109 protein-coding genes and 3 pseudogenes (2 of these 112 running past the window's edge) are annotated in these 111750 nt (G+C 71.6%); 60 read left to right on the top strand and 52 right to left on the bottom strand.

From position 1 onward, the window contains the following. On the bottom strand, window positions 1-595 hold the 5' portion of the coding sequence (locus AB0H71_RS19940) for a class I adenylate-forming enzyme family protein (protein ID WP_357022702.1). 917 nt of this gene lie to the left of the window's left edge; only the first 595 of its 1512 coding nucleotides appear in the window; the start codon lies at window positions 593-595; its stop codon lies beyond the left edge, outside the window. Between the two features lie 59 nt (window positions 596-654). On the opposite strand from AB0H71_RS19940, the gene AB0H71_RS19935 reads away from it, so the two are divergent. From AB0H71_RS19935 to AB0H71_RS19920, 4 genes are all read left to right on the top strand, one after another. Further along, a complete protein-coding gene (locus AB0H71_RS19935) occupies window positions 655-1818 on the top strand; it encodes a CoA transferase (protein WP_357022699.1) in 1164 nt (387 codons plus the stop codon). Next, window positions 1815-3086 (top strand): acetyl-CoA hydrolase/transferase C-terminal domain-containing protein, encoded by a 1272-nt coding sequence (locus AB0H71_RS19930; protein WP_357022696.1) that lies wholly within the window; start codon window positions 1815-1817, stop codon window positions 3084-3086. Before AB0H71_RS19935 ends, AB0H71_RS19930 begins: the two co-directional genes overlap by 4 nt. Further along, window positions 3086-3853, top strand: a complete 768-nt coding sequence (locus tag AB0H71_RS19925; RefSeq protein ID WP_357022693.1) for an enoyl-CoA hydratase-related protein — start codon at window positions 3086-3088, stop codon at window positions 3851-3853. Before AB0H71_RS19930 ends, AB0H71_RS19925 begins: the two co-directional genes overlap by 1 nt. Window positions 3854-3950: 97 nt before the next feature. Beyond that, window positions 3951-4259 carry a 2Fe-2S iron-sulfur cluster-binding protein gene (locus AB0H71_RS19920; RefSeq protein ID WP_357022690.1) on the top strand — a complete coding sequence of 103 codons (309 nt, stop codon included), beginning with the start codon at window positions 3951-3953 and terminating at the stop codon, window positions 4257-4259. A 1-nt stretch (window position 4260) separates the two neighbouring features. Here AB0H71_RS19920 and AB0H71_RS19915 read toward each other — a convergent pair whose 3' ends face one another. From AB0H71_RS19915 to AB0H71_RS19905, 3 genes and pseudogenes are all read right to left on the bottom strand, one after another. Beyond that, a complete protein-coding gene (locus tag AB0H71_RS19915; RefSeq protein WP_357022687.1) occupies window positions 4261-4473 on the bottom strand; it encodes a zinc-binding dehydrogenase in 213 nt (70 codons plus the stop codon). Between the two features lie 40 nt (window positions 4474-4513). Further along, entirely contained in the window at window positions 4514-4654 is a 141-nt protein-coding gene (locus AB0H71_RS19910; RefSeq protein WP_357022684.1) for a hypothetical protein, read from the bottom strand. After that, window positions 4651-5527, bottom strand: a pseudogene (locus AB0H71_RS19905) (phosphotransferase family protein). Before AB0H71_RS19905 ends, AB0H71_RS19910 begins: the two are co-directional and overlap by 4 nt. Window positions 5528-5599: 72 nt before the next feature. On the opposite strand from AB0H71_RS19905, the gene AB0H71_RS19900 reads away from it, so the two are divergent. Then, window positions 5600-6226, top strand: coding sequence for a helix-turn-helix domain-containing protein (locus tag AB0H71_RS19900; protein ID WP_357022681.1), 627 nt, complete (start codon window positions 5600-5602; stop codon window positions 6224-6226). A 317-nt stretch (window positions 6227-6543) separates the two neighbouring features. Here AB0H71_RS19900 and AB0H71_RS19895 read toward each other — a convergent pair whose 3' ends face one another. From AB0H71_RS19895 to AB0H71_RS19880, 4 genes are read right to left on the bottom strand one after another with little or no spacing between them, the layout of a single operon-like run. Next, window positions 6544-7389 carry an SDR family oxidoreductase gene (locus tag AB0H71_RS19895; RefSeq protein WP_357022678.1) on the bottom strand — a complete coding sequence of 282 codons (846 nt, stop codon included), beginning with the start codon at window positions 7387-7389 and terminating at the stop codon, window positions 6544-6546. Further along, a complete protein-coding gene (locus AB0H71_RS19890; protein WP_357022675.1) occupies window positions 7386-8282 on the bottom strand; it encodes an LLM class F420-dependent oxidoreductase in 897 nt (298 codons plus the stop codon). Before AB0H71_RS19890 ends, AB0H71_RS19895 begins: the two co-directional genes overlap by 4 nt. Window positions 8283-8285: 3 nt before the next feature. Beyond that, window positions 8286-9518, bottom strand: coding sequence for an acyl-CoA dehydrogenase family protein (locus AB0H71_RS19885; RefSeq protein ID WP_357022672.1), 1233 nt, complete (start codon window positions 9516-9518; stop codon window positions 8286-8288). A 17-nt stretch (window positions 9519-9535) separates the two neighbouring features. Beyond that, window positions 9536-10765 (bottom strand): acyl-CoA dehydrogenase family protein, encoded by a 1230-nt coding sequence (locus AB0H71_RS19880; protein WP_357022669.1) that lies wholly within the window; start codon window positions 10763-10765, stop codon window positions 9536-9538. A gap of 143 nt (window positions 10766-10908) precedes the next feature. On the opposite strand from AB0H71_RS19880, the gene AB0H71_RS19875 reads away from it, so the two are divergent. The 3 genes from AB0H71_RS19875 to AB0H71_RS19865 all read left to right on the top strand — a co-directional run bounded on the left by AB0H71_RS19875 (window position 10909) and on the right by AB0H71_RS19865 (window position 14363). Continuing rightward, the gene (locus tag AB0H71_RS19875) at window positions 10909-12204 is read left to right on the top strand and encodes a cytochrome P450 (protein WP_357022666.1); all 1296 of its coding nucleotides are present in this window, start codon (window positions 10909-10911) and stop codon (window positions 12202-12204) included. Then, window positions 12201-12389, top strand: a complete 189-nt coding sequence (locus tag AB0H71_RS19870) for a ferredoxin (protein WP_357022663.1) — start codon at window positions 12201-12203, stop codon at window positions 12387-12389. Before AB0H71_RS19875 ends, AB0H71_RS19870 begins: the two co-directional genes overlap by 4 nt. Window positions 12390-13148: 759 nt before the next feature. Beyond that, window positions 13149-14363, top strand: coding sequence for a helix-turn-helix transcriptional regulator (locus tag AB0H71_RS19865; RefSeq protein ID WP_357022661.1), 1215 nt, complete (start codon window positions 13149-13151; stop codon window positions 14361-14363). Here AB0H71_RS19865 and cutA read toward each other — a convergent pair. The 10 genes from cutA to AB0H71_RS19815 all read right to left on the bottom strand — a co-directional run bounded on the left by cutA (window position 14347) and on the right by AB0H71_RS19815 (window position 22715). After that, window positions 14347-14679, bottom strand: a complete 333-nt coding sequence (cutA, locus tag AB0H71_RS19860) for a divalent cation tolerance protein CutA (protein WP_357022658.1) — start codon at window positions 14677-14679, stop codon at window positions 14347-14349. The genes AB0H71_RS19865 and cutA overlap by 17 nt on opposite strands. 73 nt (window positions 14680-14752) lie before the next feature. Then, window positions 14753-15526 (bottom strand): NAD(P)-dependent oxidoreductase, encoded by a 774-nt coding sequence (locus AB0H71_RS19855; protein WP_357022655.1) that lies wholly within the window; start codon window positions 15524-15526, stop codon window positions 14753-14755. 3 nt (window positions 15527-15529) lie between these two features. Then, entirely contained in the window at window positions 15530-16348 is an 819-nt protein-coding gene (locus AB0H71_RS19850) for an NAD(P)-dependent oxidoreductase (protein WP_357022652.1), read from the bottom strand. Further along, window positions 16348-16857, bottom strand: a complete 510-nt coding sequence (locus AB0H71_RS19845) for a DoxX family protein (protein ID WP_357022649.1) — start codon at window positions 16855-16857, stop codon at window positions 16348-16350. The genes AB0H71_RS19850 and AB0H71_RS19845 overlap by 1 nt, the downstream gene beginning before the upstream one ends. A gap of 5 nt (window positions 16858-16862) precedes the next feature. After that, window positions 16863-17798, bottom strand: a complete 936-nt coding sequence (locus tag AB0H71_RS19840) for an alpha/beta fold hydrolase (protein ID WP_357022646.1) — start codon at window positions 17796-17798, stop codon at window positions 16863-16865. Further along, window positions 17795-19474 (bottom strand): OB-fold domain-containing protein, encoded by a 1680-nt coding sequence (locus AB0H71_RS19835; protein ID WP_357022642.1) that lies wholly within the window; start codon window positions 19472-19474, stop codon window positions 17795-17797. The genes AB0H71_RS19840 and AB0H71_RS19835 overlap by 4 nt, the downstream gene beginning before the upstream one ends. 78 nt (window positions 19475-19552) lie before the next feature. Further along, entirely contained in the window at window positions 19553-20905 is a 1353-nt protein-coding gene (locus AB0H71_RS19830) for a cytochrome P450 (RefSeq protein ID WP_357022639.1), read from the bottom strand. Window positions 20906-20915: 10 nt separating this feature from the next. Next, the gene (locus tag AB0H71_RS19825) at window positions 20916-21110 is read right to left on the bottom strand and encodes a ferredoxin (RefSeq protein ID WP_233017318.1); all 195 of its coding nucleotides are present in this window, start codon (window positions 21108-21110) and stop codon (window positions 20916-20918) included. Between the two features lie 11 nt (window positions 21111-21121). Next, complete coding sequence (locus AB0H71_RS19820; RefSeq protein ID WP_357022635.1) at window positions 21122-21982, bottom strand: mycofactocin-coupled SDR family oxidoreductase; 861 nt, start codon at window positions 21980-21982, stop codon at window positions 21122-21124. Window positions 21983-22007: 25 nt separating this feature from the next. Next, the gene (locus tag AB0H71_RS19815) at window positions 22008-22715 is read right to left on the bottom strand and encodes an SDR family NAD(P)-dependent oxidoreductase (RefSeq protein ID WP_357022632.1); all 708 of its coding nucleotides are present in this window, start codon (window positions 22713-22715) and stop codon (window positions 22008-22010) included. Between the two features lie 186 nt (window positions 22716-22901). Between AB0H71_RS19815 and AB0H71_RS19810 the strand changes: the two genes are divergently transcribed. Genes AB0H71_RS19810 through AB0H71_RS19795 form a run of 4 tightly spaced genes read left to right on the top strand, consistent with a single transcriptional unit; the run spans window position 22902 to window position 27925 of the window. Further along, the gene (locus AB0H71_RS19810; RefSeq protein WP_357022629.1) at window positions 22902-24368 is read left to right on the top strand and encodes an aldehyde dehydrogenase family protein; all 1467 of its coding nucleotides are present in this window, start codon (window positions 22902-22904) and stop codon (window positions 24366-24368) included. Next, window positions 24365-25573 (top strand): CoA transferase, encoded by a 1209-nt coding sequence (locus AB0H71_RS19805; RefSeq protein ID WP_357022626.1) that lies wholly within the window; start codon window positions 24365-24367, stop codon window positions 25571-25573. The genes AB0H71_RS19810 and AB0H71_RS19805 overlap by 4 nt, the downstream gene beginning before the upstream one ends. 19 nt (window positions 25574-25592) lie before the next feature. Next, window positions 25593-26768 carry an OB-fold domain-containing protein gene (locus AB0H71_RS19800; protein WP_357022623.1) on the top strand — a complete coding sequence of 392 codons (1176 nt, stop codon included), beginning with the start codon at window positions 25593-25595 and terminating at the stop codon, window positions 26766-26768. Beyond that, window positions 26765-27925 (top strand): thiolase family protein, encoded by a 1161-nt coding sequence (locus AB0H71_RS19795; RefSeq protein WP_357022620.1) that lies wholly within the window; start codon window positions 26765-26767, stop codon window positions 27923-27925. The genes AB0H71_RS19800 and AB0H71_RS19795 overlap by 4 nt, the downstream gene beginning before the upstream one ends. Window positions 27926-28267: 342 nt before the next feature. Here the strand turns inward: AB0H71_RS19795 and AB0H71_RS19790 are convergent, their stop codons facing one another. Both AB0H71_RS19790 and AB0H71_RS19785 read right to left on the bottom strand, forming a co-directional pair. Next, entirely contained in the window at window positions 28268-28570 is a 303-nt protein-coding gene (locus AB0H71_RS19790) for a hypothetical protein (protein ID WP_357022617.1), read from the bottom strand. 4 nt (window positions 28571-28574) lie between these two features. Further along, window positions 28575-29831 (bottom strand): amidohydrolase family protein, encoded by a 1257-nt coding sequence (locus tag AB0H71_RS19785; RefSeq protein ID WP_357022614.1) that lies wholly within the window; start codon window positions 29829-29831, stop codon window positions 28575-28577. Window positions 29832-30025: 194 nt separating this feature from the next. On the opposite strand from AB0H71_RS19785, the gene AB0H71_RS19780 reads away from it, so the two are divergent. Both AB0H71_RS19780 and AB0H71_RS19775 read left to right on the top strand, forming a co-directional pair. Then, window positions 30026-30850 (top strand): radical SAM protein, encoded by an 825-nt coding sequence (locus AB0H71_RS19780; protein ID WP_357022611.1) that lies wholly within the window; start codon window positions 30026-30028, stop codon window positions 30848-30850. Between the two features lie 18 nt (window positions 30851-30868). After that, window positions 30869-31870, top strand: a complete 1002-nt coding sequence (locus AB0H71_RS19775; RefSeq protein WP_357022609.1) for an adenylate/guanylate cyclase domain-containing protein — start codon at window positions 30869-30871, stop codon at window positions 31868-31870. A 62-nt stretch (window positions 31871-31932) separates the two neighbouring features. Here AB0H71_RS19775 and AB0H71_RS19770 read toward each other — a convergent pair whose 3' ends face one another. From AB0H71_RS19770 to AB0H71_RS19755, 4 genes are all read right to left on the bottom strand, one after another. Further along, window positions 31933-32385: a MaoC family dehydratase gene (locus AB0H71_RS19770; protein ID WP_357022606.1), complete on the bottom strand. Its 453-nt coding sequence runs from the start codon at window positions 32383-32385 to the stop codon at window positions 31933-31935. A gap of 141 nt (window positions 32386-32526) precedes the next feature. Beyond that, a complete protein-coding gene (locus tag AB0H71_RS19765) occupies window positions 32527-33948 on the bottom strand; it encodes a FadD3 family acyl-CoA ligase (protein ID WP_357022603.1) in 1422 nt (473 codons plus the stop codon). 8 nt (window positions 33949-33956) lie between these two features. Beyond that, window positions 33957-35153, bottom strand: coding sequence for an amidohydrolase family protein (locus AB0H71_RS19760; protein ID WP_357022600.1), 1197 nt, complete (start codon window positions 35151-35153; stop codon window positions 33957-33959). A 38-nt stretch (window positions 35154-35191) separates the two neighbouring features. Then, window positions 35192-36745, bottom strand: coding sequence for an AMP-binding protein (locus AB0H71_RS19755; protein ID WP_357022597.1), 1554 nt, complete (start codon window positions 36743-36745; stop codon window positions 35192-35194). A 197-nt stretch (window positions 36746-36942) separates the two neighbouring features. On the opposite strand from AB0H71_RS19755, the gene AB0H71_RS19750 reads away from it, so the two are divergent. Next, the gene (locus AB0H71_RS19750) at window positions 36943-37530 is read left to right on the top strand and encodes a hypothetical protein (RefSeq protein ID WP_357022594.1); all 588 of its coding nucleotides are present in this window, start codon (window positions 36943-36945) and stop codon (window positions 37528-37530) included. A gap of 5 nt (window positions 37531-37535) precedes the next feature. Here AB0H71_RS19750 and AB0H71_RS19745 read toward each other — a convergent pair whose 3' ends face one another. Continuing rightward, the gene (locus AB0H71_RS19745; RefSeq protein ID WP_357022591.1) at window positions 37536-38144 is read right to left on the bottom strand and encodes a helix-turn-helix domain-containing protein; all 609 of its coding nucleotides are present in this window, start codon (window positions 38142-38144) and stop codon (window positions 37536-37538) included. A 359-nt stretch (window positions 38145-38503) separates the two neighbouring features. Between AB0H71_RS19745 and AB0H71_RS19740 the strand changes: the two genes are divergently transcribed. The 14 genes from AB0H71_RS19740 to AB0H71_RS19675 all read left to right on the top strand — a co-directional run bounded on the left by AB0H71_RS19740 (window position 38504) and on the right by AB0H71_RS19675 (window position 52773). Beyond that, window positions 38504-39376: an ABC transporter permease gene (locus AB0H71_RS19740; protein WP_357022588.1), complete on the top strand. Its 873-nt coding sequence runs from the start codon at window positions 38504-38506 to the stop codon at window positions 39374-39376. After that, window positions 39376-40230: an ABC transporter permease gene (locus tag AB0H71_RS19735; RefSeq protein WP_357022585.1), complete on the top strand. Its 855-nt coding sequence runs from the start codon at window positions 39376-39378 to the stop codon at window positions 40228-40230. Before AB0H71_RS19740 ends, AB0H71_RS19735 begins: the two co-directional genes overlap by 1 nt. A gap of 4 nt (window positions 40231-40234) precedes the next feature. Beyond that, window positions 40235-41500: an MCE family protein gene (locus tag AB0H71_RS19730; protein ID WP_357022582.1), complete on the top strand. Its 1266-nt coding sequence runs from the start codon at window positions 40235-40237 to the stop codon at window positions 41498-41500. Then, window positions 41497-42543 carry an MlaD family protein gene (locus tag AB0H71_RS19725; RefSeq protein ID WP_357022579.1) on the top strand — a complete coding sequence of 349 codons (1047 nt, stop codon included), beginning with the start codon at window positions 41497-41499 and terminating at the stop codon, window positions 42541-42543. Before AB0H71_RS19730 ends, AB0H71_RS19725 begins: the two co-directional genes overlap by 4 nt. Then, window positions 42540-43568, top strand: a complete 1029-nt coding sequence (locus tag AB0H71_RS19720) for an MCE family protein (protein ID WP_357022577.1) — start codon at window positions 42540-42542, stop codon at window positions 43566-43568. The genes AB0H71_RS19725 and AB0H71_RS19720 overlap by 4 nt, the downstream gene beginning before the upstream one ends. Beyond that, window positions 43565-44668, top strand: a complete 1104-nt coding sequence (locus AB0H71_RS19715) for an MCE family protein (protein WP_357022575.1) — start codon at window positions 43565-43567, stop codon at window positions 44666-44668. Before AB0H71_RS19720 ends, AB0H71_RS19715 begins: the two co-directional genes overlap by 4 nt. Next, window positions 44665-45771, top strand: coding sequence for an MlaD family protein (locus AB0H71_RS19710; protein ID WP_357022572.1), 1107 nt, complete (start codon window positions 44665-44667; stop codon window positions 45769-45771). The genes AB0H71_RS19715 and AB0H71_RS19710 overlap by 4 nt, the downstream gene beginning before the upstream one ends. Beyond that, window positions 45768-47042, top strand: a complete 1275-nt coding sequence (locus tag AB0H71_RS19705) for an MlaD family protein (protein ID WP_357022569.1) — start codon at window positions 45768-45770, stop codon at window positions 47040-47042. Before AB0H71_RS19710 ends, AB0H71_RS19705 begins: the two co-directional genes overlap by 4 nt. An 11-nt stretch (window positions 47043-47053) precedes the next feature. Next, window positions 47054-47707 carry a hypothetical protein gene (locus tag AB0H71_RS19700; protein WP_357022567.1) on the top strand — a complete coding sequence of 218 codons (654 nt, stop codon included), beginning with the start codon at window positions 47054-47056 and terminating at the stop codon, window positions 47705-47707. Window positions 47708-47798: 91 nt separating this feature from the next. After that, window positions 47799-49079, top strand: coding sequence for a cytochrome P450 (locus AB0H71_RS19695; RefSeq protein ID WP_357022564.1), 1281 nt, complete (start codon window positions 47799-47801; stop codon window positions 49077-49079). A 25-nt stretch (window positions 49080-49104) separates the two neighbouring features. Continuing rightward, window positions 49105-49938 carry a mycofactocin-coupled SDR family oxidoreductase gene (locus AB0H71_RS19690; RefSeq protein WP_357022561.1) on the top strand — a complete coding sequence of 278 codons (834 nt, stop codon included), beginning with the start codon at window positions 49105-49107 and terminating at the stop codon, window positions 49936-49938. A gap of 110 nt (window positions 49939-50048) precedes the next feature. Further along, the gene (locus AB0H71_RS19685; protein WP_357022558.1) at window positions 50049-50516 is read left to right on the top strand and encodes a MarR family transcriptional regulator; all 468 of its coding nucleotides are present in this window, start codon (window positions 50049-50051) and stop codon (window positions 50514-50516) included. A 99-nt stretch (window positions 50517-50615) separates the two neighbouring features. Further along, a complete protein-coding gene (locus AB0H71_RS19680; RefSeq protein WP_357022555.1) occupies window positions 50616-51614 on the top strand; it encodes an acyl-CoA dehydrogenase family protein in 999 nt (332 codons plus the stop codon). Beyond that, window positions 51598-52773 carry an acyl-CoA dehydrogenase family protein gene (locus AB0H71_RS19675; protein WP_357022552.1) on the top strand — a complete coding sequence of 392 codons (1176 nt, stop codon included), beginning with the start codon at window positions 51598-51600 and terminating at the stop codon, window positions 52771-52773. Before AB0H71_RS19680 ends, AB0H71_RS19675 begins: the two co-directional genes overlap by 17 nt. A 49-nt stretch (window positions 52774-52822) precedes the next feature. On the opposite strand, the gene AB0H71_RS19670 is transcribed toward AB0H71_RS19675, so the two are convergent. Then, the gene (locus AB0H71_RS19670) at window positions 52823-53374 is read right to left on the bottom strand and encodes a carboxymuconolactone decarboxylase family protein (RefSeq protein WP_357022550.1); all 552 of its coding nucleotides are present in this window, start codon (window positions 53372-53374) and stop codon (window positions 52823-52825) included. A 177-nt stretch (window positions 53375-53551) separates the two neighbouring features. On the opposite strand from AB0H71_RS19670, the gene AB0H71_RS19665 reads away from it, so the two are divergent. Further along, on the top strand, window positions 53552-54064 hold the full coding sequence (locus tag AB0H71_RS19665) for a hypothetical protein (RefSeq protein WP_357023287.1): 513 nt from the start codon (window positions 53552-53554) through the stop codon (window positions 54062-54064). Between the two features lie 4 nt (window positions 54065-54068). On the opposite strand, the gene AB0H71_RS19660 is transcribed toward AB0H71_RS19665, so the two are convergent. The 5 genes and pseudogenes from AB0H71_RS19660 to AB0H71_RS19640 form a co-directional block, all read right to left on the bottom strand. Next, a complete protein-coding gene (locus tag AB0H71_RS19660) occupies window positions 54069-54404 on the bottom strand; it encodes a hypothetical protein (protein ID WP_357022547.1) in 336 nt (111 codons plus the stop codon). Window positions 54405-54447: 43 nt separating this feature from the next. Further along, entirely contained in the window at window positions 54448-55518 is a 1071-nt protein-coding gene (locus tag AB0H71_RS19655; protein WP_357022544.1) for a dihydrodipicolinate reductase, read from the bottom strand. Window positions 55519-55547: 29 nt separating this feature from the next. Continuing rightward, entirely contained in the window at window positions 55548-56384 is an 837-nt protein-coding gene (locus AB0H71_RS19650; protein ID WP_357022541.1) for an acyl-CoA thioesterase domain-containing protein, read from the bottom strand. Between the two features lie 48 nt (window positions 56385-56432). Continuing rightward, window positions 56433-56831, bottom strand: a pseudogene (locus AB0H71_RS19645) (twin-arginine translocation pathway signal); the annotation flags it as partial. Between the two features lie 92 nt (window positions 56832-56923). Next, complete coding sequence (locus AB0H71_RS19640; RefSeq protein WP_357022538.1) at window positions 56924-57838, bottom strand: hypothetical protein; 915 nt, start codon at window positions 57836-57838, stop codon at window positions 56924-56926. A 147-nt stretch (window positions 57839-57985) separates the two neighbouring features. Between AB0H71_RS19640 and AB0H71_RS19635 the strand changes: the two genes are divergently transcribed. The 3 genes from AB0H71_RS19635 to AB0H71_RS19625 are packed head-to-tail and all read left to right on the top strand — an operon-like array spanning window position 57986 to window position 60183. Next, complete coding sequence (locus AB0H71_RS19635; RefSeq protein ID WP_357022536.1) at window positions 57986-59506, top strand: fatty acid--CoA ligase family protein; 1521 nt, start codon at window positions 57986-57988, stop codon at window positions 59504-59506. A gap of 11 nt (window positions 59507-59517) precedes the next feature. Further along, on the top strand, window positions 59518-59820 hold the full coding sequence (locus AB0H71_RS19630) for a hypothetical protein (protein WP_233017356.1): 303 nt from the start codon (window positions 59518-59520) through the stop codon (window positions 59818-59820). Window positions 59821-59838: 18 nt separating this feature from the next. Then, complete coding sequence (locus tag AB0H71_RS19625; protein WP_357022532.1) at window positions 59839-60183, top strand: hypothetical protein; 345 nt, start codon at window positions 59839-59841, stop codon at window positions 60181-60183. Window positions 60184-60251: 68 nt separating this feature from the next. Here AB0H71_RS19625 and AB0H71_RS19620 read toward each other — a convergent pair whose 3' ends face one another. Together AB0H71_RS19620 and AB0H71_RS19615 are read right to left on the bottom strand one after the other, a co-directional pair. Beyond that, entirely contained in the window at window positions 60252-61049 is a 798-nt protein-coding gene (locus AB0H71_RS19620; RefSeq protein WP_357022529.1) for an acyl-CoA thioesterase domain-containing protein, read from the bottom strand. Between the two features lie 48 nt (window positions 61050-61097). Then, on the bottom strand, window positions 61098-61742 hold the full coding sequence (locus AB0H71_RS19615; protein WP_357022526.1) for a TetR/AcrR family transcriptional regulator: 645 nt from the start codon (window positions 61740-61742) through the stop codon (window positions 61098-61100). A gap of 139 nt (window positions 61743-61881) precedes the next feature. Here AB0H71_RS19615 and AB0H71_RS19610 point away from each other — a divergent pair, with 139 nt between their 5' ends. Continuing rightward, complete coding sequence (locus tag AB0H71_RS19610; RefSeq protein WP_357022523.1) at window positions 61882-62874, top strand: acyl-CoA dehydrogenase family protein; 993 nt, start codon at window positions 61882-61884, stop codon at window positions 62872-62874. Then, complete coding sequence (locus AB0H71_RS19605; RefSeq protein WP_357022520.1) at window positions 62858-64033, top strand: acyl-CoA dehydrogenase family protein; 1176 nt, start codon at window positions 62858-62860, stop codon at window positions 64031-64033. Before AB0H71_RS19610 ends, AB0H71_RS19605 begins: the two co-directional genes overlap by 17 nt. Before the next feature lies 1 nt (window position 64034). On the opposite strand, the gene AB0H71_RS19600 is transcribed toward AB0H71_RS19605, so the two are convergent. The 6 genes from AB0H71_RS19600 to AB0H71_RS19575 form a co-directional block, all read right to left on the bottom strand. Continuing rightward, window positions 64035-65696, bottom strand: coding sequence for a tetratricopeptide repeat protein (locus AB0H71_RS19600; protein ID WP_357022517.1), 1662 nt, complete (start codon window positions 65694-65696; stop codon window positions 64035-64037). Further along, window positions 65693-67504 (bottom strand): hypothetical protein, encoded by a 1812-nt coding sequence (locus AB0H71_RS19595; RefSeq protein ID WP_357022515.1) that lies wholly within the window; start codon window positions 67502-67504, stop codon window positions 65693-65695. The genes AB0H71_RS19600 and AB0H71_RS19595 overlap by 4 nt, the downstream gene beginning before the upstream one ends. Continuing rightward, window positions 67501-68769, bottom strand: coding sequence for an ABC transporter substrate-binding protein (locus AB0H71_RS19590; protein WP_357022513.1), 1269 nt, complete (start codon window positions 68767-68769; stop codon window positions 67501-67503). The genes AB0H71_RS19595 and AB0H71_RS19590 overlap by 4 nt, the downstream gene beginning before the upstream one ends. A 74-nt stretch (window positions 68770-68843) precedes the next feature. Next, window positions 68844-69035, bottom strand: coding sequence for a ferredoxin (locus tag AB0H71_RS19585; RefSeq protein ID WP_357022510.1), 192 nt, complete (start codon window positions 69033-69035; stop codon window positions 68844-68846). Then, window positions 69032-69244: a ferredoxin gene (locus AB0H71_RS19580; RefSeq protein WP_357022507.1), complete on the bottom strand. Its 213-nt coding sequence runs from the start codon at window positions 69242-69244 to the stop codon at window positions 69032-69034. Before AB0H71_RS19580 ends, AB0H71_RS19585 begins: the two co-directional genes overlap by 4 nt. Then, entirely contained in the window at window positions 69241-70542 is a 1302-nt protein-coding gene (locus AB0H71_RS19575) for an NADH-ubiquinone oxidoreductase-F iron-sulfur binding region domain-containing protein (protein WP_357022504.1), read from the bottom strand. The genes AB0H71_RS19580 and AB0H71_RS19575 overlap by 4 nt, the downstream gene beginning before the upstream one ends. Before the next feature lie 43 nt (window positions 70543-70585). Here AB0H71_RS19575 and AB0H71_RS19570 point away from each other — a divergent pair, with 43 nt between their 5' ends. Further along, a complete protein-coding gene (locus AB0H71_RS19570) occupies window positions 70586-71041 on the top strand; it encodes a hypothetical protein (protein WP_357022502.1) in 456 nt (151 codons plus the stop codon). 2 nt (window positions 71042-71043) lie between these two features. Here AB0H71_RS19570 and AB0H71_RS19565 read toward each other — a convergent pair whose 3' ends face one another. The 6 genes from AB0H71_RS19565 to AB0H71_RS19540 are packed head-to-tail and all read right to left on the bottom strand — an operon-like array spanning window position 71044 to window position 76806. Further along, window positions 71044-71910, bottom strand: coding sequence for an alpha/beta hydrolase (locus tag AB0H71_RS19565; protein WP_357022500.1), 867 nt, complete (start codon window positions 71908-71910; stop codon window positions 71044-71046). 2 nt (window positions 71911-71912) lie between these two features. After that, on the bottom strand, window positions 71913-72305 hold the full coding sequence (locus tag AB0H71_RS19560) for a Rieske (2Fe-2S) protein (RefSeq protein WP_357022497.1): 393 nt from the start codon (window positions 72303-72305) through the stop codon (window positions 71913-71915). After that, window positions 72302-73453 carry an amidohydrolase family protein gene (locus AB0H71_RS19555; protein ID WP_357022494.1) on the bottom strand — a complete coding sequence of 384 codons (1152 nt, stop codon included), beginning with the start codon at window positions 73451-73453 and terminating at the stop codon, window positions 72302-72304. Before AB0H71_RS19555 ends, AB0H71_RS19560 begins: the two co-directional genes overlap by 4 nt. Before the next feature lie 13 nt (window positions 73454-73466). Next, window positions 73467-74546, bottom strand: coding sequence for an amidohydrolase family protein (locus AB0H71_RS19550; RefSeq protein WP_357022492.1), 1080 nt, complete (start codon window positions 74544-74546; stop codon window positions 73467-73469). 16 nt (window positions 74547-74562) lie between these two features. Next, window positions 74563-75927, bottom strand: a complete 1365-nt coding sequence (locus AB0H71_RS19545) for a cytochrome P450 (protein WP_357022489.1) — start codon at window positions 75925-75927, stop codon at window positions 74563-74565. A gap of 18 nt (window positions 75928-75945) precedes the next feature. Continuing rightward, entirely contained in the window at window positions 75946-76806 is an 861-nt protein-coding gene (locus AB0H71_RS19540; protein WP_357022487.1) for a mycofactocin-coupled SDR family oxidoreductase, read from the bottom strand. A 206-nt stretch (window positions 76807-77012) separates the two neighbouring features. Between AB0H71_RS19540 and AB0H71_RS19535 the strand changes: the two genes are divergently transcribed. The 15 genes from AB0H71_RS19535 to AB0H71_RS19465 all read left to right on the top strand — a co-directional run bounded on the left by AB0H71_RS19535 (window position 77013) and on the right by AB0H71_RS19465 (window position 93022). Next, window positions 77013-78575: an AMP-binding protein gene (locus AB0H71_RS19535; RefSeq protein WP_357022485.1), complete on the top strand. Its 1563-nt coding sequence runs from the start codon at window positions 77013-77015 to the stop codon at window positions 78573-78575. A gap of 38 nt (window positions 78576-78613) precedes the next feature. Continuing rightward, window positions 78614-80254 carry an FAD-dependent oxidoreductase gene (locus AB0H71_RS19530; RefSeq protein WP_357022482.1) on the top strand — a complete coding sequence of 547 codons (1641 nt, stop codon included), beginning with the start codon at window positions 78614-78616 and terminating at the stop codon, window positions 80252-80254. 20 nt (window positions 80255-80274) lie between these two features. After that, window positions 80275-81138, top strand: coding sequence for an alpha/beta hydrolase (locus AB0H71_RS19525; RefSeq protein ID WP_357022479.1), 864 nt, complete (start codon window positions 80275-80277; stop codon window positions 81136-81138). Between the two features lies 1 nt (window position 81139). After that, window positions 81140-82771, top strand: coding sequence for a bifunctional 3-(3-hydroxy-phenyl)propionate/3-hydroxycinnamic acid hydroxylase (locus AB0H71_RS19520; protein WP_357022476.1), 1632 nt, complete (start codon window positions 81140-81142; stop codon window positions 82769-82771). Continuing rightward, window positions 82740-83690 (top strand): 3-carboxyethylcatechol 2,3-dioxygenase, encoded by a 951-nt coding sequence (locus AB0H71_RS19515; RefSeq protein ID WP_357022474.1) that lies wholly within the window; start codon window positions 82740-82742, stop codon window positions 83688-83690. Before AB0H71_RS19520 ends, AB0H71_RS19515 begins: the two co-directional genes overlap by 32 nt. Then, window positions 83687-85408, top strand: coding sequence for an FAD-binding protein (locus AB0H71_RS19510; RefSeq protein ID WP_357022472.1), 1722 nt, complete (start codon window positions 83687-83689; stop codon window positions 85406-85408). The genes AB0H71_RS19515 and AB0H71_RS19510 overlap by 4 nt, the downstream gene beginning before the upstream one ends. After that, window positions 85405-86196 carry a coniferyl-alcohol dehydrogenase gene (locus AB0H71_RS19505; RefSeq protein WP_357022470.1) on the top strand — a complete coding sequence of 264 codons (792 nt, stop codon included), beginning with the start codon at window positions 85405-85407 and terminating at the stop codon, window positions 86194-86196. The genes AB0H71_RS19510 and AB0H71_RS19505 overlap by 4 nt, the downstream gene beginning before the upstream one ends. A gap of 22 nt (window positions 86197-86218) precedes the next feature. Further along, the gene (locus AB0H71_RS19500; protein WP_357022467.1) at window positions 86219-87208 is read left to right on the top strand and encodes a cyclase family protein; all 990 of its coding nucleotides are present in this window, start codon (window positions 86219-86221) and stop codon (window positions 87206-87208) included. Between the two features lie 18 nt (window positions 87209-87226). Then, entirely contained in the window at window positions 87227-87820 is a 594-nt protein-coding gene (locus AB0H71_RS19495) for an NAD(P)H-dependent oxidoreductase (RefSeq protein ID WP_357022465.1), read from the top strand. Next, window positions 87817-88671 carry an alpha/beta fold hydrolase gene (locus AB0H71_RS19490; RefSeq protein ID WP_357022462.1) on the top strand — a complete coding sequence of 285 codons (855 nt, stop codon included), beginning with the start codon at window positions 87817-87819 and terminating at the stop codon, window positions 88669-88671. Before AB0H71_RS19495 ends, AB0H71_RS19490 begins: the two co-directional genes overlap by 4 nt. Then, the gene (locus AB0H71_RS19485; RefSeq protein ID WP_357022460.1) at window positions 88668-89486 is read left to right on the top strand and encodes an SDR family oxidoreductase; all 819 of its coding nucleotides are present in this window, start codon (window positions 88668-88670) and stop codon (window positions 89484-89486) included. The genes AB0H71_RS19490 and AB0H71_RS19485 overlap by 4 nt, the downstream gene beginning before the upstream one ends. A gap of 20 nt (window positions 89487-89506) precedes the next feature. Continuing rightward, complete coding sequence (locus AB0H71_RS19480; RefSeq protein WP_357022457.1) at window positions 89507-89701, top strand: ferredoxin; 195 nt, start codon at window positions 89507-89509, stop codon at window positions 89699-89701. A gap of 76 nt (window positions 89702-89777) precedes the next feature. Further along, window positions 89778-90959 carry a cytochrome P450 gene (locus AB0H71_RS19475; protein WP_357023284.1) on the top strand — a complete coding sequence of 394 codons (1182 nt, stop codon included), beginning with the start codon at window positions 89778-89780 and terminating at the stop codon, window positions 90957-90959. Between the two features lie 72 nt (window positions 90960-91031). After that, the gene (locus AB0H71_RS19470) at window positions 91032-91682 is read left to right on the top strand and encodes a TetR/AcrR family transcriptional regulator (RefSeq protein WP_357022455.1); all 651 of its coding nucleotides are present in this window, start codon (window positions 91032-91034) and stop codon (window positions 91680-91682) included. A 137-nt stretch (window positions 91683-91819) separates the two neighbouring features. Next, window positions 91820-93022, top strand: coding sequence for a cytochrome P450 (locus AB0H71_RS19465; protein WP_357022453.1), 1203 nt, complete (start codon window positions 91820-91822; stop codon window positions 93020-93022). Here the strand turns inward: AB0H71_RS19465 and AB0H71_RS19460 are convergent. Further along, window positions 93012-94541, bottom strand: coding sequence for an alpha/beta hydrolase (locus tag AB0H71_RS19460; RefSeq protein ID WP_357022450.1), 1530 nt, complete (start codon window positions 94539-94541; stop codon window positions 93012-93014). The genes AB0H71_RS19465 and AB0H71_RS19460 overlap by 11 nt on opposite strands. Next, window positions 94534-95265, bottom strand: a complete 732-nt coding sequence (locus AB0H71_RS19455; protein ID WP_357022447.1) for a MerR family transcriptional regulator — start codon at window positions 95263-95265, stop codon at window positions 94534-94536. The genes AB0H71_RS19460 and AB0H71_RS19455 overlap by 8 nt, the downstream gene beginning before the upstream one ends. Window positions 95266-95417: 152 nt before the next feature. Here AB0H71_RS19455 and AB0H71_RS19450 point away from each other — a divergent pair, with 152 nt between their 5' ends. From AB0H71_RS19450 to AB0H71_RS19440, 3 genes are all read left to right on the top strand, one after another. After that, on the top strand, window positions 95418-97292 hold the full coding sequence (locus AB0H71_RS19450; RefSeq protein WP_357022444.1) for a S9 family peptidase: 1875 nt from the start codon (window positions 95418-95420) through the stop codon (window positions 97290-97292). A 623-nt stretch (window positions 97293-97915) separates the two neighbouring features. Further along, window positions 97916-99247: a hypothetical protein gene (locus tag AB0H71_RS19445; protein WP_357022441.1), complete on the top strand. Its 1332-nt coding sequence runs from the start codon at window positions 97916-97918 to the stop codon at window positions 99245-99247. Then, window positions 99244-99831: a flavin reductase gene (locus tag AB0H71_RS19440; protein WP_357022440.1), complete on the top strand. Its 588-nt coding sequence runs from the start codon at window positions 99244-99246 to the stop codon at window positions 99829-99831. The genes AB0H71_RS19445 and AB0H71_RS19440 overlap by 4 nt, the downstream gene beginning before the upstream one ends. Before the next feature lie 3 nt (window positions 99832-99834). On the opposite strand, the gene AB0H71_RS19435 is transcribed toward AB0H71_RS19440, so the two are convergent. The 5 genes from AB0H71_RS19435 to AB0H71_RS19415 all read right to left on the bottom strand — a co-directional run bounded on the left by AB0H71_RS19435 (window position 99835) and on the right by AB0H71_RS19415 (window position 106765). Continuing rightward, entirely contained in the window at window positions 99835-102186 is a 2352-nt protein-coding gene (locus tag AB0H71_RS19435; RefSeq protein ID WP_357022437.1) for a CoA transferase, read from the bottom strand. An 8-nt stretch (window positions 102187-102194) separates the two neighbouring features. Continuing rightward, a complete protein-coding gene (locus AB0H71_RS19430) occupies window positions 102195-103151 on the bottom strand; it encodes an enoyl-CoA hydratase/isomerase family protein (RefSeq protein ID WP_357022435.1) in 957 nt (318 codons plus the stop codon). Window positions 103152-103252: 101 nt separating this feature from the next. Then, window positions 103253-104365: a M24 family metallopeptidase gene (locus AB0H71_RS19425; protein ID WP_357022432.1), complete on the bottom strand. Its 1113-nt coding sequence runs from the start codon at window positions 104363-104365 to the stop codon at window positions 103253-103255. Next, the gene (locus AB0H71_RS19420) at window positions 104355-105593 is read right to left on the bottom strand and encodes a Xaa-Pro peptidase family protein (RefSeq protein ID WP_357022429.1); all 1239 of its coding nucleotides are present in this window, start codon (window positions 105591-105593) and stop codon (window positions 104355-104357) included. The genes AB0H71_RS19425 and AB0H71_RS19420 overlap by 11 nt, the downstream gene beginning before the upstream one ends. Beyond that, window positions 105590-106765: an amidohydrolase family protein gene (locus AB0H71_RS19415; protein ID WP_357022426.1), complete on the bottom strand. Its 1176-nt coding sequence runs from the start codon at window positions 106763-106765 to the stop codon at window positions 105590-105592. Before AB0H71_RS19415 ends, AB0H71_RS19420 begins: the two co-directional genes overlap by 4 nt. 234 nt (window positions 106766-106999) lie before the next feature. On the opposite strand from AB0H71_RS19415, the pseudogene AB0H71_RS19410 reads away from it, so the two are divergent. The 6 genes and pseudogenes from AB0H71_RS19410 to AB0H71_RS19385 all read left to right on the top strand — a co-directional run. Further along, window positions 107000-107587 (top strand): annotated as a pseudogene (locus AB0H71_RS19410) (helix-turn-helix domain-containing protein); the annotation flags it as partial. 14 nt (window positions 107588-107601) lie between these two features. After that, the gene (locus tag AB0H71_RS19405; protein WP_357023281.1) at window positions 107602-108105 is read left to right on the top strand and encodes a hypothetical protein; all 504 of its coding nucleotides are present in this window, start codon (window positions 107602-107604) and stop codon (window positions 108103-108105) included. Between the two features lie 171 nt (window positions 108106-108276). Beyond that, window positions 108277-109755 carry an aldehyde dehydrogenase family protein gene (locus AB0H71_RS19400; RefSeq protein WP_357022423.1) on the top strand — a complete coding sequence of 493 codons (1479 nt, stop codon included), beginning with the start codon at window positions 108277-108279 and terminating at the stop codon, window positions 109753-109755. 50 nt (window positions 109756-109805) lie between these two features. Continuing rightward, window positions 109806-110546: an ABC transporter permease gene (locus AB0H71_RS19395; protein WP_357023278.1), complete on the top strand. Its 741-nt coding sequence runs from the start codon at window positions 109806-109808 to the stop codon at window positions 110544-110546. A 13-nt stretch (window positions 110547-110559) separates the two neighbouring features. Beyond that, complete coding sequence (locus tag AB0H71_RS19390) at window positions 110560-111405, top strand: ABC transporter permease (protein WP_357022420.1); 846 nt, start codon at window positions 110560-110562, stop codon at window positions 111403-111405. Window positions 111406-111413: 8 nt separating this feature from the next. Then, window positions 111414-111750, top strand: partial view of an MCE family protein gene (locus AB0H71_RS19385; protein ID WP_357022417.1) — the 5' end (the start) only. The gene runs 848 nt beyond the window's last position; 337 of the gene's 1185 nt are visible here — the first part of the coding sequence; its start codon is at window positions 111414-111416; the stop codon falls past the right edge of the window.

Raw genomic sequence — 111750 nt, 5'->3', positions numbered from 1 at the left:
GGAAGCTGTCGCCGCGGCGCAGCTCCGGCCCCCAGCCGCGGGTGGCGACGGTGACCGCGCCGGGCAGCAGCAGGTTGCGCTGGCTGTGCACCACGGCCTTCGGGCGGCCGGAGGTGCCGCTGGTGAAGCCGATCCCGGCCGGTGCGTCGACGTCCTGCGCCACCTCCGGCGCCGGTCCGGCCGCGGCCACGAGCTCCGCCCACCGCTCCGGATCGACGGCGGCACGCGATTCTCCGGACCACTGCGGCCCGGCCAGCACCGCGCTCGGCTCCAGCAGGTCGTTCAGGTACTGCTGCTCGGCCGGGGCCAGCGCCTCGCCGATCCCGGCCCAGATCGCGCCGATCCGCTGCGCGCCGTGGAAGGCCGCGACGATCTCCAGATCATTGGGCAGGCAGGCGGCGACCCGGTCGCCCGGCCGGACCCCGAGCGCCCAGAGCGCGCCCGCCGCCCGCGCCGCGCGCTCGTCCAGCTCGGCATAGCTCCAGGTCCCGGCGGCGCCGATGACGGCGGGGGCCGCCGGGCGGGCGGCGAGCGCGGCGTCGAGCACCGCGGCGATCGGGCCGGGGGTGCGGAGTTCGGCGGAGAAACTGTCCACCGCTCTTTGATACCACTATCCTTGCAAGGATTCATCAGATAGCGGCGGAAGAGGACGCGATGGAGCACACAGGTCCGCTCTCCGGGGTGCGGGTCATCGATCTCACGGCGATGGTGATGGGCCCCTACTGCACCCAGATCATGGCCGACATGGGCGCCGACGTGATCAAGGTCGAGCCGCCGCGCGGCGACGACACCCGCTACATCTCGGCCGGGCCGGAGCCCGGCATGGGCGGGGTCTTCGTCAACGTCAACCGGGGTAAACGGAGCGTGGTGCTCGACCTGCGCACCGAGGCGGACGCCGCCGTGCTGCGCGAGCTGGTGGCCGGGGCCGACGTCTTCGTGCACTCCATGCGGGCCGCCGCCATCGAGCGGCTCGGCTTCGGCTACGCCGACGTGGCGGCGCTGAAGCCGGGCATCGTCTACACCAACTGCTACGGCTACGGCCGCGGCGGCCCGGACGCCGATCGCCCCGCCTACGACGACACCGTGCAGGCCGAGTGCGGCATCCCCGCGGTGCAGGAGATGCTCACCGGCACACCGGGGTACATGGGCAGCATCGTCGCGGACAAGGTCGCCGGGCTGACCGCGGTCTACGCCACCACCATGGCGCTGTTCCACCGCGAGCGCACCGGGGAGGGGCAGGAGGTGGAGATCGCCATGTTCGAGACCATGGCGGCGTTCATGCTGGTCGAGCATGCCAATGGGCGCCTCTTCGACCCGCCGCTCGGCGCGGCCGGGTATCCGCGGGCGGTGACGCCGAACCGCCGCCCGTACCGCACGGCCGACGGGTACCTGGCGGCGCTGGTCTACAACGACAAACACTGGGCCGCGTTCGTCGGCGCGGTCCGCCCGGCCTGGGCCGGACCGGAGTTCGCCACGCTCTCCCAGCGCGCGGCGCGCATCGACGAGGTGTACGGGCTGCTCAGCGCGACCTTCGCCGAGCGAACCACCGCGGCGTGGCTGGAGCTGCTGCGCGAACTCCAGATCCCGGCCGCCGCAGTCAACTCGCTGGACGACCTCTTCGACAACGAGCACCTGAACGCCGCCGGCTTCTTCCAGACGGTCGACTCGCCGCACGGACCGCTCCGCTTCCCCGGCCCGCCCGCCTGGTTCTCCCGCACCCCCGGCCGCATCGCGGGCCCCGCCCCCCGGCTCGGCGCCGACACCGAGGCGGTCCTCGCCGACCTCGGCGCTGCGCAGAACGGCCGGGCGGCCCGGTGACCGCGACCGTGGCGCTCGCGGACCTGGATCTGCGCAGCATCCTCCGCCCCGGCGATCACATAGTCGCCGGTCAAGCCTGTGGCGAACCCACCTCCCTGATCGAAACCCTGATCGAGCAGGGCCCGCAGATCCCCGACCTCTCCCTCTTCATCGCCACCAGCTTCTCCGGCCTCCTCACCCCGGCCGCCGCCAAGGCGTTCCGGCCGGCGAGCATGGGCGCCATCGGCGCCCTGCGCGCCCTCGCGAAGGCCAACGTCCTGGACGTGATCCCCTGCCACGTCAGCCGCGTCGGCCCGATGATCGAAGCGGGCGCCATCCCCTGCGACGTCGCCTTCATCCAGGTGGCCCCCGCCGACCCCGACGGCACCCACAGCCTCGGGCTGATCAGCGACCACGTCCGCGCCGCCGTCCGCGCGGCGCGAACCGTGGTGGCCGAGGTCAACGACCGCGTCCCGCGCACTGTGGGCGAGCGCATCGCGAGCACCGAGATCGATTACGCGATCCCGGTCTCCCGGGACCCGGTGCAGGTGCCACCGGCCGCCATCACCGAGCTGGACCAGTCCATCGCGGCACATGTCGCCGGGTTCATCGGCGACGGCTCGGTCCTGCAGGTCGGCGTCGGCGCCGTTCCCGACGCCGTACTCCGCCTCCTCGGCGACCGCCGCGACCTCGGCGTGCACTCCGGCATGCTCGGCGACGGCCTGGTCGACCTGGTCGAAAATGGCGTGATCACCAACGCGCGCAAGCGGATCGACACCGGCGTCTCGATCACCGGCGCCCTGATCGGCACCGACCGCCTCTACCGCTTCGCCGACCGCAACGACCGAATCCGCCTGTGCGACACCGCCTACACCCACGACCCGGCGGTCCTGGCCCGGCTGGACCGCCTGGTCACCATCAACTCCGCGGTCGAGGTCGACCTGACCGGCCAGGTCAATGCCGAGCAGAGCGGTACCGCGTACCTGGGCGGCACCGGCGGCCAGGTCGACTTCGTGCGGGCAGGCGCCCGCTCGCCCGGCGGCCACGCGGTGATCGCGCTGCCCGCCACCGCCAAGGGCGGCACCGTCAGCCGGATCACCGCCGCGCTCTCCGGCCCGGTCACCACCGCGCGCAGCGATGTGGACGTGATCGTCACCGAGTTCGGCGCCGCCGAGCTGGCCGGCCGCACCCTGGCCGAGCGCGCCCGGCGGCTCATCGCCATCGCGCACCCCGACTTTCACGAGGAGCTGGATCGCGCCGCCCGCGAGATCCAGCGGAGAGGTTTCTGATGAGCGACGACGCCGTCCTGTTCGACACCCGCCCGGACGGCATCGCCGTCCTCACCCTGAACCGCCCCGGCACCCGCAACTGCCTCGCAAAGGATGTCCGCGACGGCCTCTTCACCGCCTGGGAGCGCTTCGAGCGCGACCCCGCGCTCCGGGTCGCGATCCTCACCGGCGCGGGCCGGACCTTCTGCGCGGGCGGCGATCTCAAGGAGATGGTGGCGACCGGCATGGGCGTGCCGCCGCGCGACATGTTCCCCGTCCCGTACGACACCATCGAGCTGAGCAAGCCCACCATCGCCGCCGTGAACGGCCCGGCCTTCGCCGGTGGCTGGATGATCGCGCAGGCCTGCGACCTCTGCGTCGCCGCGAGCACCGCCACCTTCGCCGTCACCGAGGTGAAGGTGGGCCGCAGCTCGCCGTGGGCGTCGCCGCTCATCCACATGATCCCGCAGCGCGTCATGATGGAGATCCTGCTCACCGGGAAGCCCATCGACGCCCGCCGCGCCTACGAGATCGGGCTGGTCAACCGGATCGCCGAACCGGAGCACCTGCTGGACACCGCGCTCGACCTGGCCCGCGACATCCTCGCGGGCGCACCGCTCTCGGTGCGCGCCGCCAGGGAGACGGTCATGCTCGCCACCGAGATGGGCCGCTCGGCCGCGCTGCAGGCCGCCAGGCACGCCTCCACCCACTGCTACGAGAGCGCCGACGCCCAGGAGGGCCCGCGCGCCTTCGCCGAGAAGCGCAGGCCGGAGTGGACCGGGCGCTGACTGCCAGGGTGGTTGACCGGGTCCGCGCGCCCGTGCTAAGCATGTGCTCAGCTTTCACGCTGAGCGATCGCTCAATCTCGACCAGGGGAGTACCGCCATGGCCGGAAACGGCAACGAGCCCGCCACCGCGACGGCCGTGGAGGCGACGATCCTGCTCGACGGCCGCACCGAGACGGTGCGGCTCGCCACCGACGACACGGTGCTGGAGGCCGCCCGCAGGGCCGGGCTGAACCCGCCCTTCGCCTGCGAGGCCGGGAACTGCGGCACCTGCATGGCCGTGCTGCGGGCGGGCCGGGTGGAGATGCGGATCAATGACGCGCTGACCGATGAGGACCTCGCCGAGGGGTACGTCCTCACCTGCCAGTCCGAGCCGCGCACCCCCGCCATCACGATCGAGTACGAGTAGGTCACGGCTCGATCAGCACCTTGCCGACGGCACGGCCGTCCGCGACCAGCCGGAGCGCGGCGGCGGTCTCCGCCAGCGGATAGCGCGTCCCGATGTGCGGGCGGACCGTGCCGTCGGCGAGCAGCGCGGCCAGCTCGGCCCGGTGCTGCCGGTAGAGCTCCGGGTCGAGGTCGCCGAACTGGAAGCCGAGCAGGTCGATCCCCTTTAGCAGCACCAGGTGCAGCGGGATGCGGGGGATGACGCCGGAGGCGCGGTCACCCGCTCCCCGGCCGCGAAGCCGCCGCCCCCGACCTCGACCACCCGGCGAACTCGCTGCCGACCACGAACGGCGGCGGCACCCGCACCTGGTAGCGCCCGGCGACCAGCAGCACCCGGATGGCCGGGTCGGTGCTCATCCGCGGTACCCCGTGCTCTCGGCGAGCTCGGCGGCCGACCGCATGAGCTCGGGCACGATCGGCCCGAAGGCCAGCAGCTTCTCGTCGCCGCCGGCGCGCTGGAAGCCCTGCTCCAGCACGATGGCGAGCTTCCACTGCGCCAGCACCAGGTAGTAGTCGAGATCGTCGACCTGCCTGCCGGAGACCGCCGCGTAGTGGGCGGCCACCTCCTCCCGGGAGGGCAGGTGCCGCATGTCGACGTAGGCGAAGGCGCCCGGCTCCGGGTCGGCGGTGTTCACCGGCCAGCCCTGCAGCATCCACGCCAGGTCCAATTTCGGGTCGCCGACGGTGCCCATCTCCCAGTCCACGATGGCGGCCAGCCGGGCCGGGCGCCGTGCCGGTACATGACATTCGCGAACTGGTAGTCACCGTGCATGATGCCGGGCACGAAATCCAGCGGCCGGTGTGCCTTCAGCCAGGTGGTGGCGGTGTCCATGCCGTCCAGCTCGCGTCGCCTGATCCGCTCGAAGAAGCCGGTCCAGCGCTCGACCTGGCGGTCGTGGAAGCCGTCCGGGCGGCCCAGATCGCCGAGGCCGCGGCCCCGCCAGTCCACCCGGGAGAGCAGCGCGATGCCCTTGGCGAGTTCCAGCGCCAGCCCGCGGCGGGCCGCTGCGCCGCGATGATGCGCCACTCGCGCAGGATGCCTTTGTCCCTGTCGGGGGGTGCCGCCGCGGGCGGAATGCGAAGCGCGGCACGGAAATCACCGCGCGCCACCTCGTAGATCTCGTTCTGGGTGCCGCCGGAGAGCAGCCGGGTGCGGAGCGGGGCACCGGCGCCCGGGAGGCCCGCCCCATCCATCCAGGCGGCCAGCCGCGGGGTGTGCAGGTCGGTCATCGCACCTCCGAGTCCACTTGAGAATAAGCCTCTCATGATTCAGAATGCAATTCTCAGAGAGGTGGTGACGCGGTGGACGACCCGGGTGCGGTGGCGCGCCGGATCGCGCAGCGGGCGCTGGCCCGGCGCGGTGCCGACTACGCCGACGAGGTGCGCCGCCTGCTCGACGCCGCCCTCGTGGTGATGGCCGCCGCCGGCACCACCGGCAAACCGCGGGTGGCCGATATCGTGGCCGCCGCCGGGCTCTCCAACGAGGCCTTCTACCGGCACTTCCCCTCCAAGGACGCGCTGGTGGCGGCGCTGCTCGAGGACGGGGCCGAGCGCCTCGCGGGCTACGCCGCGCACCGCATGGCGGGGGAGCGCGACCCGCGCGCCCGGGTCCGGCGCTGGGTGGCGGCGGTGCTCGCCCAGGCCGAGGCGGAGTCGGCCGCCGCCACCCTCGCCGTGCTCTGGAACGCCGCGGGGCCCGGTATCGCGCTCGAGCCCGGCCCCGGCGTCGTCGGCGAGGCGCTGGCCGCCCTGCTCCACGCCGACCTGGCCGAATTGGGCAGCGCCACCCCCGGGCTCGACGCCGCCCTCATCGCGCACGCCACCATCGGCACCCTCACCGACCTGCTCCGCCGCCGCGAACTCCCCGACGCCACCCTCGCCGACCGCATCACCGACTTCGCCCTGCGCGCGCTGACGCCGCCCGCCTGAGCGTTCAGGCGATGCGGCCCGTGTGAGCGCTCCGCCCGCCCGGGTGCGTAACGCCGTCGGGGGCCGGACGCCCGATCCGGTGCGACGGATCAGCGCCCCGGCCTCCCCGGTTCTTCGCGCTGAGCGCTCATCCCGCCGGGTGCGTCACCAGCGTGAGCGCGGCGGCGCGCAGCTCGGGACAGGGCTCGCGCGCGTAGAGCTCGGTGAGCGCGATCTCCGCCACCATCGCCACGAGCAGATGCGCCACGGCCCCCGGGTTCGGCCAGCCGATCGCGCTCAGATCGGGTTCGATGGCCGCGGTGCACCGTCGTGCTCCCCTATACCGGCCCGGTCGGCTGATCCCGGAGGTACCGCGGCGGAACGTGGTTCGCCCACCCCTCGCCGGGCCAGTTGAACCAGCCCGCCGAGGCGTGCGTGCCGCCGTCCGGGTGCAGGGTGGTGCCGGTGATGTACGCCGAGAGCCGGGAGGCGAGGAACACCACGCAGTGCGAGACGTCGGTGACGACGCCCGCCCGGCCCATGGGGATCGCCACCCGGACGCCGTCGGGGTCGTCCAGCGCGCCGTCCTCGCCCCCGATCCGGCGCAGGTTCGGGGTCGGGATGTAGTCGGGGGCCACGTTGTTCACCCGGATCCCGTCCGGCGCCACCTCCACCGCCAGCGTCCGGGCGAAGTGCTCGACCGCCGCCTTGGCCGCCGCGTACACCGCGAAACCCGGTGCCGCGCGGTGCGCCTCGACGGTGGAGATGGTGACGATGCTGCCCCCGCGCCCGCCGGCCCGCATGCGCGGCACGGCGAGCGCGCAGGCGTGCAGGACGTGCGTGAGGTTGGTGCGCAGCAGCGCGTCCCAGCCGCCGGGGGTGGTGTCGGTGAAGGCGGCGCGGAAGGTGCCGCCGACCACGTTCACCAGGGTGTCCAGCCGGCCCCAGCGCTCGTCGACCGCGGCGAAGAGCGCGGCGAGCTCGGCCGGGTCGCGGGCGTCGCCGACCCGGACCAGCACGTCGCCGGGGAGCGCGGCGGCCGCCTCGGGGTCGCGGTCCAGCACCGCGACCCCGGCTCCGTTCGCCAGCAGATCCGCCACGATGGCCTGGCCCAGCCCGCCCGCACCGCCGGTGACGATCGCGACCGTGCCCGCCAGCCCGGCCCGCTCCTCGAACCAGCTCATGTCAGGTAGGTCCCGCCGAAGGCAGCCAGGAAGTCGAAGGTGGCCGCGGCGGTGGGGGTCCGGTTGGAGATGACCAGCCAGTCCACTCCCGCCGCGGCCAGCTCGGCGAAGGCGGTGCGGTGCCGCTCCGGCTCGATCGCCGGGTCGGCGGCATCGTGGTAGGAGTACACCAGGTCGATGTGCTCGGTGCGCCCGGCCGCCGCGGCCCGCTCCCGGATCTCGCCGATCTTGCGGGCCAGCTCCGGGATGGTGCCCAGCTCCGCGGTCCGCGCCGTGGTGCTGAGCTCCGCGCCGCCGGTCATGGGGATCCACCCCTGCGCCTTGGCCGCCACCCGCCTGCGGCTGAGCGCAGAGTTGCCGCCCACCCAGATCGGGATCGGCCGCTGCACCGGGCGCGGCCGCGCGATCACCTCCCTGGCGTCGAAGTGCGTGCCGGTGTAGCTGAACGGCTCGCCGCTCCAGTGCAGGGGCAGCACGTCGAGCGCCTCGTCGAAGAGCGTGTTCCGCTCCGCGAAATCGACGCCCAGTGCATGGAATTCGCCCTTGAGGTACCCGGTGCCGAGCCCGAGGGTGAGCCGCCCGCCCGAGAGCAGATCCAGGGTGGCGGCCGCCTTGGCGAGCAGCATGGGGTTGCGGTACGGCGCCACCGACAGGTAGGTGAGCAGCCGCAGCCGGGTGGTCGCGGCCGCCGCGAAGGAGAGCGCGACGAACGGGTCGAGCGTCTGGTGCCCGCCCGCGGCCAGCCAGCGCGCGCCGGGCGCCGGGTGCTCGCTGATCGAGAAGCCGTCGAAGCCGTGGTGCTCGGCCGCCGCGGCCACCTCGGCGAGCGGCCCGGCGTCCAGCAGATCACCCTGGTCGCCGGCGAGTTCGGGGTAGTGGAAGAGGAAGCGCACGGGTCAGCTCCGTCCGCGCTTGACCTGGTTGAACGGCACGTCCCGGTCCGCCGCGTACTCGCGCGGCATGCCGAGCACCCGCTCGCTGATCACCGTGCGCGCCATCTCGGTGCTGCCGCCCGCCAGGCTCCAGGCCGCGCGGAAGAGGTAGTCCAGCCCGACGGTCTCGGTGTCGGCCTGCGCGCCGGGGGCGTGCGTCGCGCCGTCCGGCCCGGCGATCCGCAGCGCGGTATCCGTTTGCAGCCAGGCGTTCTCGGCGGAGAAGAGGCGGGTGATCGAGCCCGCGGCGGGGGGCAGCGCGCCGCTGGTGATGGCCTGGGTGATGTGGTCGATGAGCTGGTCGCGCACCACGGTCATGGCGCGCGCGGCGCCGATGTCCTCGCGCACCCTGGTGTCGCCGAGCTGCCCGGTCGCCCGCGCGAGCCGCAGCAGGGTGTCGGCCTCGCCGCCGAGGTGCGGCTTGGCCCCGCTGGTGAAGGGCGAGGTGCCGCCGAGCGCGCCGCGCTCGTGGAAGAGCAGCCGGGAGGCCGCCGCCCAGCCCGCGTCGACCTCGCCGAGCACCGCGTCGGCGGGCAGCACCACATCGTCGAAGAACTCCTGGCAGAACTCCGTCGACCCGGTGACCTGCTTGATCCGCTGCACCGTGACGCCATCGGCGTGCACCGGGACAAGGAACATGGTGAGGCCGCGGTGCTTCGGCACCTCCCAGTTGGTGCGGGCCAGGCAGAGCCCGTAGTCCGCGGCGTAGGCGCCGGAGCTCCAGATCTTGGAGCCGTTCAGGATCCAGTTCTCGCCGTCGCGCTCGGCGCGGGTGGTGAGCCCGGCCAGGTCGGAGCCGCCCTGCGGCTCGGAGAGGAATTGGACGAGCAGCTCGTCGCCGCGCAGCACCGCGGGCAGGTGCGCGCGCTTCTGCTCCTCGGTGCCGAGGTCGAGCAGGCTGGCCGCGCAGATGGCCAGCGTCGGCACGTTGAGCAGCAGCGGCATCTCGTAGGGCAGCGACTCCGCGTCGAAGGCGCGCTGGTGCGCCGGGGTCAGACCGCGGCCGCCGTACTCCACGGGGAAGCAGATTCCGGCGAAGCCGCCGTCGTACAGGATGCGCTGCACCTGCCTGGCGCGGTCCCACGCCTCCTCGGAGTCGGACTTCATCTCGGTGCCGGAGGAGGGCGGCAGGTTCTCGCGCAGCCACTCGCGGGCGCGGGCGCGGAAGTCCTCGACGGACTCGGTTTCGGTGCTCATGCGGGCGGGCCTTTCGGTCAGGCGGCGGATTCGAGCAGGTCGGTGAGGTGCCTGCGGTGCTCCTCCGGCGTGCCGTAGAGCGCGCGCCCCAGGGTGATCCGGCGCAGGTAGAGGTGCAGGTCGTGCTCCCAGGTGACGCCGATGCCGCCGTGCAGCTGCACGCAGTCCTGCGCGATCACCGGGGTCCGGTCTGCCACATACGACTTCGCGATGCTGACGTTCTCGGTGGTGGCGGGGGAGCCCGCGTCCCAGGCCGCGGCGGCGGCGAAGGCGGTGGCGCGGCACGCCTCCAGCCAGGTCTTGTTGTCCGCCATGCGGTGCTTGAGCGCCTGGTAGGAGGCGAGGGGGCGGCCGAAGGTGTAGCGGTCGAAGAGCCAGCCCAGGGTGGCGGTGAGCGCCTGGTCGGCGGCGCCGACCGACTCCGCCGCGGTGAGCAGAGCGGCGGTATTCGCCTGTGCTCGTACAGCTTTCGTGGCGGCATCGCCGGTGTGCACGAGTGTTCCGCCGGCGTTCTCGAAGGTGACGACGGCGGTGCGGCGGGTGAGGTCGAGGGTCCAGGCCGGGGTGACCGTGACGCCGGGGTCGTCGGCGCGCACCAGCAGTTGCACCGGGCCGTCGCCGTCGGTCGCGGTGACCAGGAAGACGTCGGCCTGGTCGGCCGCCTCCACCCGGTCCTTGACCCCGGTGACCCGGTAGCCGTCGCCCGCCCCGACCGCGGTGGTAGCCGGGATCCACCCGTCGCTCGATCGGGTCGTGGCACTGCCTGGCGCCCGGACCCCGGGTGCCGCGGTGTCGCCGGGCGCCCGCTCGCCGGGTGCCCCCGCGGTGCCGCGCACCCGGCCACCGAGCGCGTCGAAGCCGCGGCCCGGCTCGTACACCGCCCAGGTGGCGACGGTCTCGCCGGAGAGAATCGCGGCCACCGTCTCGGCCGCGCCGTCGGCGGTCGCCAGCCCGGCGAGCACCGCGCTGGTGGTGACGAACGGCCCCGGTGCCGCCGCGCGGCCCAGCTCCGCGGCGACCAGGGCCAGTTCGGTCATCGGCTGCCCCGAGACCGAGCCGCCGCCCAGCTCCTCCGGCACCAGCATGGCGGTCCAGCCGAGCTCGGCGCCGCGACGCCACCAGCCCCGGTCGAAACCGGTGCCGGACTCCGCCAGCGCGCGGACGGTGCCGATCGGCACCGTCCCGGCCAGGAAGTCGCGGGTGGTCGCCTGGAAAAACCGCCGGTCCGCGGTGGAATCATCGGTCATGGATCCGGTCCTTCGGTTGACGCGCAGCTGCCGCTGTGGAAATCTCATACTCACATGTGAGAGGCTTATTCTCAATCACGGAAGTAGACCGGCAAAGTCCGCCGCGCAGCGGTGTCCGCCGGAGTGTCGAAGGGACCCGTCGCGTGGCGAACAATTTCCAGGATCTGGATTTCTTCCTCGGCCAGGAGCTGGTCGCCGATCCGTACCCGTACTTCGACGAGCTGCGCGCCCAGTGCCCGGTGACGCGCGAGAAGCACCACGACGTCATGATGGTGACCGGGTACGACGAGGCGCTCGAGGTCTACAACGACGGCGCCCGCTTCTCCTCCTGCATCGCCGTGACCGGCCCCTTCCCCGGCTTCCCTGTAAAGATCGAGGAGGGCGACGACGTCGACGCGCTGATCGCCGAGCACCGCGACAGCCTCCCCATGAGCGACCAGCTGCCCACCCTCGACCCGCCCACGCACACCGACCACCGCGCGCTCCTCATGCGGCTGATCACGCCGAAGCGGCTCAAGGAGAACGAGGAGGCGATGTGGTCCATCGCCGACCGGATGCTGGACAACTATCTGGCCACCGGCGGCGACTGCATGCGCGAGTTCGCCGGCCCCTTCACCCTGTACGTGATCGCGGACCTGCTCGGGGTGCCGAAGGACGACCAAGAGGAGTTCCTGCACGCGCTGCAGCGCGACCCGCACCGGCAGAGCGGCACCGTCGGCAGCAACTCCGGCGACGACCTCTCGCACAGCCCGCTCGAGTTCCTGTACAGCAAGTTCTCCGGCTACATCGAGGACCGCAGGGAGAACCCGCGCAACGACGTGCTCACCAGCATGGCCACCGCCACCTTCCCGGACGGTTCGCAGCCCGAGGTGCTCGACGTGTGCCGGGTGGCGGCCAACCTCTTCTCGGCCGGCCAGGAGACCACCGTCCGGCTGCTGAGCTCGGCCCTGAAGCTCATCGCCGAGCGCCCGGACATCCAGCAATACCTGCGCGAGGACCCCAGCCGCATCCAGAACTTCATCGAGGAATCGCTGCGGATGGAGAGCCCGGTCAAGGGCGACTTCCGGCTGGCCAAGCAGACCGGGACCGTCGGCGAGACCGAGGTCCCCGTCGGCACCGTCCTCATGGTCGTGAACGGCGCCGCCAACCGCGACCCGCGCCGCTTCGAGGACCCCACCACCTTCGACCCGGCCCGCTCCAACGCCCGCCAGCACCTCGCCTTCGGCCGCGGCGCCCACACCTGCCCCGGCGCCCCCCTCGCCCGCGCCGAGGCCCGCGTCGCCATCGAGCGGCTGCTGGCCCGCACCACCGACGTGCGGATCGACGAGTCGGTGCACGGCCCCGCCGATGCCCGCAAGTACCACTACCTGCCCACCTTCATCCTGCGCGGGCTCACCTCGCTGCACCTGGAACTCGACGTGGCGGAGGGTGATCGGTGAAGGTCACCGTCGACGACGATCGGTGCCGGGGGCACGGGGCCTGTCTCGGGCTGTGCCCCGAGGTCTTCACGTTGACCGATGACGGGTATGCGGAGGCTGTTGCCGGGGAGGTGCCGGTGGAGTTCGAGTCGGTTGTTCTCGAGGCGGTGTCGGCCTGTCCGGAGCGGGCTATCACGGTGGAGTAGGTCAGTCGTTGGTGGTCGGATGCTCACGGTGGTGGCCGATCTGCGACAGGGCGCACCGGCGCCGACCGAGTACGAGCTGCGATGGTGACCAGTTTCCACCTGTAGGGCGGGGGCTTTCGCCGTCGTACCTTCCAGTCCGTTCCTGCGGCCCTACGCCGGGCTTCGGCCAGCCGCTTGTCGAATGAGGCGCTCACCTGACTCCTCGATGCTCTCGCGTCCGCTTCGTGGCGGGTGAGGTGTGCTGAGGTCGGCGGGGGATCAGCCCGGTGGGAACCAGCAGGGCGCACGCCAGGGGTAGGGCGGTGTAGCCGGTGCCGAAATGTGCCAGGTCCGGGGCAATGACCGTGTCGGCCCTGGCCCGGGCCGCGGCGGCAATGATGTAAGTGATGGGCATGTAGGTGTCGTGATCGATCGTCACTACTCCGTCAGCTGGATCGCTTCCGCTCGGGCGAGAGCATGGATCACCCTGTGATGGGCGGATATGTCGCCGGGCAGGCCGAGATGAACGAGCCCTATCGCTCTTCCGTGCACCTGTTTCACCTCGCATTGCGTCCGGTGTATCCCGCTCATTGCGCGCCTCCCTGCTCGTCCGGTACCCCTGGTGGAACCCGCTGCCGAGGACTCCGGTCGTCGACCCGGCAGCCGGTTCTGCCACTGAGCGTCGCGCTTGCCGTACCCGGAAAACAGCGCAAAACTGTAGGCAAACGACGGTCTGTCGGTTCTGCAGGGGGAGCAGTCACGAACACGCATTTCCGGACGATGAGACTGGCGCGAGGTCTGACGCAAGCAGAACTCGCGGCGCGGGTGCGCGCCGAGATCGAGCGGTCGACCGGCAAGCCGTCGCCGGTCGACGCGCAAGCCATCAGCCGGATCGAATGCGGTGAGATAAGTTGGCCGAGGCGCAGCACCCGGGAAGCCCTTGTGGCAGTGTTGGGCGTGGAATCGGAGTCGGCACTCGGACTGTTCGCCAAACGAACTCGACGTGAATCCGAAAGAGGTGACACCACGAAACGCAGGAGTTTCCTCGCCCTCACCAGCCTCGCGGTATCCGAGCTCGGTGACAGCGCTCCTGGACGTGTGGGAGTCGCCGATGTGATGGCATTGCGCAGCAGGTTTGCGCGGTTGGTGGAGCTGGACAGCTATTTGGGTGGAGCCGACACATTTCACCTGTATTTCTCCGAATTGGCCCGGAACGAGCAGATTCTGGCCCACTCGAACCTGACTTCGAACGTCCGCCGAGAATTGACGACGATATTGGCCGCTGAGCAAGCCCAGCAATCCGGTTGGGCGGCGTTCGATGCCGGGCACTCCGATCTGGCTGTCCGATTCTTCGACTACGGCCTCAAAGCCGCCGAAGAAGCGAACAGTATGGATCTCGTCGCGAACTCTCTCCTGCATATGTCTTACGTGTCCGGAACGGCTGAATCCATGCGATCCGCCGAATCGGCATGCACAGCAATAGGTCCGGAAGCAACTGGCAGGAGGATGGCGCTTCTCGACTCGCGCCGGGCGTGGTCCTATGCGGTGGGCGGCAACCGAGAACAAGCGGTGCGCGCGCTCGATGCCGCCCGCCACGCGGTCGACAGCGAGGACGATGCAGCCCCGGCCTGGTGTAGCTGGGTCGACCACGCCGAATTAGACATCATGACCGGTCGGGTGTGGTCGGTGCTGGGAAGGCCGGACGCCGCCATCGAACCACTCACGAAAGCGCTGGAGAACTACCCGGATTCCTGGTCGCGGGACAAGTCGCTGTATCTGACGTGGCTGGCCGATGCTCACCTCGACGCTGGTGACATCGACAGGGCGATCGTTGCCGGTGAGCAGGCACTGGCGCTCGCCACCCGCGCCGCATCGGTGCGACCCCTGGCAAGAGTGCGGGAGGTGGCGAATCGTTGCGCGGCGACGAGCAGCACGTTCGGCGTCGACCTCGCGCGACGTGCACAGGAGACCCGGCTCGTTACGGCGAGTCCGTAGTAACGCGATCCACCCATGCGGCGTAGCTGTCGACACACCACTCGACCCGGGCGGCGGTGACCTCCGGGCTTTCCCACTGATGCAATACGCTCACCCGAGCTGCCAAACGGTCACGTACACGATCTGAAGTACGGAAGGTGACGCGCCACTCCAGCCCTTCGCCGAGCTCATTCAGATGCCAGAACACCGATGTGGATGGACCTGCGATCTCGGCGCTCGCCGCCAGCTTCTCGGCAACCAGCGCGCGGGCGAGGGATTTCGCCTCCGCTTCCGTCGGCGTCGTAGTGGTGACCGACCATACTCGCACCGTTGTCATGTGATGACAGTATCTCTCGCCAACCCACACCCCCGGAGCGGTTGCCGATGGCGCTCGGCTCCGAACGTCGTGGTCAGGGTCGGGCGACACCGGAATCGATGGGGTCGGCGAGGAGGCCGAGGTCGGCGCCGAGGGTTCCGGCCAGTGCACGGGCTACCGAGACGTCCTTGCGGAGGAATTCGCCCACGGAGGAGCGGAATTCGGCTACCGAGCCCTTCGCGGCGATCCCCGCCAGGGCGCGGGAGTTGCCGCTGGCGTGGGGGAGGGCGGAGAGCAGTGCCTCCTCGGGCACGCCGAGTTCGCCGCCGAACCGCACGGCGTCGGCGACCAGGCCGATCTGTGCGGCGAACAGGGCGTTGTTCACCAGCTTCACTCGCTGCCCGGAGCCGAGCGGGCCGACGTGCAGGATCGGTGACGCATAGGCGCTCAACACTTCTCGCGCGACGGCGATATCGGCGTCGGCGCCGCCGAGGAAGACCGTGAGGGAACCGCGGGCGATATCATGCGGGCCGCCGCTCACGGGAGCGTCTACGACCCGGATGCCGCGGGCGGCAAGGGCGGCGACGGTCTCCGGGCTGCCGGTGGTGTGCACGATCACCGTTGCGCTGCTGAAGGATTCGGCTGCGCCGATTTCGCGCACCTGATCGTCGGTGAAGACGCAGAGCACGACGGCATCGGCACCGGCGATCGCCTCAGCTGCGGTACCGACCGGCACCGCGCCGGTCTCCGCCACCGCGGCCCGCGCGTCAGCCGAACGCCCGAGGGCACGCACCTCGTGCCCACCGGCTACGAGCCGGGCGACCATGGGCAACCCCATCCGCCCGGCCCCGATGAACCCGACCCGCATAGCTCAGCGCTGCCGATCCATGAGCGCCAATGTCGCATCGGCGGCCCCGAGCTCGATCCCGGTGGTGACCCCCGCCTTCGCGGCCAGGTCGGCAACCAGCCCGACATCCTTGCGCAGCAGATCACCCGCGTGCGCCGCCAGCCGATCGAGCGAACCACCGGACGCGACCACCCGCCCGAGCGCGAAACTGTTGGCGGTGCCGTGCGTGATCACCTCCCCGAGCCGGGAAGGGTCGATGCCGAGGTCGGCGCCGAGCCGGAGCGCGCCCTGCGCGGTGGCCAGGTTGGCGGTGAAGAGCAGGTTGTTGAGGAGCTTGGCGGACTGCCCGGAGCCGAGATCGCCCAGGTGCACGATCGGATCGGCGTAGGTCTCGAAGACCGGCCGTGCCCGTTCGACCGCCTCCTCCGGCCCGCCGACCATGACCAGCAGCCGGCCCGCCTCCACCGCGGGCGCGCCGCCGGAGACGGGGGCGTCGATCACCGTGATGTCCTTCGGCGCGGCCAGTTCGGCGATTTCCCGGCAGGTCTCGGGGTGCACGGTGGCGTGGATGGCGAGGATCGAGCCGGGGGCCATCCCGGCCAGGACGCCGTTCTGCCCGGCGGCCACCTCGCGCACGTCGGCGTCGCCGACCACGCAGAGGCAGACGAGGTCGCTGGCCTCGGCGAGGGCGGCGGGGGAGTCGGCGGTGCGGGCGGCGGTGTCCGCGTACGGCTCCAGCGACGCGGCGCGGCGCGCCCACAGCGTGGTGGGGAAGCCACCGAGGACGATCCGGCGCGCCATGGGCCCGCCCTGGCTGCCGAGTCCGATGAATCCGACGCGCATCAGTGCGCCTCCTCCGTGGAAGTGGTGGGACGGTAGAAGACCGCGAGCAGCCCGAGCGTGGCGACGACGCCGAGCCCGAGCGCGATCCCGCCCCCGGCCCAGCCGGTGATCTCGATATCCAGCGCGTGATCGAGCGAGATCCGCCCCGGCCCGAGCAGCCCGAGCGCGACCACGGTGGCGGCGAGCACGAGCACGTACTCGTACCCCTCCTTGAAGACGAAGAAGCCGTTCGGGCGGTGCGCGAGCAGCCCGGCCACCAGGGTCACGCCGACCACGGCGGCGGCGGCGAACGGGGTGAGCAGCCCGAGGATCAGCAGCGCGCCCGCGCCGATCTCGGTGACCACGCTGAACCACGCCTGCAGCACGCCGTTGCGCAGCCCGAGGCTCTCGAACCAGCGGCCGGTCCCGGCGATCTTGCCGCCGCCGATCCAGTGGTTCACGCCGTGCGCGATCATGGTGCCGCCTACGACGACGCGCAGCAGCAGCAGCGCGATATCGGTCTCGACCATTGCCTTCACCTTCCCGACGGCGCGGTGCCGCCGTCGAATTGCGGCGTGGGACCGGTGAATTCACCGGTCACGGCCGCCACCACGCACTCCTCCAGGAAGGCGAGCACGCCCAGGTGGTAGGCGGCGGCCGTGTGGCCCACGCTGATGTTGTGCCCGCTGTTGGGCTGCCGGTTGAGTACCACGCGGGGGGCCGCGCCGAACAGCGCGCCCACCTCGGCCAGCGCGTCGGGGTCGCCGCGCCAGACCCGCTCGTACTCGGCGGCGGTGAATCGCACCGGCACCCGCACGTGCGCCGCCAGCGCCGGGAAATCCCGGCCTGACCAGCTCTTCAGCGCCGTCGCCTCCATGCGCGGGCCGGGTGCGCCGATGGTGGCGCCGCCGAGGATGTCGGGCGGGTAGATCCGGGTCGGCGTCCAGAGCAGCTCGCCGACGCCCGGCGTCTGCTCGTCCCGCAGCCTGGCCTCGAAGACGCGGGCGAAGTCGGGGTGCGGGTGGCGGCCGGTGCCGGAGAGCTCCAGCCCGAGCAGGTCGGCGGCGCGCGGGTCGACCGCCATGCGCACGGCCTGCTCGCATCCGGCGGAGTGCGCGAGCAGGAAGGTGCCCGCGCCGCGCGGCCGGTCGCCGAGGAAGGCGTCGACGGCGCCGAACATGAGGTCCAGCCTGCGCTCGGGCTGCACGAGGTCGTCGGCGAAGGGCGCGGAGGCGCCGTAGCCGGGGCGGTCCGGCGCGACCACGGTGTAGCCGAGGCGGTGCGCGATCCGGAAGAGCGAGAGCTCCGGGTGGCCGGGGCAGTCGAAGTAGCGGCCGCTGGTGGCGCCGCCGTGCAGCGCGACGAGCACCGCACGCGGGGAGTCGGCGATGGCGCGCAGCCCGGAGACGGGGATGCCGTCCACCTCGGCGAGCACCGGTTCGGGGCCGGTGTGCAGGTCGGTGATGGTCACGACGCGGTCCGCAGCAGGATGGCGCCGCCGGGGGTGAGCCCGCCGCTGGAGACCACCGCGACCTTGGCGTCCGGCACCTGCCGCTCGCCGCCGTCGCCACGCAGCTGGGTGATGGCCTCGTGCAGCAGCCCCATGCCGTGCGTGCGGCCGTGCGAGAGCTGGCCGCCGTGCGTGTTCAGCGGGAGGATCCCGTCGCGGGCGATGTTCTTGCCGCCCTGCAGGAAGTCGCCGGCCTCGCCGATGCCGCAGAAGCCGAGCGCCTCGATCCAGGAGAGGCAGTTGAAGGTGAAGCCGTCGTAGAGCTCGGCCACATCCACGTCGGCGGGGCGCAGGTCGGTGCGGGTCCAGAGGTGCGCGGCCGGGCCGAGCACCTGCGGCTCGTGGGTGAGCGTGCTCTGGTCCCACTCGATCCGCTCGACGATCTGGGTGCCGACCGCCTCCACCAGGACGGGAGTGATCGGCAGGTCGTGCGCGGCCTCGACCGCGGAGACGATCACCGCCACGGCGCCGTCGCACGGCACGTCGCAGTCGTAGAGCCCGAACGGGGTGGTGACCGGGCGCGCGTTCAGGTAGTCGTCCATGGTCATGGGGTCGCGGTAGACCGCGCTCGGGTTCAGCTCGGCATTGGCGCGCTGGTTCAGCGCGATCCAGCCCAGCGTCTCCTTCGAGGTGCCGTAGTCGTGGAAGTGCCGCTGCGCCTTCTGCGCGAGGGTGTGCGCGGCAGAAGTTGCGCCGAACGGCATGTGCCAGCTGAGGGTGCGACCGCCGGACGGGGTGATCCGGCCCGCCTTCATGAGCTCGGCGAAGGTGGCCTCCCAGACCGTGCGGAAGCAGAGCACGTGCCTGGCCATGCCGGTCGCCACCGCGGTCATGGCGGCGATCACCGAGCCGCCGGGGCCGAAGGTCTCGATGCCGCCGTTGTGCCAGGTGGGGCGGATGCCGAGCGCGGCCTCCAGCGCGGTCACGCCGCCCTCGCCGAAGCCGCCGAGGTTGCCGCCGCCGGGGTAGGTGGCGAGGCCGTCGATATCGTCCAGGGTGAGCCCGGCGTCGGCCACCGCGCGCTCGCACGCCTCCACGGTGAGCTCCAGCGCGGGCACCATCAGCCTGCGGCCGATCCGGGACATGCCGATGCCGGTCAGCGCGACCCGGTCCTCGAACTTGGCGGTGCCGAGCATGGGCCGCACGTGCTCGGCGAAGCGCTCCGGCGGGATCTCGTCCACCGGCAGCGCGGCGGGCTCGCCCTGCGCGGCGGCGGGGCGGAAGAGCGGGAGCCAGACATCGGCGTCCGGCTGGAAGGTGACCTCGAGCCGCATGCCGAGGAACAGGTCGTCCGGCTCGGCGCCGACGATATTGGTGGTCAGCCGGACCCGCGGGTCGTCGGCGAGCGCGACCGTGGCGATCACGTACGGCGGGGTGAGCCCGGGCACCGCGAAGCGCTGGTTCACCGTCCAGCTCGCGAGCACCGCCCTGCCCGAGGTCTCGCGGACCCCGAGGTCGTGGCCGCGGCAGTAGCGGCAGATGGGCTGCGGCGGGTGCAGCAGCGCGGCGCAGGAGCGGCACTCCTGGATGCGGAGCACGCCGTCCGCGCCGGACTTCCAGAAGAACTCGGTATCCAGCCCCAGCAGCGGCAACGGCCGCCCCGAAGCAGGCGTCTCCGCCGATGGGCTCTCCGCCACGGCGCCTCCTCAACTCGTGAACTGCCGAAGCGCGGGCCGCGCACAGCAGCTGTGCGCGGCCCGCGATCGGTCCGGAATTCAGATCTCCGCGGCGCCGCGATGCACCGTGACCGGCTCGGCGAGCCGCTGCTCGTCGACGACCTTCTGCAACTTCTCCAGCGTCTCCGCCAGCCCGGGGCCGAGCCGGGGGCCGGGGGTGAAGGTGGCGGGCAGGTGCCGCATCCCCTGGATCACCGCGATGGTGTCGTAGTGCACGGTCTCCTCCGGGACGGCCCGGTAGTCCGGCATCCGGTCGAGCACCGCCACCAGCATCCGCTTGAAGACGGTGCGCGCCACGTTGGAGCCGATGCAGCGGTGGATGCCGAGCCCGAAGCTGTAGTGCCGGTTGCCCTTCCGGTCCAGCACCACCTTCTCCGGCTCCTCGAAGACGGCCGGGTCGCGGTTGGCCATGGCCCAGGAGAGCCAGAGCCGCTCACCCTCCTTGAAGGAGGCGCCCGCCGCCTCGAAGTCCTCGGCGACGGTGCGGCCGTCGCCGGGGGCGGGGGTGTAGTAGCGCAGGAACTCCTCGGTGGCGGAGTCCAGCAGGTGCTCGCGCTCCCGGCTCAGCTCCGCCCGCTGCTCCGGGTTCTCCGAGAGCCACTCCAGCGCGTGCGCGGTGAGCGCGGTGGTGGTGTCGAAGCCGCCGCCGATGAGCAGGCTGAGCATGCCGAGGATCTCCATGTCCGGCAGCGGCTCGCCGTTCACCTCGGCGCCGGCGACCGCCTGGATCAGCCCGGGGCGCGGGCTCTGCCGGATCTGGGCCAGGTTGGTGAGCAGGTCGATGCCCATGGTGCGGTGCATCTCCGCGATCCGCGGGTAGTCCGGGGAGTCCGGCGGGGTGTAGACGGCGGCGTGCACCGGCTCGTTGTAGATGGTCCACTTGGCCAGCGGGATGCCGAGCATGCCGAGGGTGAGCACGGCGGGCACCACATTGGCCAGGTCGTCCACGAAATCGATGCGGCCGCTCTCGATGTGCTCGTCGATGGCGGCGCGCACCACCTCGTCCACGAACGGGATCCAGCGCTTCACCGCGGCGGGGGAGAGGTACGGGTTGAGCGCGGAGCGCAGCTCGCGGTGCTCCGGCTCGTCCATCTCCAGGATGCCGCCGCGAATGCCGCGGGCGCGCGGGGCTGGCGGAATGGAGATGCCCCGGTACCCCTTGCGCACGCCGTGCGGATCGTGGTCGTTCGACACGTGCGGGCAGCGCGCGAGCTCGAAGACCTCGCGGTTGCCCGCGGCCACCCAGTGGCCGTCGTAGGTGTCGGTCCAGGCGAGCGGGCACTCGCCCTGCATCTCCTCGGTGATGTCCTGGAACTTCTCCCGGTACTCGGGTGCGAACCGGTCGAAGTGGAAGCGGGGCTGCCGGTGGCTCGTGTTCTCGCCGGTGGTCATGGGCGGCCTCCTATTCCGCGACGGAGATCGCGCGCTCGGGGCAGGAGTGCGCGGCCTCGCGCACCTGCTCCGCCTGATCACCCGGGACCTGCTCGGCCACCGGCGTGGAGTGGCCGTCGATATCACTGAGCTCGAACGACTGCGGGGCGATCATGGCGCACAGTGTGTGCCCCTGGCAGCGATCCTGATCGACCTGGACCTTCATGGTTTTCCCTCTCAGATGTGGTAGTCGTACCACTTCAGGTAGCCGCCCGCGTCCACGCGCAGCTGCGTACCGGTGATGAACCGTGCCTCCTCGGAGGCAAGGAAGAGCACGGCGTCGCTGATGTCCCCCGGCTCGACGTAGGGGATCGGCATGGCCTGCTGGACGCCGAAGGCGGGCTCGGCGTCGGCGCGGGTCGGGTGCTCCAGATCGGGGCGGAACGAGCGGTACATGGGCTCGCTCTGCAGCATCGGGGTGTTGCAGTTGGTCGGGTGGATGACATTGGCGCGGATGTTCTGCACCGAGATGTGCAGCGCCAGCTGGTGCACGTACTGCGCCAGCCCGCGCTTGGCCACCACGTAGGCGATGCCGCCAGGGTCCTTGCCCGGCTGGTCCACCTTGCCGATGTCCATGAGCGCCGCCACCGAGCCGGTGGCGATGATCGAGGCGCCCGCCTTCAGGTGCGGCAGCGCCGCCTGGATGGTGTTGATGACGCCGATCAGATTGGTGTCGATCACATCCGACCAGGCCTGCCACTGCGGCTGGCCCTTCATCCCGGCGATCCCGGCCTGGGCCACCACGATGTCCAGGCTGCCGAACTCCTCGACGGCCCGCGCGGTCAGCTCGCGCAGCCGCGGCGCGTCGCGCACGTCGGCCTGCTCGGCGATGATCCGGCGGCCGGTCTTCTCCACCAGCCGCGCGGTCTCGTCCAGATCCTCGCGCGTGGCCAGCGGGTAGCCGATGGTGTCGATGTCGTGGCAGATGTCGACGGCGACGATGTCGGCGCCCTCCTCCGCCAGCCGGACGGCGTGGCTGCGGCCCTGGCCGCGGGCCGCACCGGTGACGAAGGCGACCTTGCCCTCTACACGTCCCACGGGAATTCCTCTCGCTCGATACTGCTCAGGTGTTCCGGCCGCCGTTGACCCCGAGGATCTGGCCGGTGATGTAGCCGGCCTCCTCGGAGATCAGGAAGGCACAGGCCGCGGCGATGTCCGCCGGGGTACCGATGCGGCGCACCGGGGTTCGCTTGATGTGGTCCTCGACGGTGCCGCCGAGGCGCCCGCCGTCCTCGTTCTTGCGCAGCATGGGAGTGTCGATGAAGCCCGGCGGCACCGCGTTCACGGTGATCCCGGAGGGCCCCAGTTCCAGGGCCAGCGCCTTGGTGAGCCCGTTGACCGCCGACTTGGCCGCCACGTAGTGCGTCATGAAGGGCTGGCCCGAGTGCGTGCTGGAGGAGGAGATATTGACGATCCGGCCCCAGCGCTCGTCCAGCATGTCCGGCAGCACCGCCTGCACGCAGTGGAAGACGCCGTGCAGGTTCACGTCGACGACGCGCTGCCAGGCCTCGAAGGTGAGGTTCTTGAACTTCTCGAACCCCTCCAGCCCGGCCGAGTTCACCAGCACGGTGACCGGCCCCAGCTCGGCGCGGATGCTGGTCAGCGCCTCGGCGATCTCCTCCGGCTTGGTGACATCGGCCCGGAAGCCGAGCTTGTCGTCCTCGGCGGGGGCGAGATCGAGGGTGGCGACCCGATAGCCGTCGCCGCGCAGCCGCTCCGCGATACCGAGCCCGATGCCCGAGGCGCCTCCGGTGACCACAGCGGTTCTCACGCGCGACCCCCGGGTGTAGTGTGCGACACAAGAATCTCCTTTTCGGATGTGAGAACGGTACTCTCGCCCTGTCCGTTTTCGCAAGGTGGGCAAGCATCTCGATTGCCGATAGTTGCCACGGCCCGCTGCGCTGAATGTATCATTCTCGAGAAGTGAGAATGTGATTTCCAGTAGCGAGGAGACGGGATGTCTACGCAGGAACAGGCGGTCGCGGTGGCGCGCCGGCTGCTGATCGATGGGCAGCTGGTCGAGACCGGGCGGACACTCGCCTCGCTCGACCCGGCCACCGGCGAGATCTACGGGTACGCGCCCGAGGCCGGGGTGGCCGAGGTGGACGCGGCGGTCGCCGCGGCCAGGCGCGCCTTCGACGGCACCGACTGGGCCACCAACCCGGAGTTCCGGGCGCGCTGCCTGGACCAGCTGTACACCGCGCTGCGGGAGAACGTCGAGGAGCTGCGCGCGCTGACCATCGCCGAGGTGGGCGCGACCAAGGCGCTCACGCACGCGAACCAGCTGGAGACGCCGATCGAGATCGTGCGCTACTACGCCGACCTGCTGAAGACCTACGACTTCACCGAGGACCTCGGCAATGTCGAGATCCGCGGCCAGCAGCACCACCGCTGGGTGGAGAAGGAGGCGGCGGGCGTGGTCGCCGCCATCGCGGCCTACAACTACCCGCACCAGCTGGCCTTCGCCAAGCTCGCGCCGGCGCTGGCCGCCGGCTGCACCGTCGTGCTCAAGGGCGCCCCGGACACCCCGCTGGCCACCCTGGCGATCGGCGAGATCATCGCGAACCACACCGATATCCCCGCGGGTGTGGTGAATGTCCTGGCCTCCTCCGATGTCGAGGTCGGCAAGCGGATGACCACGCACCCGGACGTGGACGTGGTCACCTTCACCGGCTCCACCCCGGTCGGGCGGCAGATCATGGCCGCGGCCAGCGGCACGCTCAAGAAGGTCTTCCTCGAGCTCGGCGGCAAGTCCGCGGCGATCGTGCTGGACGACGCCGACTACACCAAGGCCGCCGTGTTCGCGGCGTTCAGCATCGTCACGCACGCGGGCCAGGGCTGCGCGCTCACCACCCGGCTGCTGGTGCCGCGCAAGGACCACGACCAGGTGGCGCAGCTGGTGGCGGCGAACTTCGCGCACGTCAAGCACGGCGACCCGAACGATCCGGCGACCTACATGGGCCCGCTGATCAGCGAGCAGCAGCGGGAGAAGGTGGACGGGCTGGTCCGGCGCGCGGTCGAGGCCGGGGCCACCCTGGTGACCGGCGGCAAGAAGCTGGATCCCGGTTTCTTCTACGCGCCGACGCTGCTGGCGAATGTCGACCCGGACAGCGAGATCGCGCAGGAGGAGGTGTTCGGCCCGGTGCTCGCGCTCATCCCGTACGACGACGATGACGACGCGGTGCGGATCGCCAACAACTCCATCTACGGCCTTTCCGGCGGCGTCTTCAGCGCCGACTCCGAGCGGGCCAAGGCGATCGCGCGGCGCGTCCGCACCGGCACCTTCAGCATCAACGGCGGCAACTACTTCTCCCCGGACGCGCCGTTCGGCGGGTACAAGCAGTCCGGCATCGGCCGTGAGATGGGCCGGGTCGGGCTGGAGGAGTTCCTGCAGCTCAAGACGCTCGCCGAGGTGCTCCCGTGAGCGGGCCGCTGGCAGGGATCAAGGTGCTCGAGGTCGCCATGTACGGCTTCGTGCCCTCGGCCGGTGCGGTGCTCTCGGACTGGGGCGCCGACGTGGTGAAGGTGGAGCACGCGGTCTCCGGCGACCCGCAGCGCGGGCTGCGCCGGGTGGGCGCCTTCACCGTCGAGGGCGACCCGAATCCCAATGTGGAGCATGCCAATCGGGGAAAGCGCAGCATCGGGATCGATATGTCGGTGGCCGAGGGGCGCGAGGTGATCCTGGAGCTGGCCAAGGGCGCGGATGTGTTCCTGACCAGCTTCCTGCCCTCGGCGCGCAGCAAGTTCGGCATCGACATCGACGACATCCGGGCGGTGAACCCGTCCATCGTCTACGCCAGGGGCAGCGCGCTCGGCCCGCGCGGCACCGAGTCGGTGCGCGGCGGGTACGACATGACCGCCTTCTGGTGCCGCGGCGGCGTCGCCGCCACCATCACCCCGCCGGACACCGACGGCATGATCCAGCCGCCGGGACCGGCCTTCGGCGACACCATCTCCGGCACCAACCTGGCCGGCGGTATCGCCGCGGCGCTGCTCAAGCGGGAGCGCACCGGGGAGACCTCGGTGGTCGACGTCTCACTGCTCGGCAGCGGGCTCTGGGCGCTCGGCCACACCATCGCGCTCTCCGCGCACGGCAAGCAGCCCATGGTGGCGCCGAAGCCGGGCACGCACGGCGCGCCGACCAATCCGCTCTCCGGGCTCTACGCCACCGCGGACGGCCGGTTCCTCTCCTTCGTCATGCTGCAGCCCGCGAAGTTCTGGGCCGACGTGGTGCGCCACATCGACCGCCCCGAGCTCGCCGACGACCCGCGCTTCGCGGACGCCGCCGCGATCGCGGAGAACACCGCCGCCGGCGTCGCCATCCTGCGCGAGGCCATCGGCGCGCGCTCGCTGGCCGAGTGGACCGAGCGCTTCGCCACCCTGGCCGGGCCCTGGGCGCCGGTGCAGGATTCGCAGCAGCTGCTCTCGGACGGCCAGATCCGGGCCAACGAGTACGTGCTGCCCGCGGGCGAGCTGCAGCTGGTCTCCAGCCCGGTGCAGTTCGACGTGGCCGCGCCGGAGCTGCGGCCGGGGCCGGAGTTCGCGGCCCAGACCGAGGAGGTCCTGCTCGAGCTCGGCTTCGACTGGGACCGCATCATCGCGCTGAAGACCGCGGGCGCGGTCTCCTGACGCCCGAGAGGAGTTGATCATGCCGCACGTCGCGTCGATGGGGACGTACCTGCCGTGCTGGGGGGATCGACACAACCGTGTCACGGGGGACGACGAGGACGCCGTGACGCTCGCCGTCGAGGCCGGGCGCGCCTTGCTCGCCGGCGGCGAGCCGGTCGAGCGGGTGGTGCTGGTCAGCCGCGAGCTGCCGCTGGTCGGCAGCAGCAATGCCGCGGTCCTGCTGGCCGGGCTCGGGCTCGACCCGGAGCTCGAGGTGATCGAGCGGCTCGGCGGCGCCCCCGCCACGCTGGACGCGCTCAGCTCGGCCCGCCCGCGCACCCTGGTGATCGGCGTCGACCTGGAACCCGCGGGCGCGGCGGCGGCCTGGCTCTCCGATCGGGACGGTGCGCAGGTGCGGACGACGGCGCGGGTCTCCCGCAGCCTGCCGGTGCGCACCCGCAACGCCACCGGCGTGCACGACTACGGCGACCCCCGGCTGCTGCGCGAGCGCGGCCTCGCCGCCTCGCTCTCCGCGGCCTGGCTGGACACCCCGGTCGCGGTGGCCGGGGTGGACCACAAGCAGGCCACCGCGCTCTGCCAGACCCCGCCGCCGCAGGTGCCGACGCTCGGCGCCTCCTCGGCGCTCTTCGCGCTCGCCACCATGGTGGAGTGGGACGCCGCCGGGCTGCTGGTCGGGGTGGAGCAGGCCAGCCTCTCCGGCATGACCGTGGTGCCGGGCCCGGTCGCGCTGCGCCGGGTGGAGCCGCCGGCCCGCCCGCCCTCCGACGGCACCTTCGAACCCGGCGCCGACCTGCCCATCTCGCTCGCCGCCTACGACCGCGCCTTCGAGGCCAAGGTGCGCTGGGAGGCGGGCAGCCACCCGGGCAGCGACCGGCTGGACTTCCCGCCGCGCTACCGGCTCGGCCCCGACGGCACGCTCGCCACCGACTACACCCTGGTCCCGCTGCCGCGCACCGGAACCGTGTACGCGGAGACCACCGTCCGCATGCCGGTGCCCGGGCTCAAGAGCCCGTACTCGCTGGTCATCGTGGAGCTCGACGGGGTCGGGGTGCGCGCGCTCGCCAAGGTCACCGGCGCTGACGCGGGCACCGCCGCCATCGGGGTGCGCGGCCGGATGGTGCTGCGCCGGGTCGCGGAGCGCTCCGGCGTGCCGGACTACGGGTACGCCTTCGAACCCGAAACGGAGAACTCATGAGAAGGGTCGCGGTCGTCGGCGCCGGCATGACGCCGTTCGCCGAGCACTACGCGCTCGGTATCCAGGATCTGCTGCCCATGGCCTTCGCCGAGTGCGCCGCCTCGGTGGACAAGGGCGTGCGGCTCGGCGATATCCAGGCCGCCTGGTTCGGAGCGCTGCGCACCACCGACGGCTTCCCGGCCGGGCTGCTCGCCGACGCGCTCGACGCCCCCGACCTGCCGGTCACGCACATCGAGAACTCCTGCGCCACCGGCAACGACGCGGTGCGCAACGCGCTCTACGCCATCGCCTCCGGCGCGGTGGACGTGGCGCTGGTTATCGGCGCGGACAAGCTGCGCGAGACCGCCGAGAAGGACATGCTGCGCGAGTGGGAGTCCATGACGCGGCACCGCTCCTGGGATTACCAGCTCGGGCTCTTCGCCCCCGCCGGGTTCGCGCTGCACGTCAACCGGTACCTGTACGAATCGCCCGCCACCCGCGAGCACCTCGCCATGGTCGCGGTGAAGAACCACCGGCACGGCGCCACGAACCCGAAGGCGCGGCTGCGCTTCGAGATCAGCGTGGAGCAGGCGCTGGCGGCGCCGATCGTCGCCGAGCCGTTCGGCGTCTACGACTGCGTGCCGCAGAGCGACGGTGCCGCCGCGCTCATCCTCGCCGCCGAGGACGTGGTCGACCGCTACACCGACAACCCCGTCTGGGTGCGCGGGGTCGGGCTCGGGCTGGACACCGTCATGCACCAGCACCGCGCCGATCTCACCACCTTCCAGGCCACGGTGCGCGCCGCGCGCCGCGCCTTCGACATGGCTGGGCTCGCGCCGTCGGACGTCGACGTCGCCGAGGTGCACGACTACTTCACCGGGATCGAGCTCATGAGCTACGAGGATCTCGGCTTCGCGGAGCGGTTCGAGGGGTACAAGCTGGTCGAGGCCGGGGTCACCGCGGTCGGCGGTTCTCTGCCGGTGAATCCGAGCGGTGGGTTGAAGTGCAAGGGGCACCCGCCGGGCGCAACCGGTGTCGCGCAGTGCGTCGAGCTCTTCGAGCAGCTGCGCGGGAGCGCCGTGAACCAGGTCGACGGGGCGCGCATCGGGCTGGCGCACAACCTCGGTGGTCCCACCGCGGTAGCCGCGGTGACGATCCTCGAGGGTCCGGGTCAGTAGCCGCGGTCACGATCCTCGAGGGGCCGGGGCGGTAGTCGCAGTGACGATCCCCGAGGGGTTGGGGCGGTGGTGGCGGTGACAATCCCCGAGGGGTCGGCCGTAGTCGTCGGCGCGATCCCCGAAGGCCGGGACGGTAGTCGGATGCGGCGGGCGCGAGCTTCGACCGGCGACGCTTCGTAAGCCACGGCACGCCCGTCGTCCGGCCTGGCCGGTCCTCCACCACGGCGCGTCGCCGAGCACGCCCGGCGGCGTCGGCCGGGCTGCGGCCCCGGCCGTAGGCCGGAAATACCCCCCACACGCGAGGAGCCCGGCACCGTCAGGTGCCGGGCTCCTCGCGGTCGATCAGAGTTCCTCCCAGACGGTGAGCCGCGTCCGCGCGGGATCACCGGCATCCGTCACCGCCATCCGCCCATCCTTGGCCCGCGCCCCGAGCTCCGCCAGCACGACGGCCGGATCACCCTCGAGGGTGAAGACCGAGAGGTACCGCCCCTCGTCCGGGCCACCGCGCACGAGCCGGTGCCGTTCGGCCGCGACCACCCCGGGGATGGCGAGCATCTCCGGGATGTGCACCTCGGTGTACCAGCGGTTGTACTCCTCGTCGCGCCCCTCCTTGGGCGTGGCGAACACCATCAGCCGAGCGGGCACCGCGTCACCCGGCCTGGGCGGCGTAGGCGGCGGCGTACGCGGCGCGCGAGGTGGTCGAGATGTCCACGTCGGTGGCGGTGGCGCGGAGCGCGCCCACGCTCGCCCGCTCACGCGGAATGTGCTGGAACGGATCCCAATCGAAGTGCCTGCAGGCATTCTCCCAGGTGATCTTGTTGATATCGGCGTCCGACGCCCCCGCCGCGTCCAGCTCCTCCAGCACGAACTCCGGAGCGTTCGGCCAGATGGAATCCGAGTGCGGGTAATCGCACTCCCAGGCGATATTGTCGATCCCGATGTCGTGCCGCGACTTCAGCGCGGTCCGATCGGTGACGTAGCAGGCCAGCACATGCTCCCGGAAGACCTCGCTCGGCATTTTGCCGCCGAAGTCCCGGCGCAGCCAGCGCTGGTTGGTGTAGTGCCGGTCGGAGCGGTCCAGGAAGAACGGGATCCAGCCGACGCCGCCCTCGGAGAGCGCCACCTTGAGCTTCGGGAACTTCCGGAAGGCGGGGCCCCAGAGCAGATCCTGCGCGGCGATGAGCGAGATGCTCGGCGCCAGCACCATGAGGTTGTCGATCGGGGCGTCCGGCGCCAGCCGCAGCACGCCGAAGCCCTGCCCGATGTGCAGGTTCATCACGGTCTCGTTGTCCTGCAGCGCGTGGAAGACCGGCGCCCAGTAGTCGATGTCGTGGTAGCTGGGCAGGCCGTCGATGTGCGGCAGCTCGGGCATGGTCACCGAGTGGCAGCCGCGGCTCGCCAGCCGCTCGATCTCGGCCACCGCCAGCTTCGGATCCCACATGGGCAGGATGCCGATCGGGATGAAGCGGCCCGGGTAGGCGCCGGCCCAGTCGTCGATGTGCCAGTTGTTGTAGGCCTCGATCATGGCGACGGTGATCTCGTCCTGGCCGCCGCGGCTCAGGTGGCCCGCGCTGAACCCGGTGAAGGTGGGGAAGCACATGGAGGCGAGCACGCCGTTGACGTCCATGTCGCGGATGCGGGCGTGCACGTCGTAGACGGCGGGGCGCATCTCGGCGTAGCCGGCCGGGTCCCGGCCCCACTCCTCGGCCGGCCAGGTGACCACCGCGTTCAGCCCCGCGACGCCGGTCGGGCGGTCGCGGTAGATCCACTGGTCGATGCCCTTCTCGTTGGGGACGACCTTCGGGGCGTACTCCGCCCACTTGCGCGGAACGTGGTTGTCGAACATGTCGAGCGGCTCGACCACATGGTCGTCGATGCTCACCAGAATCAGGTCGTCGGGTTTCACGGGACTCCTCGCTCTGTCGTGGACTGTGCCGAGATGGTCGATCTTCCCCTAGGAGAACGGCACTCTCACACCTGGCTCGAGGATACCGCAGGGAAAACGCCGGGTCGATGGTCCGGTGCTCGGGGAGGCCCTTGTTCTGCTGCGGAAGCAGGATTATCCTGTGTGGAGAATGTAATTCTCATGAGGAGGTCGGCATGACCGCACCGGCGACCGTCGTCTGGGAGCTCGCGCCGCGCTACCCCCGCTCCGGGCCGTATCGGCTGCCGCCGCCGGGCGCGCCGCGCGCGCTCGACACCGCCGAATGCCGCGGTCTGCTCGACGAATTCGCGCGGCTCGGGGTGGTCACCGTCGAGGTGGCGGGCGGGGAGCCCACCGGGCGCGCCGACTTCCCCGAGCTAGCCGGGTACGCGAGTGCGCGCGGGCTCGACCTCGCCTTCCACACCGACGGCACCGGGCTCACCCCCGCGCTGGCCAGGCAGCTCGCCGGCGACCACCGGCTCACCGCGCGGATCGCGCTGGCCGCGCCCACCGAGGCGGCCGACGATGCCGTGCGCGGGCCCGGCGCCTACCGGGCGAGTGTGCGGGCCATGGAGGTGCTCGCCTCCGCCGGGGGGTACGAGTTCGAGGTCGCGGTGCCGCTCACCCGGCACAGCGCCGAGCGGTTGGACGCGCTGCTCGCCGTCGCCGGGATCTTCGGCGCCCGGCTGCGCCTCACCGGCGATCGGCCGCGCGAAGCGGCGCCGGACGCGGCGCAGCGCCGGGCCGTCGCGGCCTGGGCCGCCGAGCACCGCGATCGGGTGCGCTTCGGCGTGCACCCCACCGGGGATCTCGCCGAGGACTGCGGCGCGGGCCGCGACATCTGCCTGGTCGACGCCGTCGGCGACGTCTACGCCTGCCCGGTCGCACGCGGGGTCCGCCCGCACGGAAACGTCCGCGAAGCAGGTGGTTTCGCCGCGGTGGCGCTCGGGCTGGCGCCCGCCGTCTGCCCGGCCGCCCCCGCCGTCGCCCGCCCGGCCTGACGGCTCGGGGGTGGGGGAGTGAGCGATTTCGACGCCGTGCAGGCGGTCGCGGAGGCCGTGGCGCGCGGCGCGGGACGGGAGGCCGCGGGGCCGGTGGCGTTCGGCGAACCCCGCCGGTACACGGCCGACCAGGTGGCGGAGGTCGCCGGCATTCCGTCCGACCGGGCGCGCCGGTTCCTGCGCGCCCTCGGCTACCCGGCGGTGGACGACGGCAAGCCCGATTTCGCCCCGTCGGATGTCCGCCTGCTGCGGCTGCTCACCGGCTACGTCGACGAGGGGATGGTCGACGAGGCCGAGGCGCTGCACCTGACCGGTGTGCTGGCCAGGGCCATCGCGCAGCTGGCCCGGTTGCAGGTGGAGATCGTGGCCGGGCAGATGCAGCGCGCCCCGGAGACCGTGGACACCGTCTCCGCGCTGGCCGAGCGGATGCCGGAGGTGCAGTGGCTGCTCGGCCAGCTCTGGCGGCGCCGCCTGGAGGACGCGCTGCATGTGCTGGATCCGGCGGCCGACCCGCCCGCGGGGCGGGACAGCGGGGTCGGGTTCGCCGATGTCGTCGGCTTCACCGAGCTCAGCCGGGATCGCCGGGCCGGTGACCTGGTCCGGGTGGTGGCGCGGTTCGAGCACCGCTCGATCGACGTGGTGGCCGCGGCGGGCGGCAGCGTGGTGAAGCTGCTCGGTGACGAGATCCTGTTCACCGCCGACACCCCCGCCGCGCTCGCCGAGATCGGCACCGGGCTGATCCGCGCCTTCGCCGCCGACCCGGATATCCCCGGGCTGCGCGTCGGCGCCGCCTGGGGTCCGGTCATCCGCCAGCTCGGCGATGTCTTCGGCACCACGGTGAACCTGGCCAGCCGCCTCACCGCGCTCGCCGAACCGGACACGGTCCTCGTCGACCCCGCCCTGGCCGAGGCGCTGGGGGAAACCCCCGAATTCCGGCTCACCGCAGGCGATCCCGCCGACATCCGCGGGATCGGCCTGCTCACGCCGGTGCGCTTGGAGCCGGCAACACCCGGCCGCTGACCCGAACGTGCTCCGTGCGGCGGGCCGCGCGCCGCTCATCGCGCGCCCGGCCCCGCACTCCATCAGCTCAGGTAGCGCACCAGATGCTGGGCGACGCAGGCCGGCTTCTCCGCCCCCTCGGCGGAGATCGTGACGGTCCGCGCCGCCTGCACCCCACCCGCCACCTCGGTCACCGCGGTGAGCGCGACCGTCCCGCGCACCCGGCTCCCCACCGTGACCGGACTGATGAACCGCACCCTGTCCAGCCCGTAGTTGATCGCCATCCGCGCCGACCGCACCCCCATGACCTGCTGGGAGATCGGCGCGAGCAGCGCGAGGGTGAGGAACCCGTGCGCGATGGTGCGCCCGTACGGCCCGGCGGCGGCCCGCTCGGCATCCACGTGGATCCACTGGTGGTCACCGGTCGCCTCGGCGAACCGGTCGATCCGCGCCTGGTCGATCTCGATCCAGTCGCTGCTACCGAGCTCGGTGCCGACGGCGGCGCGGAGCGCGTCGAAGTCCGGGAATTCGATCATGGGGGAAACCCTTCCAGGTCGGGGCGCGAGCACGGCGCCCGGCGCGTGGCCGTGCGGGCGGGCACCGTGCGCGCCCGAGCCGCGGCTGACCCGCCCCCGGCGCACAAGGGGGTGTTCGGAGGAACGCGCCGGGGACGGAACTCAGCGCAGCTGGTCCTTCATCACCTTGCCGGTGGCATTGAGCGGGAGCGCGTCGAGGAACCGCACCGAACGCGGCACCTTGAAGCCGGCCATCCGGTCCCGGCTCCAGCCGATCAGCGCCTCCTCGGTGAGCGGCGCCGATGTCACCACGTACGCCCGCCCGACCTGCCCGAGCCGCTCGTCCGGCACCCCGACCACGGCGGCCTGCGCCACCGCGGGGTGCTCCAGCAGGAACCCCTCGATCTCGGCCGGGTAGGCATTGAACCCGCCGACGATGAACATGTCCTTCTTCCGCCCGACGATCCGCAGCCGCCCCTCCGGGTCCAGCTCGCCGAGGTCACCGGTGTGCAGCCAGCCCTCCGGGTCGATCGCCGCGGCGGTGGCCTCGGGGTCGTCCAGGTACCCCTGCATGACGCTGTAGCCGCGCACCAGCACCTCGCCGTCCCCGGCGATCCGGATCTCGACCCCGTCGCACGGCTGCCCGACGGTGGTGGCGATCTGCTCGAAGGTGTCGCCGGGGCGCGATGCCGTCGCCGTGCCGGCCTCGGTGAGGCCGTACCCGGTCATGATCGACCGGAACGGCAGCTCCTCGCGTACCCGGCGGATGAGCTCCACCGGGATGTCGGCCGCGCCGGTAACGGCGGCCCGCAGCGAGGAGAGGTCGCGGGTGCCCTTCGCCGCGAGCAGCGAGTGGTAGAGCGTCGGCGGGCCGGGCAGCATGGTGACCCGCTCGCGCTCGACCAGGTCGAGCACGGTGTCCACGTCGAAGACCGGCACCGGCAGGATGGTGGCGCCGCGGATGAGCGCCGCCACCAGCCCGGCCTTGAGCCCGAAGGTGTGGAAGAACGGGTTGACGATCAGGTACCTGTCGCCCTCCCGCAGATCCGCCAGGTCGCACCACTCCGCGTAGAGCCGCAGCGTCTGCGCGTGGTTCATGAGCGCGCCCTTGGGGCGGCCGGTGGTGCCGGAGGTGAAGATGATGTCGGCGATATCGGTGCCCGCCACCGGGCGCTGGAACGGCTCGCCGCTGCCGAGGAACTCGGACTTCAGGTCGAGCACCGGCACGTCGGCGGTGTACTCGATGCCCTGGAAACCCTGCTGCACCAGCACCGCCTTGGCCCCGCTGCGCCGGATCACGTCCTGCGCCTCCGCGGCCTTGAACCGGGTGTTCACCGGGACGAGCACGCCGCCCGCGGCCTGCAGCCCGAAGGCGGCGACGATCCACTCGGCCGAGTTGGGCGCCCAGACCGCGGCCCGGTCGCCCTTCTCGATGCCGAAGGCGGCGAAGGCGCCCGCGGCGCGGCGCACCCGCTCCGCGAGCTCGGTGAAGCTCCACCGCAGCTCGCCGTCGACGACCGCCTCGGCGGAGCCGAAGCGGTCGGCGGCGGAGAGCACCATCTGCGGGATCGATTCCCACGTCATGAGATTGCTCAGACCTTGAGCAGCCGGGCCAGGTTGCCGCCCATGATGCCGGCCTGGTGCTCCAGCTTCATGTCCTTGATCTCGTGGATGTAGCGGGCCGGCTCGGCCAGCCCCTCCGGGTGCGGCCAGTCCGAACCGAAGAGCACGTGGTCGGCGCCCATCACGTCGGAGAGCCGGACCAGGTCCTCCTCCCAGAAGGGGGAGACGTAGAGGCTCTGCTTGATGGCCTCGATCGGGTTGCGGAAGCCGAACCCCTCCGGCGCCTTCTTGTACACGTCGGAGAGCTGCTGCAGCAGCGGCTCCAGCCACGCCGAGCCGTTCTCGATGACCGCGATCTTGAGGTCGGGGAAGCGGTTCAGCGCGCCGTGGCAGACCCAGGAGGCCACCGCGTCGGTGACCGGCCGCCACTGGTTGGTCATGGCGAAGGTATTGGTCTGGAAGGGCAGCATCTCCAGGCTGTTGCCCTCCCACTCGGCGTCGTAGCGCGAGTAGCCGCTGTCCGAGGAGTGCATGGTGACCAGCACGTCCAGCTCGACCACGCGCTTCCAGAACGGGTCGAACTCCGGCAGCGCGAACGAGCGCATGCCCTTGTAGCCGGGCACCGGCGCCGGGCGCACCAGGATGGCCTTGGCGCCGTGCTCGACCACGGCCCAGTTCAGCTCGGCGATGGCCCGCTCGACGATGGGCAGCGTGATGACCGGGACGGTGAAGATCCGGTCCGAGTGCACGAAGGCGCCGTCCTGGCCCCAGTCCTCCAGCATCCAGCGGTTCAGCGACTCGACCACCGCGTGGATCAGCTCCGGGTGGTGCCGCATCCGCTCCTCGATCAGGCTGGCCAGGGTCGGGAACATGAGCGCGCGCTGCAGCTGCAGGTCGTCCATGACCTTGAGCCGGGCGATCGGGTCGCGGAAGGCGTCGATCGCCTTCATGGACTTGCCGAAGATCTCCCGGCGGCTCTTGCCCTCGGGGTTCCCGTGCTTGAAGTACTCCTCCATGGCGCCGGGGCGGGCGACGACCTCGAAGGTCGGGTTCGGGATGTACTCGCTGATCTGGCCGAGCACCGCGATCTTGGTACGGCCGTTGATCTCGACGTACTGGATCGCGCCCTCGTACTGCTTCGGCAGATGCCGGGTCAGCGCATCCTTCGTCTCGTAGAGGTGATTGTCCGCGTCGAAGAGCTGATACGGCAGGTCGACCTTGCTCATGAAATCCTCCTTGTCGTCTGGTGAGAATGATATTCTCTTCAGGTGCGAGCCGCAACGTCCTCGACGGCGGCGAGGTCCCGGCGGACCACGTATTTCTGGATCTTGCCGCTCGGCGTCCGCGGGAAGTCCGCGACGATGTGCAGCTGCTCGGGCCACTTCTGCTTGGCCAGCCCGGCCGCCGCGAAGTGCGCGCGCAGCGCCCCCAGGTCGGGCGCGGGGTGCCCGGGCAGCAGCCGCAGCACCGCGGCCGCGCGCTCGCCGAGCCTGGGGTCCGGCACCGCCACCGCGATCGCCTCGGCCACCCCGGGCAGCGTCAGCAGCAGCTCCTCGACCTCGAGCGCGCTGATGTTCTCGCCGCCGCGAATGATGATGTCGGACTTGCGATCGGTGATGGTCAGGTAGCCGTCGGCGTCCAGCACGCCGATATCGCCGGTGTGGTACCAGCCCTCGGCGTCGAAGGCGGCCGCGGTGAGCTCCGGGTCGACGTAGCCGAGGCAGAGGTCGGGGCCGCGGCTGATGATCTCGCCGTCCGCGGCCAGCCGCAGCTCGACGCCGGGCAGCGGGTTCCCGTCGGTGTAGAGCCGCTTCTCCTCGGGCGCGCTGTGCAGCGAGCCGGTTATCGAGGGGTGCTCGGTGCTGCCGTAGGAGCGGTAGACGGTGATCCCGGCGCCCGCCAGCCGGGTGGTGATCGCGGCGGGCACGGCGGCGCCGCCGAGCCCGGCGTAGCGCATGGCGGGCAGGTGCGCGGGGGTGTGCTCGGGGTGGTCGAGCAGGCTGGTGACGTAGTACGGCACGCCGCCGCCGACGGTGACCCCGTGCTCGGTCATCAGGCCCAGGATGCGGCCGGGGTCCCAGACGTCGATGAGGTGGATCGGCTTGCGGTCCAGCACGGGGATGAGCAGCGCGTTGACCATGCCGATGAAGTGGCCGACCGGTGCGGCGGTGAGCTGGTCGCCGCGGTCGGCGGGGTACCAGGCGGCGAGCTGCCTGGTCTCGTGCACCAGGGTGTTGTGGCTGTGCACGACGCCCTTGGGGGCCCTGGTGGTGCCGGAGGTGAAGGCGATGAGCGCGGGGCCGTCCGGGTCGGTGCCGAGCACGCCGGGCATGGGTTCGGGGTCGAGCAGCGCGTCGAAGTCGCGGCCGACCACGCCGGTGATCGGGACCCCGGCGTAGGGCTCCGGCGGGAACTCCAGGCTGCCGAAGCGCTCCAGCGTGACGAAGACCTTCGGCCGGACCGTCTCCAGGATGTAGCCGAGCTCCCGGCGGCCGTAGAAGTGCACCACCGGCACCACGGTGGCGCCGAGCAGGGCCGAGGCCCAGAAGGTCGCGGCCGCCTCCATCCAGTTCGGCAGCTGGAAGGCGACCACGTCGCCCGGCCCGACCCCGCGCCTGCGCAACCCGGCAGCGAGCCGCCGCGCGACCTGCTCGACCTCGGCGAAGGTGCCCGCGTACGGCCGCTCCGCGGAGTGGATGCGGAACTCGGCCGCCGGTGCGGCGGCGAGTCCGCCGGCGAGCAGCTCGCCGAGCGTCTCGCCGGTCCACCACCCCTGCTCCCGGTAGTGGCCGGCCAGCTCGGGAGGAATCGTGCGCATGGGAGCCCCTTCTCGACCGCATAGCGTTCTCCCCAACAGAGAATCACATTTTCGAGCGGGAGAACAGGCGTGTGTCCTAGGGTGTGGTCGGTAGTTCGTTCCGGGTAGCGCGGCAGCCCCGCGTCCCCCAGTCCCGATGCCGCCGGTTACTCCGGAGCGATCGCCGTGTCGACTCTCGCGATCTCGGGATGGGAACCATGGCTACTCGATCCGCCGCTCCCGGCGTCCACTCCGTCACCCACTGGCGGGCGCATGCCCGCAGGCACCCGCTCCGGCACCGGCTGGCGGTGGTGGCCCCGGACGCCGCCGACGTCATCCGGCACGCCGGCGGCTGGCTCTTCGACCGCTCGGCGGCGGGCTGGGAGGTGACCGTGCTGGTCGCCGACTCCGCCGACGTGGCGCCGCTGCGGATCCTCGGTGCCACCGTGCTCGACCTGCGGCAGTCGATCAGCAGGCAGCCCACGCACGACATCTGGCCGATGGCGGTGGCCGTCTCCGCCGCGAGCTACCGCGCCGAGCCGCTGCTGCGCGACGGGCTGCACGACAGCCTGGACCGCGGCCTCACCGAGGTCGCGGTCTGGGGCGACGACCTGCCCGCCGAGCTGGCGGACCGGGTCGCGCCCTCGTATCACAGGGTGAGCGTCGCGGCCCTGGCCTTCAAGTCCTGCGCGCTGGCCGCCGCGGGCTGCGCGGGCGAGCCGGTGCTGCCCACCGAGGTCTTCGGCACCGGCGAGCTGCTGCCGCCGCGATACCGGGAGGGAATGCGGGACCTGCTGCCCGCGTAGCGGGGTCAGCCCGCGGCTTCGGTGCTGCCCGCCCTGGCCCGCTCCAGCTCCGCGATCTCCCGCTCGACCAGGTCGAAGGCCTCGCTGTGGCCGCCGGACATGCCGAGCGCGCGCTCCAGCACCACCACCCGGGAGACGCTCGTCATGAGCACCGCCATCGCGGCGGGCGGGAAGCGCTCGGTGTCGAGGCCGTACTCGTCGAGAATGCGGGCCAGCGCGGTGGTCTGGATGGTGCGGAAGCGCTCGGCGTACTCCGCGACCGCCGCCCTGATGGCCGGGCGGTGATTCGACAATCCGACGAACTCCATCGTGAAACGGACCGCCGCGGGATCGGTGCTGAATTCCCAGAGCGCGCGCAGCGGGGCCTGCGATTTCATCATGTCGTTCTGCAGTTCGAGCCCCTCGTCCGCGCGCCGCCGGAAAATCTCCAGGAGGAGGTCGTCCATCGAACGGAAGTAATAATGCACGAGCTGCGGTTTGAGCCCGGCGCGCTCGGCGACGCGGCGTGAGGTCACCGCGGCCCAGCCCTCTTCGAGCAGCAGCTGCTCGGCGGCCTCCAGCAGAACGCCGCGATTCTTGGCGTCGGGGGCGCCGATGCGGCGGGGCGATGGCATGCGCCTGCCTCCTTCCGGAGTCCTGGTCGTGGGATCAATTCGTATCGTAGTAGCGGACCGCTGTCACTATTGACGCCCGTTCGAGAACCATGCTATGCATGTGCACAGCATCTGTTTCGGAGGGACGGCTCTGCGATTCCTTACGGGTTGACGGGGAAATTCCCGTCGCCCCTCTTTCGCATTTTCCGACGTATCGATGTGAAACGCCCGTGGTGCGAGGAGAATGAAATTCTCTGATTCGTGCATTCCACTCTTGACGACGCTGAGAGATAGCGCCCACAATGGGAACAGTTGGTTCTCCTGGAGCGCCACACGAGATTCTCAGCGACACTTCCGCCGCCGACCCGAAGGTTTCATCAATGACGATCAGCCGTGGTTCCGTTGGCGGTGAACTCCCGGCCGCGAAGCCCGCCACCCGGGAGATCACCGACTGGGGCCGCGGCTACCTGAAGCGGCACCCCATCGCCGCGCTGGAGACCGTCGGCGGGCAGTTCGTGCTCGGCGTCCGGGCCATCCAGTACCTGGTCACCGATATCGCGACCGGCCGCTTCGCCTTCGCCGAGTTCGTCCGGCAGTCGGCCTTCATGGCCTCGGCGGCGGCGCTGCCCACCATCTTCGTCTCGCTGCCGATCGGTGTGACGCTCTCCATCCAGTTCGGGCTGCTGGCCGGGCAGGTCGGCGCGACCTCGCTGGCCGGCGCGGCCAGCGGGCTCGCGGTGATCCGGCAGGGCGCGCCCATGGTGGCGGCGCTGCTCATGGCCTCGGCCGTCGGCTCGGCCATCTGCGCCGATCTGGGCAGCCGCAAGATCAGGGACGAGCTGGACGCCATGGAGGTCATGGGGGTCTCGGTGGTGCGGCGGCTGGTGGTGCCGCGGGTTGCGGCGGCGGTGCTGGTCGGGGTCTCGCTCACCGGGGTCGTCTGCTTCGTCGGCTTCCTGGCCGGGTACCTGTTCAACGTCTTCGTGCAGGGCGGCGCCCCCGGCAGCTTCGTGGCCACCTTCGCCTCCTTCGCCACCGTCGGCGACCTCTGGCTCACGCTGGTGAAGGCGGTGGTCTACGGCGCCATCGTCGCGGTGGTGGCCTGCGAGAAGGGGCTCGGCACCAAGGGCGGCCCCGCGGGCGTCGCCAACTCGGTGAACTCGACCGTGGTCTCCTCGATCCTGCTGCTCATGGTGGTGAATGTCGTGTTCACGCAGATGTTCATGATCCTGTTCCCGCGGTCGGGGCTGTGATGGCCGCGCCGTACCGCCCGCTCGGCACCCGCACCCTGGTCCGCACCTCGCGCCAGCTCGGCACCTCGTTCATGCGGCTCGGCCACATGATCACCTTCCTGGTCCGCGCGCTCGGCTCGATCCCGGTGATGCTGCGGCACTACCGCGGCGAGTTCCTGCGCATCCTCTCCGACATCACCTGGGGCAACGGCTCGATCGTCGTCGGCGGCGGCACCGCGGGGGTGATCATCGTGCTCGGCGCGGCCGGTGGCGCCATCGTCGGGCTGGAGGGGTACAACGCGCTGCACCTGCTCGGCATGGAGCCGACCATCGGGCTCATCGCCTCGACCGCCTCCACCAGGGAGCTGGCGCCGATCATGGCCTCGCTGGCCTTCGCCGCGCAGGCGGGCTGCCGCTTCACCGCGCAGCTCGGCGCCATGGGGATCGCCGAGGAGATCGAGGCCATGGAGTCCATGGGCATCCGCGCGATGCCGTACCTGGTGAGCACCAGGCTGCTCGCCTCGATCGTGGCCATGATCCCGCTCTACGTCATCTGCCTCGCGGTCAACTACATCGCGGTGGAGCTGGTGGTCGGGCTCTCCGGCGGGCTCTCGCGCGGCACCTACCAGCACTACTTCCAGCTCGTGCTGAACGGCCCCGACATCGTCTACTCGCTGCTCAAGGCCATTGTGTTCGTGATCATCACGACCACCGTGCAGTGCTACTACGGCTTCTACGCCGCGGGCGGGCCGCAGGGCGTCGGCATCGCGGCGGGCCGCGCCATGCGCGCCGCCATCTCGCTGATGATCATCGTCAACCTGCTACTCACGGTCGCGCTGTGGGGCATCGGCGCCAGCGCCCGGCTCGGAGGCTGAGCCCATGTCGGTGCTGTTCGAGAAGGACGGGCGCGGGCCGTCGGGCACCGCGCTGCTGCTGCGCGGGCTGGTGCTGGTGCTGGCCACCGCGCTGGTGGTGACGCTGCTGCTGCTCAAATCCACCGGCCGCTTCGACGAGAAGCTCGAGGTGACGGCGGTGCTGGCGCAGCTCGGCGACGGGCTGCCCACCCGCTCGGACGTGAAGTTCCGCGGCATGCTGGTCGGCATCGTCGCCGGCGTCACCCCGGCCACCGGCGGCGCGGGGAACAGGGTGCTGCTGCAACTCGACCCCGTTGCCGCGCAGGCTATTCCGCGCACGGTGACGGCGAGGGTGGTGCCGAGCAACGTCTTCGCGGTCTCCTCGGTGCAGCTGGTCGACAACGGGCCGGGCCCGGCGCTGAGCGCGGCGACCGAGATCCGCCAGGACACCAGCCTCTCCACCGTGCAGCTGCAGACCGCGCTGACCAAGCTGCGCGAGATCATCGCCAGCACCGCCAGGATCGGCACCGGCAATACCGTCGGCGTGCTGGCCGCGGTGGCCCGCGCGACCGACCGCCGCGGCGCCGACCTGGTGGCGGCCGGCGCCCAGCTGGAGCGGATCACCACCGAGTTCGACGCGCTGCTCACCCCGGACGGCGGCCCGCCCACGCTCGGCATGGTGGCCGACGCGGTGCGCGGGCTGAACGCCTCCGCCCCCGACCTCCTCGACGCCCTGCACCACGCGGTGCTGCCCATGCGCACGCTGGCCGAGCAGGACGCGCAGCTGGCCGGGTTGCTCGGCGCGGGCAACACCACCTTCGGCACGCTCGCCGGTTCGCTGGACCGGCAGACCGATCAGCTCGTCGACGTCACGGAGAAGATGGGGCCGGTGATCGACGTCTTCGCCGAGGGCTCCCCGGCCTTCGGCCCGATCGTGGTCCGCATCAAGCGCCTCTCGGAGCTCTGGTTCTCCGAGTTCTGGAATGCCGGCAGCCCGCGCGGGCGCGGCAAGTTCCAGTTCCGCTTCACCCCGCACACCCCCTACACCAGGGCCGACTGCCCGCGCTACGGCGAGCTCGCGGCGCCGAGCTGTAGCACCGCCCCCGGCGACATCCCGATCGAGCCGGTGCCCGCCGCGCTCGACCCGGCCAACCAGCCCGCCGCGCCCGAGCTGCCCCCGGAGATCAGGGACCTGATCGAGCGGGCACTCGAAGGCAACCCGACCGGCGCCGAATCACTGCTGGCGCCGCTGGTGGCCGACGGCCCGTTCCCGGCCGGGGGCGAACGATGAGCTACCGCCGCCCGCTGATCGGGGTCAGCCTCTTCGTCGCCGTCGCGGTGGCGCTCATCTGGGTCACCTTCGTCACCCTGGATCGCGGGATCAACGGCGACACCGAGGACTACTCGGCGGTCTTCACCGACGTCAGCGGGTTGCGGGTCGGCGACGACGTGCGGATGGCCGGGGTCAGGGTGGGCCGGGTGGACGGCATCGAGCTGGACGGCGTGCGCGCCAGGGTGCGGTTCCGGGTGGAGAACGACCAGACGCTCTACGGCAATACCAAGGCCGCCATCACGTACCAGAACGTCATCGGGCAGCGCTACCTCGGGCTCGCGCTCGCCGACTTCGGCGACGGCTCGGCGCTGGCGCCCGGCGCGGAGATCCCGGTCGAGCACACCGAGCCCTCCTTCGATATCTCCGGGCTGCTCAACGGCTTCGAGCCGCTCTTCGGCGGGCTGGACCCGGCGCAGGTCGACAATGTGACCGGCGCGCTGATCAAGGCGCTGCAGGGCGACCGCACCTCGCTGGTGCTGCTGGTGGAGCAGGTCTCCGGGCTGGCCGAGTCGCTGGCCGGGCCGGACCAGGTGCTCGGCGCGGTGATCGGCAACCTGAACAAGGTCGTCGGCAACCTGGCGCTGCAAACCGGCCAGGTCGGCACGCTGATCGGGCAGTCGCGGGCCATCGTGGACGGGCTGGCCAGGCACCGCGACGAGCTGCTCGGCGCGCTGGACCAGGCCGCGATCACCACCGGCGGGCTCGCCGACACCATGGACGGCATCCAGCCGGAGCTGGAGTCCATGCTGAATCGGGAGCCCGGCTTCACCCGGCACTTCGCCGAGAACAAGGAGAACTTCGCCTACCTCGGCTTCAACCTGCCCGGGTTGCTCAAGGGGCTGGCCAGGGTGAGCCAGGAGGGGCCGTACCTGAACACCTACCTGTGCAACTTCGGCGTCACCATCCTGCCCGCGCTCTCCTCGCTGGTGCCGACCGTGGTCGACCTGGCGACGCCCGGCGGTCAAGCCAAGTACTCCCCGATCTGCAGGAATGGCGGATGAGCAGGACACAGTGGAAGCCGCTGGAGGAGCACCGGCGCGGCGTGCTCGGGGTGATCGCGGTCGCGGTGCTGCTCGCGGTGCTGGCCGCCGCGGTGGGCTGGAGCCGGATCGGCATCGGGACCACCCGCTACGAGGCGGAGTTCGCGCAGGCGGCCGGGATCAGCACCGGTGATCAGGTGACCCTGGCCGGGGTGCCGGTCGGCACCGTCGACGCCACCGAGCTGGCGGGGGACCGGGTGCTGGTGACGCTCGCGATCGACTCCGGGGTGCCGCTCGGCACCGGCACCGGCGCCGCCATCAAGCTCACCACGCTGCTCGGCGCCCGCTACATCGAGCTGCGGCCCGCGGGCGACGGCGCGCTGCCCGGCCACCGGATTCCGCTGGAGCGCACCGAGGTCCCCTACGACCTGCAGACCGCGCTGGACAATGCCACCGTCACCTTCGACAGCATCGACGCCGGGCAGATCGGCACCTCGCTGAACACCCTCGCCGCCCAGCTCCAGGGCGTGCCGGCGGTGCTGCCCGCGATGCTCTCGAACATCCGCGCGCTCGCCACCATCATCGGCGACCGCCGCACCGAGCTGAGCGCGCTGCTCGCCGCGAGCCAGCAGCTCACCGGCGTCGTCACCGACCAGCAGGCGAACCTCGCCGCCATCATGACCCAGGGCCGCGACCTGCTCACCGAGATCGTGGCCCGCCGGGACGCGGTGCTGCGGCTCATGGACGCCACCCGCAGGCTGGCCGACCAGGTGCGCACCCTGGTGGTGCGCGACCGCCCCGCCGTCGACACCCTGATCGCCGGGCTGGACGAGCTGCTCGGCAGCCTGGCGCGCAACGACGCGCTGCTCCGCAACACCCTGGAGATCCTGCCGATCCCCATCCGCAATTTCGCCAATGCCTCCGGCACCGCCAACGAGGTCGACTTCACCGCACCGGCCGGGCCGCTCATCGACTCCTGGATGTGCGCGCTCGGCGGCCGCGCCGAGGGCGCCGGGCTCGCCCCCTACCACGAGGACTGCCAGTGAGAGCGAAGCGAGTCCTGGTCCGGGCGGGCGTGGTGCTGGCGATCGGCGCGCTGGCCGGCTGCGCGGGCAGCGCCGTCGTCCCGGACGACACCATCGCGGTGACCGCGCAGTTCGACAACGGCGCCGGGCTGTATCCCGGCAATGCCGTGGCGGTGCTCGGCATGCCGGTGGGCACGGTGACCTCGGTCGAGCCGCGCGGCACGCACGTCGAGGTGACGATGGAGCTGGACGGCGATGTCGACATCCCGGCCGATGCCCGCGCCGTCACGCTCTCCACCTCGGTGCTCACCGACCGGCACGTCGAGTTCACCCCCGCCTACCGGGGCGGGCCGAGGCTGGCCGACGGCGCCCGGCTCGGCCCCGAGCGCACCCGCACCCCGGTGGAGTTCGACCGGCTGCTCGGCGCCGCCGAGCGGATGGCGGGCGAGTTGCAGGGCGAGCAGCCGGGGGACGGCCCGGTCGCCCGGTTGCTCAGCGTCTCCGCCGCCATCTCCACCGAGAGCGGCCCCGAGCTGCGGCAGACCCTGGACCAGCTCGCCACCGCGCTGCGGCTCGGCGCGGACGGCGGTGAGCAGACCCGCGACACCCTGACGAAGCTGGTCGACCAGCTCTCCCAGCTGCTCCGCGCCGCGGCCGCCAACGAGGACACCATCCGCCAGTTCGGCACCGCCACCGGGCAACTCGGCGATGTGGTGGCCGATCTGAATATCGGCACCGGCAGCACCGGCGCGCAGATCACCGACATCATGCGGCAGACCGACGCGCTGCTCACCGAGAACGCGGGCGTACTGCAATCCACCCTCGCCAACGGCGCCACGGTGACCAAGGCGCTCGCCGACTACCGGAACGAGCTCGGCGAGTTCATCGACGTCACCCCGCTGCTGCTGAACAACGCCTACAACGCGGTCGACTTCCAGTACCGCGGCGTGCGCGTGCACGCCCTGCTGGACAAGGTGTTCTTCGACGGGCAGCTGGTCAAGGAGGTCTGCAATATCCTCGGGCTGCGCCAATTGGGCTGCGCCACCGGAACATTGCAGGACTTCGGCCCCGACTTCGGGATCACCGACATGCTCGACGCCATGTCCAGGATGCCGCGATGAGCGCCGGGCGGGCCGCCCGCGCCGCCGCGCTCGCGATGGCGGCGCTGGCCACGAGCACCGGCTGCGCGGTCGGGCTCGGTGACCTGCCGCTGCCCGCGCCGGGCTCCGGTGGCGACAACTACACCGTGCGCGCGAGCTTCGCGAACGCGCTGAACCTGCCCGCCAAGGCGAAGGTGCGGCTCTCCGGCGCGGATGTGGGCGAGGTCTCCGCCATGGCGGTGCGCGACTACACCGCCGTGGTCACCCTGACCATCCAGCGGGGGGTGCGGCTGCCGCTCGGCACCAGGGCCGAGCTGCGCACCGCCACCCCGCTCGGCGACGTCTTCGTCTCGCTCACCCCGCCCGCCGAGGCCACCACCGCCACCCCGGCGCTGGCCGACGGCGACAGCATCGCGCTGGACCACACCTCCGCCGCCACCACCATCGAGGAGCTGCTCACCACCGCCTCGCTGCTGGTGAACGGCGGCGCCATCCGCAACCTCACCACCATCGTGAACGGCCTCGGCAACGCGGTCGGCGAGCGCGGCGACCGGATGGCCGAGCTCATCGACCGCTCCACCCGGGTGGTGCAGGCGCTCTCCGCCCGCTCCGACGACATCCGCACCACGCTCGCCGAGGTGGACCAGCTGGCCCGCCGGATCGACGAGCAGCAGGGCACCGTGAACGATGTCATCGCGGCCGCGGGCCCGGCGCTGGACACCCTGCGCGCCAACTCCGACCAGGCACTCACCCTGGTCGACGAGGTGGAGCGGATCACCGCGCAGATCGGCCGCTTCCCCGGGGTGAACGGCGAGCAGACCACCGGCATGGTCGCCGACATCAACACCATCGCCGCGCAGCTGAACTCGGCCGCCACCAACCCGGACGCCAGCGTGGCGGCGATGAACGCGCTGCTCGGCCCGGTCATGGCGGTCACCGTGAGCACCTCGGCCAGCACCGACGCGGACTGGCAGGATCTCGCCATCGGCGCGCTGCCCGACGTCAACCACCCGGGCGACCCGGAGAGCAGGCTGCCGGACCAGCGGGACTGGCAGAACTTCATCGGCACCCTCACCTACACCCTGCTGAAACTGCAGGGCCGGATCACCGGGGGTGCGCGGTGAGCGCGCTGGAGCGGCCGGCCCGGCTGCTGGTCGGTACCGTCGGCGCGGTGCGGGCGCGGCGCTCCGCGGTCTCCGCGGTGGCGCTGGCGCTGACCCTGGTCGTCGGGGTCGGGTACCTGGTGTTCGGCTCGCTCGGGGTGAACCCGGCGGCGGAGACCATGCGGGTCCGGGTGCATCTGGCCGACTCCGGCGGGCTGCTCGCCGGGCAGAACGTCACGCTGCGGGGGGTGCCGATCGGCACGGTCGAGTCGGTGCGGCTCACCGGGGACGGGCTGGTCGCCACCGCGGTGATCGACGCGGCGAGCGCGGTGCCCGCCGACGGCGCGGTGCGGGTGGCGAGCCTCTCGCTGGCGGGGGAGCAGTACCTGGACTTCCGGCCGGAGCACGACGGCGGGCCCTACCTCGCCGACGGCGCGGAGATCGCCGTCGAGCGCACCAGCACCCCGACCCCGCTCTGGAAGACGCTCTCGCAGCTCGACTCCACGCTGGCGCAGGTGGATCCGGCGCGGCTGGCGGCCGTGGTGGACGAGCTCGGGGTCGGGCCGGAGGGGCCGGAGAAACTGGCCGACCTGCTCGACAGCGGGATCTTCCTCGCCTCGACCCTGGATTCGGTGCTGCCGCAGACGGTCTCGCTCATCCGGGACAGCAGGCAGGTGCTCGGCACCGTCAGCGACCTCGCGCCCGGGCTCGGCGATTTCGCCGCCGACGCCAACGCGGTGCTGAGCGGGGCCGAGGCCAAGTCCGGCGGGTACGTCGAGCTGCTCGGCGCCGCCCCTGGCACGCTGCGCGCGCTGGACGCGCTGCTGGCGCAGAACTCGCCGAACGCCGCCGCGCTGGTCGGCAACCTCGGCGTGGTCGCCGACACCACCGGGCCGCGGGTGCCCGCCTTCCGGGAGTTCTTCTTCCCGACCGAGCGGGCCGGCTCGACGCTGGACGCCATCGCCGTCGCCTTCCACGACGGCGGCGTCTGGGGGCTGGTCAACCTCTATCCGCGCTACGCCTGCGACTACGACCTGCCGCGCCGCCCGCCCTCGCTGCCCGACTTCCCCGAGCCCTACCTCTACACCTACTGCCAGGACAACGACCCCTCGGTGCTGATCCGCGGCGCCCGCAACGCCCCGCGCCCGCCCGGCACCGAGATTCCCGGCGCCCCGCCGCCCGGCGAGCCGGCCGACCGCCAGGCCACCCCCACCCCCATCGGCCCGCTCTCGCTCCCGCTCACCTTCGCGGGCCCCCCGCTCCCACCCCCGCCCCCGGCCCCGCAACGCTGAGAGGAACCACCATGAGTGACACCGACACCGCCGTTGACGCCCGGCCGGAGGGCGAGGTCGAAAGTCCTGCCGCCGACGTTTCGCAGCCGTCGGCTGCCGCCGAGAAGCCCGCCGATCCCTCCGGCGGCAAACCGGTCGAGAATGCCACCGAAGGTGGCGGCGAGAGTCGCGGCGAGCAATGGCTGCGCATCGCGCGCAAAGCGGCCCTGCCGGTCACGGCGCTGATCGCGATCGCCGCGATCACGGCGGCCATCGTCTTCGGCGTCCAGCTGCGCGACGAGCGCGATGTCGACGCGGCCGCCGCCGCCGCGCTGGAGGCGGCGAAGACCTACGCCGTCACGCTGACCAGCGTCGACTCCAACAACCTGGACGCCGGCTTCACGGCGGTACTCGACGGCTCCACCGGCGAGTTCCGCGACATGTACACGCGCTCGAGCGGCCAGCTCCGCCAGCTCCTCCTGGAGAACAAGGCGACCGGCAAGGGCACGGTCCTGGACGCCGCGGTCAAGTCGGCGACCGAGACCGAGGTCGACGTCCTGCTCTTCATCGACCAGACCGTCACCAACGCCGCCTCCGCGGACCCGAGGGTCGACCGCAGCAGGGTCGAGATGACCATGCAGCTGGTCGACGGCCGCTGGCTCGCCAGCCGCGTCTACCTGCCCTGACGCACCCCGCCCGGCGAGCCGGGAAATCTCTCGCGCTTAAGCGAGAACGAAATTCTCCACCTGAGATATCATTGTTTCCGAGGAGCTACCCATGACCGACTTCGACACCGTCGACTACTTCACCGATCCGAGCCTGGTGCCGGATCCGCACCCCTACTTCGACCACCTGCGCGCCCAGTGCCCGGTCAAGCAGGAGCCGACGTTCGGCGTCTACGCCGTCACCGGGTACGAGGAGGCCACCGAGGTCCTGCGCGACACCGAGCAGCTCTTCTCCTCGGCCATCGCCGTCGGCGGCCCGTTCCCGCCGCTGCCGTTCCAGATCGAGGGCGAGGACATCACCGAGCTGATCGAGCAGCACCGCTCGCAGCTCCCGATGTTCGAGCACATGGTCACCATGGACCCGCCGCAGCACACCTACGCCCGCTCGGTGCTGAACCGGCTGCTCACCCCGGCCCGCCTCAAGGAGAACGAGGCGTTCATGTGGCGGCTGGCCGACCAGCAGCTGGACGAGTTCCTCTCCGAGGGGAAGTCCGAGTTCCTGGCCGAGTACGCCAAGCCGTTCTCGCTGCTGGTCGTCGCCGACATGCTCGGCGTGCCGGAGGAGGACCACCAGCAGTTCCGGGTGGTGCTCGGCGCCGAGCGCCCCGGCTCCCAGGTGGGCTCGCTGAAGAGCGAGATCGTCGCCTCGAACCCGCTGGAGTGGCTGGACGACAAGTTCGTGCAGTACATCACGGACCGCAGGGAGAACCCGCGCGACGACGTCCTCACCTCGCTGGCCCAGGCCAAGTACCCGGACGGCTCCACCCCCGAGGTGATCGACGTCGTGCGCTCGGCCACCTTCCTCTTCGCCGCCGGCCAGGAGACCACCGCCAAGCTGCTGAGCGCCGCCATGCGGGTGCTCGGCGACCACCCCGAGGTGCAGCAGGCGCTGCGCGACGACCGCAGCCTGATCCCGAACTTCATCGAGGAGACGCTGCGCATGGACTCCCCGGTGAAATCCGGGTTCCGGCTGGCCAAGCGCGCCACCCAGATCGGCGAGGTGGAGATCCCGGTCGGCTCGACCGTCATGTTCTGCCCCGGCGCCGCCAACCGCGACCCGCGCCGCTTCGAGAACCCGCACGAGTTCCGGCTGGACCGCAAGAACTTCCGCGAGCACATGGCCTTCGGCCGCGGCGTGCACTCCTGCCCCGGCGGCCCGCTGGCGCGGGTCGAGGGCCGGGTCTCGATCGAGCGGATCCTGGATCGGATGCTCGACATCAGGATCGACGAGGAGCGCCACGGCCCGGCCGGCGAGCGCCGCTACGACTACGAGCCCACCTTCATCCTGCGTGGCTTGAGCAACCTGCATATCACCTTCACCCCCAACCCCTGAACGACACAACGGAGAGAGGTTCACGATGACCGGACGGGTCGACGGCAAGGTCGCCTTCATCACCGGCGCGGCGCGCGGCCAGGGTCGCAGCCACGCGGTCCGGCTGGCCCAGGAGGGCGCCGACATCATCGCGCTCGATGTCTGCAAGCAGCTGGACAACGTGCCGTTCCCCATGCCCACCCCGGAGGATCTCGCGGAGACCGCCGACCTGGTGAAGGCGCAGGGCAGGCGGGTGGTCACCATCGAGGCGGACGTCCGCGACTTCGAGGCGGTCAAGGCCGGGCTGGACAGCGGCGTCGAGCAGCTGGGCAAACTGGACATCATCATCGCCAACGCGGGGCTCGCCAACGAGGGCGGCGCGCTGGTGGAGATGCGGGAAGACTTCTGGGAAGACATGATCGGGGTCAACCTGACCGGTGTCTGGAAGAGCGTGAAGGCCGGCATCCCGCACCTGCAGGCGAACGGCAGCGGCTCCATCGTGCTGACCAGCTCGGTGGGCGGGCTCAAGGCGTACCCGAACGTGGGGCACTACGTCGCCGCCAAGCACGGCGTGGTCGGGCTCATGCGCACCTTCGCGGTGGAGCTTGGGCACCAGAACATCCGCTGCAACTCGGTGCACCCGACGCACGTCAGCACCGACATGCTGCTCAACGAGGGCACCTTCAAGCTGTTCCGCCCGGACCTGGAGAACCCGGGCCCGGACGACATGAAGCCGATCTGCCAGATGTTCCACACCCTGCCCACCCCGTGGGTGGACGCGGAGGACGTCAGCAACGCGGTGCTCTACCTGGTCTCGGACGAGGCGCGGTTCATCACCGGCGTCCCGCTGCCGGTCGACGCGGGCTCGATGCTGAAGTAGCCCAGTGGAGTACGGGGTGTGCCCGCCGCGGGGCGCACCCCGGTGAACTCCGCGCTACTCTCGGATCGAGAGTCTCTCCATCCCGGAGAGATCGGCGGAAGGACACGACCATGCCCGCGGCGAAGGACACCCGATCGGACACGGCCCGCGCCCTGCGCGACGCGCTGCGCGCCCAGGCCACCAGGACGGTGGTGTTCCACTCCGCCGTCGCGGCCCGGCTCGGCATCACCGTCACCGACCTGAGCGCGCTGAACATGCTGAGCATGGCCGGCCCGCTCACCCCGGGCCAGCTCGCCGACCGCCTCGGCATCACCAGGGGCGGTGCCGTCACCACCGTCATCGACCGGCTGGAGAAAGCCGGGTACGTGCGGCGCAGCCGGGACTCCGAGGACCGCCGCCGGGTGCGGGTGGAGTTGGTCGCGGTCCGCGCCGACGTCGCCGTCGCCCCGCTCTTCGGTGCCATCGGCCAGAGCCTCCCGGACGACGAGGAAACCCTGACCACCCTGCTGGCCTTCGTCGAGACGCTGAACGGGGCCCTGGAGCGCGGCACCGAGCGCGCCGCCGCCGACCGCGGCTGAACCACTCAGCCCCGCCTGGCTTTCGGCGCCGCGAAATGGTAACTCTTGAATATGAGAATCTAGTTCTCATCGAGAGGTACGGCGAGGAGGCAGGCCGAGATGCTGTTCGAGTTCGACTCCGACCAGCGGCTGTTGCGCGAGACGGTGCGTGACGTCGCGGCGAAGGAGTGCCCGCCCGCGCTCATCAGGGACATCGTCGACCGGGGGGCCGATCCCGCCCCGCTCTGGGAGACCTACGTCGGCCTCGGCTGGACCGAGCTGACCGAGCCGGGCGAGACGGTGGAGCTCGGCATCCTCTTCGAGGAGCTGGGCCGGGCCACCGACCCCACCCCGTTCCTCGCCACCATGTCGCAGTTCGCGCCGCTGGTGCCCGGCATCGGCAAGCTGGACCGCCCCGGCGCCGCCGTCTACGACGGTGTGACCGCAGCGCCGGACGGCACCGGCTGGCGGCTCACCGGCACCGCGCACCACGTCCTCGACGGCGACCGGGCCGAGCGGCTCGCGGTGGTCACCGGCGCCGGCGTCTTCGTGGTTCCGGCCGAGGCGGTGAGTGCCCGCCGCACCTCGGTCTTCGACCCGGTGCTGCATCTGGCCGAGGTCACCTTCGACGGGGTCCGGCTCACCGACGCCGACCGCAGCACCGCGGATGTCCCGCGGGCCAGGCAGCACGCGCTCACCGGGCTCGCGCTGCACACCGTCGGCGCCTGCCGCCGCATCCTGGACCTGGTGCTGGAGCACGTGCGCACGCGCAAGCAGTTCGACACCGTCATCGGGTCGTTCCAGGCGGTGCAGCACAAGGCCGCCGACATGCACATCGCCATCGAGCGGGCGAAGGCGCTCGGCTTCTTCGCCGCGCTCTGCCTGGCCGAGGACGACCCGCGGCGCGGGCTCGCGGCGTCGATGGCGAAGGCGGCGGCGGGGGAGTGCCAGTCGGTGGTGTTCCGGCACGGCGTCCAGCTCTTCGGCGCCATGGGCTTCACCTGGGAGAACGATCTGCAATTCGCGCTCAAGCGGGCCAAGACCGGCGAGCTGCTGCTCGGCGGCGCGGCCGAGCACCGGGCGCACGTGGCCGAGGAGTACCGTGCAACTCTCGTTTGATCCCGAGGTCGAGGCGTTCCGCGCCGAGTTCGTGGAGTTCCTGAGCAAGAACCAGCCGAGCGCGGCCGAGGCCACCGAGCGCTCCAAATCCAGTGCGCACGTGCCGGAGTGGGCGCGGCGCTGGCAGCGGCTGCTCTTCGACAGCGGCTGGCTGCTGCCCGCCAACCCGCCCGAGTTCGGCGGGCGCAACGCCTCCGTGTTGCAGCAGTACGTGCACCTGGAGGAGCTCTCCAAGCGGCGGATCTACCACTCGTTCAATCCGCAGGGCGTCGGCATCATCGCGGCCTCGCTGCTCTCCTTCGGCACCGAGGAGCAGAAGCGGGAGTGGGCGGTGCCGATCCTGCGCGCGGAGATCACCGCCGCGCTCGGCATGAGCGAGCCCGGCGCCGGCTCGGACCTGGCGGGGTTGCGCACCAGGGCCGTCCGCGACGGCGACCACTACGTGGTGGACGGGCAGAAGGTCTGGACCTCCGGCGCGCACGACGCCGACGTCCTGCTCACCTTCGTCCGCACCGACCCCGCCGCGCCCAAGCACAAGGGCATCAGCGTGCTGCTGATCCCCACCGACGCCCCCGGCGTCACCCGCCGCCCCTTCCCCTCGGCCTGCGAGCCCGACGACCTGGACTTCAACGAGGTCTACTTCGAGGGCGTCCGGGTGCCGGTCGCCAACCGGGTCGGCCCGGAGAACGGCGGCTGGACGGTGGCCAACGGCTCGCTCGGCCACGAGCGCACCCTGCTCTGGCTCGGCTACGCCGACCGCATGCAGGACCTGCTCGCCGACTTCCGCCCGCAGACCGTCTTCGACCGCGACGCCTACGCCGGGCTGGTCATGGACAGCTACGCGCTGCGGCTGCTCGGCTCGGCCGCGCTGGCCAGGGAGGCCCGCGACGAGCAGGACGTCCCCGCGCTCTCGGTGCTCAAGGTGCTCGGCTCGGAGGCGGTGCAGACCGCCACCGAGCACGCGCTCACCGCGGTCGGCACCGGCGCCCTCGCCTCCCCGGCGATCAGCTCGCCACCGAGCCCGCTGAACCTGGAGAACTTCTGGTGCGGCTGGTTCGAGCGCTACCTGCGCAGCTTCGCCGGCACCATCGCGGGCGGCACCTCGGAGATCCAGCGCAATATCATCGCGCAGCGGGTGCTCGGGTTGCCCCGCGCCTGAATCGCGCACACGCGGCGCGGACCCGGATGCCGGGTCCGCGCCGCTGTCGTCAGCGCTTGCCCTCGTACCCGGCGGTGGGGTCGGGGGAGATGCCGAAGGTGTTGAAGGCCAGCGCCAGCGTGGTGTAGCAGCCGACGGTGAAGACGAAGTCCATGCGCTGGCGGTCGTCGAAGCGCGCGCCGAGCGCGTCCCAGGTCTGCGCGGAGAGCACCGACTTGTCGTCCAGTTCGTCGACGGCCTCGAGCAGCAGCCGGTCGAAGGGGTCGGGGGCCTCGCCGGTGCGCCCGGCCGCCGCCACCTCGGCATCGGTGAGCCCGACCTCCTTGCCCATGGCGACGTGGTGCAGCCACTCGTAGGTGCACTCGCGCCGGTGCGCCACCCGCAGGATGATCAGCTCGCGCTCCCGCGGCTCGATCGTGGAGTTGAAGAGCAGGTGCACATTGAAGCCGAGGAAGGCCCGGGTCAGGTCCGGATGCCGGACCAGCACCGAGAGCGCGTTCCCCGCGCCCTCGGGGTTGCGGCGTTCCCTCGGCAGCATGCGGGAGAGGGCCTTGTCGACCTCCTCGTTCCACTGATCGCCCGGAAGGGGGGTCAGAGCCATGACGGTCTCCTGTCGGATTCGAGGATCGGCAACGGATTGTGCCGATTCCGCATATGGGTTCTCCCAAAGTGAGAATATACTTTCCACAAAAGAGAGCGACGCGCAGAACGGACGATCATGGCTGCTCACACCTCCGATTCCGCTACGGGCCGGCGGGCCCACTCCCGCAAGCACCTGCTGCGCTACCGCCTCGCGGTGGTCGCGCCGACCGCCGCCGACGTGGTGCGGTACGCGGGTGGCTGGCTGTGCGACCGCACCATGGCGGGCTGGGAGGTGACCGTCGTGCTGGCCGACACCGCCGACGCGCGGCCGCTGGAGATCCTCGGCGCCACCGTGCTGGATCTGGAGACCTCGCTGGACAGCACCGTGCACGACACCTGGCCGCACGCGGTCGCGGTGGCGCCGGAGCTCTTCGACGCCGACCCGCGGGTGCGCCGGGGCGTGCTGGACTGCCTGGACAACGGGCTGATCGAGGTCGCGGTCTGGGGCGAGGAGCTCCCGGCCGAGCTGGATGCCCGGCTCGGCACGGTGCATCACCGGCTCAGCGTCGCGGCGCGCGCCTTCAAGGGCTGCGCGCTGGCGGCGGCGGGGCTGCGGGGTGCCGATATCGAGTACTCCGAGGTCTTCCGCAGCGGGGAGCTGCTGCTCACCGGCGCGTGGGGCGGCACCGACCTGGTGCCGGTGGGCTGAGCCGTCAGGACGCGAGCTTGGCGCCGGTTACCGTGGTGCGCGGCTCGCCCTGCCAGCCGCAGGGCAGCCCGCAGCTCGGGCGCACGACCACCTCGGTGCTTCCACTCGCCATGTCGCGCTCGATCGCGGCGGCCTGCGCCGGATAGCCGCACTCCGGGCACTTCTCGAAGAAGTCGAGCACGTCGCGCACGCGCATCCGGATCGGCCGGTCCAGCGGTGCGGGCTGCCGCACCGGCCGCGGGCGCAGGGGCCGGACGTCGCCGCTGCGCGGGGCGCCGCGCCGATCGGCGGCGGGGTCCGGCAGCCGGCCGCTGCCGATCGAGAGGGGCATCCGGATCATGCTATGAGAATAGCATTCTCAATTTCGGTAAGGCGAGTTTTTGTCACGGTCCGCCGAGCTCGGCGACGATCGGCGGCAGGTCACCCGTGGTGCGGATGCCGGGCGGCGCTGCCCGCAGGTAGGCGACGGCGTTCACCGCGCGATTGGCGGCGTAGCGCGGCGAGATCGCCGCCAGCCGCTCCGGCCGCACCGGGTAGCGCAGCGAGAGCTCGACCGGGGTCTCGCCCTCCACGGCGACGTGCCAGCCGGTCTCCCGCACCGGCCAGGCCGGGGCGAGCTCGGCGGTGCAGTACCAGGTGGAGCGGTACTCGAGCAGGTCGCGGCCGCCCGCGACGCCGGTGACGGTGATGCGCTGCGCCGCGACGGTTCCGGCCGGGATCACGGTGCCGGCCAGCGCGGTGTCGCGTGCGGCGCGGGCGTGCTCGCCGCGCACCGCGACGGTGTCCAGCGGCAGCCGCAGCGCCTCGGCGAGCAGCCGCAGCGAGGGGGCGTGCAGCCGGCGCGCGTGCGCCAGCCGCTCCGGCTCGAACTCCCGCGCCGCCCCGCCGAACCCCATGGCCTCCAGCACCAGCCGGTCGGCGCCGTGCGTGGCCAGCCGCACGCTCTCCTCGATGGCGATCCGGCTCACCCGGCGCTGCAGCGAGCTGAGCGCCACCGGCAGCGTCTCGGTGACGAAGCCGGGCGCGACCCCGGTGCTCAGCACCGAGGCGCCGCCGAACCAGCAGGCCGCCTCGATCCGGGCGCAGACCTCGGGATCCATGCTCTCCGGGTGCCGCAGCTCGCCGTGCGTGGTGACCACGTCGATCCCGGCCACCAGCAGCGCGCACACCTCGTCCGGGTCGAAGAGCCGCGGCATGTAGAGCACGCAGTCCGGGGCGAGCGCGAGGAGCTCGGCGATCTCGGTGGTCGCGGTGATGCCGGTGGGCCGCCCCGCGCCGCAGAGCTCGGCCGCGTCCAGCCCCGCCTTGGCCCGGTCGTGCACCAGCACGCCGCAGAGCGCGAGGTGCGGGTGCTCGAGCACGGCGCGCAGCGCGTGCGCGCCGACATTGCCGGTGGCCCACTGCGCCACCCGGTGGGTGACGGCCGGGGTTGGCAGGAGCGGTTCGGTGGCCATGGTGGTTCCGTTCGATCGGGTGGCGCGGGTCAGGGCCGGAAGCGGAGCAGCCCCTCCTGCGCGAAGGAGGCGACCATCGCGCCGTCGCCGGTGAAGACGTCGCCGCGGCCGTAGCAGCGGCCGTGCGCCACCAGCGGGCTGTGGTGCCGCAGCAGCAGCCAGTCGTCGGCGCGCAGCGCGCGGTGGAACCAGAGCGAGTGCGTGATCGGCGCCGAGGTGAAGTCGGTGCCGTTGCCCGCCTGGCTCACCCCGCCGAGCGGGCGCAGCGCGGTGCCGATCGGGAAGAGGTCGGTGGCGTAGGCGGCCAGCGCCGGGTGCAGCTCCGGCGGCGCGGCGGGGGTGCGCATCCAGACGTCGTAGTCGGGCTGGGCGGCGCCGGGGTCGTCGAGGTCCGCGGTGGCCCTGGTCTCCCACGGCAGCAGCGGCATGGCGATCCGGTGGCCGGGGCCGGGGAGTTCCGGGAGTTCGGGGGCGGTCTGGTGGGCCGGGCCGTCCTCGGGCAGGTGCAGCGAGACCATGGCGGTGGCGACCACGTCGCGCTTCTGCCTGGCGGTCACGGTGAGCGCGGCGAAGGAGCGGCCCTCCTGCTGGCGCTGCACGATGTAGTAGACCGGGGCGTCGCCCTTGCCCTCGTGCGCGAAGAGCGTGTGCAGCGACTTCACCGCCTTGGCCGGGCAGGCGAGCTGGGCCGCGCGCACGATCTGCGCGAGCACCTGGCCGCCGTAGAGCCAGCCGTGGTCGAGCGGCAGGCTCGGGCCCTCGTAGACGGTCAGGGTCTCGCGGCGCCTGCCGCGGTCACCGGGTGGCGTGGTCGGCCGCTGACGCAGGTCGAGGCACTCGAGCAGATCTCCCCACAGGTCAGGCATACTAAATTGTAAACGAACTACCAGCCTGGGAGAATGTAATTCTCCGAGTCAGACCGGGTCGAAGGCGGCGATGCGCCAGCTGTCGGCGACCCGGTCCAGGGTCACCCGCACGCTGCTGGCGGCCAGCGCCGGGTCCGGCTTCTCCGCGCTGGTGGTGCTCTGGTTGATGAAGACCAGCACCACGGCCTGGTCCCGGCGCAGCTCGGAGACGGCCGCGCGGACCACGGTCGCGCTGGTGCGCACCGACTTCTCGCGGGCCGCCGGCGCGACCACCTGCGCGGTGAACTGGCTGTAGTAGTCCAGGAAGTCGCCGGTGAGGTGCTCCTCGGCGGCGGCGAAATCGCGGTCGAGGGTGTCCGGGGCGTAGGAGAGCAGCGCGACGGTGCCCTCGGTGGCGGCGGCGACGGCCCGCTCCTTGGCGGCTCGGTCGGTGCCCTCGTCCGGGCGGTTCGCGGCGTAGAGCGTGGCCGCGGTGGCGATCGAGGCGATCACCAGGATCGCGAGCAGGATGGTCCCGGCGTGGGCGCGCAGGCGGGCGCTCACGGGACGAACTCCACCTTGGACATGCGCATCGAGTCTCCTTCGCGCTGCACCGTGACGCTGAGCCGCCAGGCGCGCGGCTCCTGCTGCGCGCCGCCGGAATTGGTGACCTTCGAGGTGGCGGCGACCAGGACCACGGCGGAGTCGTCGGTCATGGACTCCACCGCGACCGCGTTCACCGTGCCCTCGGTGGCGACCTGGGACTGCTCGATCACCGAGGTGAAGTCGGTGGAGCGGTTCTGGAAGTCGTCCCGGAACGGGCCGGTCGAGTTGTCCAGGACGCGCTGCACATCCGCCGCGGCGTGCGTGAAGTCCAGCGTGGTCAACGCGATCACGCCCTGCTTCGCCGCCGCCGCGAACTCGGCCTCGCCGCGCTCCCGCGCCGCGGCCTCGCGGTGCTGGAACCCCAGGAAGCCCGAGGTGGCCAGTGCCGCGGCGATGACCAGCACCGCCGCCGCCCGCAGCGCCGTCCGGCGCGGGTTCGCCGCGAGCGCCGCGCGCCAGCGCCGCACCCGTCCCGCGGACTCCTCGGCCGGGCGCCCCTCGTCCGCGCCCTCCTTCGCGGACGCCGCGCCGCCGGACTCGTCCGCCGCATCCTCGGAAGCCACGTCACCGTCACCCACCGCCGCCGCAGGCTTGGTCGCCACCGTTGTGGTCGCTTGTGTGTCCGCTGCGGTGACGCCCACGCCGTCGGTGCCCGCGGATCCGCTCCGCTCGCGCGTGGCGCCATTCGTCCCGCCCTCGGCGCTCACCGAACGTTCGCCGCCCGCCCGGCGGCGCAACCGCGCGGCCTCGGCGCGCGCCCGCGCGGCCTCCGCCCGCGCCTCCGCGGCATCGGCCTCCGCCTCCGCCACCTCCGCGGCGAGCAGCAGATCGTCCGCGACCGCGATGTCGCGTCCGGTAACCGGACTCATGCGCCCACCTCCGTTCGTCTCGGATTCGGATGAGAATGACGTTATCACGTGAGTACAGACCTATTTCCGCGATTCCGGATCGAGCGCGGTGAATATGTTATTCTCGCTGACGAGAATGGCTGTATCACGATGCGGAGAGGTGCGGGGATGAGCGTTTCGCTGCTGCTGGACATGGCGGCATCGAGCAACCCGGACCGCCAGGCCCTGGTCTGCGACGAGGTGCGCTGGAGCGTCACCGACCTGCACACCGCGGTCCAGGGCGGCTCGGGGGTGATCGCGGGCTCCGGGGCGCGCAGCGTCGGCTACGTCGGCACCGGCGGCCACCTGCTGCCGCTGCTGATCTTCGCCGCGGCGGGCGCGGTGGTGCCCTTCACCCCGCTGAACTACCGCCTGGGCGCCGACGGGCTCGGCGCGCTGATCGCCCGCCTGGACACCCCGCTGCTGATCGCCGACGACGAGTACCACGACGTCGTCACCCGGGTCGCCGGCCCGGGCGTCACCGTGCTCCGCTCCGCCGAGTTCCTCGAGCGGGCGGCGGCCGCCGACCCGGTCACCGACTTCCCCGACCCCGAGCAGGTCGCGGTCGTCCTCTTCACCTCCGGCACCACCTCGACGCCCAAGGCGGTCGAGCTCTCGCACAACAACCTGGTCAGTTACATCACCGGCACCGTCGACTTCGGCTCCGCCGACCCCGACGACGCCGCGCTGGTCTGCGTCCCGCCGTACCACATCGCCGGGGTCGGCGCCGCGCTCTCCAACCTGTACGCGGGCCGCAAGGTCGTGTACCTGCGCAACTTCGACGCCGCCCGCTGGATCGACCTGGCCGCGGGCGAGCAGGTCACCTCCGCCACCGTGGTCCCGACCATGCTGGCCAGGATCGTCGCCGAGCTGGAGCGCACCGGCACCGAGCTGCCCGCGCTGCGCACCCTCGCCTACGGCGGCTCCAAGGTGGCGCTCCCGCTGCTGCGCACCGCGCTGAAGCTGCTGCCCGAGGTCGGCTTCGTCAATGCGTACGGCCTCACCGAGACCAGCTCCACCATCGCCGTGCTCGGCCCGGACGAGCACCGCGCCGCGCTCGCCTCCGACGACCCCGCGGTGGTGCGCAGGCTCGGCTCGGTCGGCACCCCGGTGCCGGGGATCGAACTCCAGATCAGGGATGAGAACGGCACGGTCCTGCCACCCGGCGAGACCGGCGAGCTGTACGTGCGCGGCGCCCAGGTCTCCGGGAAGTACACCGGCATCGGCTCGGTGCTCGACGCCGAGGGCTGGTTCCCGACCAGGGACGTCGCCACCCTCGACGCCGACGGCTACCTCTTCCTCGGCGGCCGCTCGGACGACACCATCATCCGCGGCGGCGAGAACATCGCACCGGCCGAGATCGAGGACGTGCTGGTCGAGCACGCCCAGGTGCGCGAGGTCGCGGTGATCGGCGTGGAGGACGTGCAGTGGGGGCAGATCATCGTCGCCGTCGTCGTCCCCGCCGACGGCGCCGCGCCGGACCCCGAGGAGCTGCGCGCCTTCGTGCGCACCGAGCTGCGCGGCTCGCGCACCCCGGACCGGGTGGTCTTCCGCGATTCCCTGCCCGCCACCCCGACCGGCAAGGTGCTGCGCCGCGACCTGGTCACCGAGTACGGGCCGGAGCAGGCGGCGGACGCCGTCACCACGTAGAGAGGACGACAATGGTCAAGAACGGAACCCGACTGCGCAGCCAGGTCTGCGACACCGAGGTCATCGTGGTGCGCGCCGCGGAGAGCCTGGACGACCTGCGCGCCGGCGGCGTCCCCATGGTCCCGCTCGGCGGCGACGCGGCGCCCGGCGGCACGCTGGAGCCCGCGTTCGCCGACGGCAACCTGATGGGCAAGCGCTACGTCGACGAATCCGGCGCGGAAGTGCTCGTCACCAAGGCGGGAGCGGGCACACTCAGCGTGGGCGCCACACCGCTGGCGCTCAAAGAGGCGAAGCCGCTCCCCGCGAGCGACTGAGGGAAGGAAGGGTCCGCCGTGACCGAAGCGAAGATGCTCGTGTTCTCCAATGCCGTGGAAGGCCAGGACGACGCGTTCAACGAGTGGTACGACACCACCCACCTGGCCGACGTGGTGAAGGTGCCCGGCATCAGCGCGGGCCAGCGCTACGACCTGGTGCCCGGCGCGCTGCCCGGGCGGGCCGCCGCCGCGCCCGCGCACCGCTACCTCGCGGTCTACGACCTCACGGCGGAGCCCGCCGAGGTGGTCGCGGAGTTCACCAAGCGGGCCGGGTCCGGGGAGATCCCGCTCAGCCCCACGCTGGATGTCGCGAGCCTCAGTGTCGCCGTCTGGAAGCCGCGCGGCGAGGCCGTCACCGGCTGATCGCGAACTCCGAAGGGCCGCCCGCACTCTCCGTGCGGGCGGCCCTTCGGGTTCGCGGAGCGGGCGCGTCAGGAGCGCTGCCGGAAGAGCGCTTCCTGGGCGTACGACGCCACCAGGTCACCACCCTCGGTGATCACGTCCCCGCGGCCGAAGATCCGCCCACCGGCCAGGATCGGCGAGTGCTGCCGCAGCACCTGCCAGGTATCGCTGCGCACCGGCCGGTGGAACCACAGCGTGTGCGAGGTGACCGCGGACAGGAACTGCGTTCCGTTGCCCACGTGGCTGATGCCCTCCTCGGGGCGCAGCGCGGTGCCGATCAGGGTGAGGTCGGTGGCGTAGGCGATGAGCGGCGCGCCCAGCTCCGGCTCGACCTCGGGTGTGCGCAGCCACAGCTCGTAGGCGGGCGGCCCGGCCTCGGTGCCGTCCAGGTCGTCGACGGCCCTGGTCTCCCAGGGGATGAGCCCGAACTCCCTGCGATGCTCCGGCCCCGGTAGCCCGCCGACCCCGGGCAGGCTCTGCCGCTCGGTGCCCTCCTCGGGGGCGTGCAGCGAGACCACCGCGCTCGCCACCACCTGCTCACCCTGCCGCGCGGTGACCGCGGCGGTGGCGAAGGAGCGCCCCTCGTGCTGGGGCTGCACCTCGTACCGGATCGGCGTGTCCGACTTCCCCTCCCGCGGGAAGACGGTGTGCAGCGACTTCACCGACTTCTCCGGGAACGCCAGCCCGGCCGCCACCAGCAGCTGGCCCAGGATCTGGCCGCCGAAGACCCGGTGGTACTCCAGCGTCTGGTTCGGTCCCTCGTACGCGGCGGTATCGACCGGTTTCAGGTCGAAGGTGGCCAGCAGGTCGTTCCACATGTCGGGCATACACGGATTGTAAGGCACCCTCTACCAGATCGAGAGTGTCATTCTCGCTCAGCTCACCGTGATCCCATGCGCGCAGAAGTTCCAGACCTCCTCGGCGGTGATCGGCCGCACCTCGCCCTCGGTGCTGCCCGGCTGCGAGATGAACATGACGGTGTGCAGCGTCATCGCCGCCATCCGGCGCGGGGGCAGGTCGGCGCGGAGCCGCGACGTTTCGCTCGCCTCGGTCATGAGCTCGGTGAACATGGCGAAGAGCGCCGCGTGCGCGCTGCGCACCTCGGCCGGGTGCGAGCTGAGCAGCTGCGGCGCGAACTCGGTGAAGAGCGGGCGCCGCGCGTCCGGGTCCGGGCGGCAGAGCTGGAAGAGCAGTTCGACCGCGGTGCGCAGCTTGGCCAGCGGGTCGGCGTGGCTCGCGGTGGCGGCGCGGATCTGCTCGGCGGTCTTGCCGAGCGCGTCCTCGTAGAGCGCGAGCAGCAGCTCGTGTTTGCCGTCGAACTGCAGGTAGAAGCTGCGCAGCGACTGCTGCGAGCGGTCGACCACCTCCTGCACCGTGAAGTCGGTGCTTCCCTTCTCGGTGATGATCGCCTGCGCGGCGTCGAGGAAGCGCTGGACCCGCTGGCCCGCCCGCTGGGTCGCGGTGCGCAGCGAGCGCTCGACCGCGCGCTGCTTCCACGCGGGTTGCTCCTCGCTGCTCACGGGCCCGCCAAGGGGATGGGACGTGACGGAAGCGGCATGGTCCAGCTCCGTTCAGCTCTGGCCGTTTTGGAGAATCCACACTACCGTATTTGAAGAACATAATTCTCATGCGTTATCGACGGAAGTGAGGGCGATCCGCGTGTTGCTCGAGTTCGACTCCGATCAGCGCTTCTGGCAGCAGACCGTGCGCGAAGCCGTCGGCAGGCACTGCCCGCCCGCGCTGGTCCGCGACGTGGTGGATCGGGGCGCCGACCCCGGCGCGCTCTGGAAGCTCTACGTCGAGCAGGGCTGGACCGCGCTGACCGATCCCGCCGACGCCGTCGAACTCACCATCGTGCTCGAGGAGCTCGGCCGCGCCACCGACCCCACCCCCTACCTGGCGACCATGACCCAGTACGCCCCGCTCGCCGGTGCCGCCGAGCCCGCCGTCGCCGGCGCCGCGCTCTTCGACGGGGTCGCCGCGCACCGCGACGGCGCCGGCTGGCGGCTGGACGGCACCGCGCAGGTGCTCGACGGCGACCGCGCCGAGCGGCTCGCGGTGGCCACCGGCGCCGGGGTCTTCGTGCTGCCCGCCGCGGCGGTGAGCGCGCGCCGCATCGCGGTCTTCGACCCCGTGCTGCACGTCGCGCAGGTCACCCTGGACGGCGTGCGCGTGGCCGAATCCGACCGGGTGGCAACCGATGTGGCGCGCGCGAAGGCCGCCGCGCTCACCGGGCTCGCCGCCACCGGCGTCGGCGCCTGCGCCCGGGTGCTTGAGCTGGTGGTCGCGCACGTGCGCGAGCGCAAGCAGTTCGGCGCGCCGATCGGCTCGTTCCAGGCGGTGCAGCACAAGGCCGCCGACATGCACATCGCGGTGCAGCGGGCCCGCGCGCTCACCTACTGGGCCGCGCTCACCGCCTCCGCCGCCGACCCGCGCGCGCCGCTGGCCGCCGTCATGGCCAAGGCGGCCGCGGGCGAATGCCAGGCCCTGGTCTTCCGCAACGGCCTGCAGCTGTTCGGTGCCATGGGCTTCACCTGGGAGAACGACGTCCAGTTCGCGCTCAAGCGGGCCAAGGCCGTCGATCTGCTGCTCGGCGGTGCCGACGAGCACCGCGCCACCATCGCGAGGGAGTACCGTGCAGCTGTCGTTTGACGCGGAGGTCGAGGAGTTCCGTGCCGAGTTCGTCCGGTTCCTGGACGAGCACCTGCCCGCCGACGCCGCCGCGGGCGCGCGCCCCGGCTCCACCGGCGACATCCCCGAGTGGGCGCGCGCCTGGCAGCGGGTGCTCTTCGAGCACGGCTGGCTGGTGCCGGGCAACCCGCCCGGCTACGGCGGGCGCGGCGCCGGAATCCTGCAGCAGTACGTGCACCGGGAGGAGCTGGCGCGGCGCGGCATCTACGAGAACTTCAACCCGCAGGGGTCCGGGATCATCGCCGCCTCGCTGCTCACCTTCGGGACCGAGGAGCAGAAGCAGCGCTGGGCCGTCCCCATCCTGCGCGGCGACCTGACCGCCGCGCTCGGCATGAGCGAGCCCGGCGCCGGCTCCGACCTGGCCGGGCTGCGCACCCGGGCCGTGCGCGACGGTGACGTGTACGTGGTCGACGGGCAGAAGGTGTGGACCTCCGGCGCGCACGACGCCGACGTGCTGCTGACCTTCGTCCGCACCGACCCCGAGGCACCCAAGCACCGGGGGATCTCCGCGCTGATCATTCCGACCGACACGCCCGGGGTGGAGCGCAGGCCCTTCGCCTCCGTCTGCGACCCCGGCGACCTGGACTTCAACGAGGTCTTCTTCGCGGGGGTCCGGGTGCCCGCCGAGAACCTGCTCGGGCCGGAGAACCAGGGGTGGCGGGTCGCCAACGGGTCGCTCGGCCACGAGCGGAACCTGCTGTGGACCAGCTTCGCCGTCCGGCTGGACGGGCTGCTCGCCGACTTCCACCCGGTGGGCCCGGTGCAGGAGGACCGGTACGCCACATTGGCTCTGGACGCTCAAGCGCTGCGCCTGCTCGGCTCGGGGGCACTGGCGAAAGCGGCTGCCGGGGAGGATGATCCGGCCGAGATGTCGGTGCTGAAGTTGCTCGGCTCCGAGGCGGTGCAGCGGGCTTCCGAGCATGCGCTCGCCGCCGCCGGTGGTTCGGCGCTGCGGCATCCGGATGTGACCGCCGGGCACAGTCCGTTCAATGTGGACGAGAGTGCGCCGGGGTGGTTCGAGCGGTTCGTGCGGAGTTTCGCGGGGACTATCGCCGGGGGGACGTCGGAGATTCAGCGGACGATTATCGCCGAGCGGATTCTGGGGTTGCCGCGGGGGTGAGTCAGGGGTTTTCGGTGGCCCTGTGGATGTCGAGGTGGGCGTCGGCGTGTTCGAGCGGCGGGTGGTACGTCGAGACCGGAGTCCCCGGTGCCTGCCCCACCGGACTACCGGGGTCGAGGCGGTCGGCCTCGGTGAGCCAGCCCGATGCGATGCGCTGGACGTCGTCGTGGTGCAGCGACGATCCGGGGGGCGGTGCGATGACGGTACCGGCGAATTTCGGTACCGTGCGCAGCGCAGAGCCGAGATGGCGCAGGCAGCGGCCCTCGCCCCGCTTGTCGGCGAGTGCGCGATATCCGGTCCACGCGGTGCGCCACGCGCGCAGGGCGGCATCGGTGTCGCCGCGCATCCACTGCACGATGCCGAGAATCTCGGTGGCGTGCACGCGGCCGCCGGGGTCGCGGCCGTTCTCGGTGCGGGCGAGGGCGAGCTCGAGGCGGTCCCCCGCGGCGTCCGGCCGGCGGCGGCGGAGCTCCACCACCGCGAGGTTGATCAGGACGCAGACCTCGGCGTGCAGGTCCGCGCGGGGCAGTAGCCGCCAGACTGTCCCGAGTCGGCGAGCGATCTCGTTCGGGTTGCCCCCGTTGCCGAAGTCGTGCAGGGCCAGGCCGTGCCCCTTGCGCGCGGCGACCGAGGTGGACCAGGCCAGCGGACGGTGGTGCTCCCGCACCTCGGCGGCGGGGTCCGTGCGCAGCTCCAGCAGGGCTTTCTGCAGTGGGAACGCCGCCGAGAGCTCGATCAGCGGTCTGCGCAGGTCGTCGCTCCGGGAATCGTAGCCGTAGTACACATCGAGGGCATCGACGATGCGGATCAGCTCCGGGACTACCGCGCTGGGCAGCGCGCCGCTCAGGGGCGTGCGGGTGCACTCGGTGACCAGCGTGCGCAGCTCGGATTCGGCGCCACCGAACCAGTCCCGGGCGGTCGCCACGAAGGCGGGGTGCCCGAGCGCGACGGCCCATGCGTCGGCGCGGTCGGCGTGCTCGTGCACCAGCGCGTACAGCGCAGCCATCCACGCCGGTTTCCCGAGCACCTCATCGTTCGCCGAAGCTGTCCGCTGCACCGTGGGGTAGTAGTGGTCACCGAATACCGCCAGGACCTGGTCGTCCAGCAACTGGTGGCAGAGCTCGGAGGCGGTTTCGAAGCCGGGTGCCGGCGTATCGTCCTCACGGAGCGAGTGCGCGACGTCGGTGAGCGCCGCCGCCACCGTGAGCAGCATCGCGCTGTCGTACCGGTCCACTGGAAGCAGCTGGAGGATCGCGGTCTCGGTGGGGTTCAGTGCCGTAGCGATCGGCGGTGCGAGAGCTCCGGGGGAGGAGGGAAGGCCGGCCACCGCGCCTTCCGGCTTGTCGAGCGAGTCGAGCAGTGCGCGGGTCCGCGCGAGCCGATCGCCGTCCCGCCGCCGCGAGTTCCACCGGTACCAGGCGAACAGCACCCCACCGACGACCAGGAGGATCCAGAACACGCGCAGCGTGCTCGCCAGCGCCTCGACCACCTCGGTCTCGCCGAAGGAGTCGACCACCAGGGTCCGCCCGAACTCCAGCGTGAGCGCGGTGGCGACCACCGGGGTGGTGCCGACCGCGATCCGCCACAGCGTCGAGCGCGGTTCTCCGCTTCGGCGCGCAGCGGGAGACGGATCCGGTTGTGGCGCGACGGGTTCCGCGCTCACCGCACCGCACCCCCGGTCAACCCGGGCACCAGCCAGCGCCGCCAGGTCAGCACCAGGACGAGCACCGGCACCACCGCGGAGAGCAGCGAACCGGCCGCCAACCGGGCCGAGTTCTCCTCGAACTGCCGCGCCTCACCCCAGAGCAGCAGCGACCACGGACTCCCGCCCGCCCCACCGAGCAGGAAGCCGATGGTGAAGTCGTTCCACACCTGCACCGACTGCAGCACCGCGACGGCGCCGAGCGCGGGCCACGCGGTCTCCAGCAGCCGGCGCACGGCGGTCGCCGGGGTGGAGAGGCCGTGCAGGGCGGCGGCGCCGTCCGGGGCGGAGAGCAGCGCGGCGCGCAGGACGAGCACGGCGATGGGGATGCCCGCGGCGGCGTGCACGAGGATGAGCGGGGTTCGGGTGCCCGCGAGCCCCCCGTGCTCGACGGCCCAGACGATCGGGCCGAGGTAGGTCTGCACCGGCAGTACGGCGAGCACGACCAGGCCGGACACCGTTACCCGCGTGCGCGGCGCGGCGGGGTCGGCGGCGGCGAGCCGGAGGGCGGCGGGGACGGCGGCGGTCACCACGAGCAGCGTGCTCGCCAGCGCCACCCAGCCGGTGCTGCCGAGCGAGCCGAGCAGGGCGCGGTCCCGGAGCAGCCCGGTCACCGCGTCGAGCTGGAAACCGTACGGCCCCCAGAACATCGCGACGACGAGCACCAGGATCGGGAGCGCGGCGACCAGGAACACCGCGGTCGCGAGGAGCGTGCGCCGCACCCCGGGGCGCGCGCGGATCCAGGGGATGCGCGGCGGAATAGGAGCGGGGCGTCCACCGCCGGTCTCGTTCTGGAAGATCCAGGCGCCCACCCCGACCAGGGCGGCGAGCGGCACGGCGTACACAGCCTCCGGCCCGAAGCCGGAGTCCGGGTCGCTCGCCAGCCGCCACCAGAACACCGTCGCGCCCTGGTTCCACTCCTGCAGGGGCCACGGCACGCCGATGAGCACGGCGTCGAACATGCGCGCCGCGGCGACACCGATTCCGGTGGCCAGGACGAGGAGCACCGGCCGCAGCTCGCGCAGCCTGCGCCGGTGCCGCTGCCACCGCGCGGCCGCGGCCACGTGCGCGGCCCGCGCGGGGGCGGCGTCGACGGCCCGGATGCCGTCGTGCAGCAGGGCGGTGGCGAAGCCGAACCAGGTCCAGACGAAGGCGACCGGCGGGAGCAGGCAGAACCACCAGAACACGGCGGGCTGGGAGTCGAGCCCGAAGAAGTCGGCGATCCGCTGGAAGATGAGGCGGAAGGCGACTCCGGAGACCAGCGCCGCCACCGCGCAGGGCGCGACGAGCGGCAGCCACATGTCCCACTTGTCCTGCAGCCCCACCGCGATGGCGAGCGCGACCGCGACCATCGCCGTGGCGAGCAGCACCATGCACCCGGTGAACAGGTAGGCCCGCGCCCCGGCCGGGCTCAGTCCGCGCCCGACCTGGTAGCAGGCGGGCGCGACCACCAGGGCCGCCGCCGCTCCGAGGGCGACCCGCTGCCAGCCTTCTGTCCAGTAGCGCCGCCCCGCGACGACCGCGCTCGCCACCGCCACCACGGCCACCGCGCACCACAGCGGGACCGCGGGCGTGGTCGCGACCGCGAACCCGACGGTGACCGCGGCCGGAACGATCAGCACCGCGGTGACCAGTACCGCGGCGGGCGCGGCCCAGAGCAGCGTGAGCAGGCGCAAGCGCGGCACCCCGGGCACCGGCGCGCCCCGCATGGGCCGGGTGGTCAGCGCCAGCCGGATGCCGTGCGCATCGATGAAGGAGTTCGTGCTCACCGCGACCGCCGTTCCCGCTCGTCGAGCGCCGCCACGGCCCGGTCGACGGCGGGCAGCACCGGATTCGCGCCGTCCCCGACCTCGGTGAGGAACGCGGTCAGCACCGGCCACAACCCGTGCCGCCCGCCCATGGCGCCGATCCGCTCCGACAGCTCGACCACCGGCTCCGCGGCCAGCTCCTCGGCCACCGGGGCGAGAATCCGCGAGTACGCACCCTGTGTGTCCCGATGCGGCCCGAGGAACCCGCCGAACCCCTCGATCCACGGCTTCGCCGCCTCCGGCCCGGTGAGCGCGGCGACCACGCCGTTCGCCGCCTCGCTCGCCTTCGCCGTCACCACCGCGACATCACCACCAACGATGTGCGGCCGGACACCGCCGGGGACGCGCGGGAACCACGTGGTCCCCACAACCTCATCGGCACGTTTCGCATTCCGCAGGCAGCGCCGCACGATCGGCTCGGCGAAGTCGGGCAGCACCACCATCAGCGCCGTCCGGTGATCGAACACCTCCCGGACGGCGTCGGGAAACTGCCTGGTCAGCGCGGAGCCGATGCCACGTTCCGCACGCACGCCCCACAGTGCGCCGAGGTTCCAGAGCGCGGCCCGCACCGCGGGGCGATCCCAGCGCCGCGGCGGCGCGCTCTCGGCCAGTTCGGCGTAGTCGTCGGGTGATTCGGCGAGCAGCATGTTCTCGAAGCTGTCCGTCAGGGTCCATCCGTCGGCCCCCGCGGGCGCGAGAAAACGCACCGGCCCGCCGGAGAGCTCCGCCGCCGCGGCCACCCAGTCCCGCACGGTCCACCCGGCCGGATCGCCGAGCCCGTACTTCGCCATCCCCTCCCGGTCGAACCACGCCAGCGACTTGGCCGTCGCCTTGAACGGCGCGCCGAAGGGCTTGCCGTCGTGGAAGAGCAGCCGCTCCCAGTACGCCGCGTAGGGCACTCCCTGCCACACCTGATCGGGCGACACCCGCAGCCGCCCGCGCGCCGCGAGCGAGCGCACCTGCCCGATCTGCGGCATCATCACGATGTCCGGCGCCTCGCGCCCCGCCGAGCCGAACGCGGTATCGATATCGTCGCCCAGCGGCACCACCTCCACGGTGCTCCCGAGCGACAGCCCGTCCAGCACCGCGCGGAAGGCGGCCAGCTCACCCCCGCTCCACGCGACCGCGATCCGCACCGCCCCCGGCCCGCCGAACGGGCCCGCGCCACACCCGGCCGCCAGCGGCAGCAGCGCTCCCGCCCGCAGCAGCCCCCTGCGTGAAACCATGCTCCCCCGATGTCGTTGCCCGACAGCCGGTCCCGATTATGCCGCGCCGCACCCGGGGAGGGTGCCGGATCCGCCTACTCGGTGACGGAGAGCGCGGCGCGCGGGCACTGCGCGACCGCCTCGCGCACCCCGGCGGCGAGGGAATCGGGCACGTTCTCGTGCAGGACGTGCAGGTTGTCCTCGTCGTCGAGGTCGAAGACCTCGGGTGCGATGCCGGCGCAGACGCCGTTGCTCTCGCAGAGGGTCCAGTTGACGGCCACCTTCACGGGGTCACCTCCGGGTTGTCGACGGTCAGGATGGCGTGCACGGGGCAGTCGAGGAGGGCACGCAGGACGCCGTCGTGCTCGGCGGGTGGCACCGAGCCGTCGCCCTCCAGCGCGGCGTAGCCCCAGTCGTCCAGGGAGAAGTGTTTCGGGGCGTGCCGGGCGCAGATGCCGAAGCCGTCGCAGAGGGTGCGGTCGAGGCGGATCTTCACGGGATGGCCTCCGGGTCCACCTCGAAGGGGCGTTCGGTGCGGTACGGGCCGTCCGCGCAGGTGGGGCAGGCGCCGGTGAGGTGCGCGGCGACGTCGGCGCCGAAGCGGGCGAGCAGGGTGGCGGCGGCGTTGGTGGCGCCGTCGAGGGTGCCGCAGGCGCCGCGGCCGCGGAGCACCACCGACCAGCGGCGCAACCGGGCCACGTCCTCGTCGGTGGCGCGGCCGTCGCGCAGCGCGCCGGCGGCGGCGGCCATGGCGGCGGTGCCGTTCCAGCAGGAGCCGCACTGGCCGGCGTTCTCCCGGTCGAAGTACTCGAGCACCGCCGCGGCGACCGCCACCGGGCACTCGGTGGTGATGAGCGCGAAGGCGCCGCAGCCGAGGCCGCCGCCGAGCGCGCGCAGGGCGTGGTGCTCCAGCGTGACGTCCAGGATCCCGCGGTCCACCATGCCCGCGAAGTAGCCGCCGGTGAGCGCGCCGCGCACCGCGTCCGGTGAGACGCCGTGCAGCGCGAGCAGTTCGGTGAAGGGGAGGCCGTGCGGGAGTTCGTAGAGCGCGGCGGGGACGCCGCCGCCGGTGACGGTGGCCAGGAAGGTGCCGGGGGAGCCCTCGGTGCCGACCGCGCGGAATCCCTCGCCGCCGTGTGCGTGCACATACGGCAGGTGCGCCAGGGTCTCCACATTGCTCACCACCGTCGGCAGCTCGCCGACGCCGCGCTCGAACGGCCGCGGCGGCTTGTCGCTGGGCAGCGCGGGGCCGCCCTGCACCGCCCGCACCGCCGCGGTCTCCTCGCCTGCCACGTAGGTGGGGTCGACCAGGACCAGCTCGATCGGCGGCGCCTCGATCCCGGCGGCGTCGAGCTCGGTGAGCGCGGCGTCCACGCTGCGCGCGGCGACGGGGTCGGAGAGGTAGACCACCGCGCGTCCGGCTCCGACGACGCTCGCCGCCAGCCGCAGCCCGTCCAGCACCAGGTGCGGCCGGTGCCGGAGCAGCCACTTGTCCTTCACCGAGGCGGGCTCACCCTCCTCGCCATTGGCCAGCACCACGGTCGCGCTGCCGCGCTGATGCGCCTTGCGCACCCCGGCCAGCTTCACCGCGAGCGGGAAGCCGGCTCCGCCGCGCCCGAGCAGCCCGCTGCGCCGCACCTGCTCCAGCAGCGCCTCCGGATCACCGGCCGGACGGTAGCCACCGGCCGCGCGATACCCGGCCAGCTGCTCCGCGCCCGCGCGCAGCAGCCGCGGCTCCAGCCCCGGCGCCGGGCCGCCGACCCGGAACCCGGACCGCTCGAAAATGTCCTGCATGGCAACCTCTTCCGGGGGAGAAACGGCCGCTAGGCTGGCCGGTATGAGAACCGCGGTGGTGCGTATCGACGTCGATCCGGCCGGCGAGCTGTCGCCGGAGGGGCTCACCGACGGGCTCGCCGCGCTGCGCGCGCACCTCACCGAGATCCCGGCGGTGGTGCTGGGCTCGGCGGGCAGCCGGGAGGTCCAGGTGCACATCGAGACCGGCGACACCGAGGCCGCGGTGCACGCCGCGGTGCGTGCCTGCGCGAAGGCCTTCGGCACCGAGCCGGTGCCCGGCGTCGTCACCTACGTCAGCCGCGGCACCGACGCCGACGCGCACGGCGTGCTCGCCGGGTTCGGGCTGCGCGGCGAGCTCCGGCGCGAGCCGGACGCCGACGGCTTCGACGTGGTGCACGTGGTCCTGGACCGCGCCGATCTGGAGCGGGTGCCGGAGAGCCGGATCCACACCGCCCTGGAGGCGTCGCTCAACTGCGAGGTGTTCATCCATACCCGGTGAGCTCAGCCGTCGAGGAAGGAGAGGATGGCGGGCGCGGCCAGCACCCAGGTGTCGAACAGGTTGTACCGGTCGACGCGCTGGTGCGCGCGGTCCTCGACGGCGCGCTCCCAGGCGTCCTCCGGCCACGGCGGGTCGATCAGCGTCGAGCCGGCGATCAGGCAGCTCACCTCGAGCGAGGTGCGCTTCGGGTGGTCCAGGTCGTTCGCGCCGCCGCGAATGATGAGCGTGGGCACGGTGATCCGGTCGAAGAGGTCGTCGTCCACGCCGGGCACGGTCTGGCCCGGTTTGGAGACGTAGGCGTTCAGCCAGCGCAGCGAGAGCTTGACGAAATCGTCCCGGTCCAGCGCGAGCAGCCGCTCCCGGTTCTTCGGGTTGGCCTCGATCAGCTCGCGCCACTCCCGCATCCGCGGCAGCCCCTCGACGCCGAGGCCGCGCGCCACCTGCAGGCTGGGCAGCACGTAGTGGGCGCCCAGGTTGAAGGTGCCGTAGATGCCGCCGACGATATTCCAGAGCACCAGCTTGGTGACCAGCTCCGGGTACAAGATGGTGCTGAGCATGGAGTCGCGGGCGCCGCCGGAGCCGCCGGCCAGGATCACCGGGCCGGTGCCGAGCGCGGTGAGCAGGCCGTGCAGGGTCTCGGCGCGCATGTGCGATTCGCTCTGCCCGTAGAACTGGACGTCGGAGGCGCCGCAGTTGGGGCGGTCCCAGAGCAGGACGCGGTACCCGCCCGCGACCAGGGCATCGGCCAGCGGGCGCAGCCCGGGGATGTCCATGCCGAACCGCCCGCCGGGCGTCAGCACGATCAGTTCGCCGGATTCACCCAGGATTTCGTAGACGACGTCGCCGCCGTTCACCTCGACCTTCGGCATGGCTATGCCGTCACGATGACGTCGTCACCGTCCACCCGCACCGGATAGGTGCGGATGCTCCACTCCGGCTTCACCGCGGTGGTCCCGGTGGCGAGCTCGAAACCCCACTGGTGCCAGGGGCAGTAGATGTACTCCTTGTCCCGCACCATGACCGCGTCGCCGGGCACCGACTCGTCCACCACGGTCCGGCCGCGGGCCCGCCCCGCGCAGAGCGGGCCGCCCTCGTGCGGGCAGTAGTTGGCGATGGCGTAGAAGGTGCCGCCCACGTTGTAGACGCCGACCCCGTGCCTGCCGATCGGCACCACCTTGGACTCGCCCGGCGGGATCTCGTCCACCGTGGCGACGACGTGTTCGCGCCCCTGGGCCAGCCGGGGGCGCTCGGACTCCGCCGTCACCGCGCGAACACCCGGCGCTGCCCCGGGATGGCGGGGACGAACTCCGGCAGGTGGTAGGTCTCGATGCCGTTCTTGTACATGACCCGCTCGCGCGCGTGCTCCGGCAGGTGCTTGACCAGCCAGCGCGGGTCGTCGAAGGTCCAGTGCGGGTAGTCCGAGGAGTAGAGCAGGATGCGGTCCGCCTCCATCCACTCGAAGGCCCTGGTCAGCTCGGTCTTGTCCTCCGGGTAGTCCAGCGGCTGGGTGGTGAAGCGGATGTGCTCCTTCACGTACTCCGACGGCTTGCGGGTGATCTCCACGAACGACTTGCGTGCCTCGTAGATGGCGTCCATCCGCCACATGAGCGGCAGGATCCAGGTGAAGGCGTGCTCCACGAAGACGATCCGCAGCGCCGGGAAGCGGTCGAAGACGCCGTCGAAGATCAGGCTCATGATCTGGTTCGCCGCCAGCAGCGAGTAGGTGACCATGAAATCGTGGTTGTAGCTGGGGAACCCGACCGGCGGCATGGGCATGGTCTCGTACGCCCCGCGCCCCAGGTGGCAGCTCACCACCAGGTCGTGCTTCACCGCGGCGGCCCAGATCGGGTCGTAGCGCGGGTCGCCCCAGGCCGGGCGCGGCTCGGCCTTGATCAGGATCTGCGACATGAACGGGTGCCCGGCCCAGTGCTCGATCTCGCGCACCGCGCCGTCGACATTGTCGATGGCGGCGCAGATCGAGCCGCGCCAGCGCTGGTGCCGGTTGTTCACCGGGTCCAGCCAGTGGTTGGCGAGCCAGTGGTTGATGCCGGTGGCCAGCGCCTGGGTCGCCTCCGGCAGCCGGGTCGCCTTGACCGTCGGCTCCAGGATGCAGATGTCCGAGCCCGCCTCGATGATGAGCTGCCGCAGCGCGAGTTCCGGGTCGCTGCCCGGGAATTCGCCGTCGGCCGGGAAGGTGTCGACGCGCATGGCGTAGGAGTGCGCGTAGTCCGGGGCGTCGTAGATGATGGTCTCGCCGACCCGGTGGCTCAGGAAGTGCTTGCTGCGGAACGGCTCCGGGATGTACTCCACCAGCTCCCGGCGCCGGGGCACCGGGTGCACGTCGGAGTCGACCACCCGCACCGCGACCTGCTCGGCGGCCGGTGCCTGCTGCTGCTGATGGGCGAGTGTCATCGGCTTCTCCTTCTCACGCGGGGGCCATGATGTCGATGCCGTACAGCTCGGACGCATTGCGCCAGAGCAGCTTCGCGCGCTGCTCTGAGCTCAGCCCGGTCGGCAGCGCGAGCGCGTCGCCGGCGTGCCAGTGCGGGTAGCTGGAGCCGAACATGAGCATGTCGTCCTTGCCGGTGAAACCGAGCCACTCGGAGGCGAATTCGGTGTCGCCGGGGCCGTCCAGACTGCCCTGCACGAAGTAGACGTGGCCGGGCAGGTAATCGCTCGGCATCTTCGGCGCCCACGGGGTCTGCTCCAGGTGCGGCCTGCCGAAGGTGTCCATCCGCCAGGTGAACGGGGTGAGCAGGTCGGCCCCGCCGTCCGCCCAGACGAACTTCAGCTCCGAGAACCGCTCGAAGACGCCCTCCGCGATCATGTTCATCAGGTGGTAGATGTAGTTCAGCGACATGAAGCCCAGATACTGCTCGTAGCCGCGGGTGTGCCCGGAGGGCGTCGGCGGGAAGGCGATGCTCTCGCCGGTCTCGATGTGCGCGGCCACCGGCAGCCCGGCCGCCGCGGCGGCCTCCCAGATCGGCCAGAACTGCGGCTTGCCGTACAGCTCCCGCGATTGCAGCGGAATGCCGAGCTGCACGACCCGCGGGTGCGAGCCCCAGCGCTCGATCTCGCGCAGCGCGCCGGGCACGTCCTCCGGGTTCACCCGGATGGTGCCGCGGAACCGGTCGGCGTGCGCGCCCTCCAGCCAGCGGGTCACCATCATCTCGTTGTGCGCGGCCAGCACCGCGGTGGTGAGGTGCCGGTCCGGCAGCACCCCGCGGGTCATCGGATGGAGCACCGCCACGTCGACCCCGCGCTCGTCGAAGAGCTGCGCGGCCACCAGTTCCGGGTCCGAGCCCGGGTACTGCTTGGCCGGGCCGCGGGTGCCCTTCGCGTACTCACCTCCCGGCGCGCCGTACCAGTCCATCTCGGCATCGGGGATGCCGCGGCTGCGGTACGGCTCGCGCAGGAAGCCGCGCATGTCGGCGTTCGAGGCGAAGAAGATGTGCACGCTCGCGTCCACGACGGGGGTGCGGGTGCCGTCGGGCAGGTCTCTCATCCGATCACTCCGTCGTTCAGTCGATCACGGCGACGTCCGGACGCTCCGTCACCGGGGCGGCCAGTCGCTGCTCGTCGCAGATCCGCTGCAGCTTGTCCAGGGTCTCGTCCAGGCCGGGGCCGAGCCGCTTGCCCGGCGTGAAGGTGGCGGGCAGCTTGCGCATGCCCTGGATCACGCCGATGGTCTCGTAGTGCACCGTGCCCTCGGGATCGCACCGGTAGTCCGGCATCCGGTCCAGCACCGCGGTGAGCATGGCCTTGAAGACCGTGCGCGCCACGTTGGAGCCGATGCAGCGGTGGATACCGAGCCCGAAGCTGAAGTGCCGGTTGCCCTTCCGGTCCAGCACCACCTCGGTCGGGTCCGGGAAGACCGCGGGGTCGCGGTTGGCCATGGCCCAGGAGAGCCAGAGCCGGTCGCCCTCCCGGAACTCGGTGTCCTGCAGCTCGACGTCCTCGGCGATGGTGCGCCCGTCACCGGGGGCCGGGGTGAAGTAGCGCAGGAACTCCTCGGTCGCCGGGTCGAGCAGCTCCTCGCGCTCCCGGCTGAGCAGCTCGCGCTGCTCGGGATTCTCCGAGAGCCACTCCAGCGAGTGCGCGGTGAGCGCGGTGGTGGTGTCGAAGCCGCCGCCGATGATCAGCCCGAGCATGCCGAGCATCTCCAGGTCGGGGGCGGGCTCGCCGTCGATCCGCAGCTCGGTCAGCGCGTGCACCAGCCCGGGGCGCGGGTTCTCCTTGATCTCGGCCAGGCTGGTGAGCAGGTCGATGCCCATGGCCCGGTGCATCTCCGCCACCTTCGGCGCCTCCGGCGAGTTCTCCGGGGTGTAGACGGCGGCGTGCACCGGCTCGCTGTAGAGCGACCAGCGCTTCAGCGGGATGCCGAGCATGGCGAGGGTGAGCACGGCCGGGACGATATTCGCCAGGTCGTCCACGAAATCGATGCGGCCGGACTCGATGTGCTCGTCCAGCGCGGCCCGCACGATCTCGTCGATCACCGGCTCCCAGCGCCGCACCGCGGCGGGGGAGAGGTAGGGGTTCAGCACCGAGCGGTAGATCCGGTGCTCCGGGTCGTCCATCTCCAGGATGCCGCCGCGCACCACCGAGGCGCGCTGCGCGGTGGGGATCGAGATCCCCTTGTACCCCTTGCGCTCCCCGTGCAGGTCGTGGTCGTTGGAGACGTGCGGGCAGCGCGCCAGCTCGAACACCGCGTCCGCGCTGGCCGCGACCCAGTGCCCCTCGTGGGTGTCGGACCAGGCGACCGGGCACTTGCCCTGCATCTCCTCGGTGATCTCCTGGAACCGGTGCCGGTACTCCGGGGTGTGCCGGTCGAACTGGTACCTGACCCGCTTGCGGTCCGCGCCGGCCACGCTCTCGTCGATGGTCACGATTGAATCCTCTTCAGATCAGATGTGGTAGTCGTACCACTTCAGGTAGCCGCCGCCGTCGACCCGCAGCTGCAACCCGGTGACGTACCTGGACTCCTCGGACGCCAGGTAGACGACGGCGTTGCTGATGTCCTCGGGCTCGACGTAGCGGATGGGCATGGCCTGCTGCACGGCGAACACCGGCTCCGCGTCGGCGCGGGTCGGGTGCTCCAGGTCCGGCCGGAACGAGCGGTACATGGGCTCGCTCTGCAGCATCGGGGTATTGCAGTTCGTCGGGTGCACCACGTTGGCGCGGATGCCGCGCGGCGCCAGCTGCCTGCCGAGCTCGTAGACGTAGGCGGTGAGCGCGCGCTTGGAGTGCACGTAGGCCATGCCGCCCGGATCCTTGCCCGGCTGGTCGACCTTGGAGATGTCGATGAGCGAGGCGGTGGAGCCGGTCGCGATGACCGACGCGCCCTCGCGCAGGTGCGGCAGCGAGACCTGGATGGCGTTGATGGTGCCGATCAGGTTGGTGTTGATCACGTCGGTCCAGGCCTGCAGCTGCGGCTCGCCCTTCATGCCGGCGATACCGGCCTGCGCGACAACGATATCCAGCTTGCCCAGCTCGCGCACGCCGTCGTCCACGGCCTTCTGCAGCTCGGCGGCGATGCGCACGTCCGCCTTGGCGGTGACGATCCGGCGGCCGGTCTTGGCCACCAGGTTGGCGGTCTCCTCCAGGTCCTCCGGGGTCGCCAGCGCGTACCCGACCGTCGCGATGTCCGCGCAGAGGTCGACCGCGATGATGTCGGCGCCCTCCTCGGCGAGCCGCACCGCGTGGCTGCGGCCCTGCCCGCGCGCCGCGCCGGTGATGAACGCGACCTTGCCTTCGACACGTCCCACAGCTGTCCCTTTCCCGTGACCTCTCGGACGAGAATTTACCTCGCCATCGAGGAGAACGCTACTCTCCTCTTCGGAAATCTCGCAAGGTTTCCGGACTTTTCGGGCAGGTCGGGGCGGTGATCGGGACGAATGCGCCCGGCGCCACGAATGTGTTATTACCCTCAGAAAAGAATGGCATTTTCACCGATTCCGGAGGCGATCCCGCGATGCGAACCATCCCCGACGAACTCAGGGCCGGCTACGAGGCCGCGGGCTGGTGGCGTCCGGAGACGCTGGGCGAGCAGCTCACCCGCGATCTGGCCGGGCTGCGCGACCTCCCGTTCCGGGTGCACTCCGAGGTGCGGCCCTGGTCCGGAACCTACGGCGAGGTGGAGCTGGCGGCGCGGCGGCTGGCGGGCGGGCTGCGGGCGCGCGGAGTCGGGCCGGGTGACACCGTGGTCTTCCAGCTGCCCAACTGGATGGAGGCGGCGGCCACCTTCTGGGCCTCGGCCTTCCTCGGCGCGGTGACCGTTCCGGTGGTGCATTTCTACGGCGCGCGCGAGCTCACGCACATTCTCGCGGTGACGAAGCCGAAGGTCTTCATCACCGCGGCGAGTTTCGGGCGGCTGGTCTTCGATCCGGCGGTGAGCGCCGAGGTGCCGATCGTCGGGGTCGTGGGCGGAGGTGCCGCGCCGGGTGAGAGCGCCGTCGATTTCGACGCCCTGCTCGCCGACGAGCCGCTCGAGAGCGCCCTCCCCGCCGACCCGGCGGGCCCCGCGCTCATCGCCTTCACCTCCGGCACCACCAGCGCGCCCAAGGGCGTGATCCACAGCCACCAGACGCTGGGCTGCGAGGCCAGGCAGCTGGCCGAGCAGAACCGGCTGGACCGCGGCGCCCAGCTCACCGCGACCCCGGTCGGCCACTTCATCGGCATGCTCGGCGCCTTCCTCATCCCGGTGCTGCACGGCAAGCCGGTGCACCTCGCCGATGTCTGGGATCCGGGGCGGGCGCTGGCGCTCATGCGCAGCGACAACCTCTCGGTCGGCGGCGGCCCGCCGTACTTCGTCACCAGCCTGATGGAGCACCCGGACTTCTCGCCCGAGCACATGGCGCACATGCGCTACGTCGGGCTCGGCGGCTCCACCGTGCCGCCCTCGGTCACCCGCGGCCTCGCCGACCTCGGGCTGATTCCCTTCCGCGCGTACGGCAGCACCGAGCACCCCTCGATCACCACCTCGCGCTACCACGCGCCGGAGTACGAGCGGCTCTACACCGACGGCAGGCCCATGCCCGGCGTGGAGATCCGGCTCGGTGCCGACGGCGAGATCCTCAGCCGCGGCCCCGATCTCTGCCTCGGCTACACCGACCCCGAGCTCACCGCCGCCGCCTTCGACGCCGACGGCTGGTACCGCACCGGCGATATCGGGGTGCTGCACCCGGACGGCCACCTCACCATCACCGACCGCAAGGCCGACGTCATCATCCGCGGCGGCGAGAACGTCAGCGCGGTCGAGGTGGAGCAGGTGCTGGCCGGGCTGCCCGCGGTGGCCGAGGCGGCGGTGGTCGCGGTGCCGGACGCGCGCTTCGGCGAGGTGGTCGGGGCGGTGCTGCGGCTGCGTCCGGGCCACGCGCTGCCGACCGTCGACGAGGTCGCCGCGCACTTCGCCGCGGCGGGTGTGGCCAGGCAGAAGTGGCCGGAGCGGGTCTTCGCGGCGGACGAGTTCCCGCGCACCGCCAGCGGCAAGGTGCAGAAACATCTCATCCGGCGGGGCATTGCCACATCTGAGTGAGGAGAATACTATTCTCCTCAGTTGCGAACGGAGATTTCATGACGACCCCCGCTCAGCCCGGAACCCCCGCATGGGACACCGAGGTCGACGTCGTGGTGCTCGGGAGCGGCGCCGCGGGCCTGACCGCCGCGCTCTCCGCCGCCGTGGCGGGCGCCTCGGTGGCGGTGTACGAGAAGGCCGAGACCGTCGGCGGCACCAGCGCGGTCTCCGGCGGCATCGCCTGGATCCCGGCGCACGACCGGGCGCCGGACTGCCCGCTCACCGTCGCCGACGCCATGGCCTACCTGGACGCGCAGTCGTTCGGGTCGATGGACGTGCCGCTGGTGGAGACCTTCGTGCGCACCGGCGCCGCGGCCGTCGGCTTCGTGGAGGAGCACAGCGCCGTGCGGTTCGAGATCGCCGACGGCTTCCCGGATTACAAGCCGGAGCTGCCCGGCGGCCGCCCCGGCGGCGGCCGCTCGCTCAGCCCGATCGCCTTCGACCTGAACCGGCTCGGCGCCTGGCGGGACCGGATCACCACCTTCCCCGCGGACTGGAGCAATGTCGGCTTCGACGCCGAGACCAGGGCCCGGCTGAACGCCGGCGTCACCGATGCCAATGCCGACCTGGTGGTGGCGGGCGCCGCGCTGATCGGCGGGCTGCTCACCGGGGTGCTGGCGGCCGGCGTCACCCCGCGTACCGGGGCTCGCGCGGTCGAGCTGGTGACCGCCGACGGCGCCGTCACCGGGGTCCGGATCGCGACCGCGGCCGGGCTCTCCACGGTGCGCGCCCGGCGCGGGGTGATCCTGGCGACCGGCGGCTTCGAGTGGGACGCCGAGCTGGTCCGCGCCTACCTGCGCGGCCCCATGCGCGGCCCGGTCTCGCCGCCGAACAACACCGGCGACGGGCTGCGGCTGGCCATGGCGCTCGGCGCCGAACTCGGCACCATGAGCGAGGCGTGGTGGGTGCCGGTGGTGCAGATCCCCGGCGACACCATCGAGGGCAAGCCGCGCAGCCGCAGCGTCCGGCTGGAGCGCACCCGGCCGCGCAGCATCATCGTCAACCGGGCCGGGCGCCGCTTCGTGAACGAGGCGGGCGAGTACAACGCCATGGTCGGCGCCTTTCACTACCTGGACCCGCGCGGCGGCTACGTCAACGACCCGGGTCACATCGTCTTCGACGCCGAGCACCTGCGGAAGTACGGCTTCCTCGGGGTGCCGCCCGGGGGCGAGGTGCCGGAGTGGTTCAACGAGTCCGCCGACCTGCCCGAGCTGGCCAAGCGGATCGGGGCCGATCCGGACGGTCTCGCCGCCACCGTCGAGCGGTGGAATGCGAACGTGGCGAACGGCTCCGACCCCGACTTCGGCCGCGGCGACAGCGCCTACGACGGGTACTGGGGTGACCCGGACGCCGAGCCGGCCTGGGCCAGGACGCTCGGCCCGCTGGACACCGGGCCGTACTACGCGGTGCCGGTGACCGCGGGCGCCATGGGCACCAAGGGCGGCCCGCGCACCGACGCCGACGGTCGGGTCAAGCACGTGAGCGGCGCCGTGATCCCCGGGCTCTTCGCGGTCGGCAATGCCATGGCGGGCGCGACCGGGCGGGCCTACGGCGGCGCGGGCGGGACCATCGGCCCCGGGCTGGTCTTCGGCTACCGGGCCGGGCACGCCGCCGCCACCGGCGCCTCCGTCGAATCCTGAAAGCAGAAGGGAACCACGCGTTGTCGGAGTACGAGAGCATCTGGAGTGACCTCCAGGGCGTAGCGTTCGAGCAGGGCTACCTGGACGTGGGTGGCGTGCGGACCCGCTACCTGCGCGCGGGGGAGTCCGGGAAGCCGACGCTGGTCCTGCTGCACGGCTCCGGCGGGCACGCCGAGGCCTACGTGCGCAACCTCGCCGCGCACGCCGAGCACTTCGACACCTGGTCGATCGACATGCTCGGGCACGGCTACACCGGCAGGCCGGGGCACCCGCTGGAGATCCCGCACTACGTCGCGCACCTCGCCGCCTTCCTGGACGCCATCGGCGTGGCGACCGCCTCGATCAGCGGGGAGTCGCTGGGCGGCTGGGTGGCGGCCCGGTTCGCCATCGACCACCCGGACCGGGTGCACCGGCTGGTGCTGAACACCGCGGGCGGCTCGCAGGCCGACCCCGTGGTCATGAAGCGGATCATCACGCTCTCCATGGCCGCGGCCGCCGACCCCACCTGGGAGACGGTGCAGGCCAGGATCAAGTGGCTGATGGCGGACAAGTCCAAGGACTACGACGACATCGTGGCCAGCAGGCAGCGCATCTACCGGCAGCCCGGCTTCGTCGACGCCATGCGCGACATCATGGCGCTGCAGGACCCGGAGATCCGGCAGCGCAACCTGCTCGGCCCGGACGACTACGGCCGCATCACCGCCCCCACCCTGGTCCTCTGGACCAGCGACGACCCCACCGCCGATGTCACCGAGGGCAAGCGCATCGCCTCGATGATCCCGGGCGCGCGCTTCGAGGTCATGGGGGACTGCGGGCACTGGCCGCAGTACGAGGACGCCGCCACCTTCGACGCCCTGCACCTGGGCTTCCTGCGGGAGGGCTGACGTGCCGGCCGATTACGACGTGCTGCTGGTCGGCGCGGGCCCGGTCGGGCTCACGCTGGCCAATGTGCTCGGCGGGCACGGCGTGCGCACCCGGGTGGTGGAGGAGCGGCCGACGCTCATCGACTACCCGCGCGGGGTCGGGCTGGACGACGAGTCGCTGCGCACCTTCCAGGCCATCGGGCTGGTGGACAAGGTGCTGCCGCACACCAATCCGAACCAGATCATGCGCTTCGTGGACGGCAGGCGCAGGCTGCTCGCCGAGATCGCGCCCACCGACACCTCGTTCGGCTGGCCCAAGCGGAACGGCTTCGTGCAGCCGCTGGTCGATGCCGAGCTGCTGGCCGGGCTGGAGCGCTACCCCTCGGTCGAGGTCTCCTGGAACACCCCGATGACCGGCTGCGTCGACACCGGGGCGCACGTCGAGGTCGCGCTCGGCGACGGCAGCGTGGTGACCGCGAAGTACGTGGTCGGCTGCGACGGCGGGCGGAGCGTGACCCGCAAACAGATGGGGGTCGGCTTCGAGGGCACCACCTCGCCGACCCGCTGGCTCGTGGTGGACCTGGCCTCGGATCCGCTCGGCCACCCCAATATCGAGGTCGGCGCCGATCCGAGCCGGCCCAATGTCTCGGTCTCCATCGCGCACGGCATCCGGCGCTTCGAGTTCATGATCCACGACGACGAGCCGGACGAGCTCGCCGAGGATCCCGCCTTCTTCCAGCGCATGGTGGCGCCCTTCGTGCCCTACCCGGAGCGGCTGGAGGTGATCCGCCGCCGGGTCTACACCCACCACTCCCGGATCGCGAGCAGCTTCCGGGTGGGGCGGCTGCTGCTGGCCGGCGATGCCGCGCACCTCATGCCGGTCTGGCAGGGCCAGGGGTACAACAGCGGTATCCGGGACGCCGCAAACCTGGGGTGGAAGCTCGCCGCGGTGGCCACCGGCCGGGCCGGCGACGCGCTGCTGGACAGCTACGACACCGAGCGCCGCAAACACGCCCGCGCCATGATCGACCTCTCCACCCTGGTGGGGAAGGTGATCTCGCCGACCAACAAGCGGGTCACCGGCGCGCGCGACGTGCTGGTGCGCGCCGCCGCCTTCATCCCGCCGGTGAAGTCGTACGTGCTCGGCATGCGGTTCAAGCCCATGCCGCGGTACGACACCGGCGCGGTGGTGCACACCTGGTCGCGCTCGCCGAAATCCGCCGTCGGGACGTTGTTCGTGCAGCCGCGGGTGGATACCAGGGAGCGCACCGACGTGCTGCTCGACGAGGTGCTCGGGCCGTGGTTCGCGGTGCTCTTCTGGAACAACCGGCCGCGCGAGGTGCTCGGCGAGCGGGAGTTCGCGCGCTGGAAGGCGCTCGGCGCGGTCTTCGTCGCGGCCCGGCCCGCGTGCCAGCTGCACTGGCCCGATCACGACGACCCGGATGTGCTGATCGTCGGCGATCGGACCGGCGGGCTCAAGCGCTGGTTCGACGGGCACCTGGACTCGGTGCTCTTCCTGCGCCCCGACCGCTGTATCGCGGGGGCCTCGCCCGCGCAGTACGCGCCGGAGGTCGGCGCCGCGCTGGCCGAGGCGCTCGCCCTCGATCCGGAGGGGGAGCACGATGCCGCTGGCCGTGTGCTGCGTCTCGCATAGCCCGCTGCTCGAGCTGCCCGGCCCGGGGCGGGAGCTGCTCGACGAGGTCGAGGGGGCGCTGGATCGGGCGGCCTCGTTCGTCCGGGAGTTCGATCCGGAACTGGTGCTGACGTTCTCGCCGGATCACTACAACGGGTTCTTCTACCGGACCATGCCCGCGTTCTGCGTGGGGACCGCCGCGAGCGGGGTCGGTGACTACGGAAGTCACGCCGGGCCCCTGGACGTGCCCGCCGAGCTGGCTACCGCGCTGGCCGAGGCGGTGCTTGCCGACGGGGTCGATGTCGCGGTGTCGGTGGCCATGGAGGTGGATCACGGCACCGTGCAGCCGCTGCGCCGGCTGCTCGGCTCGGCCACGGCGCTGCCGGTGATCCCGATCTTCGTCAATGCCGTCGGGGTTCCGCTCGGGCCGCTGCACCGGGCCGCCGCGCTGGGGGCGGCGGCCGGGCGGTTCGTCGCGGGGCTCGGGAAGCGGGTGCTGATCGTCGGCTCCGGCGGGCTCTCGCACGACCCGCCGGTGCCCGCGCTGGCCACCGCCACCGGGCCGGTGCGCGAGCGCATCGTGCACGGGGCGCCCATGTCGGCCGAGGCGCGGGCCGCCCGCCAGGAGCGGGTCATCGCCGCCGCGCGCGAATTCGCCGCGGGGGAGGGGCCGTCCGCACCGCTCGCCCCGGAATGGGACGCCCGCTTCCTCGACGTACTCGACCGCGGCGCGCTCGCCGAATTCACCACCTGGGACAACCCCGGAATCACCCGCGCGGCGGGCAATTCCGCGCACGAGGTGCGCACCTGGCTCGCCGCCTTCGCCGCCCTCGCCACCCAGGGCCCCTACCGGGTGGCCGACCGCTACTACCGCGCCGCCCCCGAACTCATCGCGGGCTTCGCCGTCCGCACCGCGCTGCCGGAAGGGAGGTCGTCATGACCGCACCAGTGGAGAAGGCCGACACACCGGACGAGGTCGTTGATGTGCTCGTGGTCGGCTCCGGCGGCGGCGGGCTCACCGCCGCACTCGCCGCCGAGGCCGCGGGGCTGAAGGTCCTGGTGGTCGAGAAGGCCGCGCACTACGGCGGCTCGACCGCACTCTCCGGCGGCGGCATCTGGGTCCCGAACGCCCCGGCCCAGCACCGCGACGGCTTCGAACTGGACCCGGACAGCGTCGTCGGCTACCTGCGCACCATCACCGAGGGCCTCGTCACCGACGAAAGACTTCGCGCCTACGTGCACAAATCGCCGGAGATGATGGCCTTCCTGGAAAGCCGCAGCCGCTGGCTGGAGTTCGTCTGGAAACCCGGCTACGCCGACTACTACCCGGAGCTCCCCGGCGGCTCCGACCAGGGCAGCACCATCAATGTGCCGCCCATCGACCTGCGCGAACTCGGCCCGGACGAGGAGCTGCTGCTCAAGCCGCTCGCCCTGGCCCCCAAGGGCATCTGGCTCGGTCCCAAGGACCTACGCCTCTTCTACCAGGTCCGGCAGAACTGGCGCGGCAAGGCCGTGCTGGTCAAACTGCTGTGGCGGAAGTTCCGCGCGCACGTCTTCGGCGACCGCATCGCCGCCATCGGCCAGTCCCTGGTGGCGCGGCTCCGGCTGGCGCTGCGCGAGCACGACATCCCGCTCTGGCTGAACGCCCCCATGACCGAGCTGACCACCGGCCCGGACGGCGAGGTCACCGGCGCCGTGGTCGAGCGCGACGGCGCACCGGTGCGGATCCGCGCCGAGCGCGGCGTCATCCTCGCCACCGGCGGCTTCGACCACGAGATGGAGTGGCGCCGGAGCGAGGAGCCGCTCATCGACGAGGACTGGAGCTTCGGCAACCCGCTCGCCACCGGCGACGGCATCCGCGCGGGCGAGAAGGTCGGCGCGGCCACCGATCTCATGGACGAGTCCTGGTGGTTCCCGTCCATCCAGTGGCCGGACGGCCGCATGCAGTTCCTGCTCAACGAGCGGATGATGCCCGCCCAGTTCATCGTGAACGGCAATGGCGAGCGGTACATCAACGAGGCCGCGCCGTACATGGACTTCGGCCACGCCATGCTGGCCGGGCAGCGGACCGGCGTCGACCACATCCCGAGCTGGCTCATCACCGACCACCGCTCGTGGAACCGCTACGTCGTCGCCGGGCACCTGCCGCTGCCGAAGATCCCGTTCGCCCCGGTGCCGACCGGACGCAAGATCCCGCAGGCGTGGCTGGACTCCGGCGTCGTGGTCGCGGCGAACTCCATCGAGGAGCTGGCCGCGAAGATCGGGGTGCCGCCGGAGAAGCTGCGCGCCACCGCGGATCGCTTCAACGAGCTCGCGCACAAGGGCCACGACGACGACTTCGACCGCGGCGACAGCCTCTACGACAACTACTACGGCGACCCCACCCTGCCCAACCCCAACCTGGCCCCGCTGCGGAAGCCGCCCTACTACGCCTTCCGCATGGTCCTCGGTGACCTCGGCACCTCCGGCGGGCTGCGCACCGACGAGCACGCCAGGGTCCTGCGCGCCGACGGCAGCGTCGTCCCCGGCCTCTACGCCACCGGCAACACCTCCGCCCCCGTCATGGGCCGCTCCTACGCGGGCGCGGGCGCCACCATCGGCCCCGCCATGACCTTCGGCTACATCGCCGCCGAGCACCTCGCCGGAGCGGGCGGATGACCATCGCCGAACTCCTGCGCTACGACGGACGCCGCGCCGTCGTGACCGGCTGCGCCTCGGGGATCGGGGCGGAGGTCGCCCGGCAGGTGCGGGAGCTGGGCGGCACCGTGATCGGGCTGGATCGCGCCGACCCGGCCGGCGAACTGGACGGCTTCCACCGGGTGGATATGGCGGACCCCGCCTCGATCGACGCGGCGGCCGGGCAGCTGGGCCCGGTGGACACGCTGTTCAACGTGGCGGGCGTCTCCTCCGGCATCGGCGACCCGCTGAAGGTCGTCACCATCAACTTCCTCGGCCTGCGCCACCTCACCGAGGCCGTCCTGCCGGGGTTGCGTCAGGGCGCCACGATCGCGAGCGTCTCCTCCCTGGCCGCCGCGAACTGGCTCGAGCACCGCGACCAGACCACCGGCCTGCTCGACACCGCGGACTTCGAGGCCGGAAGGGCCTGGTGCGAGGCGCATCCCGAGGCGCTCGAGGACGGCGGCTACCGCCTCTCCAAGGAGGCGATCATCCACTACACCGCCCGCGCCGCGGCCCCGCTCGGCGCGCGCGGCATCCGCGTCAACTGCACCGGGCCCGGCGTCACCGAGACCCCGATCCTGGACCAGTTGCGCACCGCCTACGGCGAGCAGTACCTCGACACCATCCCCAAACCGCTCGACGGCCGCGTCTCCGGCCCGGCCGAACAGGCGGCGGTGCTGGTGTTCCTCAACAGCGCGGCGGCGAGCTACGTGACCGGCCAGGTGATCTGGGTGGACGGCGGCAATGTGGCGGGACGTCTGGCATGAAGACCTCGGAAGGACAACGACAGTGGCAAGCTTGACCGATTTCCGGAAACTCGGCGACGAGGTGCGCAACTGGGGCCGGTGGGGCGCCGCCGACGAGCTCGGCACGCTCAACTTCATCACCCCGGAGAAGGTGACCCAGGCCGCGGGGCTGGTCCGGCACGGGAAGGTGTTCCCGCTCGGCGTCGATTTCGGCTCCTCCGGCCCGCAGGGCGCCTTCAAGTTCCGGCACAACCCGGTGCACGTCATGACCGTGGACGGCGGCGACGTCACCGCGCTCACCGAGTACGGCCCCAAGTGGCTGCGCAACAGCGTGGGCGCCGAGGTGGCCGGATTCTTCGCGGACAACCCGTTCCGCTTCAACGACGACATGATCGTCATGCCGCTGCAGGCCGCCACCCAGTGGGACGCGCTCTCGCACGTCTACTACGACGACAAGCTCTACAACGGCTTCCCGGCCGCCTCGGTGACCAGCTTCGGCGCCTACCACTGCGGCATCGACAAGGTGGACGGCAAGGGCATCACCAGCCGCGGCGTCCTGCTCGACCTGGTGAAGCACCGCGGCGCGGAGACCTTCCTGGAGCCGGGCGAGCCGATCACCCCGGACGAGCTGGACGAGGTCGCCAAGCGGCAGGGCGTCGAGGTCGGCAGCGGCGACATCGTGCTGGTGCGCACCGGCTGGTGGGCCCGGTTCGAGGAGGCGGGCGACGGCGCCGAGCCCTACTCCGGGCTGGACTGGCGCTGCGCCAAGTGGCTGCACGAGCGCGAGGTCGCCGCGGTGGCCGCGGACAACCTCATGGTCGAGAACCCGGTCTCCGGCGTCGAGGGCACCTTCCTGCCCATGCACATGCTGTGCCTGCGCGACATGGGGCTGATGCTCGGCGAGTACTGGGACCTGACCGCGCTGGCCGCGGACTGCGCCGCCGACGGCGTCTACGAGTTCCAGCTGGTCGCCCCGCCGCTGCGGGTGGTCGGCGCGGTCGGCTCGCCGCTGAATCCGATCGCCATCAAGTAGATGAAGGAGGGAGCGCAGATGACCGCGAGCACCACGACCACCGGTGGCCGTCCCTTCGTCGTCGGGATCGGCGGCACCCTGCGCGCCGGGTCGTCGACCGAGCGCGCGCTGCGGCACTGCCTGGCCGCTGTCGAGCGCAACGGCGGCGAGACGGCGCTCTTCGCCGGTCCCGATATCGACCTGCCCATGTACAGCCCGAACGACGCCGAGCGCACCGCGGCGGCGACCGCGCTGGTCACCGCGCTGCGCCGGGCCGACGCCGTGGTGATCGGCTCGCCCGGCTACCACGGCGGCGTCTCCGGGCTGGTCAAGAACGCGCTCGACTACATCGAGGACCTGCGCGGCGACCCGGTCGTCTACCTGGACAACAAGCCGTGGGGCTGCATCAGCTGCGCCTACGGCTGGCAGGCCGCGGTCGGCACGCTCGGGCAGCTGCGGGTGATCGGGCACGCGCTGCGCGCCTGGCCGACCCCGCTCGGTGTCGCCATCAACTCCGCCGAGCCGGTCTGGGACGCGAGCGGCGAGCTGGTCGACGCCACGGTGCGCGGCCAGCTCGAGCTGCTCGCCACCCAGGTGCTCGCCTTCGCGCCCGCCGCGGGGTCCGGTTCATGATCGCCGAGCGCAGGATGCTGCTGGTGGACGGCGCGCGCACCAGCTACCTGGAGGCCGGGGCCGGGGAGCCGGTGGTGCTGCTGCACGGCGGCGAGTTCGGCGCCGGCGCCGAGGTGGGCTGGGAGTTCACGGTGAACGCGCTGGCCAGGCGGTACCGGGTGCTGGCCCCGGACATGCTGGGGTTCGGCGATTCGGCCAAGGTGGTCGACTTCACCGACGGCCGCGGGCTGCGGATCCGGCACATCGCGCGCTTCCTCGCGCTGCTCGGCATCGAATCGGCGCACTTCGTCGGCAACTCCATGGGCGCCATCAACCTGCTGGCCGACGCCACCTCGGAGCGGCCGCGGCTGCCCGCGCGCAGCCTGGTGGCGATCTGCGGCGGCGGCGAGATCCAGCGCAACGAGCACATGGCCGCGCTCTACGACTACGACGGCTCGCTGCCCGGCATGCGCCGGATCGTCACGGCGCTCTTCCACGGCGGCTCCTGGCCCGCGGACGAGGGGTACGTCCAGCGCCGGTACGAGTCCAGCATCGCGCCCGGTGCCTGGGAGGCGCTGGCGGCGGCCCGGTTCCGGCGCCCGGGGCTGGAGCCGCCCGCGACGCCCTCCACCGAGCGCGCCTACCACCGCATCGGGGTTCCGGTGCTGGTGGTCGAGGGCGGCGAGGACAAGCTGCTGCCGCCGGGCTGGGCGGCCGAGATCGCCGCGCTCATCCCGCAGGGCAGCTCCGCGGTGGTGCCCGGCGCCGGCCACTGTCCGCAGATCGAGCGGCCGGAGATCGTGAACGCCCTGCTCCTCGACTTCCTCGCGAACTGTGCGAAAACCGATGCTCGAAGGGAGATCTCGGCATGAGCGAACTCGAAGGCAAGGTCGCCGTCGTCACCGGGGGAGCGGCGGGGATCGGCCGGGCCGTGGTGGCGCGGTTCGTGGCCGAGGGCGCGCGGGTGGTCGTCGGCGACCTCGACCCGGAGCGCGGGGCCGAGTCGATCGCCGGGCTCGGCGCCGCCGCGGTGTTCCAGGCGGCCGACGTCTCCGACCCCGAGCAGGTCGAGGCGCTGGTGCTCAGGGCGACGGCGGAGTTCGGCGGCCTGCACATCATGGTGAACAACGCCGGCATCTCCGGCCGGATGCACAAGAGCATCCTGCACGACGACCTGGCCGACTTCCACCGCGTGCTCGGCGTGAACCTGCTCGGCGTGATGGCGGGCACCAGGCACGCCGCGCGGCACATGGCCGAGCACGGCGGCGGCTCGATCATCAACCTCTCCTCGATCGGCGGCATCCAGGCCGGCGGCGGGGTGCAGACCTACCGCGCCTCCAAGGCCGCGGTGATCCACTACACCCACTCCGCCGCGATCGAGCTGGCGCAGTTCGACATCCGGGTGAACTGCCTGGCGCCGGGCAATATCCCGACCTCGCTGCTCTCCTCCTCCGGCAGCGGCATGTCCGACGCGGCGCGGGAGAAGTTCACCCGGCTGGCCCGCGAGGCCATGCTCAACGACCGCCCGCTGCGCCGCGACGGGACGCCGGAGGACGTGGCGGAGGCCGCCGTCTATCTGGCGAGCGAACGCGCTCGCTACGTCACCGGGACGGTGCTGCCGATCGACGGCGGCACCCGCGCGGGCAAGCCACTGGCCAAGCAGTTCGACAAGGCAGCCACGCGCTGACCCCCCGAGAGAGAGAACCCATGAAAGTCACTGTCGATCAGGTCAAGTGCGTCGCGGCCGGGCACTGCGTCATGCACGCGGAGCAGGTCTTCGACCAGCGCGACGACGACGGCATCGTCGAACTGCTCGACCCGAACCCGCCCGCCGAGCTCGCCGACGAGGTGCGCCAGGCGGCGGCGGTCTGCCCCGCCATGGCGATCCACGTCGAGGAATGATTCCCCCACCCTCCAGGAGTGAACCGTGACCGAAACAGCCACCAGCAGCGTGACCGCGGAGGTGCCCGAGTACCCGATGGTGCGCGCCGCCGCCTGCCCCTTCGCGCCGCCCGAGCAGGCCCTGAGCATGGGCAGGGCCCGGCCGCTGAACCGGGTCCGGATCTGGGACGGCAGCACGCCGTGGCTGGTCACCGGCCACGCCGAGTTCAAGGAGCTGATGTCGGACCCGCGGGTCAGCGTGAACGACAAGGTGGAAGGCTTCCCCTACTGGAACGAGGGGATGAAGGCGATCAAGGACTCCAGGCCGAAGTCGCTCTTCACCACCGACGGCGAGGAGCACCAGTTCTACCGCCGGATGCTCACCAAGCCGTTCACCTTCAAGCGGGTCAAGCAGCTCCGCGAGGTGATCCAGCAGGTCACCGACGAGCACATCGACGCGCTGCTGGCCGGGCCGCAGCCCGCCGACCTGGTCGCGGCGCTCGCCCTGCCGGTGCCGACGCTGATGATCAGCGAGATGCTCGGCGTCCCCTACGCCGACCACGAGTTCTTCCAGCAGCACGCCAGCGCCAACGTGGACCGCTTCGCCACCAAGGAGCAGGCCGAGGCGGGGCGCAGCATCCTGGCCCGCTACCTGGTCGAGCTGGTGAAGCAGAAGCTGGAGGAGCCGGCCGAGGACGCGCTCTCCGATATCGCCGAGCGGGTGCGGGCGGGCGAGATCGACATGCGCGAGGCCGCGCAGCTCGGCACCGGGCTGCTCATCGCGGGCCACGAGACCAGCGCGAACATGATCTCGCTCGGCGTGCTGGCGCTGCTGCACAACCCGGAGCAGTGGGAGCTGCTGCGCTCCACCGACGACCCGAAGCTGGTCGCAAGCGCGGTCGAGGAGCTGCTGCGCTACCTCAGCGTGATCCAGAACGGGCAGCGCCGGGTGGCGCTGGCGGACATCGAGATCGCGGGGGTCACGGTCCGGGCGGGCGAGGGGCTGATCTTCGACCTGGCCCCGGCGAACTGGGACGAGAAGGCCTGGGAGCACCCGGAGCGGCTGGATATCACCCGGCCCGCGCTGCAGCACGTCGGCTTCGGCTTCGGGCCGCACCAGTGCGTCGGGCAGCAGCTGGCCAGGGCCGAGCTGCAGATCGTCTTCGGCACCCTGGCGCGGCGGATTCCCACACTGCGCCTGGCGATTCCGTTCGAGGAGGTCGAGTTCAAGCACGACCGGCTCGCCTTCGGCGTCTACTCGCTCCCGGTCGCCTGGTAGGCGGGCGCGCACGTGTTGTGTGCCACTGCGTGCCGCCGTACAATGCGCCGCCGCGCCGAGTAGTATGCCCTGATGCACACCAGTGAGGAGCAGCAGCCCGCCTGGAAGCAGCGTGCCGTGGAGCGGTCGCTGCGCACCGCGACGCAGCGGGCGGGCGACCGGGTGCAGAAGTTCCTGGACGCCGCGCAGGCCATCATCACCGAGAAGGGAAGCACCGATTTCACGGTGCAGGAGGTGGTCGACCGCTCCCGGCAGTCGCTGCGCAGCTTCTACCTGCAGTTCGACGGCAAGCACGAGCTCCTGCTCGCGCTCTACGAGGACGCCGTCGGCCGCACCGCCGCGCAGATCAGGGCCGCCACCGGCACCGCCGACGACCCGGTGGCCAAGCTGCGCACCGCGGTCGAGCTGCTCTTCCAGCTCTGCCGGCCCGACCCGGAGGCGCGGCGCCCGCTCTTCACCGAGTTCGCGCCGCAGCTCATCGGCTCGCACCCGAACGCGGTGCGCTCGGCGCACACCGCGCTCTTCACGCTCTTCAGCGACCTGCTCACCGAGGTGCAGGAGGCGGGCGCGCTGGTCCCCGACGGCAATCCGCGCCGGCTGGCCGCGCTGACCATGCAGACGGTCATGTTCATCGCGCAGCCCTCGGACACCGACGGCGATCCCGACCCGATCACCGCCGACGAGGTCTGGCGCTTCTGCGCGCACGGTATCGCCGCGCGCTGACCTGTTCCGTCCCTCCTGAAGGCCCCGGTTCGCCGGGGCCTTTCTCGTTCTCTCCGGATTGCGAGAGAATGCCCCTCTCATTCTTAGAGAAGGTAAGTTACACTGGCGTTCGCTGTTCTCCAGAGAGGCGAATCCCTGTGACCACCAGTGCGGCCAGCGACGTGTACTACGACCCGTACGACGTCGAGCTCAACGCGGACCCCTTCCCGATGTTCAAGCGGCTGCGCGACCAGCTGCCGCTCTACTACAACGAGAAGCACGATTTCTACGCCATCAGCCGGTGGGCGGACGTGAACGCGGCACTGATCGACCACGCCACCTACAGCTCCGCCAAGGGCGCGATCATCGAGCTGATCAAGGCCGATATCGAGATCCCGCCGGGCGTGGTGATCTTCGAGGATCCGCCGATCCACGACATCCACCGCGGGCTGCTCTCCCGGATGTTCACCCCGCGCAAGATCCAGGCGCTGGAGGCGCAGATCCGGCAGTACTGCGTGGACAGCCTGGAGCCGCACGTCGGCACCGGCAAGCTGGACTTCATCGCCGACATCGGCGCGCAGATGCCGATGCGCACCATCGGCCTGCTGCTCGGCATCCCGGAGCAGGACCAGGAGGCCATCCGGGATTTCGCCAACGAGCAGATGCGCACCGAGGAGGGCAAGCCGATGAAGGCGGCCTCCGAGGGCATGGACACCGGCGACATCTTCTCCGCCTACATCGACTGGCGGGTGGAGAACCCCTCCGACGACATCATGACCGAGCTGCTGAACGTGGAGTTCGAGGACCAGAACGGCGAGTGGCGCAAGCTCACCCGCGCCGAGCTGCTCACCTACGTGAACGTGGTCTCCGGTGCGGGCAACGAGACCACCACCCGGCTCATCGGCTGGGCCGGGCGGGTCCTCGCCGACCACCCGGACCAGCGCCGCAGGCTCGTCGAGAACCCCAAGCTCATCCCCAAGGCGGTGGAGGAGCTGCTGCGCTTCCAGCCGCCCGCCCCGCACGTCGCGCGCTACGTCACCCGCGACGTGGAGCTGCACGGGCAGACCGTGCCCGCCGGCAGCGCCATGATGATGCTGATCGGCGCCGCCAACCGGGACGAGCGGCAGTTCGCGCCGGACGGCGATGTCTTCGATATCGACCGGGATGCGCGGGGGCACCTGTCGTTCAGCGTCGGCACGCACTTCTGCCTGGGGTCCGCGCTGGCGCGGCTCGAAGGGCGGATCGCGCTCGAGGAGATTCTGAAGCGGTTCCCGGAGTGGGAGGTCGACTCGGCCGCCGCCCGGCTCTCGCCGACCTCCACCGTGCGGGGGTGGGAGACGCTGCCCACCTTCACGCGCTGAGAGCGCAGCGGGCGCCCGGCTCCGGGGTCTCCAGGTCGATCAGGTAGCGGGCGACGGCGTCGTTGACGCAGGGGCTGGTGCCGCCGAGCGCGACGGTGTGCTGCTCGCCCTCGACGGTGAGCAGGGCGCCGCCGAGGGTCTCGGCGAGGCTCACGCTGCCCGCGTACGGGGTCGAGGGGTCGCCGGTGATCGCCACGGTGAGGGTGGGCGGGAGGCCCTCGATGCCGGTGGCGTACGGGTAGCCGAGTGTCGGTGTGGCGGGCCAGGATTCGCAGGGGTCGCGGGCGCCGTCGGGGCCGAGGCCGGTGTCCAGGAACGGGGCGATCTCCTGGATCCGGCCCTTCAGCTCGACCTCCTGCTCGGGGGTGTGGCGCTGCTCGTCCAGGCAGTTGATGGCGAAGAGCGCCTCCGTGAAGTTGCCGTAGCGGCCGTCGGCGCCGCGGCCGCCGAAGGCGTCGCCGATGGCGGCCAGGGTGTCGCCGCGCCCCTCGCGCAGCTCGGCGAGCCCCTTCCAGATCACCGGCCAGGCCCTGGCGTCGTAGAGACCGGCGATCACGCTGCCGGTGGCGCCGTCGTACTCCAGCGGCCTGCCGTCGGCGAGGGTGATCGGCCGGTCCAGGAGCGGGCGCATCAGACTCTGGAAGGCCGCCGTCGCCTGCGCCGGATCGGGGCCGAGCGGGCAGTCGGGGGTCGCCGCGCACGCGGCGGCCATGACGTCGAAGGAGCGCTGGAACCCGGCGTACTGGGTGAGCCTGCGCTCGTCGGTGCCTTTCAGCGGGTCGATGGCGCTGTCCAGGACGAGCGCGCGCACCCGCTCCGGGAAGGTCTCGGCGTAGACCGCGCCGAGCCGGGTGCCGTAGCTTTGGCCCAGGAAGTTCAGCTTCTCGTCGCCGAGCGCCGCGCGCAGGATGTCCATGTCGCGCACGGCGTCCCTGGTCCCGACGTGCGCCAGGACGTCAGCCCCGCCGGAGCCCGCGGCGCAGCGCTCGACCAGCGCGCGGGTGTCGTCCGCGGTGAGCTTCTTCGGGCCGACGAGCACCGAGGTGGTTGCCCGGCCCGCGTCGATCTCGGCGTCGGTGAAGCAGTCCACCGCGGGGGTGGAGGCGCCGACGCCGCGCGGGTCGAAGCCGATGAGGTCGAAGCGTTCGGTGACCGGGCTCGCGGCGAGGGTCTGCGCGCCGACCGCGGCCATGCTCATGCCGGGGCCGCCAGGCCCGCCGGGGTTGAGCAGCAGGGAGCCGATGCGTTCGCCGCGGGCTGGGGCTTTGAGTACCGCGATGCTCAGGGTGCGGCCGTCGGGGTCGGTGTGGTCCAGCGGGACCTCAAGCCTGGCGCATTGCAGGGCCGGATTGCCGGTGATGGCCTTTTCGTCGGCGGCGGTGGTGGCGTAGCCGGTGCAGGGGCCGAAGGTGAGGCGCTGGCCGTAGAAGCGGTCCAGGTTCGGAGGGGTGGTGTCGGCACCGCAGGCGGCGAGGCCGAGCAGCAGCGGTATGACTGCGAGCAGGGCGAACTTACGCACGGGTATCCCCTCGGTCGTTGTTCATCGCGATGCCGACGCGGCGCATGACGTCGAGCTGGGCCGGGTTGTACAGGTCGCGCATGGCGATGCCGATGGTCTGCGCGGCGCGCTGCGGGGGCAGGTCCAGATCGCGTATCTCCGGGTGCTCGGCGAGCAGCGCGCGGATCCGCGGCACCATGCGCTCGGCCAGGTCGCGCCGGGTCTCGGGGTCGGCGTCGGCGGGCAGGGCGTCGAATTCGCGGTCGACGAGGGCGGGCTCGCCGGAGCGGATCAGCTCGGCGTAGGCATCGAGCTGGTCGCCGGTGAGCAGCCTGCTCATCACCGTCACCAGGCCGCGGTCGGCGCCGGAGAGGTCGGCCTCGGCGGCGGCGAGCGCCAGCTCGGGCGGCAGGTCGGTCGGGGGCGCGTGCCGCAGCAGCAGCCCGAGCTCCACCCTGGCCCGCTGCAACCGCTCGATGGTCGCCTCCAGCTCCTTGTCCAGCGCGCGCAGCGCCGCCTCGGGATGGGCGTCGGTATCGCCCATCTCGGCGATCTGCGGCAGCGAGAAGCCCAAGTCGGTGAGGCGCTTGATCTGCAGCAGCCGCACCAGGTGCTGGACGCCGTAGTGCTTGTAGTTGTTGTTGCCGCGCTCGGGCTCGGGCAGCAGCCCGACGTCGTGGTAGTGCCGCACCGTGCGCAGGCTGGTCCCGGCGAGCTCGGCGAGCTGCCTGGTGCTCCACCCCATGCTGTCCTCCTCGGGTCGGTCGGTGCGGCCAGTCTCGGGTGTGCCGTAGCGGCACAGTCAAGGGTGATCCGGGTCATGCCCGGAATGTCTCGAGTATGCCGTTACGGCCGGGTGTGTCATGGGGGTCGTCCCCGCTCGACGAAAGGAACGCCATGATCGGCGTCGAGGAGTTCTTCGGCTCATCCGCCTTCAGCGCACCCGTCATCTCGCCGGGCGGCACCCGCATCGCCTACCTCGCCCCGTGCGGGAACCGGATGAACATCTGGGTGCGCGCCGTCGAGGGCGGCGGGCCGCGCTGCGTCACCGCCGACGAGACCCGCAATGTGCAGAACGTGTTCTGGTCCAGGGACTCCCGGTGGCTGCTCTACGCCCAGGACGAGGGCGGGAACGAGCAGTGGCACATCTTCCGCGCCGACCCCGACGACCCGGAGGCGCCCGCGGTCGACCTCACCCCGTACCCCGGCGTCGTCGTGCTGGAGCCGGAGCTGCCGGTGCACCGCCCCGGCACCGTCCAGGTGCAGATGAACAAGCGCGACCCCGCCGCTTTCGACCTCTACGACCTGGACATCGAATCCGGCGAGCTCACCGAGGTGGCGCGGAACGCCGGCGGGAGCGGCTTCTTCCTGCGCGGCCCGGACGACACCGTCTACGCCCGCGGCCTCACCGATGAGGGCGACCTCGAGCTGACCCGCATCACCCCGGAAGGTCCGGTCCGCATCGCCCGCTTCGCAGGCGGCGACTACCCGATGGGCGGGCAACCGTTCCAGCTCACCCCGGACGGCACCGGCGTCTGGATGGGCTCCAACCGCGGCACCGACCGCATGCGGCTGGTCCGGCTCGACCTCGCCACCGGCGTCCAGACGGCCGTCGACAGCCACCCCACCTTCGACCTCGACCCGCGCTCCACCGTCGACCCCGCCGCCCCGTACCCGCTCATCACCGACCGCGCCACCGGCGAACTCCTCGGCGTGCGCTACCTGGACGAACGGCTTGAGATCCGCGCGCTCGACCCCGGCTTCGCCGAGATCCTGGAGCGGCTCACCGCGCTCTCCGACGGCGATATCGAGACGCTCTCCGCCGACGACTCCGGGCAGCGCTGGGTGGTGACCTTCGAGCACGACCGCGACCCCGGCGTCGCCTGGTACTACGACCACGCCACCGGCGCGAGCCGGGTGCTCGGCCGCGCCCACCCCCACCTCGACCCCGCTCTCCTCGCCCCGATGCGCCCGCTCTCCATCACCTCCCGCGACGGCCTGCGGCTGCCCTCGCACCTCACGCTGCCGATCGGCGTCGAGCCGGTGGAGCTGCCCCTGGCGGTGCTACTGCATGGCGGGCCGTGGTTCCGGGACCACTGGGGCTACGCACCGGCCGTGCAATTCCTGGCGAACCGCGGGTACGCCGTGCTGCAGGTGAACTTCCGCGGCTCCACCGGGTACGGCAAGGCGTTCACCAGCGCCGCCATCGGAGAGTTCGCCGGGGCCATGCACGACGACGTGATCGATGCGGTCGAGTGGACCATCGCCGGGGGGTACGCCGACCGCTCGCGCATCGCGATCCTCGGCGGCTCCTACGGCGGCTACGCCGCCCTCGTCGGCGTCACCTTCACTCCCGACGTCTTCGCCGCCGCCATCGACTACGTCGGCATCTCCAGCCTGCCCAACTTCCTGCGCACCCTCCCGCCCTTCACCCGCCCGCACCTCGCCAACAACTGGCACCTCTTCGTCGGCGATCCCGACGATCCGGCCCAGGAGGCGGAGATGCTCGCCCGCTCGCCCATCACATATGTCGACCGCATCCGCTCCCCGCTGCTCGTGCTGCAGGGCGCCAACGACCCGCGCGTTGTGCGTGCGGAGTCGGACAATCTCGTTGCCGCGCTGCGGGGTCGGGGGGTTGAGGTGGAGTACATCGTCAAGGATGACGAGGGGCACGGGTTCGTGAATCCGGAGAATCAGATCGACATGTTCCGGGCGGTGGAGCGGTTTCTGGCGCGGTATCTCGGCGGAAAAGCCCCCGCTCCGACGGAGTAGCCCCTCGACACCGCCGTGGCCGCCCGCACCCCCGCCCATCCCAGGCCCGCCATGACGCCAAGGTCGTCGGTGCGGTGCCGCTCAGCAATGGGGCCGGTACACCGTCTGACCCTCAGTCAGATGTACAACCGCTCGTTCGGCAGTCGCGGTAGCGGATCTGCCCCGATATCGGTCACATCGACTGCATCTACGTGCCGCCGCTGCTGATGCTCTCGAACGAATAGCCGTGCGGCTGTGATACAGACGGCGAATTCGAACTCCATACCGCGCAGGACTATCGAGAGCCGTACGTCGGGCTCGTTCGGAAGCGGTGAGGCGCTTGTGGGTTTCAGGGCGGTGCTCCCTCCGGAGTTCTCGAGAGGAGGCACCTGGCGCCGGGGGCGTTAGCCATCGGTCCGCCACTCTGACGGTCTGATGCGCCGGGCGAGTAACCTGACGTCGACCCGGCGCCGGGTGCACCGAAGACATTGCCGTACGGGAGTTTCGAGCGGCACGGCGAAGCGGTGCGCTACCGTAGGGGTAACGGGGGCATTTCTGCTGTTCAAGGCCGATTTTGCGGGGTGGGTGCAATGGTATTTGGACGTACGTGGACCGGATTCGAAGCGGTTGCGCTACAGGAGGCGATGCGGCGGTCCATCCGTGAGTTCGCCGCCATGCTCGGGATCGAGACGACCACCATCAACAACTGGCGCTCCGGGCTGAGTTCGGTGACTCCGCGAACCAAGATCCAGGCCATTCTCGACACGACCTATCAACAGCGCGCGACGGCGGAGGATCGTGCCCGGTTCGAGCAGATCGTGGCCGAGGGGGAAGCGGCGTGGTGCGTCCGGCACCGACGGATGCCGCCCGCCGCAGCGATGACGCACACTGGTGACGATCGGTCGGACGATGACGGGGGTGGTCTCACGAACAGGCGGGAAGCACTGCGGATGCTCGGGGTCGGCGGTCTCGCAGCGGGTGCGAGCGTGCGAAATCCGGTCTTGGTGGCAGCGCGGGAATCGGCGCTGATCGGGGATTCCATGGCGCCGCCGACGATCGCGACGGATGCGCTTCGGGATGCGGCAGAGGACCTCTACCAGCTGGCGAGCGACTACGCCCTCGCTCCGGATCTTCCCCGGTTGTTCGTGCAGTTGGTGACGGTCCGGGATCAACTGGCGGCATCCCTCCGGCATGCCGGCCGAATCACCGATCTCCGAGAGCTCTACGCGCTGTTTGCGGCGACCTGCGCACTGTTGGCTTCGGTATCGCACGATCTTGCGGAGCCGAAGGCGGCGATGATGCAGACCCGGGTTGCCGGGCGCTTCGCGGAATTGGCAGGTCATCGGCCTCTGCACGCCTGGGTAGTCTGCACCCGAGCCATGATCGCGTCGTGGTGGAGCTCGCCCGAGCAGGTCATCCGGGAGGCCGGCCGGGCGCAGCACGTCTCCGGAATCGCCGGTGTCCGGCTCGCGGGTCTCCGGGCGAGAGCGCACGCACAGTTGGGCGACCATGCGGCCGCCGTGGATGCCGTCCATACCGCTCACCGGGAGCGCGAGAAGATCACCGAACCCGACGGGCTGACGGATTTCGGTCCGATCTTCGGATTTTCCCGCGCCCGGCAGCACTACTACGACGCTTCGACCTACGCCTATCTCCGGGATTGGAACTCGGTCGAGCGCAATGCCGGAGTAGTCACCGAGCTTTCCAGGCCGTCGCCTGCCACCGCGTGGCCGGTGACACTGATGCTCACGCAGGTCAACCTGGCGCACGCTCGATGGAACACCGACGGATCGGTGGCTGCCTTCGAGGCGCTGCGGCCCGTGCTCGCGCTTCCTTCCGATCAACGCATTCCGCAGGTGCTGAGCGCCGTGCGCACCGCGGACATCAGCATGCGAAACGATCCGATCCGATCGAAGGACACCGCACTGCTCGACGCCATCGATCAATTCACATCGCCGGAAGGAGCCCTCGCGTGAATCACGATGTAGGCCATGCCCATCGCCTCCTCGCGCCGCGGATCGCCTATCTGATCGGCACCAAAGACGCGGAAGGATTGGCCGATCTCATTCCGGTCTCCAACGTGACCTCGGTATCGACCGCTCCACAACAGCTCGCCATCGCAGTGCTGAAGAAGTGGCGCACTTGCGAAAACCTGTTCGGGGCAGAGGGTTTCACTGTCAGCGTGCCGGTGGCCGGTCAACTGGACGGTGTGTGGAAGCTGGGCGCGAAGTACTCCGGGTTCTCGGTCACCGAACCCGCCGAGAAGCTCGCGACCTGCGGGTTGCAGCTCGACCTTAATGCGTCCCCGTACGGCCCCGTTCTGCTCACCGGCATCGGCTGGGCCAGCTGCCGGCTACGGGAACGTCTCGATTTCGGCGGGGATCACGGAGTCTTCATCGGTGAGGTGGGGGATGTCTGGTTCAATACCGAGCACCTCACCTCTGACGGGACGCCGAAAACCGTGACGCGTCCGCTCATGCAGCAGACCGGCAATTTGTTCACCACGGCAGCCGATGAGCTGGTGGAGATTCCGTACTTCTCGTCGGCGGACGGCAACTGAATTTCAGAGCGTGCCGCCGACAACCCCGTCGGCGCGCAACTGGGCGATCTCTGCCTCGTTCAATCCCAGTTCCGAGAGGATTTCGTCGGTGTGCTCCCCGAGCAATGGAGCGTGCCGGGTATGAAAGCGCTCCGGACCGTCAGAGAACCGCGCGGGCAGGGTGCTGTGGCGGGCAGTGCCGAACACCGGGTGCTCGACCGGCTCGAAGAACTCGCGGGACACCAGTGGCGGCAGATCGGCCTGGTGATGCGGTTGCTGCACCTTCGCCACCGGAACGCCTGCGGCCCACAGAACATCGACGATCGCGTCGGGGGAGCGCGCGGCACACCAGTCGGCGAGGTGCCGGTCCAACAGATCGTGCTGGCGGCGGCGCCCGGCGGCAGTGCAGAGTTCGGGGTCGAGGGACCAGACGGGGGTTCCGAGCGCCTCGCGGAGCCGACGCCATTGGGCATCGTCGGCGACGGCGATGGCGACCCAGAGATCCTCGCGCCCGAACTCGTCCATCCCGGACGCCCGGTACAGGTTCTGTGGCGCGGCAGCAGGACCGCGGTTCCCGTCGCGGGCGAGTAGCGCACCGTAGGCGGAGTACTCGATGACCTGCTCGGCGGCGACGTTCATGGCCGCCTCGACCATGGCCGCCTCGATCACGACACCCTGCCCCGTGCGGCGCCGGTGCTCGAGCGCCAGCAGGAGCGCGTTGAGGGCGTGCACCCCGGCGTTGGGGTCGCCGATGCAGTAGGGCTCGATGGGGTTGGCGTCGGGGTAGCCGGTCAGAGCGGTGATGCCGGAGGTGTCCTCGATGACGTAGGCGAAGGCGGGGTTGTCCCGCCACGGCCCGTCGAGCCCGAATCCGGGCATCCGCACCATGATGATGTCCTCGCGCAGGGCGCGCACGCTCGCCGCGTCGAGCCCGATCTGCTCGAGCACGCGGGGGGTGTAGTTCTCGACCACCACATCGCAGGTGGCGACGAGCTTCTTCAGCAACTCCTGCCCGCGTGGGGTGCGGAAGTCCACCGTGAGCCCGCGTTTGCCGGTGTTCAGCCCGGAGAAGATGGGGGAGCGCTCCCACCACTGCTCCTCGGTAGCGGGGACGCCGGCGATGAGCCGGGTGCCGTCGGGCCGTCCGGCCGACTCCACGTGGATCACGTCGGCGCCGAGCAGGGCGAGGTAGTGGGTGCAGGACGGCCCGGCCCAGAAGGTGGTCAGGTCGAGCACGCGCAGCCCGTGGAAGGGGAGTGGATCGCCCGCCGCCGTGGCGGTTTTCGTGCCGAGCTCGGCCGAGCGGTAGTGCGCGGTGTGCTCGCCGAGCCGAGGCGCGGGACCGGGCTCGCGGAGCAGTGAAGGTGAGATGCGGTAGGGCGCCCCGGGCTGGGTGAAACCGTCACGCGGGTTGGTCGTGAAGAACTTCCGCGCCACGTGATGGTCCATCGCCGCGACATTGGCCCCGTCCGCGAGCGGGCCGTTCGGGATTCGGAACGCCGTCGCCAGATCCCGCACCACATCCACCGGCTGCTCGGTCATCCACGCCTGGATCTCGGCCGCCTTGGCACCGGCCCGCTGGGTGATGGAGAGTTCGGTGTCCTCGTCGATCCACTCCGCGTGCCCGACCATGGCGCACAGGTCGTACCACTGCTGGAGGGTCCCGCAGCCCACCGCCACCATCCCGTCCGCGGCGCTCGCGACGCCGGGCACGCTGAGCCTGCGCTCGGTGCGGAACGGCCGCCCCAGCCCGTCGTGGAACGACACCGGGAAGTAGGTGAGCCCGAGGATCTGCGTCTCCAGCATCGAGAGATCGACCAGCGCCCCACCGCCGCGCAACCGCGCCACCTGAGTCGCGGCCGCCGCGTGCGCACCCGCGAACCACTCGCCGATCCGCCCGCCGACGTGCACCGGCGCCCGATCCGGCGCCCCGCGCCCGAGCCCCACGATCCCCCCGGACCACGCCTGCAACGTGAACTCGGTGGCGGCACGCGAACTCCACGGCCCGGTCAGTCCGAACGGCGTGATCGCGGTGACCACCAGGTGCGGGTACCGCCGCCGCAACTCGTCCGGCGGGTACGCGCCCCCGGACCAGAGCACCACATCCGCGGCGGCGAGCAACTTCTCGACCAGCTCGGGCTCCCCGACCACGCTCTCGGTGGAGCAGGCCAGGAACGAGAAAAGCGCCCCGTCCGACCCGGGCGGGATCGCCGCCCCGGAGGCGGACCACCCGCGCAGCGGATCCCCCTCGGGCGGTTCGACCCGAACCACCCTGGCACCCCCGTCGGCGAGCAATTTGGCGCAGTACCCGCCCGGAATGCCGGTGGCCAGATCGACCACCAGCCAGTCCCGCAGCGGCGGCTCGGCGTGCGTCACGACAACCCCTACGGCTTGTTCCGGCCCGACCTGCTGAGCCGGAAATCGGGCGGGAACCGGTCGTCGTTGTCCTTGACCGAGTTGTTCAGCCCGCCCTCGAAGGCGTTGTCCAGCATGAGATCGTCCTCGTCGGCGGCGATGTGCCCGCCCATGGACTCGAAGAAGCCGCTGAGCAGGCTGCCCATGTACTCGCCCTGCTGCTGCTTCATGATCTCGAAGAAGACCTTCTGCATGAACACGGTGTCGGTGGGGCGGTTGCGCGAGCAGGCGAGCGCGTACTTGGCGGTCTCGGCCTCCAGCTCGGCGCGCGGCACCACCTTGTTCAGGAAGTTGCACTCGTACATCTCGGCGGCGGAGAAGGCGCGGCCGGTGAAGACCATCTCCTGAAAGCGGCGCAGCCCCATGGTCTGCGCCCAGGTCCACATGCGCGGGCCCCAGCCGTAGTAGCGGAAGGAGGGGTGGCCGAAGAGCGCGTCGTCCGAGGAGATCACCAGGTCGGCGTCGGCGGCCTGGTAGAAGTGCCAGCCGTAGCAGTAGCCCTTGACCTCGAGGATGGAGATCTTCTTGAACTCCTGCAGGCTGCGGCAGCCGGCCGAGGCATTGGCGTACCACTGGCTCACCGAGGCGCCGTGCCGGAACGACCCGCGCGGCGGGTACCGCACCTCGTCCGGGCCGATCCGGAACTCGGCCAGCCGCGGCCCCTGGTCCTCGGACTCCTGCATCGCCATGAACTCGGGCAGGTCGGCGCCGGTGCCGAGATCCCGGCCCTCGCCGCGCACCACCAGCACCTTGACCTCGTCGTCCACGCTGGCGCGGTGAATGAGGTCGGCGTAGCGGAGCCGGGCCGCCGCGGTGGGCGCGTTCAGCGCCTCCGGGCGGTCGAAGGTGATGGTCGCGATCCGGGTCTTCGGATCCTTCTCGTAGCGGATGATCTCTTCCGCGGTGGGCTGGTCGGGCACGGACATGGACGGCTCCTTCGCCGAGGGGGTGATGCGGGTCCGCCCGGCCGGGGTGGCGCCCGGCCGGGCGAGGTGCGCGCCGGTGTCACGCAGCCACCGGCAAGCGCTCAGGGCGCGTCGGTGAGCAGTTCGGCTCCGTCGTCGGTGATCAGCACGGCATCGCGGGTGAACACCGCGCCGACGCCGGATTCCCACACGTACCCGGTGAGCGCGAGCACCATGCCCGGCTCCAGCCGCTCGGCGGCCGCGGTGGCGGGCAGCTGCGGCGAGACCACCGGCGGATCGAACCCCATCCCGAGCCCGCGGGCGACCGGCATCGGCGGCAGCGGTTCGCCCGCCGCCTCGTACGCCGCGAGCAACCCGCTCGACGGCTCACCCGCCCGGCTCGCCGCAATCAGCCGTTCGCGCACCGCCGCGCTGCGCGAGAACAAAGCGGCGACCGCCGCCTCGTCCCCGCCCGGCACCGCCACGGTCCGCCCGACCTCCCCGATGTACCCGTCCCCGAGCACCCCGGCCGAGATCGCCACGAGATCGCCGGCCCGCACGGTCCGCTCGGCGTCGGCGCGCCGCCACGGATGCTCCCGCGAGGTCACCCACACCGAATCCTGCTGCGCCGGTGTGCTGATCCCCCCGGCCGCCATGGCCTCCAGCAGCACCCCGGTGAGCCCCTGCTCGGTCTTGCCGGGCGCGAGCTCGGCGGCGGCCGCGGCCAGCCCGGCCTCGGCCACCCGCAGCGCCCCGCGCAGCACCGCGACCTCCGGCTCGGTCTTGATCCGCCGCGCCGCCCGCATGGCCTGCTCGCCATCGACGAACTCGGCCTTCGGGAAGGCCATCGGCAGCAGCTGCGCGAAGGTGGGGGAGAGGCAGTCGGTGCCGACCCGCGCCGCCGTCGAGGCGCCGGGGATGTCGCGCAGCACCGCCATGGTGTTGACCGGATTCCAGGCCAGCCCGTACAGGTGCTCGTGCGGGATGTCGTCCGGGATCCCCTCGTCCCAGGTGCTCAGCAGGTGCACATCGCCGGTCTCCCTGACGATCGTGGCGACCGGGCCGAAGGGCCTGGTCCCGGCCACCCAGAGCTGGGGCGCGCCCGCCACGTAGCGGGCATTGGCCTGCCTGCCGAGCACGAGGACATCGAGGTCATGGGCTTCCATCTGTGCCAGTGCGCGATCACGCCGCCCATGCCGCAGGGCGCGATCGTCCGGCAGGATCTCAGTTCCCATAGGGGTCGTACGGGTAGTCGGTGAGAGGGGTCCACCCCTCCTCGGTGATCACGATGATCTCCTCGCTTCGGTATCCGCCGGTGCCGTCCTCCCAGACGACCGGCTCCAGCACCAGCACCATGCCCGGCTCGAAGACGAAGTTCTCGTCGTACTCCGGGCCCAGGTCGGTGCCGATCATGGGCAGCTCGGCCGCGCTGACGCCGATGCTGTGCCCCAGGTAGAAGTGCGGCAGCCAGGGCTTGGCGCCGCCATTGGCCGCGATCGCCGCGCGGGTCAGGTCGGCCGCGGTGGCGCCGGCCTTGGTCACGTCGAGCACGGCGGTCAGGATGGTCCGCCACTGCTCGAACTGCCGCTGCTGCGCGGCGCTCGGCTCGCCGCCGACCAGCCAGGTGCGGCCGAAGTCGGAGCAGTAGCCGCCGTAGGTGATGCTGACGTCGGTCCAGAGCACGTCGCCCGCCTCGAGCTCGCGCTCGGTGGTGAGCAGCGGCAGCGCCAGGTCGCCGTGCGTGGTCCAGACGCCGTCGGCCTTGGTGCTCGGCATGACCTGCCAGATGGCGTCGAGCATGTTCGCGGTGGCGCCGTACTCGAAGGCGCGGCGTACGAAGCCGGCCGAGAGGTCGATCTGCCGCCTGCCCGGCGCCAGCGCCGCCTGCACCTCGGCCACGGCCCGCTCGGTGATCCGGCACGCGGTGCGGATGCAGGAGATCTCGTCCGGGGTCTTGATCAGCTTGGCCGGGCCGACGACCAGCGCCGCGTCCGTCGGCGCGCCGCCGGGGAAGATCTGCTTGCCCGCGCGCAGCATGGCGCCGGTGTGCTCGTCCACCGCGATGCTCGACCCGGCCGGGATCAGCTCGGCCAGCAGCCGCGCGAAATTCTCCACGCCCTCGTCGAATTCGAGGTAGACCGGGCCGTGCAGGTGGTCCGCGGGCAGGTCGCGCTCGGCCGAGGCGCCCTCCCGGAACGGCATGAACAGGTGCGGCCACGGGTCGTCGCGCAGCACCACCGCGACCGGGCGCTCGACGTGCGAGAGCCCCGCGTCGCCGAGCGGCCAGTTGGCCCCGGTGGCGTAGACGACATTGCTGTTGTTCAGCAGGACCAGCGCGTCCACGCCGCGGGCTGTCATACTCGCGCGCAGCCGCTCCCCGGTCTCCCGGCGCATCCTGGCCCGGTCCGGGACGTCCGGGATCGGGAAGGTCACGCTTCCCCGCCGGGTGGCGAAGGCGGTCATCCGGCCAGCCCGAGGAAGTCGAGGATATTGCCGCTCACGATGCGCGCCGCGTCGTCCGGGCCGACCGCCTCGACCACGGTGGCGATGGACTTCTCCGAGTAGCCGAAGGTGCTCTCGTTGTGCGGGTAGTCCGAGGACCACATGACCCGGTCGCGGCCGATGTGGTCGATGAGCGAGAGCCCGAGCGGGTCCACCATGAACGAGGCCCGCATGTGGTTCTCCCAGTAGTAGCGGACGTCGTGCTCCACCGGGCGGTCCAGCATGTGCTGGAAGGAGGCCAGCATGTGCTCGGCGTCCTGGATGGCCGACGGCACCCAGTTGATGCCGCCCTCGAACCAGCCCACGCTGAGCCCGGGGTGCCGGTCCAGGATGCCGCTGAAGATGTACTTGGAGAACAGCTCCCGGAACGGCGCGACATTGTGCATCATGCCGACCGCGACGCTGTTCACCTCGCAGGGCGCCGAGAGCGGCGACTCCCCGATGTGGTGCGAGACCGGGACGCCGGACTCCTCGATCGCCTCCCAGACCGGCCGCATGGCGGTGGAGGCGTAGTCGATGACCTTGCCCTCCTCGTCCTTGCCCGCGGAGAGCGGGAGCAGGAAGGTTCGCAGACCCAGCGACTTCAGCTCGGCCAGGGTGCGCCTGGCGCCCTCGCCGTCCCACCAGTTGATCAGCCCGACGCCGTAGAAGCTGCCGTTGGACAGCTCCTGCAGCTCGGCGATGTAGGCGTTGTAGGTGCGGAAGCAGAGCTCGCGGATCGCCCGGTCCGGGTAGAAGAGCAGGGCCAGCAGGGCATTCGGGAACGCGAGCTCCTTGGCGATGCCGTCGGCGCGCAGATCCGCGATCCTGGCCTCCAGGTTGCCGCTGCCCGACCCCTCCAGCGGGTCGTACTGCATCAGCACGTGGCTGAAATCGCCGGGCAGGAACGACTTCCCCTTGCGGCCGAGCTGGAAGGCGCCGTCCTCGTACCAGACCCGCGGCGCCTTGTCCTTGAGCTCCTCCGGGAACCGCTCGAAGAAGATGTCGTGCGCGAGCGAGATGTGGTTGTCCGCGGAGAACACCTCGGTGCCCGCTGGCAGGCCCAGCGCACCCGCCGCGTGCCCGCGGCGATCCTTCGGTGGCCCGAAGCCGCCGGGCGGATACAGCGAGGCGCTGCTGGTGGGAACCGACATCGTGACCCTCCCATTGGGATCGATTCGTGGTGGGAATGACGTTATCACAATTAGAGGGAACGGTATCCGCAGAACGGCTCGGATTAGGCTCAAATACGGCTGTTAGCTGCGAGAATACCGTTATCATCTGTTGTCGAGGGAAGTGACCCGGGATGACTTCCCCTGAGACCCTTGTCACACCGCCAAAACCAACCTACTGTGTGTTCACTAGGTTTAGCCGGACAGGAAGATTGCGTGACCACTCCTCGCCCCTACGCCACCCTCCTCGCCAAGGGCGAGGACCGCAGGCAACGCATCCTCGGCGTCGCTCAGCGGCTGCTCACCCGGAACGGGTGGCGCAGCACCAGCCTGGCCCAGATCGCCCGCGAAGCGGGGGTGACCCCGGCCGGGCTGCTGCACCACTTCCAGTCCAAGGAGCAGCTGCTGCACGCGGTGCTCGATGCCAGGGACGCGGACGACGCGCGCAACGCCGACCTGACCGGTGACCTGTTGGCCGAGATCCGCCGGGTGGCGGACCGGATGGCCGGCTCCCCGGAGCTGGTCGGCACCTTCGTCGTCCTGCTGGTGGAGAACCTGCTGCCCGAGGCTCCCCTGCACGATCGGCTGCTCGACCGCTGGAAGGTGGCCGTCGACATCGTCGCGGAGACCATCCGGCACAACCAGGAGATCGGACGGTTCCGGCCCGACCTCGATCCCGACATCCGGGCTGTGGAAATCGTCGCCTTCATCAATGGAATGGAGATCTCATGGCTGCTCGACCGTTCGATCCCGCTGACCGAGGTGTTCACCGAGTACACCAGGTCACTGGCTCGCGACTTCGCTTCAAGTGGGGAACCATCCGCTACCGGCTCGACATCGTCGGGGCCGACGTCCTCGACGTCGTCCAGCACGCAGGCGGCTGGCTCTTCGACCGCGCCGTAGCGGGCTGGGACGTCACCGTGCTGGTGGCCGACCTCGGCGACGCCCGCCCGCTGCGCATCCTCGGCGCCGAGGTGCTGGAGCTGGAGGCGGTGCTCGCCAACGAGGGCAGGGGCAGGCAGCCGCACGCGCTCGCCATCGCCTCCGAGGTGCTGGCCGCCGACACCAGGACGCACCGCGGGCTGGTGAAGGCGCTGGACGACGGCGGCATGGAGGTGGTGGTCTGGGGCGAGAGCTGGCCGACCCCGCCCGAGCACCGCATCGAACCGGTGGTGCACCGGCTCAGCGTGGCCGCGCAGGCCTTCAAGGCGCAGGCGCTGGCCGCCGCCGGCGTGCCGGTGGCCCCCGGCGACGTCGAGGTCTTCCGCAGCGGGCTCTCCGCCTTCCCGCCGGTCGGCGCCGACCTCAGTCCGGTGGGCTGACCGGGCTCCTTCCTTTCTCCGGCACGCGGCGCGTGCGGGTTCGCGCTGTCGAACCCGCACGCGCCGTTCCGTTTTCGCACCTCCGGCAAACTCTGAGTATTGAATTCTTGCTCAGCGTGTGTAACCTTGTTCACAAGTGAGAATGCCATTTTCCACCGCGCCGGGAGAGACATGACCGCCGAAGCACCCACCGCCGCGCCGTCGCTGAACACCGAACGGCAGCTGCTGATCGACGGCGAGCTCGTCGGCACCGAGCGGACCTACCCCACCAGCAACCCCGCCACCGGCGAGGTGCTCGGGCAGGCACCGGACGCCGGGGTCGCCGAGGCCGGGCGGGCCGTCGCCGCCGCGCGGCGCGCCTTCGACGAGACCACCTGGGCCACCGACCCCGGCTTCCGGGCGGACTGCCTCGACCAGCTCTATCGGGCGCTCGTCGCCAATGTCGAGGAGCTGCGCGAGCTGACCATCGCGGAGGCCGGCGCCGCCCGGCTGCTCACCGAGCGGGCCCAGGTGGACGCACCGCTGGAGATCGTGAAGCACTACGCGGAGCTGCTCCGCGGCTACTCCTTCCGCGCGGAGCTGGGCGAGCTGGAGTCGCGCGGGGCCAAGCATCGGCGCTGGGTGGAGAAGGAGGCGGCGGGCGTGGTCTCCGCGATCATCGCCTACAACTACCCGAACCAGCTGGCGCTGGCGAAGCTCGCCCCCGCGCTCGCGGCCGGCTGCACGGTGGTGCTCAAGGCCGCCCCGGACACCCCGCTCGTCACGCTGGCGCTCGGCGAGCTGATCGCGAACCACACCGATATCCCCGCGGGCGTGGTGAATGTGCTGAGCAGCAACGATCCCGAGGTGGGGCCGCTGCTCACCACGCACCCGGACGTCGACATGGTCACCTTCACCGGCTCCACCGCCACCGGCCGCCGGATCATGGCCGCCGCGAGCGAGACGGTGAAGAAGGTCTTCCTGGAGCTCGGCGGCAAGTCCGCCATGGTGCTGCTGGACGACGCCGACTTCGCCATGCCCGCCATGATGGCGGCCTTCATGATCTGTTCGCACGCGGGCCAGGGCTGTGCCATCACCACCCGGCTGGTGGTGCCGCGGGCCAAGCACGACGAGATCGTCGCGGCGGTCGCGCAGAGCATGGAGAACATCAAGCCCGGCGATCCGGCGCACCCGCACACCTACCTCGGCCCGCTCATCAGCGAGCGGCAGCGGGACAAGGTGCACGCCATGGTGCAGCGCGCCGTCGCGGCGGGCGCCACCCTGGTGACCGGCGGCGAGAAGGTCGACCCCGGCTGGTTCTACACCCCGACGCTGCTCACGAATGTCGACCCGGACAGCGAGATCGCCCAGGAGGAGGTCTTCGGCCCGGTCCTGGTGGTGCTGCCGCACGACGGCGACGACGACGCGGTGCGGATCGCCAACAACTCCATCTACGGCCTGGCCGGCGCGGTGTACAGCGCCGACGAGGAGCGGGCGGTCGCGGTGGCGCGGCGGATCCGGGCCGGTGCCTTCAGCGTGAACGGCGGGCTGTACTTCGCCCCGGACACCCCGTTCGGCGGGTTCAAGCAGTCCGGCATCGGGCGCGAGATGGGTGTCGCCGGGCTCGAGGAGTTCCTGGAGAGCAAGACCTTCGCCACGGTGGTTCCGTGAGCCCGGCCCCGCCCCGGCTGCGGGCCGTGGTCCGGGCGGGTACCCGGCCCATGCAGGCGGTGGGCGGGCTCTTCGCCATGTCGGCGGACGCGGTCCGGTTCCTGTTCAAGCGGCCGTTCCAGACCCGCGAGTTCCTGGAGCAGTCCTGGTTCATCGTGCGGGTCTCGCTGGTGCCGACGCTGCTGGTGGCGATCCCGTTCACCGTGCTGGTCAGCTTCACCATCAATATCCTGCTGCGCGAGCTCGGCGCCGCCGACCTGAGCGGCGCGGGCGCGGCCTTCGGCGCGGTCACCCAGGTGGGGCCGATGGTCACCGTGCTCATCGTGGCCGGGGCGGGCGCCACCGCCATGTGCGCCGACCTCGGCTCGCGCACCATCCGCGAGGAGATCGCGGCCATGCAGGTGCTCGGCATCGACCCGGTGCAGCGGCTGGTGACGCCGCGCATGCTCGCCTCCGGGCTGGTCGCCTTCCTGCTCAACAACCTGGTCTGCATCATCGGCATCCTGGGCGGCTACGTCTTCTCGGTCTTCGTGCAGGACGTGAACCCGGGCGCCTTCGCCGCCGGGCTCACCCTGCTCACCGGGATCGACGAGGTGATCATCTCCTCGATCAAGGCGCTGCTCTTCGGGCTGGTGGCCGGGTTGGTGGCCTGCTACCGCGGGCTGATCGTGACCGGCGGCGCGAAGGCCGTCGGCAATGCGGTGAACGAGACGGTGGTCTACGCCTTCATGGCGCTGTTCGTGATCAATGTCGTGGTCACCGCGATCGGTATCCAGCTGACGGTCCGCTGAGAGGAGGCCGGTCGTGACGATCGCCGCGCGCTACCCCAAGTACCTCCGCCGGGTCCGGCGGCCCTACCTGGCCCTCGGCCGGGTCGGTGACCACGCGCTGTTCTACCTGCGCGCGGTGGTCTCCGCGCCCTACGCCGCCTGGCACTACCGCCGCGAGACCATCCGGCTGATCGCCGAGATCAGCATGGGCGCGGGCGCGCTCGCGGTCTTCGGCGGCACCGTGGTGATCGTCGGGTTCCTGACCCTGGCCACCGGCGGCACGCTGGCCGTGCAGGGCTACAGCTCGCTCGGCAATATCGGCATCGAGGCGCTCACCGGCTTCCTCTCCGCCTTCATCAACGTGCGCATCTCGGCGCCGGTGGTGGCCGGGATCGGGCTGGCCGCGACCTTCGGGGCGGGCGCCACCGCGCAGCTCGGCGCCATGCGCATCAACGAGGAGATCGACGCCCTGGAGTCGCTGGCGGTGGAGCCGGTGGCCTACCTGGTCGGCACCAGGCTGGTGGCCGGGATGATCGCCATCACCCCGCTGTACGCGCTGGCGGTGATCGCCTCCTTCATCGCCAGCCGGGTGACGACGGTGTTCCTGCTCGGCCAGTCGGCGGGGCTCTACGACCACTACTTCGGCACCTTCCTGAACCCGATCGACCTGCTCTGGTCGTTCCTGCAGGCCATGCTGATGGCGCTGGTGATCCTGCTGATCCACACCTACTTCGGCTTCTTCGCCACCGGCGGGCCGTCCGGGGTCGGGATCGCGGTGGGCAATGCCGTGCGCACCTCGCTCATCGCGGTCGTCTCGGTGACGCTGCTGGTCTCGCTGGCGGTCTACGGCGCCAACGGCAACTTCGACCTCTCCGGATGAGGACCCCGATGCCCCTGCTCTCCCGCCTTCGCCCGTCGCTGGACGCGAAACGCGCACTCGCCGGGCTGATCTCGATCGGCCTCGGCGTGGCCATCGTGGCCTTCGCGCTGCGCATGTTCGACGGCGGCTTCACCGAGACCGTGCCGGTGACGGTGCTCTCGCCGCGCGCCGGGCTGGTGATGAACCCGGACGCCGACGTGAAGCTGCGCGGGGTCACCGTCGGCACGGTGGAGTCCATCGCGACCAGGGCGGACGGGCTGGCCGAGCTCCGGCTCGCCATCCGCACCGCCGAGCTGAGCCACATCCCCGCCGATGTGACCGTCGACATCGCCTCCACCACCGTCT

The organism is Nocardia sp. NPDC050697 (assembly GCF_040654395.1).
GTDB lineage: Bacteria > Actinomycetota > Actinomycetes > Mycobacteriales > Mycobacteriaceae > Nocardia.
Note: the sequence above shows the minus strand (reverse complement) of the source record. Positions and strands in the feature narration are given on the sequence as shown.

What these genes read in the sequence shown, in the direction of transcription:
- AB0H71_RS19855 (WP_357022655.1), bottom strand. Translation starts at nt 15,526, where the DNA reads ATGCGGGTCGGGTTCATCGGGGCCGGGCGGATGGGGTTGCCCATGGTC.
- AB0H71_RS19445 (WP_357022441.1), top strand. Translation starts at nt 97,916, where the DNA reads ATGCGGCGGTCCATCCGTGAGTTCGCCGCCATGCTCGGGATCGAGACG.
- AB0H71_RS19795 (WP_357022620.1), top strand. Translation starts at nt 26,765, where the DNA reads ATGAGAAGGGTCGCGGTCGTCGGCGCCGGCATGACGCCGTTCGCCGAG.
- AB0H71_RS19770 (WP_357022606.1), bottom strand. Translation starts at nt 32,385, where the DNA reads ATGATCGAATTCCCGGACTTCGACGCGCTCCGCGCCGCCGTCGGCACC.
- AB0H71_RS19810 (WP_357022629.1), top strand. Translation starts at nt 22,902, where the DNA reads ATGTCTACGCAGGAACAGGCGGTCGCGGTGGCGCGCCGGCTGCTGATC.
- AB0H71_RS19555 (WP_357022494.1), bottom strand. Translation starts at nt 73,453, where the DNA reads ATGACACTCGCCCATCAGCAGCAGCAGGCACCGGCCGCCGAGCAGGTC.
- AB0H71_RS19700 (WP_357022567.1), top strand. Translation starts at nt 47,054, where the DNA reads ATGAGTGACACCGACACCGCCGTTGACGCCCGGCCGGAGGGCGAGGTC.
- AB0H71_RS19780 (WP_357022611.1), top strand. Translation starts at nt 30,026, where the DNA reads ATGACCGCACCGGCGACCGTCGTCTGGGAGCTCGCGCCGCGCTACCCC.
- AB0H71_RS19565 (WP_357022500.1), bottom strand. Translation starts at nt 71,910, where the DNA reads ATGCCGAAGGTCGAGGTGAACGGCGGCGACGTCGTCTACGAAATCCTG.
- AB0H71_RS19670 (WP_357022550.1), bottom strand. Translation starts at nt 53,374, where the DNA reads ATGGCTCTGACCCCCCTTCCGGGCGATCAGTGGAACGAGGAGGTCGAC.
- AB0H71_RS19415 (WP_357022426.1), bottom strand. Translation starts at nt 106,765, where the DNA reads ATGTCGGTTCCCACCAGCAGCGCCTCGCTGTATCCGCCCGGCGGCTTC.
- AB0H71_RS19735 (WP_357022585.1), top strand. Translation starts at nt 39,376, where the DNA reads ATGGCCGCGCCGTACCGCCCGCTCGGCACCCGCACCCTGGTCCGCACC.
- AB0H71_RS19480 (WP_357022457.1), top strand. Translation starts at nt 89,507, where the DNA reads ATGAAAGTCACTGTCGATCAGGTCAAGTGCGTCGCGGCCGGGCACTGC.
- AB0H71_RS19740 (WP_357022588.1), top strand. Translation starts at nt 38,504, where the DNA reads ATGACGATCAGCCGTGGTTCCGTTGGCGGTGAACTCCCGGCCGCGAAG.
- AB0H71_RS19575 (WP_357022504.1), bottom strand. Translation starts at nt 70,542, where the DNA reads ATGCAGGACATTTTCGAGCGGTCCGGGTTCCGGGTCGGCGGCCCGGCG.
- AB0H71_RS19590 (WP_357022513.1), bottom strand. Translation starts at nt 68,769, where the DNA reads ATGGTTTCACGCAGGGGGCTGCTGCGGGCGGGAGCGCTGCTGCCGCTG.
- AB0H71_RS19925 (WP_357022693.1), top strand. Translation starts at nt 3,086, where the DNA reads ATGAGCGACGACGCCGTCCTGTTCGACACCCGCCCGGACGGCATCGCC.
- AB0H71_RS19490 (WP_357022462.1), top strand. Translation starts at nt 87,817, where the DNA reads ATGATCGCCGAGCGCAGGATGCTGCTGGTGGACGGCGCGCGCACCAGC.
- AB0H71_RS19530 (WP_357022482.1), top strand. Translation starts at nt 78,614, where the DNA reads ATGACGACCCCCGCTCAGCCCGGAACCCCCGCATGGGACACCGAGGTC.
- AB0H71_RS19685 (WP_357022558.1), top strand. Translation starts at nt 50,049, where the DNA reads ATGCCCGCGGCGAAGGACACCCGATCGGACACGGCCCGCGCCCTGCGC.
- AB0H71_RS19750 (WP_357022594.1), top strand. Translation starts at nt 36,943, where the DNA reads ATGGCTACTCGATCCGCCGCTCCCGGCGTCCACTCCGTCACCCACTGG.
- AB0H71_RS19680 (WP_357022555.1), top strand. Translation starts at nt 50,616, where the DNA reads ATGCTGTTCGAGTTCGACTCCGACCAGCGGCTGTTGCGCGAGACGGTG.
- AB0H71_RS19505 (WP_357022470.1), top strand. Translation starts at nt 85,405, where the DNA reads ATGACCATCGCCGAACTCCTGCGCTACGACGGACGCCGCGCCGTCGTG.
- AB0H71_RS19535 (WP_357022485.1), top strand. Translation starts at nt 77,013, where the DNA reads ATGCGAACCATCCCCGACGAACTCAGGGCCGGCTACGAGGCCGCGGGC.
- AB0H71_RS19825 (WP_233017318.1), bottom strand. Translation starts at nt 21,110, where the DNA reads ATGAAGGTCCAGGTCGATCAGGATCGCTGCCAGGGGCACACACTGTGC.
- AB0H71_RS19910 (WP_357022684.1), bottom strand. Translation starts at nt 4,654, where the DNA reads ATGAGCACCGACCCGGCCATCCGGGTGCTGCTGGTCGCCGGGCGCTAC.
- AB0H71_RS19760 (WP_357022600.1), bottom strand. Translation starts at nt 35,153, where the DNA reads ATGAGCAAGGTCGACCTGCCGTATCAGCTCTTCGACGCGGACAATCAC.
- AB0H71_RS19865 (WP_357022661.1), top strand. Translation starts at nt 13,149, where the DNA reads ATGAGACTGGCGCGAGGTCTGACGCAAGCAGAACTCGCGGCGCGGGTG.
- AB0H71_RS19430 (WP_357022435.1), bottom strand. Translation starts at nt 103,151, where the DNA reads ATGTCCGTGCCCGACCAGCCCACCGCGGAAGAGATCATCCGCTACGAG.
- AB0H71_RS19640 (WP_357022538.1), bottom strand. Translation starts at nt 57,838, where the DNA reads ATGAGTCCGGTTACCGGACGCGACATCGCGGTCGCGGACGATCTGCTG.
- AB0H71_RS19765 (WP_357022603.1), bottom strand. Translation starts at nt 33,948, where the DNA reads ATGACGTGGGAATCGATCCCGCAGATGGTGCTCTCCGCCGCCGACCGC.
- AB0H71_RS19830 (WP_357022639.1), bottom strand. Translation starts at nt 20,905, where the DNA reads ATGACCACCGGCGAGAACACGAGCCACCGGCAGCCCCGCTTCCACTTC.
- AB0H71_RS19755 (WP_357022597.1), bottom strand. Translation starts at nt 36,745, where the DNA reads ATGCGCACGATTCCTCCCGAGCTGGCCGGCCACTACCGGGAGCAGGGG.
- AB0H71_RS19725 (WP_357022579.1), top strand. Translation starts at nt 41,497, where the DNA reads ATGAGCTACCGCCGCCCGCTGATCGGGGTCAGCCTCTTCGTCGCCGTC.
- AB0H71_RS19425 (WP_357022432.1), bottom strand. Translation starts at nt 104,365, where the DNA reads ATGGGAACTGAGATCCTGCCGGACGATCGCGCCCTGCGGCATGGGCGG.
- AB0H71_RS19655 (WP_357022544.1), bottom strand. Translation starts at nt 55,518, where the DNA reads ATGGCCACCGAACCGCTCCTGCCAACCCCGGCCGTCACCCACCGGGTG.
- AB0H71_RS19470 (WP_357022455.1), top strand. Translation starts at nt 91,032, where the DNA reads ATGCACACCAGTGAGGAGCAGCAGCCCGCCTGGAAGCAGCGTGCCGTG.
- AB0H71_RS19880 (WP_357022669.1), bottom strand. Translation starts at nt 10,765, where the DNA reads ATGACCGATGATTCCACCGCGGACCGGCGGTTTTTCCAGGCGACCACC.
- AB0H71_RS19885 (WP_357022672.1), bottom strand. Translation starts at nt 9,518, where the DNA reads ATGAGCACCGAAACCGAGTCCGTCGAGGACTTCCGCGCCCGCGCCCGC.
- cutA (WP_357022658.1), bottom strand. Translation starts at nt 14,679, where the DNA reads ATGACAACGGTGCGAGTATGGTCGGTCACCACTACGACGCCGACGGAA.
- AB0H71_RS19475 (WP_357023284.1), top strand. Translation starts at nt 89,778, where the DNA reads ATGGTGCGCGCCGCCGCCTGCCCCTTCGCGCCGCCCGAGCAGGCCCTG.
- AB0H71_RS19570 (WP_357022502.1), top strand. Translation starts at nt 70,586, where the DNA reads ATGAGAACCGCGGTGGTGCGTATCGACGTCGATCCGGCCGGCGAGCTG.
- AB0H71_RS19935 (WP_357022699.1), top strand. Translation starts at nt 655, where the DNA reads ATGGAGCACACAGGTCCGCTCTCCGGGGTGCGGGTCATCGATCTCACG.
- AB0H71_RS19920 (WP_357022690.1), top strand. Translation starts at nt 3,951, where the DNA reads ATGGCCGGAAACGGCAACGAGCCCGCCACCGCGACGGCCGTGGAGGCG.
- AB0H71_RS19695 (WP_357022564.1), top strand. Translation starts at nt 47,799, where the DNA reads ATGACCGACTTCGACACCGTCGACTACTTCACCGATCCGAGCCTGGTG.
- AB0H71_RS19400 (WP_357022423.1), top strand. Translation starts at nt 108,277, where the DNA reads ATGACCGCCGAAGCACCCACCGCCGCGCCGTCGCTGAACACCGAACGG.
- AB0H71_RS19620 (WP_357022529.1), bottom strand. Translation starts at nt 61,049, where the DNA reads ATGCCCGACATGTGGAACGACCTGCTGGCCACCTTCGACCTGAAACCG.
- AB0H71_RS19510 (WP_357022472.1), top strand. Translation starts at nt 83,687, where the DNA reads ATGACCGCACCAGTGGAGAAGGCCGACACACCGGACGAGGTCGTTGAT.
- AB0H71_RS19650 (WP_357022541.1), bottom strand. Translation starts at nt 56,384, where the DNA reads ATGCCTGACCTGTGGGGAGATCTGCTCGAGTGCCTCGACCTGCGTCAG.
- AB0H71_RS19630 (WP_233017356.1), top strand. Translation starts at nt 59,518, where the DNA reads ATGGTCAAGAACGGAACCCGACTGCGCAGCCAGGTCTGCGACACCGAG.
- AB0H71_RS19395 (WP_357023278.1), top strand. Translation starts at nt 109,806, where the DNA reads ATGCAGGCGGTGGGCGGGCTCTTCGCCATGTCGGCGGACGCGGTCCGG.
- AB0H71_RS19515 (WP_357022474.1), top strand. Translation starts at nt 82,740, where the DNA reads ATGCCGCTGGCCGTGTGCTGCGTCTCGCATAGCCCGCTGCTCGAGCTG.
- AB0H71_RS19495 (WP_357022465.1), top strand. Translation starts at nt 87,227, where the DNA reads ATGACCGCGAGCACCACGACCACCGGTGGCCGTCCCTTCGTCGTCGGG.
- AB0H71_RS19450 (WP_357022444.1), top strand. Translation starts at nt 95,418, where the DNA reads ATGATCGGCGTCGAGGAGTTCTTCGGCTCATCCGCCTTCAGCGCACCC.
- AB0H71_RS19635 (WP_357022536.1), top strand. Translation starts at nt 57,986, where the DNA reads ATGAGCGTTTCGCTGCTGCTGGACATGGCGGCATCGAGCAACCCGGAC.
- AB0H71_RS19710 (WP_357022572.1), top strand. Translation starts at nt 44,665, where the DNA reads ATGAGCGCCGGGCGGGCCGCCCGCGCCGCCGCGCTCGCGATGGCGGCG.
- AB0H71_RS19720 (WP_357022577.1), top strand. Translation starts at nt 42,540, where the DNA reads ATGAGCAGGACACAGTGGAAGCCGCTGGAGGAGCACCGGCGCGGCGTG.
- AB0H71_RS19485 (WP_357022460.1), top strand. Translation starts at nt 88,668, where the DNA reads ATGAGCGAACTCGAAGGCAAGGTCGCCGTCGTCACCGGGGGAGCGGCG.
- AB0H71_RS19845 (WP_357022649.1), bottom strand. Translation starts at nt 16,857, where the DNA reads ATGGTCGAGACCGATATCGCGCTGCTGCTGCTGCGCGTCGTCGTAGGC.
- AB0H71_RS19420 (WP_357022429.1), bottom strand. Translation starts at nt 105,593, where the DNA reads ATGACCGCCTTCGCCACCCGGCGGGGAAGCGTGACCTTCCCGATCCCG.
- AB0H71_RS19660 (WP_357022547.1), bottom strand. Translation starts at nt 54,404, where the DNA reads ATGATCCGGATGCCCCTCTCGATCGGCAGCGGCCGGCTGCCGGACCCC.
- AB0H71_RS19550 (WP_357022492.1), bottom strand. Translation starts at nt 74,546, where the DNA reads ATGAGAGACCTGCCCGACGGCACCCGCACCCCCGTCGTGGACGCGAGC.
- AB0H71_RS19745 (WP_357022591.1), bottom strand. Translation starts at nt 38,144, where the DNA reads ATGCCATCGCCCCGCCGCATCGGCGCCCCCGACGCCAAGAATCGCGGC.
- AB0H71_RS19730 (WP_357022582.1), top strand. Translation starts at nt 40,235, where the DNA reads ATGTCGGTGCTGTTCGAGAAGGACGGGCGCGGGCCGTCGGGCACCGCG.
- AB0H71_RS19690 (WP_357022561.1), top strand. Translation starts at nt 49,105, where the DNA reads ATGACCGGACGGGTCGACGGCAAGGTCGCCTTCATCACCGGCGCGGCG.
- AB0H71_RS19800 (WP_357022623.1), top strand. Translation starts at nt 25,593, where the DNA reads ATGCCGCACGTCGCGTCGATGGGGACGTACCTGCCGTGCTGGGGGGAT.
- AB0H71_RS19895 (WP_357022678.1), bottom strand. Translation starts at nt 7,389, where the DNA reads ATGAGCTGGTTCGAGGAGCGGGCCGGGCTGGCGGGCACGGTCGCGATC.
- AB0H71_RS19455 (WP_357022447.1), bottom strand. Translation starts at nt 95,265, where the DNA reads ATGGGGTGGAGCACCAGGCAGCTCGCCGAGCTCGCCGGGACCAGCCTG.
- AB0H71_RS19850 (WP_357022652.1), bottom strand. Translation starts at nt 16,348, where the DNA reads ATGCGCGTCGGATTCATCGGACTCGGCAGCCAGGGCGGGCCCATGGCG.